Annotated in this window: 86 protein-coding genes, 3 tRNA genes, 4 pseudogenes and 1 CRISPR repeat array (1 of these 94 running past the window's edge); of the genes and pseudogenes, 37 read left to right on the top strand and 56 right to left on the bottom strand. The window is 43.5% G+C overall.

Annotation, left to right across the window (positions count from 1 at the left end; translation table 11 throughout):
• Positions 1-511, bottom strand: partial view of a M56 family metallopeptidase gene (locus RWY97_RS05030; protein ID WP_315565872.1) — the beginning only. The gene continues 830 nt to the left of window position 1, outside the view; 511 of the gene's 1341 nt are visible here — the first part of the coding sequence; its start codon is at positions 509-511; its stop codon lies off the left edge, out of view.
• 56 nt (positions 512-567) lie between these two features.
• The gene (locus tag RWY97_RS05025; RefSeq protein WP_315565870.1) at positions 568-930 is read right to left on the bottom strand and encodes a BlaI/MecI/CopY family transcriptional regulator; all 363 of its coding nucleotides are present in this window, start codon (positions 928-930) and stop codon (positions 568-570) included.
• Positions 931-1260: 330 nt separating this feature from the next.
• Here RWY97_RS05025 and RWY97_RS05020 point away from each other — a divergent pair.
• Positions 1261-1404 (top strand): annotated as a pseudogene (locus RWY97_RS05020) (IS4 family transposase); the annotation flags it as partial.
• A gap of 231 nt (positions 1405-1635) precedes the next feature.
• On the top strand, positions 1636-1980 hold the full coding sequence (locus tag RWY97_RS09915; protein WP_390883257.1) for a transposase: 345 nt from the start codon (positions 1636-1638) through the stop codon (positions 1978-1980).
• Between the two features lie 207 nt (positions 1981-2187).
• On the opposite strand, the gene RWY97_RS05015 is transcribed toward RWY97_RS09915, so the two are convergent.
• Positions 2188-2355, bottom strand: a complete 168-nt coding sequence (locus RWY97_RS05015; RefSeq protein ID WP_315565868.1) for a hypothetical protein — start codon at positions 2353-2355, stop codon at positions 2188-2190.
• 26 nt (positions 2356-2381) lie between these two features.
• On the opposite strand from RWY97_RS05015, the gene RWY97_RS05010 reads away from it, so the two are divergent.
• A complete protein-coding gene (locus tag RWY97_RS05010) occupies positions 2382-2990 on the top strand; it encodes a transposase (protein ID WP_315565867.1) in 609 nt (202 codons plus the stop codon).
• A 315-nt stretch (positions 2991-3305) separates the two neighbouring features.
• Here RWY97_RS05010 and RWY97_RS05005 read toward each other — a convergent pair whose 3' ends face one another.
• The 8 genes from RWY97_RS05005 to RWY97_RS04970 all read right to left on the bottom strand — a co-directional run bounded on the left by RWY97_RS05005 (position 3306) and on the right by RWY97_RS04970 (position 11541).
• Positions 3306-4067, bottom strand: coding sequence for a glycosyltransferase family 2 protein (locus tag RWY97_RS05005; protein ID WP_315565865.1), 762 nt, complete (start codon positions 4065-4067; stop codon positions 3306-3308).
• A 278-nt stretch (positions 4068-4345) separates the two neighbouring features.
• Positions 4346-5065, bottom strand: a complete 720-nt coding sequence (locus RWY97_RS05000; protein WP_315565864.1) for a glycosyltransferase family 2 protein — start codon at positions 5063-5065, stop codon at positions 4346-4348.
• 1 nt (position 5066) lies between these two features.
• Positions 5067-5900: a glycosyltransferase gene (locus tag RWY97_RS04995; protein WP_315565862.1), complete on the bottom strand. Its 834-nt coding sequence runs from the start codon at positions 5898-5900 to the stop codon at positions 5067-5069.
• 11 nt (positions 5901-5911) lie between these two features.
• A complete protein-coding gene (locus tag RWY97_RS04990; protein ID WP_314080024.1) occupies positions 5912-6961 on the bottom strand; it encodes an EpsG family protein in 1050 nt (349 codons plus the stop codon).
• Between the two features lie 11 nt (positions 6962-6972).
• Complete coding sequence (locus RWY97_RS04985; protein ID WP_315565860.1) at positions 6973-8046, bottom strand: glycosyltransferase family protein; 1074 nt, start codon at positions 8044-8046, stop codon at positions 6973-6975.
• Complete coding sequence (gene wecB / locus RWY97_RS04980) at positions 8046-9203, bottom strand: non-hydrolyzing UDP-N-acetylglucosamine 2-epimerase (protein ID WP_315565858.1); 1158 nt, start codon at positions 9201-9203, stop codon at positions 8046-8048. Before wecB ends, RWY97_RS04985 begins: the two co-directional genes overlap by 1 nt.
• On the bottom strand, positions 9200-10477 hold the full coding sequence (locus RWY97_RS04975; RefSeq protein WP_314740173.1) for an oligosaccharide flippase family protein: 1278 nt from the start codon (positions 10475-10477) through the stop codon (positions 9200-9202). Before RWY97_RS04975 ends, wecB begins: the two co-directional genes overlap by 4 nt.
• Positions 10478-10497: 20 nt before the next feature.
• Positions 10498-11541: a hypothetical protein gene (locus tag RWY97_RS04970; RefSeq protein ID WP_039876932.1), complete on the bottom strand. Its 1044-nt coding sequence runs from the start codon at positions 11539-11541 to the stop codon at positions 10498-10500.
• A gap of 202 nt (positions 11542-11743) precedes the next feature.
• Here RWY97_RS04970 and RWY97_RS04965 point away from each other — a divergent pair, with 202 nt between their 5' ends.
• Positions 11744-12337 (top strand): sugar transferase, encoded by a 594-nt coding sequence (locus RWY97_RS04965; RefSeq protein WP_374188073.1) that lies wholly within the window; start codon positions 11744-11746, stop codon positions 12335-12337.
• 283 nt (positions 12338-12620) lie between these two features.
• Here RWY97_RS04965 and rprY read toward each other — a convergent pair whose 3' ends face one another.
• The 3 genes from rprY to RWY97_RS04950 all read right to left on the bottom strand — a co-directional run bounded on the left by rprY (position 12621) and on the right by RWY97_RS04950 (position 17624).
• Positions 12621-13319, bottom strand: coding sequence for a response regulator transcription factor RprY (gene rprY / locus RWY97_RS04960; RefSeq protein WP_021584696.1), 699 nt, complete (start codon positions 13317-13319; stop codon positions 12621-12623).
• 38 nt (positions 13320-13357) lie between these two features.
• On the bottom strand, positions 13358-14917 hold the full coding sequence (locus RWY97_RS04955) for a sensor histidine kinase (RefSeq protein ID WP_315565854.1): 1560 nt from the start codon (positions 14915-14917) through the stop codon (positions 13358-13360).
• Positions 14918-15461: 544 nt separating this feature from the next.
• Entirely contained in the window at positions 15462-17624 is a 2163-nt protein-coding gene (locus tag RWY97_RS04950) for an elongation factor G2 (protein ID WP_024991738.1), read from the bottom strand.
• Between the two features lie 165 nt (positions 17625-17789).
• Here RWY97_RS04950 and hemW point away from each other — a divergent pair, with 165 nt between their 5' ends.
• Both hemW and RWY97_RS04940 read left to right on the top strand, forming a co-directional pair.
• Complete coding sequence (hemW, locus tag RWY97_RS04945) at positions 17790-18914, top strand: radical SAM family heme chaperone HemW (RefSeq protein WP_315565852.1); 1125 nt, start codon at positions 17790-17792, stop codon at positions 18912-18914.
• 5 nt (positions 18915-18919) lie between these two features.
• The gene (locus RWY97_RS04940) at positions 18920-19246 is read left to right on the top strand and encodes a hypothetical protein (RefSeq protein ID WP_314740169.1); all 327 of its coding nucleotides are present in this window, start codon (positions 18920-18922) and stop codon (positions 19244-19246) included.
• 53 nt (positions 19247-19299) lie between these two features.
• Here RWY97_RS04940 and RWY97_RS04935 read toward each other — a convergent pair whose 3' ends face one another.
• Positions 19300-20529, bottom strand: a complete 1230-nt coding sequence (locus RWY97_RS04935) for a uracil-xanthine permease family protein (protein ID WP_315565850.1) — start codon at positions 20527-20529, stop codon at positions 19300-19302.
• Between the two features lie 216 nt (positions 20530-20745).
• Between RWY97_RS04935 and RWY97_RS04930 the strand changes: the two genes are divergently transcribed.
• Entirely contained in the window at positions 20746-21531 is a 786-nt protein-coding gene (locus RWY97_RS04930; protein ID WP_315565848.1) for a tRNA threonylcarbamoyladenosine dehydratase, read from the top strand.
• Between the two features lie 399 nt (positions 21532-21930).
• On the opposite strand, the gene secG is transcribed toward RWY97_RS04930, so the two are convergent.
• From secG to rlmN, 8 genes are all read right to left on the bottom strand, one after another.
• A complete protein-coding gene (secG, locus tag RWY97_RS04925; protein WP_021584676.1) occupies positions 21931-22344 on the bottom strand; it encodes a preprotein translocase subunit SecG in 414 nt (137 codons plus the stop codon).
• Positions 22345-22351: 7 nt separating this feature from the next.
• Positions 22352-23116 carry a DUF8458 domain-containing protein gene (locus tag RWY97_RS04920; RefSeq protein ID WP_024991742.1) on the bottom strand — a complete coding sequence of 255 codons (765 nt, stop codon included), beginning with the start codon at positions 23114-23116 and terminating at the stop codon, positions 22352-22354.
• A 4-nt stretch (positions 23117-23120) separates the two neighbouring features.
• Positions 23121-23636: an LPS assembly lipoprotein LptE gene (lptE, locus tag RWY97_RS04915; RefSeq protein WP_021584713.1), complete on the bottom strand. Its 516-nt coding sequence runs from the start codon at positions 23634-23636 to the stop codon at positions 23121-23123.
• Positions 23614-24864, bottom strand: a complete 1251-nt coding sequence (locus RWY97_RS04910) for a sigma-54 interaction domain-containing protein (protein WP_021584708.1) — start codon at positions 24862-24864, stop codon at positions 23614-23616. Before RWY97_RS04910 ends, lptE begins: the two co-directional genes overlap by 23 nt.
• Before the next feature lie 78 nt (positions 24865-24942).
• The gene (locus RWY97_RS04905; RefSeq protein ID WP_021584641.1) at positions 24943-25914 is read right to left on the bottom strand and encodes a lysylphosphatidylglycerol synthase transmembrane domain-containing protein; all 972 of its coding nucleotides are present in this window, start codon (positions 25912-25914) and stop codon (positions 24943-24945) included.
• Between the two features lie 10 nt (positions 25915-25924).
• Positions 25925-27019, bottom strand: coding sequence for a PdxA family dehydrogenase (locus RWY97_RS04900; RefSeq protein WP_315565845.1), 1095 nt, complete (start codon positions 27017-27019; stop codon positions 25925-25927).
• A gap of 21 nt (positions 27020-27040) precedes the next feature.
• Entirely contained in the window at positions 27041-27970 is a 930-nt protein-coding gene (locus RWY97_RS04895; RefSeq protein WP_315565843.1) for a DUF4837 family protein, read from the bottom strand.
• A gap of 93 nt (positions 27971-28063) precedes the next feature.
• Positions 28064-29089: a dual-specificity RNA methyltransferase RlmN gene (gene rlmN, locus RWY97_RS04890; protein WP_024991746.1), complete on the bottom strand. Its 1026-nt coding sequence runs from the start codon at positions 29087-29089 to the stop codon at positions 28064-28066.
• A gap of 159 nt (positions 29090-29248) precedes the next feature.
• Here rlmN and RWY97_RS04885 point away from each other — a divergent pair.
• Positions 29249-31528, top strand: a pseudogene (locus RWY97_RS04885) (DUF4922 domain-containing protein); the annotation flags it as partial.
• Positions 31528-32826: an MFS transporter gene (locus RWY97_RS04880; RefSeq protein WP_315565841.1), complete on the top strand. Its 1299-nt coding sequence runs from the start codon at positions 31528-31530 to the stop codon at positions 32824-32826. The pseudogene RWY97_RS04885 and the gene RWY97_RS04880, both read left to right, overlap by 1 nt.
• 29 nt (positions 32827-32855) lie before the next feature.
• Here RWY97_RS04880 and RWY97_RS04875 read toward each other — a convergent pair whose 3' ends face one another.
• Both RWY97_RS04875 and RWY97_RS04870 read right to left on the bottom strand, forming a co-directional pair.
• Positions 32856-33746: a carbon-nitrogen hydrolase gene (locus tag RWY97_RS04875; protein WP_315565840.1), complete on the bottom strand. Its 891-nt coding sequence runs from the start codon at positions 33744-33746 to the stop codon at positions 32856-32858.
• Between the two features lie 15 nt (positions 33747-33761).
• Positions 33762-34808 (bottom strand): agmatine deiminase family protein, encoded by a 1047-nt coding sequence (locus RWY97_RS04870; RefSeq protein ID WP_315565838.1) that lies wholly within the window; start codon positions 34806-34808, stop codon positions 33762-33764.
• A gap of 115 nt (positions 34809-34923) precedes the next feature.
• Here RWY97_RS04870 and RWY97_RS04865 point away from each other — a divergent pair, with 115 nt between their 5' ends.
• Positions 34924-35529, top strand: a complete 606-nt coding sequence (locus RWY97_RS04865) for an ABC transporter ATP-binding protein (RefSeq protein WP_021584726.1) — start codon at positions 34924-34926, stop codon at positions 35527-35529.
• 9 nt (positions 35530-35538) lie between these two features.
• On the top strand, positions 35539-36333 hold the full coding sequence (locus tag RWY97_RS04860; RefSeq protein WP_315565836.1) for an ABC transporter permease: 795 nt from the start codon (positions 35539-35541) through the stop codon (positions 36331-36333).
• 589 nt (positions 36334-36922) lie between these two features.
• On the opposite strand, the gene dapA is transcribed toward RWY97_RS04860, so the two are convergent.
• The 3 genes from dapA to RWY97_RS04845 form a co-directional block, all read right to left on the bottom strand.
• Positions 36923-37810, bottom strand: a complete 888-nt coding sequence (dapA, locus tag RWY97_RS04855; RefSeq protein ID WP_273175814.1) for a 4-hydroxy-tetrahydrodipicolinate synthase — start codon at positions 37808-37810, stop codon at positions 36923-36925.
• A gap of 129 nt (positions 37811-37939) precedes the next feature.
• Entirely contained in the window at positions 37940-38671 is a 732-nt protein-coding gene (gene truA, locus RWY97_RS04850; protein WP_315565834.1) for a tRNA pseudouridine(38-40) synthase TruA, read from the bottom strand.
• Between the two features lie 39 nt (positions 38672-38710).
• Positions 38711-40261 (bottom strand): ComEC/Rec2 family competence protein, encoded by a 1551-nt coding sequence (locus RWY97_RS04845; protein ID WP_315565833.1) that lies wholly within the window; start codon positions 40259-40261, stop codon positions 38711-38713.
• Between the two features lie 110 nt (positions 40262-40371).
• Here RWY97_RS04845 and RWY97_RS04840 point away from each other — a divergent pair, with 110 nt between their 5' ends.
• Together RWY97_RS04840 and RWY97_RS04835 are read left to right on the top strand one after the other, a co-directional pair.
• Positions 40372-41157, top strand: coding sequence for an EFR1 family ferrodoxin (locus tag RWY97_RS04840; RefSeq protein ID WP_315565831.1), 786 nt, complete (start codon positions 40372-40374; stop codon positions 41155-41157).
• Between the two features lie 20 nt (positions 41158-41177).
• Positions 41178-42971: a M6 family metalloprotease domain-containing protein gene (locus tag RWY97_RS04835; protein WP_315565828.1), complete on the top strand. Its 1794-nt coding sequence runs from the start codon at positions 41178-41180 to the stop codon at positions 42969-42971.
• 95 nt (positions 42972-43066) lie between these two features.
• Here RWY97_RS04835 and RWY97_RS04830 read toward each other — a convergent pair whose 3' ends face one another.
• The 4 genes from RWY97_RS04830 to RWY97_RS04815 form a co-directional block, all read right to left on the bottom strand.
• Positions 43067-43741 (bottom strand): YggS family pyridoxal phosphate-dependent enzyme, encoded by a 675-nt coding sequence (locus RWY97_RS04830; RefSeq protein WP_315565827.1) that lies wholly within the window; start codon positions 43739-43741, stop codon positions 43067-43069.
• A 3-nt stretch (positions 43742-43744) separates the two neighbouring features.
• A complete protein-coding gene (locus RWY97_RS04825; protein WP_039876974.1) occupies positions 43745-44263 on the bottom strand; it encodes a DUF4494 domain-containing protein in 519 nt (172 codons plus the stop codon).
• A 225-nt stretch (positions 44264-44488) separates the two neighbouring features.
• Positions 44489-45121: an OmpH/Skp family outer membrane protein gene (locus RWY97_RS04820; RefSeq protein WP_021584646.1), complete on the bottom strand. Its 633-nt coding sequence runs from the start codon at positions 45119-45121 to the stop codon at positions 44489-44491.
• A 32-nt stretch (positions 45122-45153) separates the two neighbouring features.
• Positions 45154-45348 carry a hypothetical protein gene (locus RWY97_RS04815; protein ID WP_314739844.1) on the bottom strand — a complete coding sequence of 65 codons (195 nt, stop codon included), beginning with the start codon at positions 45346-45348 and terminating at the stop codon, positions 45154-45156.
• Between the two features lie 90 nt (positions 45349-45438).
• On the opposite strand from RWY97_RS04815, the gene RWY97_RS04810 reads away from it, so the two are divergent.
• The 5 genes from RWY97_RS04810 to RWY97_RS04790 all read left to right on the top strand — a co-directional run bounded on the left by RWY97_RS04810 (position 45439) and on the right by RWY97_RS04790 (position 49907).
• Complete coding sequence (locus RWY97_RS04810; protein WP_024991757.1) at positions 45439-46896, top strand: aminoacyl-histidine dipeptidase; 1458 nt, start codon at positions 45439-45441, stop codon at positions 46894-46896.
• A 7-nt stretch (positions 46897-46903) separates the two neighbouring features.
• Positions 46904-47272: a hypothetical protein gene (locus RWY97_RS04805; protein ID WP_315565824.1), complete on the top strand. Its 369-nt coding sequence runs from the start codon at positions 46904-46906 to the stop codon at positions 47270-47272.
• A 288-nt stretch (positions 47273-47560) separates the two neighbouring features.
• Positions 47561-49615, top strand: coding sequence for a molecular chaperone HtpG (gene htpG / locus RWY97_RS04800; protein ID WP_315565822.1), 2055 nt, complete (start codon positions 47561-47563; stop codon positions 49613-49615).
• A gap of 113 nt (positions 49616-49728) precedes the next feature.
• A tRNA-Arg gene (locus tag RWY97_RS04795) sits at positions 49729-49802 on the top strand.
• A gap of 31 nt (positions 49803-49833) precedes the next feature.
• Positions 49834-49907 (top strand) — tRNA-Arg (locus tag RWY97_RS04790).
• Between the two features lie 128 nt (positions 49908-50035).
• On the opposite strand, the gene RWY97_RS04785 is transcribed toward RWY97_RS04790, so the two are convergent.
• Positions 50036-50109: transfer RNA gene (locus RWY97_RS04785), tRNA-Pro, on the bottom strand.
• Between the two features lie 103 nt (positions 50110-50212).
• Positions 50213-51400: a serine palmitoyltransferase gene (spt, locus tag RWY97_RS04780; protein WP_021584735.1), complete on the bottom strand. Its 1188-nt coding sequence runs from the start codon at positions 51398-51400 to the stop codon at positions 50213-50215.
• 199 nt (positions 51401-51599) lie between these two features.
• Here spt and RWY97_RS04775 point away from each other — a divergent pair, with 199 nt between their 5' ends.
• A complete protein-coding gene (locus tag RWY97_RS04775; RefSeq protein WP_021584661.1) occupies positions 51600-52628 on the top strand; it encodes a diacylglycerol/lipid kinase family protein in 1029 nt (342 codons plus the stop codon).
• Positions 52629-53097: 469 nt separating this feature from the next.
• Here the strand turns inward: RWY97_RS04775 and RWY97_RS04770 are convergent, their stop codons facing one another.
• Entirely contained in the window at positions 53098-53772 is a 675-nt protein-coding gene (locus RWY97_RS04770) for a tRNA1(Val) (adenine(37)-N6)-methyltransferase (protein ID WP_315565819.1), read from the bottom strand.
• A 202-nt stretch (positions 53773-53974) separates the two neighbouring features.
• Between RWY97_RS04770 and lon the strand changes: the two genes are divergently transcribed.
• From lon to RWY97_RS04750, 4 genes and pseudogenes are all read left to right on the top strand, one after another.
• Positions 53975-56449, top strand: a complete 2475-nt coding sequence (lon, locus tag RWY97_RS04765; RefSeq protein WP_039876921.1) for an endopeptidase La — start codon at positions 53975-53977, stop codon at positions 56447-56449.
• Complete coding sequence (tgt, locus tag RWY97_RS04760) at positions 56450-57577, top strand: tRNA guanosine(34) transglycosylase Tgt (RefSeq protein WP_315565816.1); 1128 nt, start codon at positions 56450-56452, stop codon at positions 57575-57577.
• Between the two features lie 36 nt (positions 57578-57613).
• Positions 57614-58891: an LptF/LptG family permease gene (locus tag RWY97_RS04755; RefSeq protein ID WP_315565814.1), complete on the top strand. Its 1278-nt coding sequence runs from the start codon at positions 57614-57616 to the stop codon at positions 58889-58891.
• A gap of 6 nt (positions 58892-58897) precedes the next feature.
• Positions 58898-60046 (top strand): annotated as a pseudogene (locus RWY97_RS04750) (DEAD/DEAH box helicase); the annotation flags it as partial.
• A 798-nt stretch (positions 60047-60844) separates the two neighbouring features.
• Here RWY97_RS04750 and rpmA read toward each other — a convergent pair.
• Positions 60845-61108 (bottom strand): 50S ribosomal protein L27, encoded by a 264-nt coding sequence (gene rpmA, locus RWY97_RS04745; protein WP_021584669.1) that lies wholly within the window; start codon positions 61106-61108, stop codon positions 60845-60847.
• A gap of 16 nt (positions 61109-61124) precedes the next feature.
• Positions 61125-61442 carry a 50S ribosomal protein L21 gene (rplU, locus tag RWY97_RS04740; protein WP_021584727.1) on the bottom strand — a complete coding sequence of 106 codons (318 nt, stop codon included), beginning with the start codon at positions 61440-61442 and terminating at the stop codon, positions 61125-61127.
• Positions 61443-62114: 672 nt separating this feature from the next.
• Between rplU and RWY97_RS04735 the strand changes: the two genes are divergently transcribed.
• From RWY97_RS04735 to RWY97_RS04715, 5 genes are all read left to right on the top strand, one after another.
• Positions 62115-65249: a SusC/RagA family TonB-linked outer membrane protein gene (locus tag RWY97_RS04735; protein ID WP_273177097.1), complete on the top strand. Its 3135-nt coding sequence runs from the start codon at positions 62115-62117 to the stop codon at positions 65247-65249.
• Positions 65250-65268: 19 nt separating this feature from the next.
• Positions 65269-66681: a RagB/SusD family nutrient uptake outer membrane protein gene (locus RWY97_RS04730; RefSeq protein WP_315565808.1), complete on the top strand. Its 1413-nt coding sequence runs from the start codon at positions 65269-65271 to the stop codon at positions 66679-66681.
• A gap of 13 nt (positions 66682-66694) precedes the next feature.
• A complete protein-coding gene (locus tag RWY97_RS04725; protein WP_315565807.1) occupies positions 66695-67531 on the top strand; it encodes a DUF4843 domain-containing protein in 837 nt (278 codons plus the stop codon).
• Between the two features lie 72 nt (positions 67532-67603).
• The gene (locus RWY97_RS04720; protein ID WP_315565805.1) at positions 67604-69103 is read left to right on the top strand and encodes a PKD-like family lipoprotein; all 1500 of its coding nucleotides are present in this window, start codon (positions 67604-67606) and stop codon (positions 69101-69103) included.
• 6 nt (positions 69104-69109) lie between these two features.
• Positions 69110-70453: a TlpA family protein disulfide reductase gene (locus tag RWY97_RS04715; protein ID WP_315565803.1), complete on the top strand. Its 1344-nt coding sequence runs from the start codon at positions 69110-69112 to the stop codon at positions 70451-70453.
• Positions 70454-70853: 400 nt separating this feature from the next.
• Here RWY97_RS04715 and RWY97_RS04710 read toward each other — a convergent pair.
• Positions 70854-71416, bottom strand: a pseudogene (locus RWY97_RS04710) (transposase); the annotation flags it as partial.
• A gap of 429 nt (positions 71417-71845) precedes the next feature.
• Between RWY97_RS04710 and RWY97_RS04705 the strand changes: the two are divergent.
• From RWY97_RS04705 to csx28, 3 genes are all read left to right on the top strand, one after another.
• Positions 71846-73282, top strand: coding sequence for a sodium:solute symporter (locus RWY97_RS04705; RefSeq protein ID WP_315565801.1), 1437 nt, complete (start codon positions 71846-71848; stop codon positions 73280-73282).
• A gap of 64 nt (positions 73283-73346) precedes the next feature.
• The gene (gene cas13b / locus RWY97_RS04700; protein ID WP_315565799.1) at positions 73347-76766 is read left to right on the top strand and encodes a type VI-B CRISPR-associated RNA-guided ribonuclease Cas13b; all 3420 of its coding nucleotides are present in this window, start codon (positions 73347-73349) and stop codon (positions 76764-76766) included.
• Positions 76767-76777: 11 nt separating this feature from the next.
• Positions 76778-77335 carry a type VI-B CRISPR accessory protein Csx28 gene (csx28, locus tag RWY97_RS04695; protein WP_021584705.1) on the top strand — a complete coding sequence of 186 codons (558 nt, stop codon included), beginning with the start codon at positions 76778-76780 and terminating at the stop codon, positions 77333-77335.
• 73 nt (positions 77336-77408) lie between these two features.
• Positions 77409-78497: a CRISPR direct-repeat array (repeat unit 36 nt; unit sequence GTTGCATCTGCCTTCTATTTGAGAGGCACAAACAAC).
• Between the two features lie 844 nt (positions 78498-79341).
• Here csx28 and RWY97_RS04690 read toward each other — a convergent pair.
• The 3 genes from RWY97_RS04690 to RWY97_RS04680 form a co-directional block, all read right to left on the bottom strand.
• Positions 79342-79980, bottom strand: a complete 639-nt coding sequence (locus RWY97_RS04690) for a trimeric intracellular cation channel family protein (protein WP_273178290.1) — start codon at positions 79978-79980, stop codon at positions 79342-79344.
• Between the two features lie 10 nt (positions 79981-79990).
• Positions 79991-80947, bottom strand: a complete 957-nt coding sequence (locus RWY97_RS04685) for a D-2-hydroxyacid dehydrogenase (RefSeq protein WP_273178291.1) — start codon at positions 80945-80947, stop codon at positions 79991-79993.
• Between the two features lie 100 nt (positions 80948-81047).
• Positions 81048-82319 carry a replication-associated recombination protein A gene (locus RWY97_RS04680; RefSeq protein WP_315565797.1) on the bottom strand — a complete coding sequence of 424 codons (1272 nt, stop codon included), beginning with the start codon at positions 82317-82319 and terminating at the stop codon, positions 81048-81050.
• A gap of 217 nt (positions 82320-82536) precedes the next feature.
• Between RWY97_RS04680 and RWY97_RS04675 the strand changes: the two genes are divergently transcribed.
• Positions 82537-83346, top strand: a complete 810-nt coding sequence (locus RWY97_RS04675; RefSeq protein ID WP_314077728.1) for a hypothetical protein — start codon at positions 82537-82539, stop codon at positions 83344-83346.
• Positions 83347-83464: 118 nt separating this feature from the next.
• On the opposite strand, the gene RWY97_RS04670 is transcribed toward RWY97_RS04675, so the two are convergent.
• The 6 genes from RWY97_RS04670 to RWY97_RS04645 all read right to left on the bottom strand — a co-directional run bounded on the left by RWY97_RS04670 (position 83465) and on the right by RWY97_RS04645 (position 92745).
• Positions 83465-86068 carry a hypothetical protein gene (locus RWY97_RS04670; protein WP_315565794.1) on the bottom strand — a complete coding sequence of 868 codons (2604 nt, stop codon included), beginning with the start codon at positions 86066-86068 and terminating at the stop codon, positions 83465-83467.
• A gap of 30 nt (positions 86069-86098) precedes the next feature.
• Complete coding sequence (locus tag RWY97_RS04665) at positions 86099-86305, bottom strand: hypothetical protein (RefSeq protein WP_024991777.1); 207 nt, start codon at positions 86303-86305, stop codon at positions 86099-86101.
• Between the two features lie 966 nt (positions 86306-87271).
• Positions 87272-89413 (bottom strand): peptidylprolyl isomerase, encoded by a 2142-nt coding sequence (locus RWY97_RS04660; RefSeq protein WP_315565791.1) that lies wholly within the window; start codon positions 89411-89413, stop codon positions 87272-87274.
• A 111-nt stretch (positions 89414-89524) separates the two neighbouring features.
• Positions 89525-90796 carry a hemolysin family protein gene (locus RWY97_RS04655; RefSeq protein ID WP_021584738.1) on the bottom strand — a complete coding sequence of 424 codons (1272 nt, stop codon included), beginning with the start codon at positions 90794-90796 and terminating at the stop codon, positions 89525-89527.
• Positions 90797-91453, bottom strand: coding sequence for an LptA/OstA family protein (locus RWY97_RS04650; protein ID WP_021584681.1), 657 nt, complete (start codon positions 91451-91453; stop codon positions 90797-90799).
• A complete protein-coding gene (locus tag RWY97_RS04645) occupies positions 91453-92745 on the bottom strand; it encodes a BamG family beta-barrel-assembly machinery protein (protein WP_315565788.1) in 1293 nt (430 codons plus the stop codon). The genes RWY97_RS04650 and RWY97_RS04645 overlap by 1 nt, the downstream gene beginning before the upstream one ends.
• 181 nt (positions 92746-92926) lie before the next feature.
• Here RWY97_RS04645 and RWY97_RS04640 point away from each other — a divergent pair, with 181 nt between their 5' ends.
• The 5 genes from RWY97_RS04640 (at position 92927) to feoB (ending at position 102534) form a co-directional block, all read left to right on the top strand.
• The gene (locus RWY97_RS04640; protein WP_315565786.1) at positions 92927-94039 is read left to right on the top strand and encodes an Lnb N-terminal periplasmic domain-containing protein; all 1113 of its coding nucleotides are present in this window, start codon (positions 92927-92929) and stop codon (positions 94037-94039) included.
• Positions 94036-95439, top strand: a complete 1404-nt coding sequence (locus RWY97_RS04635) for an alkaline phosphatase family protein (protein ID WP_315565784.1) — start codon at positions 94036-94038, stop codon at positions 95437-95439. The genes RWY97_RS04640 and RWY97_RS04635 overlap by 4 nt, the downstream gene beginning before the upstream one ends.
• Before the next feature lie 136 nt (positions 95440-95575).
• Positions 95576-98956 (top strand): preprotein translocase subunit SecA, encoded by a 3381-nt coding sequence (gene secA, locus RWY97_RS04630; RefSeq protein ID WP_315565782.1) that lies wholly within the window; start codon positions 95576-95578, stop codon positions 98954-98956.
• 151 nt (positions 98957-99107) lie between these two features.
• Positions 99108-99821 carry an ABC transporter ATP-binding protein gene (locus tag RWY97_RS04625; RefSeq protein ID WP_021584699.1) on the top strand — a complete coding sequence of 238 codons (714 nt, stop codon included), beginning with the start codon at positions 99108-99110 and terminating at the stop codon, positions 99819-99821.
• A 160-nt stretch (positions 99822-99981) separates the two neighbouring features.
• Positions 99982-102534, top strand: coding sequence for a ferrous iron transport protein B (gene feoB, locus RWY97_RS04620; RefSeq protein ID WP_315565873.1), 2553 nt, complete (start codon positions 99982-99984; stop codon positions 102532-102534).
• A gap of 492 nt (positions 102535-103026) precedes the next feature.
• Here feoB and RWY97_RS04615 read toward each other — a convergent pair whose 3' ends face one another.
• From RWY97_RS04615 to RWY97_RS09910, 9 genes are all read right to left on the bottom strand, one after another.
• Positions 103027-104013, bottom strand: a complete 987-nt coding sequence (locus RWY97_RS04615; RefSeq protein WP_315565780.1) for a hypothetical protein — start codon at positions 104011-104013, stop codon at positions 103027-103029.
• 20 nt (positions 104014-104033) lie between these two features.
• Complete coding sequence (locus RWY97_RS04610; RefSeq protein ID WP_315565778.1) at positions 104034-105392, bottom strand: BT_3987 domain-containing protein; 1359 nt, start codon at positions 105390-105392, stop codon at positions 104034-104036.
• Between the two features lie 27 nt (positions 105393-105419).
• A complete protein-coding gene (locus RWY97_RS04605; protein WP_273178180.1) occupies positions 105420-106568 on the bottom strand; it encodes a DUF1735 and LamG domain-containing protein in 1149 nt (382 codons plus the stop codon).
• 4 nt (positions 106569-106572) lie between these two features.
• The gene (locus RWY97_RS04600; protein WP_315565775.1) at positions 106573-107610 is read right to left on the bottom strand and encodes a glycoside hydrolase family 18; all 1038 of its coding nucleotides are present in this window, start codon (positions 107608-107610) and stop codon (positions 106573-106575) included.
• A 60-nt stretch (positions 107611-107670) separates the two neighbouring features.
• On the bottom strand, positions 107671-109230 hold the full coding sequence (locus RWY97_RS04595) for a RagB/SusD family nutrient uptake outer membrane protein (RefSeq protein ID WP_315565773.1): 1560 nt from the start codon (positions 109228-109230) through the stop codon (positions 107671-107673).
• A 17-nt stretch (positions 109231-109247) separates the two neighbouring features.
• A complete protein-coding gene (locus tag RWY97_RS04590) occupies positions 109248-112571 on the bottom strand; it encodes a SusC/RagA family TonB-linked outer membrane protein (protein WP_315565772.1) in 3324 nt (1107 codons plus the stop codon).
• 197 nt (positions 112572-112768) lie between these two features.
• Positions 112769-113785 (bottom strand): FecR family protein, encoded by a 1017-nt coding sequence (locus RWY97_RS04585; RefSeq protein WP_315565771.1) that lies wholly within the window; start codon positions 113783-113785, stop codon positions 112769-112771.
• 135 nt (positions 113786-113920) lie between these two features.
• Positions 113921-114508 (bottom strand): RNA polymerase sigma-70 factor, encoded by a 588-nt coding sequence (locus RWY97_RS04580; protein WP_315565769.1) that lies wholly within the window; start codon positions 114506-114508, stop codon positions 113921-113923.
• Positions 114509-115192: 684 nt separating this feature from the next.
• Entirely contained in the window at positions 115193-115330 is a 138-nt protein-coding gene (locus RWY97_RS09910) for an integrase core domain-containing protein (RefSeq protein WP_390883258.1), read from the bottom strand.
• Positions 115331-115343: the final 13 nt, after the last annotated feature.

The following is a 115343-nucleotide window of genomic DNA, read 5'->3' as shown; positions in this document are numbered from 1 at the left end:
CTACATGACACTGTTCGTGAATCAATATCTCTTGTAGTTGCGATTCATACCGTACTTCTGGATTAACAAAAATCCACCGGAAGAAAGAAAAGGGACTTTCATTTTTCTCGATGATATGTACCTTAATCCCTTTAATGGTGCTTACCTCTGTCTTTTTGGCTAATCTGTATATTCCAATGAGTTGAATTACAAAACGTAACAGAAACATGCAAACACCACCCATATATATCCACAAAAGTATAGTATTCCATGACAGCACCGTGGCTTTTGATGGAAGAGAAGTAGCTTCTGACAAGACAGTTTCAGCATATGTACTAGCCATATTTTGAGTAGCCTCGTGAATCCTAATCCAATTACCAAAATCAGCAAAAGGGACTAATAAAGCTATAAGGTATGTATTCAGCAACATAAATCTTCGCCAGCTAAAGAAAGTGTCATTAGTAAACAATAGGCGGTAAAAACCATACAAAAAGATGGTAATAATGTTTATTTCAACAAGGTATAAAAGCATAATCCAAGTGTTTTTAATAAATTATCTTTAATTCTGATAGCTATAATATCATAATATTACTCTTTTCCTCTCTCTATCTCACGAATAATGTCTACCAAATCTTTAAACGATAGATCCTCCTCCTTGGCAAAGAAACATACCATCTCTTTAAATGAATCTTTGAAGTAGTCATGTACAAATCCTCTCATAAAACGATGCTTATACTCCTCTTCCTCTATGGCTGGTAAATAACTGTATGCAATGCCCTGCTTTTCTTGGGATATGTACCCTTTTTGTTTAAGATTCCTCATAACAGAAGCTACTGTGGTGTAGGGAGGTTTAGGTTCAGGGAGTTCCTTTAGAATCTCTGTTACCGTACATTTTTTTAGCTTCCACACTTTTTGCATAATTGCTTCTTCTTGAATAGATAATTTTTTCATATAAAATTTATAATGCCTATTTTTTGTTTTACTTTTAAATATGTTGTTTGTTACTTAATAACATTCTGCAATATTTCAAATGCGCCGTAAAGCTACTATTTTTTCGTAGATTACGATAATATTCTTCAGAAAAAAAAGTGAACGTGATGTTTTTTATATTTATTTAACTAACTTGAGTTTGTAGAATTTAAAAGATAGCAAACACTGGTACAATCACTATTGTTAACTGATGCATGATTTTTTGGATACAAGAATTAGCTCCAATAGAGCACCTAGATCTATGAAAAATGCACAACAATACCATTTCTTTAGTTCACACAAGTTGACCATTACCATATTTTTGAAGACTTTGCTTACTTCATGGTTGAGCAAGCCAGAACGAAGCGAAAGACTAATATCTTCAATCTCGAAGGCAATGTCTATGCGTTTGATTCAACAACAATAGATTTATGTCTTGAAGTATTTTGGTGGGCAACATGGGACGAGGAGCACCTCTTTGAAATGAAATAAAGTGATTTCCTATATCAGACACACCAATACCTCATTGCGGAATGTGACTCAAAAATCAATGAGATTGCTACACGATATGTAGCCATTGATATACCTAAAGCAGAACTTCTGTATAGCGAAAAGTATAACACAAAAAAGAATCGGATACACTTTGATGTTGAAAGAGTAGCCTTCGAACTATGGGGAGTCAATGTAATGCGTATGCCAGGTATGAGCAGGGGCTCGCTACTGAGGCTTTTGGGAGAGCTAGGGCATGATTTCACCACGAAATTTGTAGATGTAAAACATTTCGTGAGCTGGGTAAATCTGGTTCCCAACAACAAGATATCCAGTGGGGCGTTGTTATCGAGCAAAATTCCAAAAAAGAAAAACCCGGCGGGAATCATCTTTCGGCAAGCTGCAAATACACTCAAGGCGGCAAAATGCCCGCTTGGCGACTACTCCGACATATGCGAGCTAAAAGAGGGAATCGTCAGGCTATGGTTACAACAGGCAAAAAGCTCGCTTCTATCTTTTACATCATGGTACAACGTAAGATAGAGTATGATGAACAGATGTACAACAACCATAGAAAGGAGGAATTACAAAACAAAGTCATATATCTTCAGAAACAGCTGCAACGCATGGAGTTAGAGCTTGCAAACTGTAGATAGAGAAAGGAAGAGGTGTTTTGTTATATAGAAGCCGAAGGAACGGGATAGAGGAGTGGATAAAAGGTTTAGAATCATAGACTCCACGACAATATCCCTATTCTCCAACACCATCTTCAAGGGTGTTGGCCCGCCATCCTAAGCCGGGCAGGAAGAAGGGTGGCATCAAAGTCCACTCCGTCATCCATGCCAACGAGGGCGTTCCCTGTGACGTGAGGTTCACTTCCGCAGCCACCAACGACTCATTCATGCTGGCCCCCCACATACTATCAGCACAAGGAAATTGTCGCCATGGACAGGGCATACGTCAACTATGAGAAGTTCGAGGAACTCACGGACAGGAACGTGGTGTACGTGACAAAAAAGGAGAAAAGCCTGCGCTATGAGACGCAGGTCGACTGTATGGAAATGAATACGGAGGGAAAGATGGGGTACCGTGAGCAGATGGTGGTATTCCGAAAGGGCACCGTCAACCATATAGCTCGTATCATCACATACGTGGACATGAAGAAAAATAGGCAGGCCAAACTTGTCTCCCTGCTGACTAATGACTTTGATATGCCACTGGAAACCATCGTGGCCATTTACAGGAGAAGATGGCAGATAGAGTCACTCTTCAAGCAGATAAAGCAGAACTTCCCTCTAAGATACTTCTATGGAGAGAGTGCCAATGCCATCAAGATACAAATATGGGTTACACTCATCGCAAATCTTCTGTTATCACTGCTCCAAAGCTCCCTGGAGCGCCGGTGGAGTTTTTTAGGGCTGGCTACGATGGTCAGGATTGTGCTCATGTATTACCTCAACATGCAGGCTTTCTTCAACCAGCCCGATGCAGACCTCAAAATCATGCTTGCTCATGCAGCAAAAGCACCACCCGAAGAGGTCGAAAATGACTAGGGGGGGCTTGTACAAGGTGATAAAAACATCCAGCTTCTGATTGTCAAGAAGTTGGGCATAAGGAGGTGTGGTTTAGCGGACAGTAATAAAAATAATCTGAGTTTGGCGAGAATTCTCTTCCGAACAACTGTCAAAACCGTAACAAGGTTACGACAAACACAGCAACGGAGTTGCGACAAATATCGTTGCGGAACATCGATAAACACAGTTGCTCTTGCACCGTGAATACCGGTATTTTGATACTTGAAATACAATGATTCGCGTATTGATAAATTCGTCAAACTCGCGTTATATATTTTCACCATTTTGAGTAAATCACTCAATGGCAAACACGAATCCGTATATTTTGATGACATATTTCAACGCCACACAAAAGCGATTGGTCCTAATCCCTAAACGCTTACAAGCCCTAATGGTTTCTTTGAGTCCGAGCAGACGATATCGACAGTTTCTCGTACTGACGCCTCCCAATCTCATCGTAACAAAATCCAAATGTACATACCGCGTACGTATTCTGTATTTATAACACATTCGTGCTACAAGTTCAAAGTCAGCAGATATCTGATAATCCGTAGCGTATAATCCATACTTTTCATAAATATTCTTCCTTATATAAAAAGACGGATGGGGAGCAATGAAACCGAATCTTACCATCCAAGGCCGGAATATGGAACCGGAATAATAGCGTACACACTTGTCAAGTCGGTTAGCTTTTACGAAATGAACATCTCCATAAACAGCTTCAATATCATCCGTGAAGTTCGACACGACACGCTCAATTACATCATTTGAAGTAAAGAAATCATCAGAATTTAATATACCGATAATATCTCCACTACAATGACTTATACCCTTGTTCATCGCATCATAGATTCCCTTATCCCTCTCGGAAATCCATTTGAGACTCCCGTGAAAGACCTTCTCATATTTCTGTATGATATCCAAAGTTCCGTCAGTGGAACATCCATCGATTATCCAATATTCTATATTACTATACGATTGATTCAGCACAGATACAATCGCATCATTCAAGGTCTTTGCACTATTATATGTCGCTGTTACGATGGAAACCTTCATTCTTTCATTTAATTGGCTACAAAGTTACGAATAAAAATGACAAATTAATCTGAGTTCGATACAGGAATATGCATATTTTATAAAGACAACCTCCATAGTCGATCGTGAGAAGTCCCTTAGTGGTGGGGCAGCACTATGGGACTTGTGGGACTGTTCTCTCGGAGTTTTCATTTGACAGAAAACTACGTACAAAAAGCATCAAAATAAAATAACAATTAGAATACTAACAGCAAATCCATTCATTTTCGCCTCATTTTCTATCAGATTTTATTCATTTTCTATACACTTTTAAACATCCCTCTGATTATCAGATTTCCCAGTAAGTATACCCTATACCTTATTTTAAAACATATAGAGGTAGAATTTATAAAACCGCCTGACGAGCTATTGACCGAATGACGTCTGTAACATATAAGTTTATCATCTATTACAATACTTTTATAATACATCATCCCTATAAGAGTGAGCCAATTATCGTGTGTACAAAGCAGGTGATCGGCAGGGAACGGCATCGCTCTTTGTAATATCTCTTTCCTGAAAGCGAGACAGCATCCCAGAAAACTAAATCTCAATAATGCATTAAACAATCCTTTTTTAGATTTCCTTTGTTCATAAAAGGACTCTCCTATTTTATTACCGTTCTCATCAATTATTATCCCATCGGAAATAATAAGACTATATGATTGTAGAAATTTTACACATACAGAAACCTTATCGGGCATCCAAATATCATCCTGATCCGCGAGAAAGATATAATCGCCTTTGGCATATCGCAAAGCATTCTCAAAATTAGCAGTATATCCACGTTCTCCATTATTAACATAGAGATGCAGTAATGGAGACTTGATAGCTTCTATAATACTTATGGTACTATCTTGCGAATTGTCATCAGATATTATGATCTCATCTTCATCTGAGAGTTGCGAAAGAATTGACATTAACTGTTCACGTAAAAATTTCTCGCCGTTATATGTTGCAATACAAACTGAAATCATCATTTTAAAAGGTTAAACCATCTTTTATTCCTTTGACAATTGCTTTCATCTTTTCAAGCACGCCATTTTCAACAAGTATAAGAAAAACGATATCTCTCAAAAAGAAAAAATCTTTCTTCAAAATCCATACCGGAACTTTGCACAAATATTTCTTATTAAGATATACAGTATTTCTCGCCCAATAGTATCGTCTTAAAGAAGAATGATTTGACGAAATTATACCATATTTCTTTATAGGAGCTCCCAAAGTATGAATTATAAGAGGAGTTTCCACCCTCTTTACAGTTAGACCACTCTCTGTACTGACCCTTATCGTATAATCAAAATCGACACAATCTATAAATAACTTCTCCTCGTAATATCCTATCTCAAAGAAGACATCCTTATGATGCAAACTACCCGACGTTATAACCGTCAGGCAGTCTATACACTTTATATCTCTGCTTATTTCTACTTCTCCATCAGAAAACGTAGTACCTATAATACCAATATTATCACACCTTTTTATAAACTTTGCATAAACAGACAAGATGTTCTCATTGGGCAAAGAATCATCATCCAATGTTAAAATCCATTCCTTGCCCTCTGCCAATCCTCTTTTTATACCGATATTCAGAGCTTCTGCTATTCCTGTATTCCTGTCTTGCTCTATAAAAACGATACCATTACTTTCTGTAAGGTACCTGAGATAATCCTTATTGTCAGAATTATTATCTACAACGATGACCAGCGATGCAACTTTGATATGCCGTCTGATATTTTCGATGAAATCTTTCCCCGGATTATATGTCACAACGACGACCGCAGTATTATTTATGGTAGGTACTGTTTGATTCATTTATAAATAAACTATTTCAATAGACCTGTGTAGAAGACATTTATTGCTAACATAGAGAATCCGATAATTGCCACTATAATCTTTGAGACAAAAGCCGGCTTTACAGTATAATAGATATTAGCAAAAATAATAATATCTACAACACCATATAATTCACTCAACCTAAACGACAAAACGGGAAGCTGTCCCAAAGCAAGAAAAAGGAATATGGAAAGCCCCATTATTTTCAATAATATGGGAATATATTTATTATAGGCATATACGGTCTCATACATAAACAACGTATACAAATATATCATTACTTTAACAAGAAAAACCCAACCAAACACGTTTATATCTTCTCCTGCGATACCCTTATCTTTAAGACTCTGATAGACATTGATCTTATCCTGAGCAAAGCCGAACGGTAAAATTGTCAAGAAATCAATACCGGAAAAAAAGATTACATATCCCGCTGGTATCAACATCGCCAATGCAACCCGATATTTAACCGTGAGATTCTTATTATCCAACAGCAATAAAGGAAACAAAATAATAGAAGAATAGTGGAAACAAAATGCAATAAGCCACATAAAGATACACTTTCGTTTATCATTATCAGCCAAAGGCACGATAGAGGCCAATAAGATTCCCGAAGCTACACCTGCTCGAATCTGTGTAAGATCTTGCAGGATATAATAGTTTCCCATATAGACCAACAGTGGTAACATCCATATCGAAGACAGCTTTTTTATAGCTTCTAATTTCAATGAGATACCCAATATTGCATAGAAAAGAAAAACAATATGGACGTCATTGACGATATAACTGAGATACCGTGACAACCATCTGTAAGTAAACTCTACAAAAAGAATAACATTAGGTGAATCATAATGATAGAAATTAAGTTCATATTGCTCTGAGTCATTATCAAAACCTATTGGTCTGAATGCAGCAAAACTTATTAGTACAAGACCAATACCAATAAAAACATATCTGCGATATTTAACACCTTGTTCCGTATTTTCCAACATAGAAAACAAGAATACAAATAAATATATTGTAATAAGCAGAATAATCATATATGGTATTTTTAATACAGTGCACTTAACTCCGTCTCAGAATTTCTATTCAGAAGGGTCATAGCGATATTCTCATTCTTCTTACTCTTTTTAGGCTCCAAATTCGACAAATCAGATTTATAACTGATGTATTCATATCCTAATTTTAAAACATCTCCGATCTCTTCATATTTTACAATAGGTATTATGCCAAAGAAAAGGTATTCTACCATTTTTGTAGGTGCAGCTACCCGATTCAGAATATGCTTATCACGAAGAATAAAACCATAATGCGCTAACATATAATATTTATTTAATTCGGCAGGAGAAACACTTTTAACGATATAATGTAAATTCTTACAGCCAGACTTTGAGATAAGGTGTTCCATATTTTCTTTATCTTTCGTCAAGAAAAGATAATGATAATTTTCATTAGGATATCGTTTCATTATTTCAACAGAAAGCTCGATATTCTGCCATTTTTGCATATTTCCGGAATACAGAATAACGATATCATTGGAGCTTATCCCCAATTCTTCCCGCAATATCTCCACTTCCGTCCTATCAGGCATCCGTAAAACATTCTGCGGATATATCGGCTTAATTATATTTATTTTATTCTTTATAAACGGATACTTTTCAAAGTAGAAGTTTTGCATTTCCTCACTGACATAAACAAAATTAGATGCAACCTTAAACATCCTTTCTTCTGCAAGTCCTAAGAATCTACTATAAATACGCTTTCCAAGAAACTTCATCTCTTCCGGTACAATTCCGTGTAAGTCTATTGTTATATTTTTTCCTTCAAAGGAAGATAATATGCTTACCTTAAAGAAATTATGCAAGGAATGTATATAGATATTATTTGAGCGGCAAATCAATTTGCATATCAAAAAGAGATGGAAGAAAAGGTTCAGACGGTAAACCTCTATCATCTTGTCGGATGCAAAGAAATGCTCTTTGTGAATAAACATCCGATTGGATATTTGTACATAGATCTTATGCCAATCTGTAAACTCGGCATCAACTGCTTTTATCCTTTGTATCATCCCGTCTTTTATATTATCCTTAGTAGGATAGGTCGCAAAAAAAAGAATGGACTTCATTATAATATTCCTTTTATGAATTTTACAATCCGTTCTGAAGCATATCCATCACCATACGGATTAACAGCTTTACTCATTTTATCATATTCGTCTTCATTATCCAATAACAGACTTACTTCATCTATAATTTTCTCATAATTTGATCCAACCAGTCGTACTGTTCCTGATCCTAATGCATCGGGACGTTCCGTTGTATTTCTCATAACAAGAACAGGTTTGCCAAGACTGGGTGCTTCTTCTTGAATACCTCCGCTATCTGTCAAAATGATATAGCTCTTCTCCATCATATAAACAAAACTTAAATATTCAAGAGGTTCTATAAAGAACACATTTTCAAAATTCCTTAAATCGTCGCCAAAGACCTTATGTATAGGTCCTCTTACATTTGGATTGAGGTGCATCGGATAAACAAAATCAACATCCTGATATTTGCTGCCAAGAACTTTTATCGCATTGCATATATTCATAAACCCTTCTCCGAAGTTTTCACGTCTGTGCCCTGTTATCAACACAAGTCTCCTACCCATACTTAATCTTGAAACATCATAGCCAGTATGCCTCAACTCTTCTATCAACATCTTTTCTAACTCTGAACTATGCTTTATTTTATTCAAGACCCAAAGTAATGCATCTATAACAGTATTACCCGTTACGATGATTTTTCCATCCTTGATATTCTCTTTAAGAAGGTTTTGACGGTTTAGCTCTGTCGGACAGAAATTATAAGTCGCAATGTGTGTCGTTAGCTGGCGATTGATTTCTTCCGGCCAAGGACTATACATATCATAAGTTCTAAGCCCTGCTTCTATGTGTCCTACGGGAATGCGTTGATAAAAAGCAGATAAGGCTACCGCCATACAGGTTGTCGTATCACCGTGAACCAAAACCAAATCGGGACTTTCTTTTCTCAGAATCTCTTTCATCCCATCCATCACCTTTGATGTTATATCGTAAAGATCTTGTCCCTGATTCATTATTTTAAGATCGTATGTAGGAATGATGTCGAATATGTTTAGGACCTGTTCCAACATTTCACGATGCTGCCCTGTTACACATATAATCGTATCTATAGCTTTTTCTTTTTGAAAACATTTCACTAAGGGTGCCATCTTTATAGCTTCTGGACGCGTGCCGAACACAAGCATTATCTTTTTCATAATCGTTTGAGCCTTATGTTTAACAGTAATATCATAGTCAATAAAACTTCACCAAATAATATAGAAACAGCTGTACCGTAACAAGATTGTAGTTTGGTTAAAACGATAAGCAGCAATAACGTTATCACTCCACACACAACCAATGACTGAGTATACATTGTAGATTTTCCAATACAAGTGTAAAATTGTATTCCGATAAAGTTATTTGCCACACTAAAAATGATCCAAACGGAGAGGATTACAAAGACACCCTTGAACTGGATAAAAGAATCGGTGAATACTAATGGTATTATATAATCAGACAGGGCAATAAGAAGAATAACGATGAATAAAGCTAACAACAAAGTGAACTTTGCTGCTTTTCTTATATACCGCACACCAGCCAAATAATCATTTACAATAATTCCGCTTATATGTGGATATATAGCTGTCGTTATAGGGGCAAAAATCAATAAACATGATCTTATTAATTTATCAAATCCGGAATAATACCCCACAATATTATCTTCGGCAATAAACCCCAGAATAAATACAGAACTACCATTTAAAATCGTCGATACAGCAGAAGAAAGAAATATGGGAAAGCCATTTTTAAACGCCGTAACGACAGCATTCTTATTACAATACCCTAAAAAGGAACTATGTTTCAACGCCAAAAAAAGTGCATATAATCCAGATATGATATAGCTTAAAGAATAAGTAAAAGGCACGAGAACATAATCTTCTCCCTTCTTCACAAATATGAAAACAGATAGTAAAAGCAAAACTTTTATCAAAGTATTGACCAATGTTATATAGCCCATTTTCTGAATCCCCTGAAAATACCATTGGGGAAACAGACATGTCCCTATTAAGACACCACTAAACAATATGTAGATGAGTTTATCCTCTTTAAATTTCGGTATCAGCAAGACCAAATAGAGATATATGAATAGACAAACGGTAAGCAATATTATTTTTGCGGTCAACGTATTCGCAAATATTTTTGAAATAGCATCTTTATTTTCTTTATTACAACAGGCTATATCCCTCGTTGCAGAGATATTAAAACCATAGTCTATTATGACGATAAAATAAAAGAGGAAAGACTGGACAAAAGATATTTTACCAAAATTAGTCACACCTATGGTTAAAATAAGGTATTTTATGGTTATAAGTGGAAGAATATAGTTTACGATTTGTGTTATAAGCAAATATAGCATATTCTTCAATACCAAATTCCTTGAACCACATTGAAATATTTTATCCTTTACTATATTTGATAATTTTTTCATCAATGTCCGTTTTCCTTACTCTATTTCCTTACGAAAGAATATAACGAAGTTACGATAAAAGTGCATAAAACTACCACAAGAACAAATAACATCCTCTTAGGACCGGCCGGTTTTATAGGAACCGTTGCAGATTGTAATGTCGTAAATACCGGTGTACGTTCTTGTAGCTTTGCCTGTGCTAATTGCACTTGTCGTGTTGTCATCTGATAATTATCATACCGCAATTGCATCTCATTCTCCATCTCTTCTTGCTTCGACTTAAAACTCTGTAATACGACGTCTTCATTCGCATCCATATAAGCAGCATATACTTGCTGAGCTTTTATATATCTTGTTTTTGCTTGTATACAGAGTTTTTGTGCGTGTGCCAAATCGTTACGTGCCTTATCAGTACGATATCTTGTGATGAATTGCTGTAGCTTACTTTTGGCCGAATCCGCAATAGTGGCACATATTAGAGGATCTTGATCTTTGATCGTAATCGTGATAACATCCGTTTTCTTATCTACATTGCAATTCACGTTATCATTGACCATATCAGCTATATCATACTGAACTTCTGTCAATTTAAAAGGATTTACTTTGGTTTCTCCTTTATATCCCATTTTATTCTTTTCTTTTCTAAATTTACCTACCAACCAGGTCACAATCTTTACCCACCAAGCCCTCTTCTGATAATTATGCAAATAATCATAATAAGACGTTTTCAGCTTTCCATCTTTTGATGTAACTATCACAGGAAACATTTCTGCTTGAAAATCCACCGACTCCATTATATCGGGATAAAATTCCGGAATAATTGCATCCTGTTGAGTTATACTCGGCATATTCAGACCAAAACTTGATGCAAGGGAGCTAAGATTTCCAAGATTTGAATTAGCCGTTTCCGGTGCAAGTTTAACCATACAGATATAATAGCGCGGTACACTGAAAATGATAATTGAACTCAATAGCAATGTCGAAACAAGTGTGATCGAAAACAACTTCTTATTACGCATAATCTTTCGATACGCTTCTCCCAAATCAATCTTACGCAATATAGCACTTTCGTTACGGTCTTCCATTATCATAATATAACATTACTCAGTGCAAAGATACGTCTTTTTTTACCACATCAAAACATTACGGTGAATAAAGAAAACTAAAAATATTCAAAAAGACATATATACTGGGCAATATTTACCCTTTATCTGAGTTTATTTTATAGTTTTATAAGAAGGACGACAACAGTAAATGGTAAAAGAACGACAATGTATTTATATCAGGATGAGCGGATTTGAGGGATTTATCAAACGTCTTACCGATCTTCTTATTTCGGCATTCTGTCTCATCATTTTCTCTCCTTTGTTTGCGATATGTTACATTGCCGTCAGACGTGAGGATTACGGACCTGCTATCTTTAAGCAAGAGCGTATCGGACGTTTTGGGAAACCGTTTTATATCTATAAATTCCGCAGTATGATTCTTGATGCAGAAAAGGACGGGCCTGCTTTATATAAACACAAAAAAGACAAGAGATTGACACGGGTCGGTAAGTTTTTACGCGACTATCATCTTGATGAACTTCCTCAACTTTGGAATGTCTTTCGCGGTGATATGTCGTTTGTCGGTCCGAGACCTGAACGAAAATATTATATCAATCAGATTACTGAACAAGACGCCCGCTATCCCTATCTATATCAAATTCGCCCTGGCGTAACCTCATATGCCACTTTGTACAATGGATATACAGATACTATCGAGAAAATGCTTCGTCGTTTAGAATTAGATCTCTATTATTTAGAGCATCGTTCGTTGTGGTTCGATATCAAAATTTTGGCCAACACTTTTCTGAATATCACATTCGGAAAAAGATTCTAATGCCCGTCAATTATCTTTTATTTTGCCATTGCCTACAAAGTTATAACAATAAATTTCTTTCCTGTTTTACCTTTTCAAGACATCTATTTTCCATCATTGTGGAATTAATTCCATATAAATTATTTGAAACATTATTTATTAAGACCTAATATAAAGATCCTGACAAATACGTTTCCTGGTATTGTAATCAGAAAGAAATTCCGACTCTTTCCATAAAGAGAGGGGATATATCCGCACTGGATATACCCCCTCTTATCGCAATAAACACATTATTCAGCCTACTTTATTCTTCGTCCGGTGTAATCAGTTTATACCCCTTACCGTGGATATTGATAATTTCAATCTGATCATCATCTTTCAGATGCTTGCGCAGTTTAGTGATATAAACATCCATCGAACGCGCATTGAAGTAATTATCATCAATCCAAATGGTCTTCAAAGCAAAGTCGCGCTGAAGAATTTCATTAGCATGCGAACAGAGAAGAGCCAAAAGTTCGTTTTCCTTTGTAGTCAACTTGGTTTGCTTATCGCCGATGGTGAGCAGCTGTTTCTGTGTATCGAAGGTGAAACGACCGATATGATAGACAGAGCTTTCCTTGTTTTTCTTTCCGCGAACCCGACGTAAGATCGCTTCTACACGCAGAACAAGCTCTTCCATTGAGAACGGTTTGGTGATATAATCGTCTGCTCCAATCTTGAAACCTTCAAGTATATCCTCTTTCAATGTCTTAGCCGTCAGGAAAATGATCGGCATCTCTGCATTAGCCTGACGAATCTCCTGGGCTAAAGTAAAACCGTCTTTCTTGGGCATCATCACGTCAAGCACGCAGATATCGAACTTGTTTTTAAGAAACTCTCTGTAACCAACCTCACCGTCAGGACATAGCGTTGCCTGATAGCCTTTGGCCTGTAAATACTCACGAAGCAACATTCCGAGGTTCTCATCATCCTCGCAAAGCAAGATTTTCAATTTTTCATCCATAATCGTTTTATTTTAAAAGTTAATGATTTTATTATTATTTAATCCCTAATGACGGGCAGCTTGATCGTAAAAGTGGTGCCTTTCTTATACTCACTGTCCACGTGTATCTCTCCTTTATGCAAATCAACGACTTTCTTGACATACGCAAGTCCCAACCCAAAGCCCTTTGCATCGTGCCTGTTTCCCGTGTGAACACGATAGAACTTTTCAAAGATCTTCTTGAGATTTTCTTTCTTTATACCGATACCTGTGTCTCTGATAGACAAGTAAAGAAAGTGATCATCATTCCAAGTCTTCATATATATGTCGAGCGAACGATCGGGACTGCTGTATTTAACAGCATTATCCATCAGATTGAAGATTGCATTCTGGAAATGCATCTCATCGACATAGATCTTTGAGTCGACAGCTTCGATATCGGTATATATCTTTCCGCCTGTGTGCTCTACACGCAAAGTGAATGAATTTGCCACATTTTCGACCATCTCATTGAGATCGAGTTCTTTCTTGCGGAACACCGCTTTGCGACGGTCGAACATCGACATCTGCAACACTTTCTCCACCAAAAAGCGTAATCTCTTGGTTTCGTCATTGATGACTTTACCCAAATGAGCCATCATCGCCTCACTCTTCGATACGCTGGAGTCATTAAGCATCTGCGCAGCCAACGATATACTGGCTATCGGAGTCTTCAACTCGTGGGTCATATTATTGATGAAATCGTTTTTAATTTCCGTGTAACGCTTCTGCCGGAAAATGACGACAATGGTAAAGATGAATGTCACCAACAACACCAACGTGAAAATAACAGAAGGGATCATAAACCGAATCGAAGAGAAAATATAACTGTTCATATCCGGAAAATGAATCTTCACGACCCCAGTCTTAGATACAGGATCATTGCGGAAAAGCTGTTGCGAATACGAATACTCTATCCCGTCGTCTGTATAATCAGGACAACGATAAATCTCTCTTCCGTCTTGCGTTAAAACAGTAAAATGATATGGAATCCTGATTCCATTGGCATTCAACTGCGTTTTGAGATTCAGATCCAACAGTTTGAAGTTGATCCGCTCTCTCAAAGGCTTGTTCGATGCCGCATAAATAATGCCGTAGATAATCTCATCAAGCAATGATTTCTGATAGCTATATCGATTTTTGACAAGCTCCTGCATCGACTTTGAAGTCTCATTGAGCGAATTCCTGTCATTATTCAATATAATTGCCTTGGGCATCTGCGACAGTTTGGTGTTGATCGTCTTTAATTTAAACTCCGAATAGGATGTCGTGTCCTTCCCTACTGTCGTATCTGGACGAGCCTGTTTACTGTTCTTGTCAGGACGATCCGAGCGCGTTCTCGCCGAATCTTCCTTGCAATCGTGGCGCTTTGTATCCCTGACGTACTTTTCAAGATAAGTCAGCGTCTCATTCAACTCTAAATTTCGAGAAGCCTGATAAAGTGCTCTGTGAACCGATTCGTCAAATTGCTCCTTCTTCATCTCAGCCATCTCTTCAATATATTTGAGCTGGAGATAAAGCAAGGCGAGGAAAGAAAGCCCCATTATAACTGCTATTGTCCAAATCGTTTTCTTCTTCATAGATGCAAAGATAGTTGAAAGCCTAATTCATTAACAATGCAATGTTAAGAAATTCTTCAATATTTAACATTGTTAACTATAATCACACAAAATGATTGATTATATAAAATTAATTTCAAGAAACGGAATATTAAATACTGCTCTCACCCTCGACCTTTCTCCGAAAACAATAAAAAGTAGAGATCCTATCCTCAATCTTTTTTCCAAAAGGAAAGCGGAGTAATTATGTTTTGGAGTCAATAAGATTACAATTTATACCTATTGCATACCCTTCCCTTTTCCTCTCGGTGAAAGACTGAGAATAAGACTTTATCCCACTCATATACCACTGCTAATCAATCACATACAAATCGATTTATAAATAACGGCTAAATGCACTGCAAGTAACGGTTAATTGCACGCTGCTTAACGGCTTTTCGCAAGGTGATTAACGGCAAATTAAAAGAAAGAAAATAGAAAAGTAAAAAGTCTCTGCACGCAATCCATTGCTGCGCACAGAGACTTTTAACTTGCATCCGACCGATCTTTACCGGCCTGTCTGCCATTAATCTTCCTCTTCGGTCTGCTCTTTTTCGTGCTCCTTGATAAGTGCTTGTTGCACTTCATTGGGCACAAGTTCGTAGCTGGCAAACTTAGTCGTAAACGAAGCACGACCTCCTGTGAGTGAACTCAACGAGATACTGTAATTCGATAGCTCCTTCAATGGGATCTTGGCTTGTAACTTTTGATAGCCCGCTTCACTATCCATACCCATTATCATAGCCCTTCTACCTTGCAGATCGCTCATTACATCACCCATAAAGTCAGACGGAACGAACACTTCGAGATCGTAAATGGGCTCCAGAATCTTAGGTCCTGCATTCTTGAAAGCATCTGAGAAAGCACGTCGAGCTGCCAACATAAAGGATAACTCGTTAGAATCTACGGGGTGCATCTTACCGTCGTAGACTACAACTCGCACATCACGGGCATAGCTTCCGGTAAGAGGTCCGTGCTCCATACAGTCCATTACGCCTTTCAATATGGCCGGCATAAACCGTGCATCGATAGCTCCGCCCACCACAGAGTTGATAAACACAAGTTTGCCTCCCCATTCAAGTTCCACTTCTTCACGGCCTTTGATGTTCATTTTGAACTCTTGACCATTGAATTTATACATCGTCGGGTCGGGCATTCCCTCTGCATACGGCTCCACAATCAGATGTACTTCACCGAACTGTCCAGCTCCTCCGGACTGCTTCTTATGCCTATATTCAGCGCGGGCACTCTTTGTAATGGTTTCGCGATAAGGTATTTTAGGCTCCTCGAACTTAACAGGAATCTTCTCATTGTTCTCCAATCGCCATTTCAATGTACGTAAATGAAATTCTCCCTGACCGTGAACAATGGTCTGACGAAGTTCCTTGCTCTGCTCAACAACCCACGTCGGATCTTCTTGGCGCATTCTAAGCGTTGCGGCCATCAGCTTTTCCGTATCGGCGGAATTAACAGCCTTGATAGCCCGCGAGTATTTAGAGTTGGGATATCTGATGAAATCAAAGCGGTTATCTACATCTTTTTCATTCAGTGTATTGCCTGTTTTCACATCTTTCAACTTCACAGTACAACCAATGTCTCCTGCATTGAGCTGGTCCACAGGGATTCTGTTTGCACCTGCACAAGCATAAATTTGACCGATACGTTCTTTCGATCCACGGTCGGCATTGGTCAAATCATCTCCCGACTTGATGCTTCCGCTCATCACTTTAAAATAAGAAACCTCGCCGATATGCGGCTCCATACCGGTCTTGAAGAAATAAACTGACTCGGGACCGTTCTGATCCGGCGCTACTTCTTCACCTCTCGTATTATGCAATTTAGGCATCTCGCTCACGAAAGGAACGACATTTCCCAAGAATTCCATCAGTCTCCGTACTCCCATATCCTTACCTGCGCACACGCAAAAGACGGGAAATATCGAACGCGTCACAAGTCCTTTACGGATTCCTTCACGCATTTCGTCTTCTGTCAAAGTCTCTTCTTCAAAGAACTTCTCCATCAAACTCTCATCGTTTTCGGCCGCAGCCTCCACGAGTTTCTTATGAAGTTCCATCGCCTTCTCCATTTCTTCGGCCGGAATATCCTCAATAATGGGTTCACCGCCATCAGGTTTCCACGAATATTTTTTCATCAAGAGGACATCTATCAGAGCATTAAATCCGGGTCCGGTCTGCAACGGATATTGCACCAATACACACTTCGGACCGTATATGTCTTGCATCATCGTAATGACATTATCGAAGTCACACTTCTCGGAATCAAGCTGATTGATCAAGAAAATGACCGGTTTTTTCAGCTTTTCAGTGTATCGGAAGATATTCTGTGTGCCCACTTCGGGTCCGTACTGACCGTTAATCAGAATCACGGCTTCATCTGTTACGTTGAGCGCAGTGATTGCTCCGCCGATGAAATCATCCGATCCGGGACAATCAATGATGTTAAGCTTTTTGTTGTTCCATTCTACGTGGAAAACGGTTGGGAACACAGAGTATCCGTATTCCTGCTCCACGGGGAAATAATCACTCACTGTATTCTTCGCTTCTATTGAACCGCGGCGCTTGATTATACCACTCCCAAAAAGCATAGACTCGGCAAGAGTAGTCTTGCCGGAACCCGCACTGCCGACTAAGGCAATGTTTTTGATCTCATTAGTTTGATAAACCCTCATATCAAAAGATTTAGAATGTTAATACTGTTTGTTCCTCTTGGAGTATAGACTCAATGTCTTTTATCGCCCCGAAGTTACCGTTTTTTGTGCAAAACGCCAACAGATTTCTCGAAAAAACAGTACTTTTTTAAAACAATTTAGTAATTTTGCCGTTAAAACGAACCTATGGCAGGTATCTATATACACGTTCCTTTCTGTGCGAGTCGGTGTATCTATTGTGGTTTTTATTCCACGATAACACATCGACTGCAGGCTCCATACGTTGCTGCCATAGGTCAGGAGCTAGCGCTTCGAGCCAATTACTTGGGACCGGAAACCTCTATTGATACGGTGTATATCGGCGGAGGAACGCCCTCGCAATTGTCATTCACAGAGCAGAAAGAATTATTCTTATATATAAATAAGGTATATCCGTTGCTCGATTGGCCAACAATGGAGGTCACGATGGAATGCAACCCAGATGACATTACACCCGAGTTTGCCGACCATCTGCACTCACTCCCTGTCAATCGAATCAGTATGGGCGTTCAGACTTTTGCCGATGACCGTCTGAAATTCCTGCATCGGCGCCATAAGTCAGACGATATTACACACGCTGTTCAACTTCTTCGCAAAACTGGAATAGACAATATCAGTATCGACTTGATGTTCGGTTTTCCCGAGGAAACGCTCCAAGAATGGCAAACGGATATCTGCCGAGCCCTTGATTTGAATGTAGAACACATCTCGGCATATAATTTAATGTTCGAAGAAAATACTCTTTTACATCGCCTTTTGATTCAAAATAAAGTACAGGAAATCGATGAAGAACTCAGTCTCAGTATGTATAACGAACTCATTGACACATTGACGGCTGCGGGATACGAGCACTATGAGATCAGCAATTTTGCTCTTCCCGGTCGTCGTTCGCTCCATAACAGTAGTTATTGGCAAGCTATCCCCTACATCGGACTCGGTGCTTCGGCCCATTCTTACAACCGTTTCTCACGTCAATGGAATGTTTCCGATATCAGGCAATACATCGAATCCATCAACCAAGGCAAAATTCCGATGGAACAAGAAGTACTCGATGATGATACGCGTTATGACGACTTGATTACCACGGCACTGCGAACAAGCGATGGAATCGATCTAACCGCTATCTCGCCAACTTATAAAGACTACCTAATGAGTTGTGCTGCACCTTACATCCAACAACAAATGATAGAGATAAAAGCCGATAAACTGCGGTTAACTCGCCGCGGATTGTTTGTCAGCGATATGATAATGAGCGATTTAATGAAAGTATAACGAGTATGGAAAAACAAGAGTTTGAAACCTTCTGGAAAGCCAACCGCGAACGCATCTTGATGAGTTCGGACGAATATATCAAGGCAACAAGCAGCTATAAACTATCTTCCGGAGCCGACTGGTTGCTCTTTGCAATCCCCATTGTAGCTGCAATTATCTTTATGGAACAATGCTCTATTGAGCGCGAACTGCTGAAATGGTTAGCTGGAGCAGGCATAACCATCGTTACGTTCATCATCTGTGTATGGATTAAATCGATGATTTCAGGCAGTCGTTCGCCCGAAGACGTAGAACGCGAAATCAAAGAACGCATCCGAAACAGTATGAAATAAAATAAGTAACGGGCAATACCAAAACTTTCATTCGGTACTGCCCGTTACTTGTTTTATGCATTTTCCCGTTTACCTGTCAACTGACCGGGTTTTCCCTGAGGCAAAACCAAATTCAGAATAACACCCACCAATGCAGACAATCCGATGCCACTGATGGCGAAACTACCCCAAGAGAGAATGGCACCACCTATTCCCATTGTCAACGTTACAGACACAATAATGATGTTTCGTGTCTTATTCAGATTCACATTATGTTGTACCAAGTTCTGAACTCCGACGCTTGCGATAGTTCCAAAGAGCAAAAGCATAATGCCACCGAGCACTGCCGACGGAATGGATTGCAACAAAGCGCTAAGCTTTCCGATAACAGAGAAAACCACGGCAGTGGCTGCTGCAATGCGGATAACACGCGGATCGGTAACTTTGGTGATTGACATCGCACCCGTAACTTCCGAATATGTTGTCACGGGAGGCCCTGCAAGGAAAGCCGCTGCAAGGCAAGCCACCCCATCTCCGAGCAGTGTTCGATGCAGTCCTGGCTCTTTTACAAAGTCTTTATCGGCTACTGCGCTCACCACATAAACATCTCCGATATGTTCGATCACAGGTGCAATAGCCACCGGAATCATATAAAGAAACGGTTCCCAAGAGAACTCCGGCAAATGAAAATGAGCCAACGAACCGGGTAAAGCGAACCAAGGTGCAGCAGCAACGGCTGTAAAATCGACAATACCCATACAACAAGCAACGATATATCCCACGATAATGCCACAGATAACGGGTACCAATTTCAGCAATCCACGCGCCAAAGAAAGTACCAAAACAGCTGTAATCAACGAAATGAAAGCCAACAACCAATTGGTTTTAGCCATATCTACGGCACTGCCCGACAGCGTGAGACCGATCAGAATGATAACAGGACCGATGACAACAGGTGGGAACAAACGGTCGAGTAAACGCTTACCCTGCCACCGAACTAATGCACTCATCAAGAAATATACCAAAGATACACCTGCAAGTCCGGCTAACGTACCGGACATTCCCCACTGTTTGCCAGCTGCAATGATGGGAGCAATAAAGGCAAAACTACTTCCCAAGAAGATAGGAACTTTACCTTTGGTAATCAAATGGAAAAGAAATGTGCCCAGACCTGCCGTAAAAAGCGCTGTGGCAGGGTCGAGACCGACAAGTAAAGGTACTAAAACCGTTGAACCGAAAGCTACAAAGAGGAATTGCACTCCCACAATTCCCATTCGCATTGGAGATAAACTGATAGGATTCATAAACGCGGCAAAAGTACAAAATTCTGCCGACTTATCTGTGAAAAAGTTACAAAAGATTTGACAACATATGATTTTCTCAGTTCTTTTACTTTTCAAAATAGCCGTGCAGACAAATTTATCTACGTTCTGTTTCGCCTGCAATGCATAAGGAATGAAGCAAATTACGAAAGTAATTATTTTGTTGTTCGTACCTTTTGCAGTACCTTTGCAGCCATTATGCAGAATCAGTTTTCCCGCACAGAAATGCTTTTCGGTCGTCCTGCTATCGACACATTGCGGGGTGCCCGTATTGCGGTCTTCGGCGTCGGAGGCGTCGGTGGTTATGTCGTTGAGGTGTTGGCACGCAGCGGTATTGGCGAACTCGACCTCTTTGATGATGACCGTGTGTGTCCGAGTAACATCAATCGGCAACTCTTTGCATTGCAATCCACCGTAGGAGAATATAAGGTTGACATAGCCGCAGAACGTATACACGACATCAATCCGCATTGCATCGTGCATAAATATCGAATGTTCTATATGCCGCAGAATGCCGACCGGATTGATCTTTCACAATTTGACTATGTCGTGGATTGTGTGGATACCGTAACAGCCAAATTGGAATTGATCAAACGTTGTCATCGACTCGGGGTACCGCTCATATCGAGTATGGGTGCTGCCAACAAGATAGATGCTACTGCTTTTCGTATAACTGACATCAACAAAACGCAAATGGACCCGTTAGCCAAAGTCATTCGCAAGAAGCTCCGCAAGTTAGGCATAGCCCAATTGAAAGTGGTTTGCAGCGAAGAAAAGCCACTACGGCCTATCAGTAACGATACAATTGGGTGTGAATCTCATTGCACAGATACTGACAAAGAGATACACAAGGGCAATGCGCGACGTATTGTCCCTGCCAGCAATGCATTTGTTCCCGCAACTGCCGGTATCATTATCGGTGGCGAAGTGGTAAAAGATTTGATGTATCGAGCGGGTACAATGCGCTCCACTCTACCTTTCTGACGTCACCATTTTTACCTCTACGAAGCATATTCGACAGCAAACCCTTTATCAATAATATTACCAAACGTCCTGCTTTATACTTCATTATTTTCAATCCGACAACGAATCGATCGAAAATATACAAAATATAAAGAAATAGCAAATCACTAATTATCACAGATATCACGGATTCTGATAATACGATTAACCATCAATCAGCTTTCAAAATACGCTCAATCGCTGAGTGATTAACCGTTAATTGCACGGCGTTTAACGGTTAAACGCACGATGACTAACGGCTTTTTACACGATAATTAACGGTAAATTGCAGGGGAATATTTATCTCTTTGTGATAAATCGGATACAAAGAGGGATAGACTTCAACATCTATCCCTCTACATTTGAGTATAATTCTATCAATCAGTTAGCTGGCGTTTTCGGCGTAGTTGGTGCCTGTGGCTGTGTGCCTGTGGCCGGAGTGGCTCCGCCCTTTTGTGCACCTGCGGCGGGAGTAGGCTGTTGAGCTGCTCCAAAACCTTGCGTATTGGTAGGGTTTGTGGTCTGTGTTTCAGTGGCAGAGTGCTCTAAAACACTTTGATCTGCCGTAGCTTTGGGTGAAACATAGGCGCAAATCACACTGATAACCACCATTGCAGCGGCCAATCCCCACGTGAGTTTCTCTACGCCATTGGTAGTTTTGCGTACGCCCATAATGGCATTTGCCGAAGAAAATTCAGATGAAAGGCCTCCGCCTTTTGACTCCTGAATGAGTACGATGAATACCATCAGTATCGAAAGCAGTACGATAAGAATTACAAAGAATGTGTAAGCCATTTTTTATTTATTGTTTGTTGTTATTAATTATCAATTTCTCTAAGAATCGAATTTGGTCTGCAAAGTAAGCATTTTTTTTTGGATAATTCAAATTTAAACGCTTAATTATTTCAAGAGCCTTGGTATATCGGCCCTGTTTAATGTAAATTCGAGCCAGTGTTTCGGTGAAATATCCTTCGTCGCCGGTATCTGACTCATTGCCTGAAAGCTCGTCTTCGAGTTGCGGAACGAACTCGGGCTCCTCTTTAAGCTGTATCTTTCCAGTGTCGTTGTTGATAAATTCATCAATCAGATTCTGCCCTTTCATTGTCGGTGCAGTTTCTTGCAACGCCTCCGTTGTATCTTCTGTCTCGCTTTCGAGTAGATAAGTTACATAGTCTACGGCGGCATCTGCGGGCGTAGGTTTTCGTTTTCTACCTTGCGACTTATCTGCTTCATCAGGCACAGTATTGAGAAAATCGTCGATGAGCGAGAGCGTTCTGTTTTCTTCCTGTACATCGCCGGATGATGTCTTTGCTGTTGCTTGATTTTCGTGATGCCATTTGTAGTGCGCCGCTTCCACAAGATTGAAGATATCGCGACGGTCGGTGACATAGACAGCGGCACGTCGCAGTTCTTCATCGAACGACGAATCGTGGAGCAAATAGAGATTCTGGAGCATCAGCAGACGGGCCGTTTGATAATATGGATATTGTGCCAGCAAGCTCCGGAGATCGTAAAGCGTCTCCTTGTCCATCTGTTCCGGGTGATTGATGAGCTGTGTCAAATCCATTGTTTTACCAGTTGGCTACGGTTGCGTTGTATATTTGGTCGGTCAGATCTTTAACCATCTCGCTCACAAGTTGCTCCTGTACGGAGTTCAGGCTACGCGTCGTTTCATACGAAGACGTGGCTGTAAACTGGCGCTCGAAGTCTTCTTTATGATTCGCATTGTTGGTGAAGCGTACGTTGACAGTGATTGAAAGCTCAGTCTGAGCCGAATATCCCTCGCTTGAAACAGCCTTATTGCGTTGCGAATATTGTATAATCTCGCCCTCAATACGAAGATCTCCGTTACGTTTTACTTGTATCAAGCGCGTGTGATTGGCAAAAACATCTTTCAATTGATTATTGAACATCGGTCCCATCGGTCCCCAAACATAACTGCTCCGGATAGGAAAATCTGCGATTTGAATGGTTTTCGTCTTAGTGTAATCGATGCTTGCGCCGTCTAATCTGTACTTGATCGAGCAGGCCGACACAAGAAACACCATTGCCAGGAGGATGAATTTATTTATTGCTTTCAAGTCCATATTGTTTGATTCTGCGGTATAATGTGCGGTCAGAAATACCCAATTCCTGTGCAGCTTTCTTGCGATTGCCACCGTTTCGCTCCAAAGCCTTCTCTACCATTTGCCTTCCCAGATCGCTGAGATTGAGTGTTTCTGGTTCGTTTATTTCCTCTGCGTCAGCGTCTTCAGCACCCATCGAGACGGCAGGACGTAACACAGGAAAATCTGTTGCAGTCTGTCGGGTAGTTGATCTGCCCACTGTCGTGATTTGATTATTGAATCCCGATGCTCCGTTCAGATTTCGATCTTCATCCAATTGCTTGCGCAACCCGTTCATATCCCGGCGTAAATCACTCACGTTTCCACGTAATTCGTATAAGATCTTATAGAGAATCTCGCGTTCGCTTTCGTACGAATGCGTACCGGATGAGCTGATCGGAGCCAACTGTGTACTCTCAGGATCTTGAGGAATAAATTGTTGCAGCCGTTCCGCATTAATCTCGCGGTCGGGACTAAGGATAGACATCTGCTCAGTGATATTCTTCAATTGGCGCACGTTTCCGGGCCATTTGTAACGCATCAACAGTTTTTTAGCATTCTCGGTGAGCGTAATCTTCGGCAATCTATACTTCTCTGCCATCTGCATTGCAAATAAACGAAACAGCAGGATGATGTCGCCACCACGGTCGCGAAGCGGCGGAATCTGAACGGGAATCGTGTTGAGACGATAGTAAAGATCCTCGCGGAATCGGCCTTCGCTGATTGCTTTACGCATATTTACATTCGTTGCGGCTACGATTCGCACGTCAGTCTTCATCATCTTTTGACCTCCCACACGGATGTATTCGCCCGTTTCGAGCACGCGCAACAACCGAGCCTGCGTAGCAAGAGGTAATTCTCCCACCTCGTCTAAGAATATCGTGCCCTTGTTTGCGACACCAAAATATCCCTCACTCTCGCCGATTGCACCCGTAAATGATCCTTTTTCGTGGCCGAACAATTCGCTGTCGATCGTCCCTTCGGGGATAGATCCGCAGTTGATAGCGAAATATTTCTCTCGCCGTCGCGGTGAGTTGTCGTGGATTACACGCGGAATGATTTCCTTTCCAACGCCGCTTTCGCCGACAATTAACACCGACAAATCGGTCGGGGCAACCTGTAAAGCCACGTCTAAAGCGTGATTTACGCCGTCGCAATTGCCTACAATGCTATATCTTTGCTTAATCTTTTGCAGTTCTGTCGTATTCATCGGGTGACAAAATTACATAAAATATTCCATATAACTGCAATTTTGACAGGAAATAAATCAATGAGAATAGATACGATATCAGCCTCTTTTTATCATCAGAAGTCCGATTCCCGTCCACACTAATTCACGTACTCTCACAATCAAAGCAACGAAAATACCGGCACTGGCAGTGATTCCCAACCCCGTTATTGACAGTAGAAAGCCACCCTCTCGACCGCCCAACTGCAAGGGAATAAAAAATAACATATTGGCGAAAAGCGTGGTAAAAGCAATAATTAAAATGCATTGTACATAGTCGACAGACGGCATCAGCACGAGTAAAATAAAGAAAACTTCGAGTGCTGAGCATATTCTGCAAATGAGTTCAAGCAGCACTGCCGAGACAAAAGTCTTGCGATTCTGTTTGTGAAGGGCTGCAATTTGCCCGTCGATAGTATCTAATTGCTCACGATGTCGGTCTACAAACGGTTTTGCCCAACGTTTAATCAAAGGGAGATATCGCAACAAATTCATTGCCCGAAAGGCTAATCCCTTACGATATCCCACGATAAAGAACCAGAGTCCCAGCACACAGAAAACACTCGTTGCAGCTAACAACATTCCCATTCCGAAGTTGATGGGTTGCGTGAAAATAAACAGGAAGATGGAGATTATCCAAAACCAAAAGTGGCTGAAGATGTGTGTCATTGCATAAAGGATAACCGACGACGATGCTCTTTCTGTCCCGATCTTGGGCGCGAGTTCCATAATGCGGTAAGGTTCACCGCCCATCAGTCCACCGGGAGTGGCGTAGTTGAGAGCGAATCCAGATACCGTTATCCTGTAAAGCCACCAAAAATTGACCTTTGCAGGGCCTCCCGCATTGATGATGAGATACCAAGCTGAGGTGTTGAACAGATATAGAAACGCCCAAAGCAGTATCACCGCAACTGACCAATAGCCTGCGTGCTGCAACCCGTTCCATACTGCTGCGAAATCGAGTTGCGTCACCATAATGGCCAATAGAGTGATACCGAAGATAAAAAAGGCGTTTTGATGTTTTTTGTTCATACGTCAGCGATTATTTCTCTATCACGCTGTTCTCGTGCTTTTTGGGAATAGTGAAGCGTGCTTTATCACTATCTTCACGCTTCTCATGATAGAGTTTCTTCAACGGATTACCCATAGGTGCATCGTAATTATGACGATTTCGGAACGCGTCTATGGCTGTATAGATGGCGTGACGGAATGAAAGCTCGTCAGCAATGCCTTTCCCAGCGATGTCGAAAGCGGCTCCGTGACAGGGTGATGTGCGTATCAAATCGAGTCCTGCGGTGTATTTCACACCCTGGGTGGGCGTCAATGTATTGAAAGGAACAAGTCCTTGGTCGTGATACATAGCCAAAATACCGTCGAAAGCAACATAATCTCTACTGCCGAAAAAATGCTCGGCACCGAACGGACCGAAGACATTGAGACCGTTGTCGGCCAACTCTTGCACAGTGGGTTGAATAATTTCGATTTCTTCTTTGCCATTACCGGTCGTATCGGGATTGAGTGCCAGCACGGCAATTCGCGGATTAGACAAGCGAAAATCGCGCCGAATGGTGCTGTAAAGGGTCGTTGCACGCTCTTTAACCAACTCAGAAGTAATGGCGTGAGGTACATCTTTGAGCGGCAGATTGTCCGTTGCCAAACCGATGCGTATCCCCTCATTAAGCAGTAAAGTCATCGGTTTCTTACCCTCAGAAATACTTTTTTCGATAAAGCCTGTTTGCCCGTTGAATCCTCGGATATGGCTGTTGTCCACAGGTGCTGTGACCAATACGTCGTAGAGTGACGACCGGAAATCGGTCATTGCACGGTCAAGCGCCAACAGCGCAGCATTACCAGATTCGTCGGTAGGTGTTCCCAATTCCACTTTTACTTCTTCTTCGTAGGTCGTCAAGAGGTTAACGCGCCCGTCAACAGCCTCTTCGGCATTGCCGATAATGCTAAATCCGGCCGGAACATCGAGTGCTTTGCGATGATAGGCGGCTGTCTTGGGCGACCCATATATAATAGGTGTACAAAGCTCTAACATCTCCGGCTCAACAAAAGTTTTAAAAATCAGTTCGTATCCGATACCGTTGGTATCGCCGTGCGTTATGGCAACGCGAATCTTTCTGTCTTCCATTATCGTGATAATTTATTGTATTTATTTTGTCGTCAGCGTGTAAAGCGAGGCTTCCAGCTGGCGTATTCTATTTCTTTTCTTCATTTCCGGAGCATAGACAAAAGCCTCTGCGACAAGCACCCCGCCGTCTTTTTGAATAATGCGACACACGAACGGCCCCCCCATTGCGTCGCCTTTCATCTCCCAAAGACCGCGTACGAGGAACCCGTTGTCTGTCTTTTGCACAGGCGGGTACACCGAACAACTGCCCGAAACGGTTTTCATAAACATCGCATCGCTCTCTCCTTTGATGTTGATTTGCATCACACTGTCGCGCAGGCGGATGAAATTCCGAGTGTCGGCAACTCCTAACCGGTAGATGCATAGGTTACGCATACCACTCGAAGCGTTGTCCGAAATCCACAGAAAATTGCTTCCCCGTTTGCTTGCCGTCATCTCTGCGGGTACCCACATACTTGCACCGAACATCTTACGAATCATCTTTTCAGCCTCGATGTTGTGCTTTCGTTTCAGTCGAGTAATCTCAACATTCATCTCAAAACGTGTCAACAACATTCGCAATCGTGGCGAAAGAGCCGGCATATCACGTTTCAATGCTGTCACAGAAGGTGTTCCGACATAAACGACCAACTGTGGTCGAGCATACAAGTTTTTCTCATACCGGATACGGGTACGACTGAATAACACACTGTCTACATTCACAATAATGATGCTCCGGGTCTGTTTCACGGCCTGATTGTAATGCGATCGATCCACGATCGATATGTCAAAGCTCGGTTCCGACTGCGGTAATCCCTCGGCGTCTGCATCGAGTGCGTGATAAACGAGACTGTCTCGGTCGTCTACCAAAAGCACTTCGTAAGGGCGTCCGCCGCCTTTCGGTAGCAACGAATCGCCCCCGCAAGAAAGCAGGAGCAATACTATACCGATGCAACTAACGGCTTTTCTCATTGCGTTTAACGGTTATTCATCGTGCATTTAACAGTTACTTGCGTTGCGTTTAACGGTTATTTAGCGTGCATTTAACGGTTACTTGCGATGCGTTTAATGGCTTTTCGCCGTAGACAGAAGGCCGCACGCCGCAAAGATGTCTTGTCCTCGACTGGCTCGGATGGTTGTAAACACCCCGTGAGCCGTAAGATAATCGCGAAAGATTTCCATCTTTTCGTCACTCGCTCCGTGCAGATCGATGTTCGGAATCGGGTGAAACCGAATGAGATTGATGCGGCAATCCACGCCTTTCAGCAACCGAACAATGGCTTTGGCGTGTGCCGGCGAGTCGTTAACGCCACCAAATACGATATACTCGAACGATAAACGGCGCTGGTGAGCGAAGTCGTACGTACGCAGCAAATCCACTACTTCCGTAATGGGCATTGCTTTTTGAGCCGGCATCAGTGCCGCTCTCTGTTCTGCAATAGGCGAATGCAGGCTGATGGCCACGTGACAATCGCTCTCGTCTAAGAAGCGTTTCAACTTACCGCGGATGCCCACACTACTCACCGTGATGCGCTTCGGGCTCCATGCATAACCGTAATCGGCTGTGAGAATTGTCGTTGCCCGCAACACGTTTTCAAGATTATCCATCGGTTCTCCTTGTCCCATAAAGACGATGTTGGTGAGCTTTTCGCGTTCGGGCAGCGAGTAAACTTGATTTAAAATATCGCCTGTCGTGAGATTTCCTTCAAATCCTTGCTTCCCAGTTTGACAGAAAAGACAATTCATTTTGCATCCCACCTGGCACGAAACACACAGAGTTGCACGGTCATTATCAGGGATATAGACCGTTTCTACAAACTTCCCGTTCACCGTCGGGAACAGATACTTGATCGTTCCGTCATCAGAGTGCTGTGCATCAATGGGATCGGCGCATCCGATTCGATAGCGTTCGGCCAATCGGGCACGATTATTCTTCGAGAGATTGGTCATCTCTTCGATGCTGTGAGCGTGCTGTACGTAGAGCCAACGGGCAATTTGCCCACCTGTAAAGGCCGGCATTCCCAGTTCTCTGACAGCCTCTTTCAGCTCGTTCAGCGTCATCCCCAACAGTGATTGCTTATCGTCGCTCATTCGATCTGTCTCCCGTTTTATCGCGCAAAGTTAATGAAAAACACGCTAAAATAGTGCTTTTTCATTTAATTTGTGCTATATTTGCAACACATTTAATGGATTTTTGATGCGATGACAGACAAAGGTGAGGATATGATTCAGCTCGAAAAATGCGGAAAAAACAAATTGAAACGATTCTTTGATAGGCAGTTGGAACAGTGGCCCGACGTGAAAACGCGATTTCAAAAGCTGGCTGTTGTGCAGGTACGAGACATCAATTGCGGGACGAATACAGTTAAAGTGCAGTTCAACCCCGCCCGAATGGTGTCTACGGGAGCGCGTATTGACAAGCAATCGCTGGGCAAACGGCCATGTTTCCTGTGTGAAAAGAACAGGCCGGAAGCACAGATCTCAAAGTTTATTGACGGGCAATTCGAGTTGCTTATCAATCCGTTTCCCATTCTGCCGATGCACTTCACCATCCCCGCCCATCGTCATCAGCCACAGCATATTTATGAGAACTATGGCGAAATTCATCGCATTCTGACCGAGTTTGATAATATTATAGTGTTCTATAACGGGCCGAAATGCGGTGCTTCAGCTCCCGACCATCTTCATTTCCAAGGCGGAACGAGCGGTATCTTACCCTTACAGACGAGTTGGCAGCGGCTGAGTGCGAATGCTGAAACCGTCGTTGCGATCAACGATGAAGAATATATCACAGCCATTCGCGATTTCGTTTGCCCTGCATTCTGTATTCACAGTCGAACCGAGAAGAGTGATGTAACACTGTTTCGGATGCTCTATGCCGTTCTGCCCAAGCTCGAAAACGATACCGAACCGATGATGAATATCGTGAGTTGGCGTACCGGTGGGAATTTCATCTCGGTGGTTTTCCCACGTCGGAAACATCGGCCTGCCTGCTACGATGCTGTGAGCGGCGCGCAACTATTGGTGAGTCCCGGTGCCATCGATATGGGCGGACTTCTCATTTTACCGCGCGAAGAAGATTATTTCCGCATTACTCCCGAAACCATTCAGCAGATATATGACGAAGTGAGTATTACTTTTGAAGATCAAGAGATTATCGGACAGCGTCTGAAAGATAGTTTCTCACTCAGTGGTTTGCGACAGATGGAAAAGCCTTTCAGTCGTCAACCGCTTGTAACGGTTGGTATTGTGAGCGGCAATGAACTACATCTCGTGCTCAACAAACCATATATGGCGAAAGGAAAAACCGTGAGTGGCGCACAGACCGTAAGCTATTCGGAAGGCGAAATATTATGGAACGGCAACCATTATCGTGAACTCACATTTCAACCGCAGGCTACCGACGCTTCGTTTACATTAGATGACGTAACGATCGGCATCGATTTTCATTGGGAACGCAAAGAAACACAAACCTTTCCGGGCACTCTCCGCTTGGTGGTAGACGGCGAACGAATTTTGGCTATTAATGAGCTGCCGGTAGAAAAATATTTAGAGAGCGTTATTTCGAGTGAGATGCGTGCCACATCTTCATTGGAATTACTCAAAGCTCACGCCATCATCTCACGCAGTTGGTTACTGGCTCAGATGCTGAAACGTCGTTCGGAGGATGACGAAACACGTGATCATTTCTCGTTTGTAAGGCGAGATGACGAGCTGATTCGATGGTATGATCACGAAGATCACACGCTTTTCGATGTATGTGCAGATGATCATTGTCAGCGCTATCAGGGTATAACGAAGGCCGCGAGCAGTCACGTGGCCGAAGCTGTGATGACTACTCGTGGTCAAGTCTTGATGAGTGAGGGTGAGATTTGCGATGCACGGTTCAGCAAATGCTGCGGGGGCGTGAGCGAGGAATATCAATTCTGTTGGGAAGATACACCTAAACCTTATTTGATTGCCGTGCGAGATGCGGACGAGAGAGCTGTTCCTAACTTGCAAAATGAAGAAAATGCTCTGCGATGGATTCATTCTGAGTCCACGGCTTTTTGTAATACGCAAGACAAAGAGGTGCTTTTGCAGGTGCTGAACGATTACGATCAAGAAACGGCCGACTTTTATCGGTGGCACGTTCACTATACACAAGAAGAACTTTCAACGCTTATCCAGCAGAAGACTAAGATGGATTTCGGTTGTATTGTCGACCTGATTCCGTTGGAACGAGGTAAAAGTGGGCGCATCTCTCGGTTGAAAATCGTAGGTACAAAACGCTCGTTCATCATTGGGAAAGAGTTGGAAATCCGCCGTACTTTAAGTGAGACGCATCTTTACAGCAGTGCGTTTGTTGTAGAAAAGAGTCATTTCGAGACCGGCATTCCACAGCAATTCGATATCCACGGAGCCGGTTGGGGACACGGAGTAGGGCTCTGTCAGATCGGTGCTGCTGTGATGGGAGCCGATGGTTATCGGTATGATGAGATTCTGTTGCATTACTATCGCGGTGCAACAATCAATAAACTGTATAAGTAATGAAGCGTATTAACCCTTGGACTTGGGTGCCTTCGCTGTTCTTCTCAGAAGGTTTGGCGTTCGTAGGCATCACAATGCTGTCGCTGATTCTGTATAAACAGCTTGGCCTAAACAATGCCGAAATCACGTTTTATACAGGTTGGCTCTACCTGCCTTGGGTAATCCGACCACTTTGGAGACCGTTTCTCGATTTGTTCCGGACACGCCGTTGGTGGCTCCTTTCAGCCGAATTGCTAATCGGAGCGGCATTCGGCGGTGTGGCATTGGCCATTCCAACATCTGTTTGGCTGCAAGGAACGCTGGTCGCTTTTTGGTTGGCGGCATTCGCACTTGCCGTCCATTACAGTGTTGCACACGATGTCTATGAAGCTGAATTGGTACACGAAAGGCGCCGATGGTTCCGCAAAGTGCAGTCAATAGCGTGTTATCTCGGGATGATTTTCGGGCAAGGTATCTTGATAATGATTGCCGGTAACGTGCAAGTTATTCAACGCGGGAGCATCAGTTATTCGTGGAGCTTGGTGTGTTATGCTGTGACAGGCATTTTTATTTTGCTGTGGTTGTGGAACGGATTGCTGCTCCCGCGTGGCGAAACAGGGCACCTCCATCGCCGGTTTAATTTACGACGAGTGTGGAACGAGACAGTTATTGTGGTGCGAGACTTTCTCGAACAGCCGCAGATTGTACCAAGTGTGCTCTTCCTTTTGTTCTTTATAATGCCCGAAGGATTGCTTTCCAAAGTATCATCGTTGTTCTTGATAGATGCCGTTCGCAAAGGAGGTCTGGGCCTTTCACCGCAAGAATACGGTTTAGTACAGGGTTCTGTGGGGATAGCCGGCCTCTTGATTGGTTTTATCGGAGGGGTAAACATCATTTCGAAAGATGGACTACAGCGGTGGATTTGGCCGATAACATTGGCCGCAATGCTACCCCACGCATTGTATCTTTATTTAAGTGAAGTTCAGCCCGCGGGACTTTTGGTTACCGGTTTGTGTGTATTAGTGGAACAAATAGGATTCGGACTCGGTCTTGCTGCATACCTTTTCTATATCGGTTACATCTGTCGCACAGGCTTTCGAACCTTCTATCATACGATGAGTATAGCTTTTATGGCTGTCTCGATGATGATTTCGGGACTCTTTTCAGGCACTTTACAGGAGCAAGTGGGCTATAATTCGTTTTTCCTTATTGTTGTTATGTTCAGTATTTTGCCGCTCATCGCCGTAGCGCTTATCCGTATTGACCCCGACTTCGGTAAACGAATGACAGGAAAGTCACGCCGCATTAAAATCAGATAAGTCTCATTTCTTATTCTCTATAACGGTTTTCAGTCGATAAATCTCTGCTCAATGGCACCGTATTGATCGATTCGACGGTCACGCAGGAACGGCCACCAGCGACGCACTTGTTCGCTGTTGGCGAGATCGATAGTGACAATTTGTAACGTCTCTTCATTATCCGAAGCGCGGAAAAGAAACTCACCTTGCGGACCGCAAACAAAACTACTGCCCCAGAATTGAATACCATCGGTCTGTCCCGAAGGATCTTTCTCGAAACCAACACGATTGACCGAGATGACAGGAAGCCCGTTGGCAATGGCGTGTCCGCGCTGGACCGTAGTCCAAGCATCGCGTTGTCGCTGTTGTTCCTCAGGTAAATCATCAGCCGAATAACCGATAGCTGTGGGGTAAATCAATATCTCTGCGCCTTGTAAAGCCATCAATCGGGCAGCCTCGGGGTACCATTGATCCCAACAAACGAGCACACCAAGTCGACCGACAGATGTCTCAACAGGATGGAATCCGATATCTCCGGGCGTGAAATAGAACTTTTCGTAATAAGCAGGATCATCCGGAATGTGCATCTTTCGATATTTCCCGACCGGCGTTCCGTCACGTTCGATAACCACAGCAGTGTTGTGATAGAGGCCGGGAGCACGTCGTTCAAATAAGGATATGACAATTACCGCATTGCATTCGCGTGCCAGTTGGCCAAAGAATGCAGTCGAAGGACCGGGTATCGGTTCTGCTAAATCAAAATTGTTGACGTCTTCCGTTTGGCAGAAATACAGTGAATTGTGCAGCTCTTGTAGCACAATCAGCTCGGCACCTTGCGCTGCAAGCGTCCTCACACCGACTTCAAGTCGGTGCATATTGTCTGTAATATCGGCTGTGTTGTGCTGTTGCAGTAAGCCGACCGATAGTTCTTTCTTCGTCATTTGCTTGTGATTTTATCAGAGTAAACCCCTTGGGAACTGCATCGTCAGGCAGTGAACGGACCCGTGTTGGCGAATGATCGTACGGGCATCGATGCCGATTACCTCTCTGCCTGGATAGGCTTGAGCAATCGTTTGCATTGCTTCGGCATCCTTTCGAGGTTGATTATACGTGGGGCAAAGCACTGCCCCATTGATGATCAAGAAGTTAGCATAAGTGGCGGGAAGTCGTTCCTGTCCGTCGAAAATCGCTTCGGGCATCGGCAATTTCAACAGTTTGTAAGGCTTGCCATCAGCTTTCCTCAGTGCCATAAGCTGTTGCTCCAAGGCCCGGAAATCATCGAACTGCTCATCATCAGCATCATTGCATCCTATATATAATAAGATATCGTCGGGTGCTGTACGTACAATCGTGTCGATATGTCCATCTGTATCGTCGCCAATCAGATTCCCGTGATCGAGCCAAACAACACGTTTTGCCCGTAAATAGGCCTTTAATTGCGCTTCGATAAAAGACTTTTTGCACGGAAAATTGCGGTTCTTTGCCAACAGACATTGGCTTGTCGTAAAGATAGTTCCGCGTCCGTCACTCTCAATGGAACCGCCCTCAAGCACGAAATCGGTATGATCTTCGGGAACAACGGAGAAGAAACCGGCCGCTGCCAAACGGCTGTTGATCGTATTATCTAAAACCGATGGAAACTTCTCTCCCCATCCATTGAACTTGAAATCAAGCGGAAGCACACGTCCGTCACTTGCAATGAGCGTGAGAACAGCGTGATCTCGCGCCCAGGTATCATTCGTTGGACACGCGAAAAAATGCAACCTACTGTGCCATCGGGCGTCGATCTCATCGTAAAGACGGGCTTTCACGGGTGCCGGATCAGGTATAACGATCAGCAACGGTTCGTATCTGACAATAACGCGAGCCATTTCCACACACGTGTGTGTGATGTCTTCGAGATACGGGAGCCAGTCGGTCGCAGCGTGCGGCCACGTCATCTGTACGCCCGATTGCTCGCTCCATTCGGCCGGCAGAACATAATCCGTTTGATGAGATTTCATTGTTTGCTTGCTCATTTTGCGTACAAAGTTACGCTTTTCTTGCCATAATTCGGTACAGGAGCCGCGTTTTTAGAATTTAATTCGTATTTTTGCAGGAAATATATTCAACTCACTGATGCTGGAATTTAAGAATGTTCGCGTGTCGAAAGATGGCCGAGTACCGTCGGCCGCTCTATCGTTTATCGTCCGACGAGGCGAGATGCTTTATATGCGCGGCGGCAAAGGCTGTGGTAAGTCGTCGTTGGTCGAAGCTACAATGGGGTTTACACCCATTTCCGAAGGCTATATTACGATAGAAGGCGAACCCGTAACGCCTGCATCAGCAGCCACATTTCGCCGCCTAATAGCTTATGTTCCGCAAGACCTGCGACTGTCAGAGGCCACGCCCGCAGCACTTTTCGATCGAGTAGCTCGGCTCAGAATAAATCAGAAAAACAGTCTTTCCAAGGATTCATTATTGGCATTTTGGGATGCCGTGAACATCGACCGAACCTATTATGAAATGCTTTTCGACACGATGGATGAGGCAACACGGCGCGTACTCATACTTTCATTGGCCGGTATTTTGCGTCGACCACTGGTCTTGGTAGATGAATCGTTGACTGCAACCGAAGACATTCTGTTGCGCAAAATGGCTCAACAAGGCTCTGCCGTACTTGTTACGGGTTGTCGTGAAACAGGTGAAGGAATGTATGATAAACAAATAACGCTTGAAATATAGGATACTGTTATGATGCTGTTTTTACAAGTAATATTAGGCCTCTTAATGCTGGCCACACCGTTTTTCATCATCTTCCGCTACCGTCTCAACATTTTGAAGAAAACCGTTTTGGCATTGCTCAAACTGTCGGTAACGATGATTCTGACAGCTATTTTCCTGCAATATCTCTTTGAATGGAACAGTGTGACAGCCAATTTTATGTGGATTCTTCTGATGATCGGCATAAGTGCGGCAGGCATTTTGCGCAAAGCCCGACTACAACCGATGCGTTTTCTTATTCCCATCGGTATAGGAGTAGCCGTGACTTCGCTATTGACAGGGTTTTATTATGTGATTTTCATCTTAGGGAAAAACACGCCTTTCGATGCCCGTTATCTGATTCCTGTGGTGGGATTGCTCATCGGCAATATGGTAGAAAACAACGGACGAGCACTCGCAACTTATTATTCGGGCTTGCAATATCACGCCCAACTCTATACATATCTGCTTGGAAACGGGGCCACTCACAATGAAGCCGTGCGGTATTTCGTGAAAAGAGCCTTAGAGAAAAGCGCCATCGCGAATCTTGCCAATATGTCAGTTGTCGTCACAGGAATGTCGCCTGTATTACTGTGGAGTATGCTTTTAGGCGGTACAGACATCTTGACGGCTGTGGTTTTTCAGGTCACAATGAGTATTGTAATGTTCTGTACATCAATGATTTCACTACTGATTACATTACGTATAGCCCGCAGTTATTCATTCGATAGCTACGAACGGCTGCGTAATGTCAGGCCCGTCGTTGATACAAATCAATCGGTTTGATTTACGTCAAAAAGACAATCGAATAATCATCTTTCTTTAATCAAATTGTTGCCGCACACAGTTTAGGGTATTATCTTTGCACAAGTTTTAGCGAACAAGCTCCAAATCGATAGATAAAAGAGAGTTTAAAGGATAACGATAGGATAACAACAGTGTAAAGAAGAAAGGAAAAAGATTATGAGAAAAATGGTTAGAAAGATTGTAGAAAGCAAGAAATTGAACAAGTATTGTGTAAATGTTCTGAGGATGTATAATGTCGGCCGCGTAACCCTTCCGGTTTAAACGGCTGCATAAGAATTAAAAAGCCGGACTGAGATCCAATGTGATTTGAGTCCGTTTTTTATATCTTTTCGTGAACTTGTTTCTCCTTTGTTTATCGATTATGCACGAGGGGTAATGCGACTGACCGTTAAACACACGGCAACTAACCGTTAGTTACACGTTGATTAATGATTAAATGCAGCGCGATTAACAGTTAGTTGCACTGTGATTAACAGTCAGTCGCAAATAGGCTCATATCTTATTGAAAACCAAGTAGATATAAAGTCAGTAAGAAAACGGAATCATTGAGTAGTTTTTCAGATGAAAATCAGATGCGTAACTCTTTCAGAATCTCGGCCATTTTCTGCATTGTGGTGATACGTGTAGGTACAAGGGGCAGACGCAACTCGTTCTCAATCATTCCCATTTCGTGAAGTAACGCTTTGACACCGGCAGGATTTCCGTCAACGAAAAGTAAACTGTAAAGTTCCGTGAAACGATGATGGATTTTACGGGCAGCTTCATACTCACCATTAAACTCCAGTCGAATCATCCGCGAAAACTCCTTAGGAAGTGCATTACCGATAACAGAAATCACACCGGCTGCACCGCTCGCAATCATCGGGAAAGTCAGTGCATCATCGCCACTGATAACATCAAAGCGGGCAGGTTTATTCTTAATAATCTCATCTACCTGCTCTAAACTGCCGCCGGCTTCCTTAATTGCAATAATGTTCTCACAATCTTCAGCCAGCTGAACCGTTGTTTCCGCTTTCAGATTAATACCCGTTCGTCCCGGCACATTATACAAAACGACTGGCAATGGACTGGCTTCCGCAATAGCTTTAAAATGCCGATAAAGGCCCTCCTGCGACGGTTTATTATAATATGGGCACACACTGAGGACACCACTTACACCCAGCCAATCGGTTTCCCGAATTTCTTCCACGACAGCCCGCGTATTGTTGCCTCCACAACCCATCAAAATCGGCACTCTGCCTTTCACTCTATTGACAACAAGCGTCTTAATGGCCGACTTCTCATCTTTGGTAAGACAGGGGGTCTCTCCCGTAGTAGCGAGAATACAGAGAAAGTCTGCGCCGTTGTCAAGTTGATAGTCTATGATGCGTTTCAGCGCATTATAGTCAACAGATCCATCGCTCGTAAAAGGTGTAATAAGGGCAATACCCAGGCCTTTAAATATATTATGTGCCATAAGATGAGTTTCTTTTCACCTGCAAAGATAACGATTTTTACGATTAAACGACGAAATGCGCAATGATATTTTAATCTTATTGCATGGATTGGAAGCCTTTTGTCATAAACAGAAAAACGCGAATGTCAATCAATATCGGATGTCTTCGAGGAACAATGCATTACCCGGCATACTCTCGCCCGCAGCCGATCGGTTACGCCCTTCAATGATTCGGGAAAACTCGTCGACCGTTATTCGCCCGCGCCCTACCTCAATAAGCGTGCCTACAACGGCACGAACCATATTGCGAAGAAAACGATCGGCGGTGATGCGAAAGTACCATGTGTTGGGCGAAGTCTGTATCCAGCAGGCCTCGGTCACATCACACAGCGTGGTCTTCACATCGGTATGGCTCTTGCAAAAAGCGCCGAAATCCTTCGCACGAATCAGATGTCGGGCGGCCTCATTCATCCTTTCGAAATCCAAATTCCAGTGCAACTCACAGGAATAAGCTCGTAAAAACGGATCGCGACGTGTATGAACGTAATAGTGATAAGTACGACTCACGGCTGAGAAACGCGCGTGCATCTCGGCAGTAACAGCTTCTACACGATCAACGGCAATGTCTCGTGGCAACACACGATTAAGTTTATAAGCCAACTGCGTGCCTTCGATCGATCGATCGATATCAATGTGAGCAACCATTACACGCGCGTGAACACCCGTATCGGTGCGTCCTGCTCCCACAACATCCACCTTCTCACGCAACAAAACAGTCAAAGCCCGCTGCAATTCGGCCTGCACCGACGAGCTGTGCGGCTGAATCTGCCAGCCGTGATAGCGCGTCCCATCGTAACTCAAATAAATAAAATAACGTTGCATAATCGTTTGCAAAGGTACGAAAATATTATTTTTAGGAATTCAGATAAGCGATCTTCTGTATATTTTCCGCACATAGTGAACTGCAATATACACACATACAATGAGTAAGTAAATCAAAATGAGCTGCCACTGATTGATATTAATACCCTCGATAGCAGCTCCCGGTAATGCAGCAATATGAAAAACGCCGCCATTAAGACATTCAGCAACAAGTAAAATGAAATTGGCCAAATACTTCTGAATCGTTACAAACGGTGCAAAGGCAAACATCGCAAACGACGAATAGAGAATAATCATAGCGGCAGGAATGACGAGAAAATTCGTCAACAGAAAATAGCAAGAGAATCGACCAAAGTAAAATGCGACGAGCGGAGCCGTTCCTACTTGTGCAGCAACAGAAACAGCAACCATCGACCACAATATCTTCACGACACATAATGAGCTCGGAAGTCGGTCGGGCAGCATATTATAAATCGGTCGAAACAAAATAAAGATGGCCAATACAGCCGCAAACGACAACTGAAAACCGACGTCCCAAAGATTGAGCGGATTACTGATGAGCATTACGATAGCGGCCAACGACAGGGCATTGACCGACATCCGATTTCTGCCCAACAGCGAGGCTACGACATAAATGGAGATCATCACAGCTGCACGAACTACCGACGGCGACATCCCCACCAAAATAACATAGCCCCAAATACTGCTGAGCACGAAGCCTTGTGTTACCATTCGCCATCTGCGCCGCGGAAAAAGCAGTGTCAGAAAGGCGTAGATAATTCCCAGATGAAGTCCCGAAAGGGCCAAGATATGTGATCCCCCAGCGATGGAATAAACTTCTTTTACGTCACGACTTAGTTCGCTTTTGTCGCCCAAAGTCATCGCTGCAACTACAGCACGAGCCTCTCCATCAATGCCACCGACAACATATCGGTCTGTCAATTGCTGTCTCAACCGCAATGCTGAAAGTCGAATCCGTTCCCATCCGGATAGTACCGAACAATCGGGCAATATTTCACGCCACTGCGTATAATAAATAAATGTTTCGGCAACAAAGCCATGCACCTGCAACCAACGCCCATAATCGAAGTGAGACTGAGGATAGAATTGGGTAGGATGAGTCAAAACAGAGCGTGCCATCAACGCGTCACCGAGACTTATTTGTCGGTATCTGCCTTCCACCGTATCACGCAGCAAGGCTGCTTTCACACGCAAAGGTTGCTCGCACCGACTGTTGGCACAACGCGTGATGAGCATATCAAAGCGGATGACTTTTCCTCTGACAACAGGCTGACTCGTGACGATCGCCTCGTATTCCACCTCTTTTTCAGGTAACACCACACGCAATCGCCCCTCTTTTAAGACCGTTATCCAAATGCCGAGAACAAAGACCGCGAAAAAGATCAGACACGTTTCTATCACTGGTTTGAAGCGAGTAAAACAGAGCGGAAACAATAAAAGTCCCAAAATGGACAGCCAAAGCCACAGCGGGACACGGTCGCCCACCCCATCGCCCATAATGATTCCCGCACACAACACAACGGCAATGCGCAACAACGGGAATAATTGTATCTTTCCATTTGTATCCATCCGGCTTAGATAATGCGGTCTGGCTGCAAATATAATCAAATAAATTGACACACAAAACCATTTATTCCGGTTTATTTTGTTATTCAAACAAATAACCGTAACTTTGCAAAATGGTATTCTATTTCTCCGGAACGGGCAACACGCAATGGGCAGCCGAAGAATTGGCACGCACTATCGGGGAGACGTTGATCAACATCTCGGAAGCCCAAAACGGTGAAAGCAAATTCAGACCGGAACATAACGAGCGGATCGGATTCTGTTTCCCCGTTCACGGATGGCGGCCGCCCGTCAACGTGAGACGTTTTATTGAGAAGCTGCGTATTGAGAAATCGGAAAGGCATTATTGCTATGCAATCTGTACGGCAGGCGACACAGTAGGAGAAACTATGGATTATCTGCAAAACGACTTGCAGAAAAGCGGTCTGCAATTAGATGCGGCTTGGTCGCTGATAATGCCCGAATCATATGTCGGTTTGCCGTTTATGGATGTGGATACTCCTGCAAAGGAACAGGAGAAAAAGGAACAAGCTGCACGCGATTTGCAGAAAATCATTCCACATATCATCAACCGTGACCGAGAAATTTTCAGACTGACGCGCGGCCATTGGCCAAGAATCAACAGCCGACTCATCGGCAGTTTCTTTCTGAATCACCTGATTACCGACAAGTACTTTCGTGTGGAAAGCAAGCGATGTGTCAAATGCGGCATCTGTGCAGATGTCTGTCCGACCGATGACATAGCCGGAGGTCTGGGGCAAAAACCAGCCTGGAAGCATACGGGTAATTGTCTAACATGCTTCTCCTGCTACCATCACTGCCCGCATCACGCCATCGAATTTGGTCGAATGACCAAGAACAAAGGGCAATATTGGTTCAACCGCAGGACTATCCGATAACAAACAATTCAAGCAACGATATGAAGAAACTTTTACTTTTATTCACGATTGTGATGTGTGCAACGACTATTCGTGCAGCGAAGGCTTACTCACTACCTGTTGATGTAACCCAACCCGACGGTACGCAATTGACCGTTGTGGGGCACGGTGACGAGCATTTCAACTGGTGTTCGACAACAGACGGTGTGATACTGGCACATATCGGATATACTTATTATATTGCAGACATTGATCAAAACGGCCAAATCAAAGCTACGACTCAGCTGGCCCACAATGTCGGGCAACGTAGTAACGCCGAACTGAAGCTGATCAAACGACAAAACAAAACTGCCTTTTACGCTGCCGGAAAGCGGGCTGCTGAAATTGCCGAAACACGTTCTTACGAATGGAATGCAACGACTTTCCCACACACCGGAAAGCCGAAAGCATTGGTAATCTTAGCAGAATTCAGCGACACTGTATTTTCATTAACCAATCCGAAAGCGTCTTTTGAACAATATTTGAACGGAACAGAGAGACCGAAAGATTTAGGTCACGGTGAGAACAGAAATTACGGAAGCGTTGCAAAATATTTTACGGATATGAGTTTCGGTACATTTACGCCGCAATTCGATATTATCGGTCCCGTAAGATTGAACAATCCGTTGCGTCATTACGGTGCAGGAAGCGGCGATAATATGCAAGACTTCATCTCAGATGCGTGTACCGCCGCACAGGCTAAGGGCGTCGACTTCTCTCAGTATGATGCAAACAATGACGGATATGTTGATCTTGTCTATGTAATTTATGCCGGATACAGTGAAAGTATTAGTGGAAACTCGTCGGATTGCATCTGGCCTAAGTCAGGGAATTACCCCACTTCTAAAACCTTTAATGGTAAAAGCATCGGCAGATATGGGGTCAACGGCGAACTCAATTACACCCCAAAACATAAAAACGGAAAGAAAATCAACGGCATCGGACTCTTCTGTCACGAGTTCTCTCACTGTATAGGGCTACCTGATTTTTACACAACGACGGCAGCGCCAGAGGAAACTCAGGTAGCCAACAATCAGGAATTGGAATTCTGGGATCTGATGGATGGTGGTGAATACGTACGTGACGGATACAGACCTACGGCCTATTCGGCGTGGGAACGCGAAGCAATGGACTGGACAACAATAGAAACATTGAGTGAAAGTATAGCCAACATCAAGCTCAAAACATTAGACAATGGAGGCAAAGCTTATCGTATTTTTAATCCCAATGACGTCTCTAAAAACGAATATCTGCTTGTAGAGAATGTGCAATGCGAGAATTGGAACGATGCACCCAAGCAGAAAGGACACGGAATGTTAGTCTATCACGTAGAATATGATGAGGCTTCATTTGCATTGAGCAGCAACAGTGTGAATAATATTCTGGGGCATCCGAGAATGACATTGGTACCGGCCGACGGGCTATTATTAAATAGAGGAAAAGCAGCAACGGCAAAAGATTATTATACACAGATGCAAGGTGATCCATTCCCTGGCACCAGTGGGAAGCACGAATTAAATCGAACAATGAATCTGCCCAATTTTAAATGGTATACAGGGAAAAGCAATGACTACTCTATTAGTCAGGCTTTTAAAAACATAAAAGAAAAAAATGGCGTTATCACTTTCGACTTTATCAAAGACTTTACCACAGATATTAAATCGCCGAACAACATAAATAATACTTTTACTGATGGTAAAATCTATACCATCGACGGCCGATATATGGGCACAAATAAAGCAATTCTTCCACACGGCCTCTATATAATGAACGGGCAAAAGTTCGTAATACAATAACCACGAACTTATAAAACGAAAGGTGACAGCCCCGACAATCAAGTTGTCGAGGCTGTCGCCTTTTCTTATAACAATACCATTCTATATTAAAGTAATCAATATACACGCGATCCGAAGATCGTTGTTCCGACTCGAACCATTGTCGAACGACAGTCAACAGCTATCCGATAATCGTGGCTCATCCCCCAACTCCGTTCCTTGAAAGTAGCATCATTCGCAAAGTATTGCGCTTTCACTTCGTCGAAGAAAGTTGCTGCCGCAAGAAATTCAGCACGTATCTGTTTTTCGTCTTCCACGTTCGAGGCCATCATCATCAATCCGCAGATACGCACATTATGCAATTCCCGCCATTCGCCTGACGCCAACAGACTGCGACAGTCGTCCAAAGTCAGTCCATATTTAGTCTCCTCTTCGGCAATATGCAGTTCAAGAAGTACATCAATTACACGGTTATTCTTAGCCGCTTGTTTATTGATTTCACGCAATAATTTGGGCGAATCCACCGCATCGATCATTGTGATATAAGGTGCGATAAACTTCACCTTATTGGTTTGCAAATGGCCAATGAAATGCCACTCGATATCTTTTGGCAATACCGCCTGTTTCTTAGAAAGCTCTTGCTCGTGGCTTTCGCCAAACACCCGCTGCCCTGCCGCATATGCCGCTTCAATGTATTCGGTGGGATGATATTTACTCACGGCAACAAGTTTGACACCCTCAGGCAAGTCAGCTAACACACCACGCAGATTCCGAGCCACATCAAAATCCATCGCTTATACCTCCTTCGACTCCGTTTGTTCTGCCTGCTCGTATTCGGGTTTATCGTCAATTTCATTACGTTTCAAGGGCTGATTATGCTCGAAGACATCCATCATAGGAGTCTCATAAACACCGGCAATTACATAATCGATCATTGTTCCGCTCATCACCTCATCAATATTCTTAACAGCTCCAAGCAAAGTACCAGCCTGAATCAAATAATTGATATTGGAACGTTTTTCTTTTTCGGTCTTCTCATCAATTGTGATAAATTGTAATTTAGCCCGATACCAACGATCATCGTTACCGTTATCGCTGAAAAATATCTCTTTATAAGGCGCCGTTTTGATACCCGTAATTTTGAAATCGCCGCTGATATACATTGACATTTCCTCTGTTATGCTGGCCTCTGCTTCTGTAAAGCTCAGCGCATCCACTACATACGACTCGGTAACGGCTTTCATCGAACCGTCTTCCATTGTTTTTTCATAACGTATTTTGGTTTCAAACCAATCTGCTGTTCTCGATCTCATCATTTCATTTGAATTAAATTGGTTTTGCAAAGGTATATAATTTCCCGGATGAAGGCAAATAAAGCGAAAGAAAATCATTTTCCTATCAATTTACGATTTTCCATCACTTGTAAAGCATCCATATGCACTGTACAAAGGAGATAACTCTCAAACATTTATAAACAAGATCGCCGTACCCCTATCAATGAGGCACGGCGATCTTCTGTTCTATTTCAAAAAGCAATCTTATTTCTTCTTTTCCGCAGCAGCTACAGCCGTTTTGATGGCTGTCGACGGCTTGTATGCTTTGTTCAAACCGGCAATAACAACATCGGTAATATCATAGGCTTTATCTGCGTAAAGCAAATTATTACCCGCTTTACTGAGGATTAAACTATATTTTTTGTCCTTATTATAATCTGAAAGGAAATGCTGAATAGAATCGCTCAGAGCCTTATTGAACTTGGCTGTTTCGGCATCGAACTCGTTACCTAAACGCTGACCGAGTGCCTGAACATCATTACTTTGACGCTGCAAATTGGCCTGAATGGCTTCTGCTTGCTCACGAGTATAAGCATTCTGTTGAACTTTCTGTTGGAAATTAGCTGCTGCCGCCTGCAATTGTTGCTGCTTGGCAGCCAGCGTATTCTGAATATTTTGCCCTTTCTTCTGCAAAATCTGGGAGTAATCTTTGCAGAATTGATACTGTCCCATTATCGAATCAACTTCCACGTAAGCGATTTTCATATTGGTAGAACCGGCTGTAGCCGTCGACACCGACTTCTGATCCATCTGCGGATTACTTCGATTGCACGCCGTTATTACCATCGTTGTGGCTGCAACCACCGCCAATGTACGAATTACTTTTGTCTTTTTCATTTTATCGTTTAATTATTTTTATCGTATAAATATCAATAAGCCTTTCCCTCTGCACGTGCTTCCCGATCCTGATCTATCACGCAATGAATGCCTTTCCGACGCAACCCTGCATTGTCGTGAATGTGTTGCGACGAGAACTTGCCACCTTTCTTGAAAATCAATTTAACGCATAACAATACAAGAGAGATAGCAATTATTAACACGCTTAATAAGAGAGTTCGCAGCATTTTTACTATTTTTGCAAGTGCTCTGACACTTTATTTGGGTACAAAGATAATACAATTAGCCAATAAACCAAAATAAAATAACATAAATAAATGAATAAAATGAATTTGAAACCGGCGCGAGTTTTCGAGCAATTCGCCAAAATCAACGAGATTCCTCGCCCTTCCAAGCACGAGGAAAAGATGACTGCTTACTTACAAGAGTTCGGTAAAAGTCACGGTTTAGAGACCATTGTCGACGAGATCGGCAATGTTTTAATCAAGAAACCGGCCACTCCCGGCTATGAGAATAGGCAGACCGTGATTCTTCAAAGCCACCAAGATATGGTGTGCGACAAACTGGTCGACGTTGAGTTCGACTTCAACACGGATGCCATCCAGACGTATGTCGACGGCGAATGGTTGAAAGCCAAGGGTACGACTCTCGGTGCAGACGACGGCATCGGATGTGCCATTGAGTTGGCTATTCTTGATAGCGACGACATCGAACACGGTCCGCTGGAATGCGTTTTCACCGTAGACGAGGAGACACAGCTCACCGGTGCTTCGGCAATGAAACCCGGATTTATGAGCGGCACAATGCTGATCAATCTTGATTCAGAGGACGAGGGCGAGATGTTCGTATCCTGCGCGGGCGGTCGAAGCACTGTAGCCACGTTCCGATTTACACGCGAAGATGCTCCGAAAGACTATTTCTTCGTCGAGATTTCACTCAAAGGCTTGACGGGAGGACACTCCGGTGACGACATCAACAAGCGCCGCGCGAATGCCATCAAGATTCTGTCGCGTTTCGTATATAATATGGAAGAGAAATACGGCAGCCGTTTAGTGAGCTTCAATTCGGGAAAACTACACAACGCAATACCGCGTGACGGGCGGGCCGTTATTGCCGTTCCCAATGCCGTGAAAGAGCAAGTGCGGGCCGATTGGAATGTATTTACGGCAGCCGTTGAGGATGAATTTCACGTTACCGACACGTCGATGGCATTTAAAATGGAGAGCACCGAGCCTGCGAAAGTCATCTCAGCAGAAGCCGGAAAGAATATCGTTCGTGCCCTGCAAGCCGTTGACAACGGTATTTTTGCTATCTGTCAGGACGAAGCCTTGGGTGGAATGGTTGAGACATCAAGCAACATCGCCGTGGTGAAAACCAGTGAAACAGAAATGGAAATACTTGCTTCGCAACGCAGCAATGTGATGAGCAATCTCGACAATCAATGCAATACGATTAAAGCTGTATTCCAGTTGGCAGGCGCAGAAGTCATTCAAAACGATGGTTATCCGGCTTGGAAGATGAATCCCAACAGCCAACTCACCAAAGCGGCAGTAGACGCCTACAAGAAGATTTTCGGTAAAGAACCTATTGTTAGAGGTATTCACGCAGGCTTGGAATGCGGTCTTTTCTCCGAGAAATACCCAGAATTGGATATGGTTTCGTTCGGTCCGACGCTGCGAGACGTACATACACCCGACGAGCGTTTACTCATTCCGACTGTCCAAATGGTGTGGGATCATCTCTTGGAGATGCTGAAACACATTCCCAACAAATAAAATTCGGATGACAAAAATCCGCAACATTCTATTCGCTTCGCTCGCCGCAGTCTTCTTATCAAGCTGCGGCGAGCAGTACAAAGCTAAGCAATTGGTAAGCAATTTTCTTGACCGCAGCTTGGCTGAAAAGGATTTTTCCATTGAGAATTGCTCTAAATTGGATTCCACCTATTATATAACAGACAGTACACTCAATGCAATGCGCGCCGCATCTCGAAAAGATGCACCGTTCATCCGGGCTCGATACGAAGGCGTCAAGCGGTCAAAGAAGTTGCTTTTCATCCGCATAGACTATACAAATAACGGTCGAAAGCACACCCAAACATTCTATATGGACGACCGATTGCAACACGTTGTAGCCTTCAAGAACAACTGAACGCAGATTCGCAGACAGTTTCTTACGAATCTGTTTCATTTCCTACACTTTACGACTAATGCTTAATCGCAGCGCATTTAACTATTAAATGCGCTGCGATTAACGGTTAAACGGCCTGCATTTAATGGTTAGTTGCCTTACAACTAATGGTTAAACGCTGGGTGATTAACTGTTAATTGCAGCACAAAGTAACAGTTAAACGTATCGTAATTAACCATTAAACGCGGAGCAATCAGATTGGCACGGTATTTGCATTTATATTCCCCGAAAATATAATAACAACATAAAATGCAAAAAGGTAATATCGGGGTTACGACCGAGAATATATTCCCCGTGATCAAAAAGTTTCTCTATTCCGACCACGAAATCTTCCTCCGGGAGATGGTTTCTAATGCAGTCGACGCCACACAAAAGGTTAAAACACTTGCCGATAAAGGCGACTTCAAAGGCGAATTGGGCGATCTGACCGTTCGTATTAGCATTGATAAGGATAAGGGCACATTGACTATCAGCGACCGAGGCATAGGAATGACGGAAGAGGAGATAGACAAATACATCAATCAAATTGCCTTTTCAGGTGTCAATGATTTCTTAGATAAATACAAAGATAATGCAAATGCCATCATCGGTCATTTCGGATTGGGTTTCTACTCAGCCTTTATGGTGAGCAAAAAGGTTGAAATCGTCACTCGAAGTTATCAAGATGGCGCAAAAGCTGTTAAATGGAGTTGTGACGGTTCGCCGTCATTCGAGATTGACGAAGCACAAAAGGCAGACCGCGGAACGGACATCGTGCTTTTCATCGATGACGACTGCAAAGAGTTTTTGGAGCAAAACAAGATACAGGAACTGCTTAACAAGTACTGCAAATTCCTTCCCGTGCCTATCGCCTTTGGTAAAAAGACCGAGTGGAAAGACGGTAAACAGGTTGAAACAGAGGCCGATAACATCGTCAATGACGTGGAACCGCTGTGGACAAAAGCGCCGAGCACACTGAAAGACGAGGACTATCAGAAGTTTTATAGAACGCTTTATCCAATGCAGGACGAGCCTCTTTTCTGGATACATTTGAATGTTGACTATCCGTTTAACCTCACCGGAATCCTCTATTTTCCGCGAATCCAATCGAATATAGATCTCCAACGCAACAAGATTCAGCTCTATTGCAACCAGGTTTTCGTAACAGATCAGGTGGAAGGAATCGTTCCTGAGTTCCTCACTCTGCTGCACGGCGTGATCGATAGTCCTGATATTCCGTTAAATGTGAGCCGTTCTTATCTGCAAAGCGACGCCAACGTGAAAAAGATTTCAACGTATATCACGAAGAAAGTAGCCGATCGTTTGCAGGCAATTTTCAAAGAAAACCGTAAAGATTACGAGCAAAAGTGGGATCATCTGAAGCTCTTTATCAACTACGGAATGCTCTCCCAAGAAGACTTCTACGATCGAGCTAAGGACTTCGCGTTGATGAAAGACACCGACGGTAAGTTCTTTACGTTCGATGAATACAAGACGCTGATCAAAGAAAATCAAACTGATAAGGACGGTTTTCTGGTCTATCTATATGCCAATAACACCGAGGAGCAATACGCTTATATTGAAGCAGCCAAGGCAAAAGGCTATAATGTGTTGCTGTTAGACGGCCAATTGGATGTACCTGTCATCTCAATGCTCGAGCAAAAGTTGGAAAAGAGTCGTTTCGTTCGTGTGGACAGCGACGTTGCCGATCGCTTAATCATTAAGGAAGATGCAAAGAAAAGCGAGCTCGACGATGATCAACGTGACAACTTGTCACAAGTATTCCGCACGCAAATGCCCGCTATCGATAAGACAGAATTCAATGTAGAGGTACAGGCTTTGGGCGAAACGGCTCAACCGGTCATCATCACCCAAAGCGAGTATATGCGCAGAATGAAAGATATCAGCAAGTTCCAGAGCGGGATGGGATTCTATTCTCAGCTGCCGGATACATACACATTGGTGCTCAACAGCGACCACGGACTGATTAAAAAAGTGCTTAGCGACGCTACGACTGCAATGGGAGAGCAACTCGCTCCCATTCAAAGCGATATCAAAGGACAGCAAGCCCGGCTCGCAGCCCTTCGTCAGGCACAAAGCAAGAAGAAGCCCGAAGAGGTGACACAGGCCGAAAAAGACGATGTACAGAATACAGAAAAAGCCATCCAAGAACAGAAAGACAAACAGCAAAAAATCATTGCCGACTATGCCAAAGGAAACGATATCGTTCACCAGTTGATTGATCTCGCCTTGCTGCAAAACAGTATGCTGAAAGGCGAAGCATTGAGTAACTTCCTCAAACGATCAGTAGATATGATCCGATAAACGATAAAGGCGCCCGCAAGGCGCCTTTATCGTGATTTTCATTAAAAACAAAACGAAACATTTGGAGATATCGGAAAGAAGTCGTATCTTTGCATTCGCAAATGTAAAAAGCAGGCTCCGTAGCTCAACTGAATAGAGCATCTGACTACGGATCAGAAGGTTACGGGTTTGAATCCCATCGGAGTCACTCTTTGATTTGCAATTAAACAAGATGGATTGGCTCCGTAGCTCAACTGAATAGAGCATCTGACTACGGATCAGAAGGTTATGGGTTTGAATCCCTTCGGAGTCACTTAAAAAGAGAATCGGTTATAAAATCGATTCTCTTTTTGGTTTCCCCACTTGCCAAAAGCCGTTAATGAATATCCCGATACAAACGAAAGAGGAGACAACCAAATTGGTTGTCTCCTCTAATTAATGTCGGGGCGACAGGATTCGAACCTGCGACCGCCTGGTCCCAAACCAGGAGCGCTACCGGGCTGCGCTACACCCCGCATTGCAAATCGGACTAAATCACACGGCAATTAACCCATAATTTTGCGTGTGCAAAGATACACACTTTTCCCGAACTCTGCAAACTTTCGGTCTGATATTTGGTCATTTAATCAGCCCTTGCTCTACAAATATCTTCTTCAAAACTTGTACGCCGCGTTCCACTTGTGCTTCGGTGTGTGTCGCCATCAATGCAAGCCGAACCAAAGTGTCTTGCGGTGCGCAAGCGGGAGGTACCACCGGATTAATGAATATACCTGCTTCAAAAGCCTGCTTTGTTACCAAGAACGTTTTATCTATATCCCGAACATACAGTGGAATGATAGGACTCTCGGTGTCTCCGATTTCAAATCCCTCTTCACGGAAGCGTTTCAGCGCATAGTTTGTTACTTTCCAAAGATTCTCAATGCGCTCAGGCTCTGCCTTCAAGATATGCAATGCCTCCATCGCAGCAGCCGTTGCAGCCGGCGTATCGGATGCACTGAATATGTAAGAACGGCAATTATGGCGCAAGAAATTAATGGTATCTTTGTCCGAAGCGATGAAACCGCCAATAGAAGCAAGGCTCTTTGAGAATGTTCCCATAATCAAATCGACCTCATCTAAAAGGCCGAAATGATCGCAAACACCCCTACCCTGTTTGCCGAAAACACCTAAACCGTGGGCTTCGTCCACCATAACCGAACAGTTATATTTATGTTTCAGCGCAATGATTTCAGGCAATTTGGCCAGGTCTCCTTCCATAGAGAAGACACCATCGACCACAATCAGCTTGACGGCTTCACGTGGGAGCTTCTGCAAAACACGCTCCAAGTCGGCCATATCATTATGCTTATAATGGAGCTGCGTTGCAAAAGAGAGACGTCGTCCGTCAACAATACTGGCATGATCTCTATCATCACAGATGATGAAATCACCTCGTCCGACAACCACTGCAAGTACTCCTTGATTCACGGAGAAACCCGTTGAAAAGCAAAGACAATCATCTTTATGTTCAAACTCAGCGAGTTCTTTCTCCAATTGGACGTGTATATCAAGCGTTCCGTTCAAAAATCGACTGCCCGCACACCCCGAACCATATTTTTCGAGGGCCTCTCTTGCCGCCTTGATAACCCTTGCATCGCCTGTCAAACCGGTGTAAGCGTTCGACCCGAACATCAATACGCGGCGCCCGCCCATCTCTACTTCGGTTCCTTGTTTGCTTGTAATAGCACGAAAATAAGGGTAAACTCCGGCCTCAATAAACTTCTGAGGCTCCCGATAATTCTTGTATCTGTCTTGTAATTGTCCCATTATCAATAGGTGAAAAATCACATTTTCTTTGTTCAATTAGGCTGCAAAGATACAAAAAAAAGCGTTATAAAACATCTTTTTCATCAGAAATCACACTTTTAAGAAATTTTCATTACCTGATAAATAACCATCGACGAGAATTTCGTATCTTTGTAGCAGAGTGAGAAATCAAAATGTTTCACAAGATGGGTAAAAAGCAATGAAACAGAGAATCGTATTCATTATGAACCCGATCTCAGGCACAACGAACAAGGCCGGGATACCGGAACTGATTAGTTCAACGCTGAATCAGGAGCAGTTCAGCTATGAGATAGCGATGACCGAGTATGCAGGACACGCCGCAGAGATTGCAACCCGAGCCAAAGACGATGCCGTCGACGTAGTCGTTGCTATCGGAGGAGACGGCACTGTCAATGAAGTGGCGCGATCGATCGTGCATTCTCACACGGCACTGGGCATCATTCCGTGTGGATCGGGCAACGGATTGGCCCGCCATTTGATGTTGCCGATGAATCTGCGAAAGGCTATCGAGGTGATCAACAACTGCGAAATACACGACTTAGACTACGGAATCATCAACGAACATCCGTTTTTCTGCACCTGCGGAATGGGGTTTGATGCCTTTGTCAGTATGAAATTTGCTGAAAGCAACAAGCGGGGGCCCATCACTTATGTTGAAAACATCTTACGGGAAGGACTAAAATACAAACCCGAGACTTATGAGATAGAAGACGAAACAGGACTGAAACGCTACAAAGCATTCCTCATCTCGTGTGCCAATGCATCCCAATACGGCAATAATGCATATATTGCACCACAGGCATCGATGAACGACGGATTGATGGATGTAGTCATAATGGAGCCTTTCGACATATTAGAAGCACCGCAAATCAGCATCGAAATGTTCAACAAAACACTGAATAAGAACTCTAAAATCAAGACTTTCAGGTGCAAAGAGCTGCACATTCACCGCAGCAAACCGGGCTTTATCCATTACGACGGAGACCCCGTGATGTCAGGCCAAGACATCGACGTTCACTTAGAAGAGCAAGGAATCAAGATTATCGTAAACCCAAATGCCAATAAAAAACAGCGTAAACCCAATATGATTCAGAGTGCCGCAGCCAACCTTTTCAATGAAATCAACCTTGTAAGAGAAGACATCAGCAAGCAGAGCAGACACATTCAGGCACTCAGCAAGGTGCTGCAACGGAAACTGAATATATAAAAAGACAGGAGTCTCAGCCTCAATCCCCTCCCTAAAAGGAAAAGAAAGAGATTTGCATCTACTCTTAATCAATATATAGAAACGAATGGAATGAGATACGACAAAATATCGTCCGTATGAGATTTCGCATTCCGTTGATTCTCAAAAAGATACGAATTCGTTTCCAATTAACGGTTAAACGCATTGCAACTGACGGTTAAACACACTGCATTTAACGGTTAATTGCAATGCGTTTAACCGTTAATGAGAAGACGACCAACCGTCAATTACAACACGGCTTATATTTAACTGATAATCAATGAAGTAAAGAAAGAAATCCATTTACGTCTCGTCATTTTCCAAAGGGACAGAGAATACACATATTTTAACTCTTATCCAAACATAATTAATCTCTATTATATCTCCTTTCCCTCTCCTTTCGGAGAGAGGTTGAGGGTGAGTTCGGTAGATAATTATCGTTTCCCCCTCCCTATTTCACATAAAACGCTCGCGTCATTTCGGCATACCACGCCGACCTTTCACCTTTTTCATCCATTAAATACACCTCTCGGACATCCTCTGCGACAGGCGGTAGATTCGAAAAAGACAGCAAATAGCGTTTCGGCGGCTTGTGAGTAACAGTACGAACGGCATATTTCCGATGCAGGAACAGGCCATACACATAACTCTCAGAGATAAAAGATGCAAGACAATCAACGGGAATCACGACACTGAATACACCTCCGTCAGCTAACAATTCGGCTGCACAACAAAAGAGATCACGATAAGAGAGGCTGTCGTTATGCCGTGCCATCGTTCGCTTTTCATCATTGCTTTTCAGCGCATTGACAAAAAACGGCGGATTGCTTACAATGCTGTCATACTTTAATGCCAGTTCATTCGCTTTACTGTCAGCACGCCATCGACGGGTAAAATCCTGCAACGACACTTCCTGCACATCAATACCTGTAAAGGCACTGCACATCACATTCAAACGCGCCTGCACACAAGCATCGTGCTCGATGTCAATGGCCGTCAGACAGGCAGCTGGAAATCGTTGTGCCATCATCAGTGCAATGAGTCCTGTTCCGGTACCAATGTCCAGGATTCTACGACCTCCCGCAGCCCAGGAACCTAACAAAACGCCGTCGGTTCCGACCTTCATTGCACACCGGTCTTGGTGAATTACAAATTGCTTAAATGCAAAATCCGCCATCGTTAACAGTCAATTCTTGTTTTATTTACTGCCAAAAGAAACGCCGAAAGCCTCCTTTTATTATGTAAATCATCAAAATATCGATGGCTCCCGGCCCTGTTTTCGATTAAAAACAGTAACTTTGCACTCCAAAAAGTTTTGTCAAAAGCAAATGAGTAACAAACCCAATACATCCATTCAGATGATTGCCGATTATGAGGGCGACATCAAAAGTCTTTTTGAAACAGAAGTAAACGGCGGTATTCCCATATTGGCCACTCGCAACCTCGTGTTGTTTCCGGGTGTGATACTGCCCATAACGGTGGGGCGTCCGTCGAGTCTCAACCTGATTAATCAGCTGACCAAGGATCCGGATATGACTTTCGCGGTATTCTGTCAGAAGAATCCCGACGTCGAAGAGCCTACAAAACGAGATTTATATAACATCGGCGTATATGCCAAACTGATTCGAGTGCTTGAATTGCCGGGGCCCGGTCACAATCTCACGGCTATTGTCCAAGGATTAGGCAGATGCCGTTTGGAGAGCCTTAAACAGCATACTCCCTATCTCGTCGGTACTACAACACCGGCCCACGAAGTAATACCCGATGCCAAAGACAAAGAGTTTCACACTGCCGTTGACGACCTTCGGCAGGCCACGACAGAGTATATCAAGAAGAATGATGAGATTCCCGACGAGTCGCAATTCGCTATCGGCAATATCCGAAACGATGTAATCGTCGTAGATTTCATTTGTTCTAATCTGCCTTTCAATACCGGTGACAAAATCAATATGCTAAAAGCCGACACGATGACAGCACGAGTTATCGAGACGTTGAAAGCACTTAACAAGGAGATTCAGTTGCTTCAGCTGAAGATGAACATACGTTCTAAGACTCGCGAAGATATCGATGAGCAGCAACGAGAATACTTTCTGCAACAGCAAATCAGAAATATCAAGGAAGAATTAGGTAATGGCGAGGGATCTATCGAGCGTCAGGAATTAGAAGAACAGGCCGCAAAGAAACACTGGTCGGATGATGTGAAGAAAGTGTTTGCTAAGGAATTGGACAAGCTGGAACTGATGAACCAGCAGAGTCCGGAATACAGCGTGCAACTGACTTACCTGCAAACGATGGTCAATCTGCCTTGGAACGAATACACCAAGGATGATCTCAACATCAAAAGAGCACAGAAAATACTCGACAGAGACCATTACGGAATGGAGAAAGTAAAAGAACGTATCCTCGAATATATGGCCGTTCTGCAACTCAGAGGCAATCTCAAATCGCCCATTCTCTGTCTGTACGGTCCCCCGGGAGTAGGAAAGACCAGTCTGGGTAAGAGCATCGCAGCGGCAATGAAGCGTAAATATGTGCGCGTTTCACTTGGAGGCTTGCACGATGAATCGGAGATTCGCGGACACAGACGCACCTATGTAGGCGCTATGCCGGGACGAATCATCAAAAGCATACAGAAAGCCGGTTCATCGAATCCGGTCTTCATCCTCGACGAAATAGATAAAGTAACGCAGCAAACTATCAATGGCGATCCCTCATCCGCACTCCTGGAAGTACTCGATCCGGAACAAAACAACGCATTTCACGATAATTATTTGGATGTAGATTACGATCTTTCAAAGGTTATGTTCATTGCCACGGCCAACGATCTCAACACGATTCCGCGTCCATTGCTCGACAGAATGGAGGTGATTGAAGTGAGCGGATATATCACAGAAGAGAAAACGGAGATCGCTAAACGGCATCTTGTTCCACGAGAACTTGCCAACACGGGATTCGATAAGGAGAAGTTGCAGCCCACACTCAACAAAGCCGCATTAGAAAAGATAATCGAACAATACACCAGAGAAAGTGGTGTGCGACAGTTAGAGAAACAAATCAACAAGGCTTTGCGCAAGTTGGCATTTATAAAAGCCCGTGACGGTGTGCTCGAAAACTATAAAATAACACCGCGTGAACTTGAAGACCTCTTAGGTAAGCCGCCTTTCTATCGCGACATTTACCAAGGAAATGCTTATGCCGGAGTTGTTACGGGACTGGCGTGGACCAGTGTCGGCGGCGAAATTCTATTCATTGAGACGTCGTTGAGCAAAGGACGAGCCGGCAAACTGACGCTGACGGGTAACTTGGGCGACGTGATGAAAGAGAGTGCTATCATCGCTTTGGAGTATGTCAAGGCTCATATCGACAAATTGGATGTCGATTATCGCATCTTCGAACAATGGCATATACACATCCACGTGCCCGAAGGTGCTACGCCGAAAGACGGTCCTTCGGCGGGCATTACTATCGCAACATCTATCGCTTCAGCCCTTACGCAACGCAAAGTACGCAAGAACACGGCAATGACCGGCGAGATAACGCTCCGAGGAAAGGTTCTTCCCGTGGGCGGAATCAAAGAGAAGATCCTCGCAGCAAAGCGCGCCGGAATCACAGATATCGTGATGTGCAAGGACAACAAGAAAGATATCGACGAGATTCCGGCTATCTATCTCAAAGACGTTAACTTCCATTTCGTAGAGAATGTGCAGGAAGTCTGGGACTTTGCATTGACTGATGAATTGGTAGATCATCCCGTAACGTTCACTGTTGAAAAAGAAAAAGACAATCTTAAAAGTGTCGGATAGATGACATTTGAGTTACAACATACGGATAATGCGTCTGAAGCAAGGACGGGCCTCATCACAACCGATCACGGCATTATCAAGACACCGATCTTTATGCCGGTGGGAACTTGCGGAAGTGTCAAGGCCGTTCATCTTCGCGAATTGGAAGAACAGGTCAAGGCACAGATTATTCTTGGCAATACTTATCACCTCTATCTCAGGCCGGGTCTCGATGTTTTGCGTGCCGCCGGAGGCCTACACAAGTTTAATGGATGGGCCCACCCGATGCTGACCGACTCGGGAGGTTTCCAGGTTTTCTCGCTGACCGGCATCCGAAAGCTGCGTGAAGAGGGTTGCGAATTTCGTTCGCACATCGACGGTTCGAAACATTTCTTTACACCCGAGAACGTGATGGATACCGAAAGAGTTATCGGAGCAGACATTATGATGGCTCTTGACGAGTGTCCGCCAGGGCAAAGTGATTATCAATATGCCAAGAAGAGTCTTGCACTTACGCAGCGTTGGTTAGACAGATGCATCCGACGTTTCAACGAAACAGAACCACTTTACGGTTACAAACAGGCACTTTTTCCTATCGTTCAGGGATGTACGTTCAAGGATTTAAGGCAAGAAGCCGCTAAATTCGTAGCTGACAAAGGAGCCGAAGGCAATGCAATCGGTGGACTGGCAGTGGGCGAACCCACTGAGGTGATGTATGAGATGATCGAGATAGTCAACGAAATTCTGCCCAAAGACAAGCCCCGTTATCTGATGGGTGTAGGTACGCCGCAAAACATTCTCGAAGCCATTGAGCGCGGCGTAGATATGTTCGACTGTGTGATGCCTACCCGTAACGGTCGCAATGCGATGCTCTTCACTTACAACGGTACGATGAATATGCGCAATAAGAAGTGGGAAACAGATTTCACCCCGATTGATCCCGATGGCTGCGAGACCGACCGCCTCTACACGAAAGCCTACCTCCACCATCTCTTTAAGGCTCAAGAACTCTTGGCGATGCAGATTGCCAGTATCCATAATTTGGCTTTTTACCTGCGCTTAGCGGCCGATGCGCGCCAACATATAGAACAAGGCGACTTCGTGATTTGGAAACGATCGATTATCGATCAACTCGGACGGCGCGTGTAAAATGGCATAATATATAAGGTGTAAGTGAACGGAAAGATGAACAAATCGTATAAACAGATCAAACGACACCGCCGTCGTTACAAGGTTGCCAGATGGTTAGACCAACATCCGGTGTGGCTGCACAGATTTCTGACCTGGGTTTATCGGCACACGGGCAGACTCAGACGAGCTTTCAGATGGCTTTGGGAGCGGATGCAATGGATGCAGACTTTCAATCCGTTGAAGTACATCAAAATACTCGACTGGTATATTATCAAGAAGTTTATCGGTACTTACATCTATTCCATTATGCTGATTATATCTATCAGCATCGTGTTTGACATCAACGAAAACCTGGCTAAGTTCTCCGAATCTCACGCTCCGTTGCGGGCAATCGTCTTCGATTACTATCTTAACTTCATCCCTTATTTTGCCAATCTGTTCAGTCCGCTCTTCGTATTTATTGCCGTTATCTTTTTCACTTCCAAACTAGCAGGCAACTCAGAAATCATTTCGATGCTGGCAGCAGGCGTTTCTTTCAAACGTTTAATGCGCCCATATATGATCTCCTGTGTAGCTATCTCCATCCTGTCTTTCTTTCTCAGCGCCTACGTTATACCGCACGGGACAGTTATCCGACAGAATTTCGAGACGATTTATAAGAATAAGACAAAGAACACCTCTGCCGATAATGTTCAGCTGCAAGTAGGTGCAGGGGTCATCGCTTACATCCAACACTACGACAACAATCTGAAAAAAGGCTATGGCTTCTGTCTCGACAAATTTGAAAACAAGAAGCTTGTGAGTCATCTCACGGCAATGGAGATACAATATGATACGATCTCCGACTCTAAGAATCACTGGAAAATGACCAACTGGAAAGTGAGACGTCTCAAAGGATTGCGCGAAGTCATCACCAGCGGAATACAAAAAGACACGCTGATTCAGATGGAACCCACTGACCTCGTCTACTCGAAAGGACAGCAAGAAACTTTTACCAGCCCCGAGCTTCGGGCTTATATCTCCAAACAAATAGACCGAGGCAGCGGCAATGTCGTACAATACCAAGTGGAATATCACAAGCGAATAGCTGCCTCTTTCGCTTCGTTCATCCTCACGACAATAGGCTTCTCTCTCTCGTCCCGCAAACGGAAAGGCGGTATGGGGCTGTATCTCGGCATCGGACTCGCACTAAGTTTCGGCTACATTATGCTGCAAACGGTCTCTTCAACCTTTGCAATCAATGCCGATCTTCCCCCGATGCTGGCAGCTTGGATACCCAACATCATCTTCGCAGTGGTAGCATATTTCTGCTATCGCAATGCGCCAAATTAATGAACAATGTATTTCGACGAATTAGATTTAAACGATAATGTATTAGATGCGCTCTATGATATGCGCTTCGACGTGTGCACACCCGTACAGGAAAAATGTATCCCCGAGATTCTCAAAGGGCGCGACGTGATGGGAGTGGCACAAACAGGAACAGGAAAAACGGCCGCATACCTGCTCCCGGTCCTCTCGAAGTTAGACGACGGAGGCTATCCTAAGGATGCCATCAACTGCATTATAATGTCGCCTACGCGCGAGTTAGCACAGCAAATCGACCAAGCAATGCAGGGCTTCGGATATTACCTCAACAGCGTAAGCAGTGTAGCAGTTTACGGTGGAAACGACGGCAACCGCTACGATCAGGAAATCCGATCGCTCAAATTAGGTGCAGACGTGGTAATTGCCACGCCCGGCCGCTTCATCTCTCACCTCAGTCTGGGTAATGTAGATATGAGTAAGGTTTCTTTCTTCATCCTCGACGAAGCCGACAGAATGCTCGATATGGGTTTCTCAGAAGATATACTCACCATCGCAAAACAGCTCCCCAAGACCTGCCAAACGATTATGTTCTCGGCCACGATGCCCACACGCATCGAGCAATTAGCTAAAACACTACTCAAAAATCCCATCGAAATTAAACTCGCAGTAAGCCGACCCGCCGAGAAAATCAAACAGAATGCTTATGTGTGTCACGAACCGCAGAAACTCAGTATCATCGAATCCATTTTCCAAAACAATGATCTCAAGCGTGTCATCATCTTTTGCGGAAAAAAACAAAAGGTGAAAGAAATTAGCCGCGCCCTCATCCGATTGAAAATCAACAGTGGAGAGATGCACTCCGACCTCACCCAGGCAGAGCGCGACGAGATGATGTTCCGTTTCAAAAGCGGACAAATCGATGTACTCGTTGCTACTGACATTCTCTCGCGCGGCATCGACATCGACGACATTTCGATGGTCGTCAACTATGACGTACCTCACGACGTGGAAGATTATGTGCATCGAATCGGCCGTACGGCCCGTGCCGATCGCGATGGCGAAGCTATCACACTGATCTGTGAAGCCGACTTTTTCTACTTCCGCCAGATTGAAAAGTTCTTAAACAAAACTATCGAGAAATGCCCTCTCCCACTCCATTTAGGCAAAGGTCCCGATTATAATGCCATTTCGCATCACTCGCATTCTTCCCGACATAAACCGTCAAATGGTAAGCGAAAAGCACCAAGAAAAGCTGGACGAAAACCCAAACATTAAAAATACACAAGCTCGGGATAAGCAGTTTCTTAGACGACACATTGTCCGTCTTACCTCACAAGTAGGGTAAGAAGATACCATCTGAGCCTTCCTATTACGCCTCTTCCTCACTCGCAGAATACAAGTTTATCTCGAACTCGTGTTACATCTAAGATTTATTTTAACGTGGATTCAATACAAACTCTTTTCTTAAACGCCCAAAGTCGCAACTCCGTTGCGACAATCACAGCAACGAAGTTGTTACGACCAATGTAGTAACTGAGTTACGGTATCTTGAAATACGATGGCCCATACATTGGTAAATTCATCGAACCCATATTAAAATTTATCAGAAAAATTGCGACAACAGTTATGAATCAATGATATATTCCTATATCATCGACAATCAGAAAAAACTCCAGCGATTATCCTTTCAAATGAGAAGTATAGGAGTAGTCGGGCACAAGTCGTATACCTCTTGCCCACAGGTATAGGATTTGTGGACAAGGTAACATAAAGTATAAAAGTTTTCATATTCGTTTGCATTTGATATTAAATTGCTTACGAATATAAATAAAAACTTCTGGAAGTACAAGAATAAGCCCCGACCTCTCATCTAACCCGTGAAAAGGCTTGTTTATTCAAGTATGAAAATAGAAGTGCCGGCTCTTATCAAAGAACCGGCACACTATTGTTTGTTTGGAATAAGTTGTTACTTACTGATTAAGCTTCGGCTTCAGGTATAACAGATACAACACTCTTATCGTGACGACCTCTATGGAAATTAACCACACCGTCAGCCAGCGCATAAAGCGTATCATCTTTTCCTATACCTACATTCTTTCCGGGATTGTGTTTAGTTCCACGCTGACGAACAATAATGTTACCAGCGATCACTTTCTGTCCACCCCAAATTTTAACGCCTAATCTTTGTGAAGCTGATTCACGGCCGTTCTTAGAACTACCAACACCTTTTTTATGTGCCATTCTGAATTTCCTCCTTTTAAGCGATTACTTGTTTAACTTCAACCTCTGTGAACTGCGCACGATGCCCGTTCTTCTTACGGGAATCCTTCCTACGTTTCATCTTGAAAACGATAACTTTGTCACCCTTTACAAGCGGATTCACAACTTCTACAACTACTTTTGCACCATCGACAGTAGGCGCTCCGACAGTGATTGCTCCTTCTTTGTCTACAAGAAGCACCTTGTCAAACTCAACAGTCTTACCGGCTTCAACATCTTTGATGTGATGAACAAAAAGTTTCTTACCTTGTTCCACCTTAAACTGCTGACCGTTAATTTCTACAATTGCGTACATTTTATTTGATTAAACGGTTTCTCCGCAAGGCGATCGATCTCGTATCGATACTTCCTCAAGCCTATACGGACTAAATCGGATGCAAAAGTAATAATAAAAAGTGAGAGACTGAAATATACGAGAGGAATGTTTTCTTGCTTTTAAGAGAGATTAACGGTCTTATATAAAAAAGAAGCGATGACCTTCACAGGTAACCGCTCCAAATCTTCAATAGGTATTAGTTCCCTTTAAGGTAAAAAGATTGTTTTCAGGATAACATTTGCAAAGTTAAAAGATTTTTCTTAACCGCCAAACCTTTTAACTACTTTTTTCTGAAAAAAATTCCTGTGTTCCCACACAACTATTGAATATGGATATTTTCTTTTCAATTTAAAACGAATAATTCTATAAAAAGGGAACAAAAACAGCCTAAGTTATACTCCCCTATCAATGAGTATGAGACAAAGAAACTCTTCTTACAAAGTATATCAAAGACATTTTACCACCACCGATTCTATTTTCTGATTATATACATTTATCTGCATTTTATATATTTTTCTTCATAACCTCCTTTTCGTTCATAAATATTTTATTATCTTTGTCCCCAAATCGAATCTATATACCTCAAAGGAAACCATATATTCCTTAAAAATAATAACCACAGAAGTAAATAACATTAATAGTAAACCATTTATGAAAGGAAGCAAACAATCTTGGCGAGTAATGATGCTCTTGATGCTGGCTCTATGGACAACGTTTTCACAGCCATCAACTTACGCACAAACTCTCGAAACCGCACCAAAGACAGGTCAGCAACAATCGGGAGGTAAACGAACGGTTAAAGGACAGGTTAAGGATGATCACGGTGATATCCTGATCGGCGTAACCGTATATGGAGGTGATGGTAAAGTGAGTTGCGTGACAAATATAGATGGTATGTATCAAATAAAGATACCGACAGGACGTACCACGATCCGTTTTTCCTATGTCGGTATGAAATCAGTCAATATTACCATCGAACCGGGAACAAGTGATGTTGTACGTAATCTATCTATGGAGTCGAACAATACACTGAAAGATGTAGTGGTAACCGGTATCTTCCAAAAGAATAAGGAGGCCTTTACCGGTTCAGTGACGACTATCAGCAACAAAGAGCTAAAAGAATTCGGCAATAAAAACTTGCTTACTTCTATCGCTAACATTGATCCTTCATTCAATATGTTGGTGAACAATCAATACGGTTCAGACCCGAACCATCTGCCGGACATACAAATTCGTGGTACCGCTAATTTACCAACTATAACCGATTTACAGGATAATACAAAAACCGATCTCAATACACCTCTTATTATTATGGACGGGTTTGAAATTAGTCTAACTCGTATGATGGACCTGAACGAAGATGAGGTAGAATCAATCACCCTGCTCAAGGACGGTTCTGCTACCGCAATCTATGGCTCACGCGGTGCTAATGGTGTAATTGTTATCAAACGTAAGACACCTAAGTCGGGCCGATTACAATTTACCTATACAGGAAGTCTGAATATCGAGGCACCGGATCTGACCGACTATCATTTGCTCAATGCTGCCGACAAACTCGAACTGGAACGTCGTGCCGGTTATTATGACAGCAACGATCCAACACGCGACTTTAAACTGAAAAAGAAGTATGCAAGTATATTAGAAGATGTCGCACGAGGCATTAATACCGACTGGATGGCAAAACCCCTCCGCACCGGTACCGGACACCGACATAACATTAGAATTGAAGGAGGCGATGAGAGTTTCCGCTACTCGGCCTCTCTGCAATATAACAGTGTTGCCGGTGTTATGAAAGGTTCTAACCGTGATAGTTTCAATGGAGGTATTACACTATCTTATCGACATCACGGACTCATTTTTACTAATGACCTCAACATCGGACATACTCAATCAAACGAATCTCCATACGGATCATTCTCAGACTATACACGACTGAATCCTTATTGGCGCCCCTATGACGACAAGGGAAACCCTGTTAAGATGTTTGACACCGATATCGATTTCTATGGCGGTTTCAGCAATCTACCTGCCAATCCACTTTATAATGCTACGCTCAATCAGAAAAATAGTCAGCAATATACCGACATCACAAATAATTTTTCCATAGAATGGCGTCCATTTGAAGGCTTTATTACAAGAGGTCGTGTGGGATTCACTTGGAGAAACAGTGAAAGCGATATCTACAAACCAGCCAAACACACAATGTTTGAAGCCGACGAGTACCAAACAGAAGAAGGAAGTTTACGCAAAGGTAGATATAACTATGGAACCGGGAAACTTACCAATTATGAAATGGCACTCACAATGAGCTATTCTAAACTGTTTTCTGAAAAGCATTTGCTTTATGCAGCCGCTAACTGGAATGTGACCTCTAATTTTTCCCGCAATTATAATTTTGTCTTTGAAGGCTTTACTGACGAGAAGCTCGATTTCCCTTCTAATGCCCTACAATATCAAAAGGGTGGTAAGCCTTCGGGTGGAGAAGCACGTACCAGGGCCGTAGGATTAGTAATGAATACGAACTATTCTTATGATAATCGATATTACACCGATCTGGCTTACCGTATAGACGGATCGTCACAATTCGGCAAAAACCGTAGATTTGCTCCGTTCTATTCAGTCGGTATCGGTTGGAATATACACAATGAAAGCTTTATGAAGGATGCAAGCTTCATCAATAAACTTAAACTCAGAGCTTCTTTCGGACAAACAGGGTCACAAAAATTCAGTGCTTATCAAGCTGTCGCCACTTATACTTATTACCTAAATGATCGCTATAATCAATGGACGGGAGCCTATCAGAAAGCATTGGAGAACCCTAATTTGGAATGGCAGAAAACAGATAAATGGAATGCTGGTGTAGAACTCAACCTATTCGAGAACAGATTGAATATTATTGCTGATATCTATCTTGACAAGACTTCCAATTTATTGTCTTCCCTCAACTTGCCTTTATCAAACGGTTTTACCTCGTATGTAGAAAATATAGGAAAGGTGGAAAATCGAGGATTTGAACTCAAAGCCACTGCCTTTCTACTCCGTAATACAAGCCATAGATTGGTTTGGTCTGTGACCGGATCTATCGTTCACGATAAAGACAAAGTTGTAAAACTCTCTCAGGCGATGAAAGATGAATACGCCAAGCGACTGCTCTCACGAGGTACAACTCCTAATAGAGTGATCCGCGAAGGAGAATCTCAATATACCATATACGCAGTACCTTCATTAGGAATTGATCCCAGCAATGGTTATGAAATCTTCCGGAAAAAGAATGGTGAAATTACTTACACATGGGACGCCAATGACAGAGTAGCTTGCGGTGTAAATCGGCCAAAATACCGTGGAACATTAAGCAGTATGATTCGCTGGAAAGACTTTACTGCTAATATAGCTTTCGGATATCGCTTTGGAGGCCAAATATACAATTCAACACTCGCGACTCGTATTGAGAATGCAGACAAGCGTTATAATGTAGACAGAAGAGTTTTCTATGACCGTTGGCAGAAAGTAGATGATCACACATTCTTCAAAGGGCTGACTAATGAAACATCGACCTATGCTACTTCAAGATTCGTTCAGGATGAACGTACACTTTCTTGTCAAAACATCCATTTGAGCTATATGTTCGGCAACAATCTATGGCTCAAACGCAATATAGGGGTTCAGGTGCTCACACTAAGCAGCGACTTGAGCGATTTATTTTATTTATCAAGTGTAAAGCAAGAGCGAGGACTCTCTTATCCTTACTCTCGTCGCTTTTCATTTACCTTATCCGTCGGTTTCTAATTATTAAAATCCAAGAACAATGAAATATTACAATATCCTAATTGCTTCTTTACTCACGCTAAGCGTAACAACGGCTTGCGATAAATTTCTCGATGTACTCCCTTCTACTGAAAAAGAAAAAAGAGAGATGTTCTCAACCTTAGACGGTTGTCGTAGTGTACTCATAGGAGCCTATATCCGAATGAAACAGACCAACCTCTATGGACAAGAAATGGTGTGTGGAAGCATAGAAAATTTAGCTCAACACTGGACTTATACATCAGGTTCTATCGGAGAATATCTGAACAAATATGATTATAAGGCAAATACAGTAGAAACAACAATGGAGAACATCTATAATAATCTCTTCAAAGTTGTGGCCGATGTTAATGGATTGTTGGACGGTATCGAAAGTAACAGAAAAATACTCGATAACAGCAATTACAACTTATTAAAAGGTGAAGCATTAGCCTTGCGTGCTTTCTGTCATTTTGATATCTTGCGCCTTTTCGGTCCAATGCCCAATAATGTACCAGCATCCAAAATACTCCCTTATGTTACCGTAGTCTCAAATAAGCCCAATGCTTTCATCACCTATACAGAGTTTACTTCACAACTTCTGAAAGATCTCGATAATGCAGAAGCCTGTTTGACAAGAATAGATCCTATCAAATCTAAATCTATCGAGGCACTCAACCAAACATCGGCGCAAGCAGATAACTTTTTCGGATATCGCCAGATGCGTATGAATTATTATGCTGTATGTGCCCTGAAAGCACGTATTTATTTATGGATCGGTAATAAAGAAAAAGCATTAGAATATGCGAAGCTCGTAATCGATGCTACAACACCAGGAGGGGATAAAACGTTTCGACTTGGTACACGCGATGATTGTTCACGTGGCAATAAGACCTTATCAACAGAACATATCTTTGATTTAAAAGTAAATAATTTGTCTGCTACTTTGGGATCAGGCCGAAGTTATCAGAAGTCAAAAACCGAGCTAACATCCCGACTCTATGAGACAGGAACTTCTGATATCCGTTTCGTGAATATGTGGGAAGAAGTAACCGCAGACTATCGAAAATCTTTCTATTTCCAAAAATATGTCCAGACAGAAAAGATGCCCCCTCTCTCCAAAAATGTGATACCTATCATCAGATTGGCTGAAATGTATCTCATTGCATTGGAATGCAGCTCACTAACCGATGCCAACTCATATTATGCAACCTTGTGTGCTGCTCGCGATATAACGCCGGCAAATATAACCGACGAAGAACAGCGGACCAAAGTACTTATTCAAGAATATAATAAAGAGTTCTATGGTGAAGGCCAAACTTTCTATGCTTACAAGCGATTAGCCGTAAAAGACATTTATTGGGCTGCTGTACCCGGATCGGTAGAAACTTATGTTGTGCCCCTCCCGCTTAAAGAGGCTGTTTATGCAAACTAAAAAGTGATTGAATATGAAAAAGATATTATATATAGTCTTATTGCTTTCCCTGTTTATAGCAGGTTGTAAGGAAGACGAGAAATTGATTTATCACGACAAGGCACGGGTAGAATTGGTAAGCGAAGACAAAAAAGCACCTGCTGACTACTCACATTCATTTGTTTGGGGAAGCGATACGAGAGTACGTGATACGGTGTTCATACCCATCAGAGTCATCGGAGGCTCATCCAATATTGATCGGCATATTATGCTCGAACAAATAAGCGAATACAAAGTAACCTATACATACGACAATATAGGTAAAGTGAAAGATTCGACTGTCGTAGAACGAACAGATAAAGCTGTAGCCGGCAAGCATTACATTGCCTTCAACGATGAGTCGATTAAGCCACTCTTGACCGTCAAAGCAGGTCGGGTAAAAGATAGCATCGGTATTGTTGTTTTACGCGATGCATCCTTAAAAAAGAACAACGTCAGATTACGCCTAAGAATAAAAGAAAATGAGAACTTCGGTATCGGTGAAAGACGATTGTTGGAACGGACGATCATTATCTCAGATAAGTTAGAGATGCCATCCAACTGGAACTATACGACAAAAGCTTATTTAGGCAATTACAGTACACCTAAGCATAAACTAATGCTGCTAGTTGTAGGCAATAAAGTAGATGATATGTGGGTTGCACAAGTCAATAAATCTAAGTCATTTGCTATCTATTGGCGAGGGAAATTCATCGAGGCTTTGGAGTTATTCAACAACAATCCTGCTAATATCACTTCGGGCTTGGCACCAATGCGAGAAGACCCATCCAATCCAAACAGTCCACTCGTAACATTCCCGACAGGAATATAGCCATCGTTCCCAATGCCTTTTAAGTCGAGGCAAGCAGAACACAAGACTTATCATTCAAAAACATAGAAACAGATGAAACATATCAATATTTTTTTAGGGCTTATAACAGCTTTCTTGCTGAACAGTTGCTTTTCGGATAATGGCAACTATAATTACAAAGATCCTCTCAACATTCATATAGAAGGGGTAAAAAATGCTTATACAGTAAGTCCGACGGGAGACAAATTGCAAATAAGTCCGAAGATTTATCCCGAAGGCCGACAGTATGACTGCTTCTGGGCCATAATCCCAGCTTCGGCTTCTTGGGGTGAACAATTAGATACAATTTCACACAAACAAGAATTAGACTATGCCGTCAACTTGAATGTGGGCAGCTACAAATTGCGTTTATGTGCCAAAGACAGGGCTACCGGGGTATTCGCCTATGAGGAATATGACCTGCACGTAACCACAGACATGAATACTGGCTGGTGGGTACTAAAAAGTGAAAACGACAGCACAGATATTGATTTCTTCTCGGACGAGAAGACAAAAACAGACATCATACACACGGCCAATGGACACCATTTACAAGGTCTCGCACAAAATCTGTACTTTACCTTTTGCTATTGGGACTTCGACGAGTCAACACAGAAAGACAAAAGAGTCAATGCCGTATTTATAGCAAGCCGTAACGACTTGGCTGCTCTCGATTATTTTACGGGCAAAATCATTCGAGGTTATGACGCTCTTTTCATCGACAAGCCTACACGGAGAGAAGTACACAGTATGTTTGCCGGTCCATCGGATGTACACGTTTATGCGGGCGATCATATCTACACGCTTTTCAACTCCCGCTATGACATTTATAAACAATTTATCATCAAAACTTTGGGAGACTATCGTATTTCTCCCATTCAACATTCAGGCAGATCATTACCCTTGCTGTTTAACGAAAAGAACAGTTCTTTTTGCAGTGTGAGCCGTTCGTCGACAAATATCGACTACTTTACCGACGGAGTTCCTTCTCCTAAAAATATGGATATGGATCTGCTCTTTATGGGTGGTCTCACTACTTCGGCCTATACCCAAGGAGACGTTGCATTAGCCATTATGAAAAAGAAGAAAGAAGATAAATATTATCTGCTTACCCTCAACGGGCAACCTAATAATATGGATTCAAACCCTATTAAGAAAATAGAAGAACTAAACAGAACATTGAGTGTTTTACAAGCTCAACACAGGACATTGAACCAAAACAACCGGATTATCTATTATGCCAAGGACAACCGACTTTATACCTGCAATCTCGACAATATGACCGAATCGGAACAAGGTATAAGCTGGACGGCCGGCGAGAAAATCACTTATATGGAATTTCTGAAATACTCTCCTTATGGGCTCGACAGTTCTTGGTTCGATTATTTGGCTATTGCAACCTCGGAAAACGGTCGTTATAAGCTCTACCTACATCCTGTAAATGCCGGTAAAGTAATGCCAGCCGTTAAAACATTAGAAGGAAAAGGCGAGGTGAAACGTGCTTGCTTTATGAGTCAGACACCCCGTGGTATTTATACATCTACTTTATTTTAAAGCTTTATGAACAAAATAGCAACAGTAATAATGGCATTAAGCCTCTGTTTGTCAGCCTCTGCCAGTGTCATTATCCGAGGTACAATCGACTCAGAATCAGGAAGTAAAATCAGCCTTTATGCCATTACCCAGAACTTTGACAGCCTATGTGCAACAGGCCAAGCCGACGCAAACGGGAGATTCGTCCTGAAACCGACCTTGCCATATAATGGATTCTATGTACTTGCAAATGAGTCGGGACTGAAGCACGGAATTTACCTGAAAGACGGCAAACAGTTGACTGTGAAATACAGCAATGAGCGGCTTGAAGTAACGGGCGGACTCAGTGCAGAAGAAAAAAACTTCGCCTCTTGGGCTACCAAGAGTGCTCAGACCTTTCTGCACGCTTATCTCTTCAATTACATTCCGGGCGGTAAGACTGTCGATCCTGCTAAGTTTGCACAAGAAATGAAGACATTAAAACAGACGGCCTCCGGCTTGAAGCAACTATTGAAAGGCAAGGGACAAAAAGCCGACCTACTAAGTTTGAAAATCGATGCCGACCTGGCCTTCTTTATGTTAGCCTACCGAAAGAATCATATTGGGGATGTAGACGAAAACTTCATCAGTAAGGCCGATCTGCAAGCTTATGATCAATTATTCCGCAAGACAGCCATTCTCCAACTACCTTATGCTCCTGAAATGCTCGCCTCTTACATCGACTATAAAGCAGAGAAACAAGCCATCAAACCAGAGAATTATCTGCAAAGAGCAGAGCTTTTATCAGATCAACCATTACGTGAAGCCTATCTGTATCAAATAGCACGCCAACTGCGTTATTATGAAAAGTATACGGCATTACGCCAGTCTTTGGGAGAGCTGCCTTTGTCAACTGCTTTACAGAATGCTTTAAAACCGATTGAGGAACAATTAGCGTGGTCAAAACCAGGACAGACGGCCATCGACTTCAAAGGTGTCCGGCCAGACGGCTCCACGCTCTCTTTAAGCGATCTGCACGGCAAAGTTGTGGTTGTAGATGTATGGGCAACCTGGTGTGCACCGTGCATCCGAATGATACCTCATTTTAAACGGTTGGAACAAGAGCTTTCCCACCCCGACCTGACTTTTCTAAGCGTATGCATAGGCGTATGGGTAGAGACAGACCGATGGAAAAAACTTATCCAGCAACACCAGCTATCAGGCAACCTCATCTTTATCGACAGTTGGACCAAAGGATTCGCACCCGATTATCACGTAACAGGCGTCCCACGATTTATGATTATCGACCGAGAGGGACGTATGGTTTCTTTTGCGGCTCCGGCACCTACACATCCGGAATTGAAAGAGATGATCTTAAACGCACTGAAATAGACAGTACATATAACGTGGGTTCGATAAATTTATCAACGGATGGGACATCGTATTTCAAGAATATCAGTATTTGCGGTATCTGAGGAGCAATGTTTATCGCTGTTCCGTTGCTGCATTTGTCGTAACCCCGTTGCGGCATTGGTCGTAACTCCGTTGCTATGATTGCCGTAACTCCGTTACGACTTTCACCCTTGTTTAGAAGAGAGTTTGCATCGAACTCATATTAAAATATGATCTTAGATATAACGCGAAACAGCAGATTGTAAAATAATCTGCTGTTTCGCGTTTTTAGAAGATTCTGGATCCGAAATACCTATCCGTCAAACGAGAAGTCCGGAACCTCTGCCTGAGAAGTCCCAGAGTACTGCCCCACTACTCTGGGACTTCTCACAGCCAATCATACACGCTCATCCCTGTCATTCACGTTAGCCGGTGTGAAACAGAAGGTTATGATGTCTCCCGTATCATTGCAGAGTAAGTGCAGCTTGAATCCATAGCACCATCCCATCGTGCCTTTCCCGCTCTTGACAAAGCCGTCAAAAACCTTGTTGAAATATCGTCTTGCATTATGGCATACGGGAATCATCGCGCTGTCTACAAAGCTGATTCCCGAACACCGACAAAAGGAATAGATTCTCATAAAAGCCACCATTTGGAAGAATACGCGGGGCAGAAGCTCCACGAAACGATTGTAGGACACGGCGGAGGGAAAATAACCGCTCAAACACTCCCTGATAAAGAACAGATAATAATGCTTGAAATTATGGAAAGGCCCAAAATGATAGCACAGAAGAATAGTCCTAATCTCACTCTCGGACATGCGTCCCTTACGATGACAAAAGTGTCTATACTCCTGGTCAGGGGGAGAAGTATCTGGAGGCTTTTACTCAAGTCTGTACCCAAATTCTTGCAAAATTCATCGATAATACAGAAAATCTCTGTAATTTTGTCTATGGTAATCATCGCTTATATATTTTGCAATTAATTGATTTTCAACTATAAAAAATACAAAAAAGTAAGTGAGATTACCAACTTTTCAGACAATGTTCTTATCCAGAACTAACGTAGTGATAATGTCCTTGCCCGCACGGGTAAACATTGAGCCTCCTCTACCGTGGCACCGAACGTACGCATTATACAACCTACCACGATCCCTCCAAAGAAAGAGAATAGTAACTAATATTCTCTCAGGACCAACAATTACCTTCCCTTAGAGACGACAATCAGCATTCTTTAGGAACAAGAAGATCAAACCAACTAAGGAGACAAGGAAGATGATTACAGACGAACTAATTCGCGTGCTTCCTCGTCAACTCGTTTACCTATCCACTCATTTACTCGTCCAATTATTCTCTCGCCAATTAGTATTTTTTTATTACCTTTGTCCCCAATATGATGATAATATTAACTGTAACGGCCTACTTCTGTTTGTTGCTATTATTCAGTAGATTGACATCCCGAAAGGCTGACAATAAAACGTTTTATCGGGGTAATCGTCGTTCGCCTTGGTATATGGTAGCATTCGGAATGGTAGGTGCATCGATCTCGGGTGTGACTTTCATTTCTGTACCGGGTATGGTCAACAAAATCGATATGACCTATATGCAGACTTGCATCGGTTTTATTTTCGGCTATTTTGCTGTGGCTTTCTTGCTGCTTCCCGTGTATTACCGACTCAATCTGACCAGTATTTACACCTATCTCCACAACCGATTAGGGAGACGGGCACACAAAACCGGATCTTCATTTTTCCTCTTATCTAAGATGACCGGTGCCGCTGTACGCTTCTATGTGATGTGTATCATCCTCCAACGCTTTGTCTTCGATGCCGCAGGTATTCCTTTTGCAGTGACAGTCTTAGTAATGGTAGCACTGATATGGCTTTACACCCGTCGCGGCGGAATCAAAACCTTAGTGTGGACCGACTCTTTCCAAACCTTGTGTATGTTCGTCTCACTCATCCTTATCATATATAATGTGACAACTGAGATGAATCTAAGTATTCCAGAAACAGTGCAAGCCATCTATACAGACAGTCGAAGCAAGATTTTCGTTTTTAACGATTGGGTATCTACACAAAACTTTTGGAAACAGTTTCTCAGCGGTATTTTCATTGTGATCGTAATGACAGGACTTGACCAAGATATGATGCAGAAAAACCTCACTTGCAAAACTTTACGCGAAGCACAAAAAGATATGTGCACTTATGGGTTCGCTTTCGTTCCGGTCAACCTGCTGTTTCTGGGATTAGGCGTGCTGTTGTCGATGTTGGCTCTGCGTACGGGAACACCACTGCCAACTTCCGGTGACGAACTGTTGCCGATGTTTGCAGCCACGGGGCAATTAGGGAACACGGTACTGATCTTATTCACCCTCGGTATCGTTGCCGCCTCATTCAGCAGTGCCGACTCTGCACTTACAGCTCTGACCACGATCTTTTGCATAGACATCTGCGAACGTGAAGATGACGAAAAACTGCGTAAACGAGCTCATCTGCTCATCTCGGTTTTATTCGTCGTATTTATTTTACTCTTCCGAATACTCAATTCCACAAGTGTCATTGACGCCATTTACATTCTCTGTTCTTATACTTACGGCCCACTCCTCGGACTTTTCGCTTTCGGATTGCTGACCAAGCACAGTACTAACGACCGACTTGTACCTTTCATCGCCATTGCATCGCCCGTGTTATGTTTCCTCATTGAGGCGCTGACACGCTGCATCACGGGCTATCAGTTCGGCTATGAATTGCTAATACTCAATGGTCTCCTTACTTTCATCGGCCTGTATCTCTGTGGCGAGAAAAAAGAAATGAAAAAACAGATATAATTTATTGCAGTATAGAAAGAAAAATCGTATATTTGCCAAAACTAATATTATATAACTAGTGAGAATGGAAAACGATAAAAGACTCGAAGAATCAGCTTGCTACACGTTAAACGATAAGCATTTTTGGGCGGCATTCCTTAATTTGGCACGCCACAATGTCTATATTACAGTGAACCATATAAACAAAACGCTGGAACTAAAAAACAAGAAAAACCAAGAAATAATTATTGATAATGACCAAGACATATTGGCCATTAAAACTCATTGGGCAAAAGTTAATGGGGACCTTAATAAGACTGATCGACTAAGAGAACTGATGATAAAACATTTCCCATTCTTGGAAGCTGCAATATACAGCAATAACAAAGAAGATAAGGAAGAAGTAAAAGAAGAAAAACAAGCCAAAGCCCAATCGTTTAAAAGTCTGAAGGATTGTTTATTTCTATTTTTAGAGAAGCTGCAAGAAGCGAGAAACTATTATTCTCATTATAAGTATTCTGAATCTTCAAAAGAACCAGAGTTTGAGGAAGGACTATTGGAAAAGATGTATAATATCTTTGATGAGAATATTCAGTTAGTGATAAATGATTACCAATATAACAAAGATATAGACCCTGAAAAAGACTTCAAGCATCTTGAAAGAAAAGAAGATTTCAATTATTCTTTTACAGATAAAGATAACAAAGGAAAGATAACCAAAAACGGTTTGCTCTTCTTTGTTTCTTTATTCCTTGAAAAGAAAGATGCAATATGGATGCAGCAAAAACTCAGAGGCTTCAAAGACAATAGGGGGAACAAAGAGAAAATGACCCACGAGGTATTTTGCAGGAGCCGAATGCTCTTGCCAAAAATACGATTGGAAAGCACGCAAACACAAGACTGGATATTGCTCGATATGCTCAACGAGCTGATTCGTTGCCCCAAATCGCTGTATGAACGCCTGCAAGGAGCATACAGAGAAAAGTTCAAAGTTCCCTTCGATTCCATAGACGAGGACTACGATGCCGAACAAGAGCCTTTCAGAAACACATTGGTAAGACACCAAGACCGTTTCCCTTACTTTGCATTGCGTTATTTCGACTATAACGAGATATTCAAAAATCTTCGTTTCCAAATAGACTTGGGCACCTATCATTTCTCCATTTATAAGAAACTAATCGGTGATAATAAGGAAGACCGCCACCTTACGCACAAGTTATATGGTTTTGAACGCATACAAGAGTTTGCCAAGCAGAAGCGACCCAATGAGTGGCAAGCACTCGTAAAGGACTTAGATATTTACGAAACTTCAAACGAACAGTATATCTCAGAAACCACACCGCATTATCATTTGGAGAACCAAAAGATAGGTATTAGGTTTAGAAATGATAACAATAATATTTGGCCATCACTCAAAACAAATGGCGAGAAGAATGAAAAAAGCAAGTATAATCTTGATAAACCATATCAAGCAGAGGCTTTCTTGAGCGTACATGAACTATTACCGATGATGTTCTACTATCTGTTGTTAAAGATGGAAAATACTGATAATGACAAAGAGGATAATGAAGTAGGAACAAAGAAGAAAGGAAATAAAAACAATAAACAAGAAAAACATAAGATAGAAGAAATCATTGAGAATAAAATAAAAGACATATATGCCCTTTACGATGCTTTTGCCAATGGTGAGATAAACAGCATAGAAGAATTAGAAGAACACTGTAAGGACAAAGATATTGAAATAGGACATCTGCCCAAACAGATGATTGCCATATTGAAAGACGAGCATAAAGATATGGCAAAAAAGGCTGAAACCAAACAAGAGAAGATGATACTTGCCACAGAAAATCGTCTTAAAACTCTTGATAAAAAGCTAAAGGGAAAGATACGAAACGGTAAAAGATGCAACAGCACACTGAAATCTGGCGAGATTGCAAGCTGGTTGGTAAACGATATGATGCGTTTCCAGCCTGTTCAAAAAGACAATGAGGGCAAACCACAGAACAACAGTAAAGCCAACAGCACAGAATATCAGATGCTGCAACGCTCGCTTGCGCTTTACAACAAGGAAGAAAAACCTACTCGTTACTTCATACAAGTTAATCTCATAAAGAGTAGCAATCCCCACCCATTCTTGGAAGATACCAAGTGGGAAGAATGTTACAACATCTTGTCTTTCTATCGCAACTATTTGAAAGCAAAGATAGAATTTCTGAATAAATTAAAGCCTGAAGATTGGAAGAAGAACCAATACTTCCTTATGCTTAAAGAGCCAAAGACCAACCGCAAAACATTGGTGCAAGGGTGGAAAAACGGATTTAATCTGCCACGTGGTATCTTTACAGAACCTATAAAAGAATGGTTTAAAAGACATCAGAACGATTCGGAGGAATACAAGAAAGTTGAAGCCCTCGACAGAGTTGGTTTGGTTGCAAAGGTAATTCCCTTGTTCTTCAAAGAAGAATATTTTAAAGAAGATGCCCAAAAAGAAATTAACAACTGCGTACAGCCATTTTACAGCTTCCCTTACAACGTGGGTAATATACACAAACCCGAAGAAAAGAATTTCTTACATTGTGAGGAACGTAGAAAACTGTGGGATAAAAAGAAAGACAAGTTCAAGGATTATAAAGCCAAAGAAAAGTCCAAGAAGATGACAGACAAGGAAAAAGAAGAACACCGTTCTTATCTTGAATTTCAATCTTGGAATAAGTTTGAGCGGGAACTACGACTGGTGCGAAACCAAGACATCGTAACGTGGCTGTTGTGTACGGAACTGATTGATAAGCTGAAAGTGGAGGGACTGAACGTCGAAGAACTGAAAAAGCTTCGCTTAAAGGATATCGACACAGACACAGCAAAACAAGAAAAGAACAATATTCTGAACAGAATAATGCCGATGCAGCTACCTGTTACGGTGTATGAAATTGACAAATCCTTCAATATAGTAAAGGACAAACCTTTGCATACCATTTACATCGAAGAAACTGGAACCAAGCTCTTAAAACAAGGAAACTTCAAGGCTTTGGTAAAAGACCGCAGGCTCAATGGTCTATTCTCGTTCGTTAAAACTTCTTCTGAAGCAGAATCGAAGAGTAAGCCTATCAGCAAATTGCGTGTAGAATATGAACTTGGAGCCTATCAAAAAGCAAGAATAGATATTATCAAAGATATGTTGGCATTAGAAAAAACGCTAATAGACAACGACGAGAACTTGCCAACCAACAAATTCAGTGATATGCTAAAAAGTTGGCTGAAAGGCAAAGGCGAGGCAAACAAAGCAAGGCTTCAGAACGACGTAGACCTCCTTGTTGCCGTACGGAATGCCTTTTCGCACAATCAATATCCGATGTACAATAGCGAGGTCTTCAAAGGTATGAAGCTGCTCAGCCTTTCTTCTGATATTCCTGAAAAGGAGGGACTTGGTATTGCCAAGCAACTGAAAGATAAAATTAAAGAAACAATAGAAAGAATAATAGAAATAGAAAAAGAAATCAGAAACTAAAAAATAAGATTATGGACTGTACATTAATTTCAAAAGAGGTGGCTACTGCCTTGTTTAGTACCTTGAGCAGTTTAGTACCAATCGTTATTGCAGCCTACCTAACATATCGCTATGCTATCAAGAAACTACATAAAGAGAGTTTTGAAAGTATTGAATGTGCAAAGTATGAAGCTATATTGAAGGCACACCAAAGCATTTATAAATTGCTTAGATTTATTACAGATACAGAAAACGACGACTGCATATTGGTGTGGGAGCAGCCTAAGGGCGGCGGAGAGAATGTTTATTATTTCAGACAAGCCAATATACGTAAGTTTATAAAAGAGCTAACCGAAGAGATATACAACAAAGGCAATGGCATATTTCTATCAAAAGAGGTAATGTCGCTGATATTTGAATATAGAAGTCTCGTCTATGGGCTGTTGCTTACCGAAAAGGACAATCCCAAAGATAAGATAATAATAAAGAACCTGAAACTTGCAAAGAGAATGATAGAAATCCATCAAAACCTCTCAATAAAAATCAGAGAAGCTATCAATTTACAGCAACGGGATTTACATTTCAAATAATCTGAAAGAAAAGAATTTATATTGAAAAAGAAAGGGACAAAGCATATTAGAATCAGGCATTTAAGTCATTTGGGTTGCATCTGCCTTCTATTTGAGAGGCACAAACAACTCTTTCTCTCTATTGATTATACAATATAGCGTTGCATCTGCCTTCTATTTGAGAGGCACAAACAACCGAATAATCCTGATATAAAAAATCTTCCTTGTTGCATCTGCCTTCTATTTGAGAGGCACAAACAACTAACAAGGAGCAACGGAATCATTAAATCTAGTTGCATCTGCCTTCTATTTGAGAGGCACAAACAACATAAAAAAGATGATTGAGAATATTAAGTCAGTTGCATCTGCCTTCTATTTGAGAGGCACAAACAACATGATGTCAGTCAGTGATGTTAACCCCTTTGTTGCATCTGCCTTCTATTTGAGAGGCACAAACAACAATCGTACTAGACATAAGCCGCTCGATATCGTTGCATCTGCCTTCTATTTGAGAGGCACAAACAACCCATATGATTTTCGATTTTCATACCGCCTGTTGCATCTGCCTTCTATTTGAGAGGCACAAACAACATAAAAAAAAAATAGAAAAAAATGATGCAGTTGCATCTGCCTTCTATTTGAGAGGCACAAACAACGTGTTCAACAACAATCTGTTTGTGCACACGGTTGCATCTGCCTTCTATTTGAGAGGCACAAACAACGCAAAGTTCCGGTATGGATTTTGAAGAAAGGTTGCATCTGCCTTCTATTTGAGAGGCACAAACAACTAGTAGACATCGGTCTAACGGCTTTCACAGTTGCATCTGCCTTCTATTTGAGAGGCACAAACAACTTAATATATGTATATTTGATGTTAATAAATGTTGCATCTGCCTTCTATTTGAGAGGCACAAACAACTAAAACAATGCACTCCATATACAAGATTTAGTTGCATCTGCCTTCTATTTGAGAGGCACAAACAACCGTGAGACGTATAAAAATCGCCGTGACCTCGTTGCATCTGCCTTCTATTTGAGAGGCACAAACAACAATAAAACCTCTTAAATACCCTCCTTTTCTGTTGCATCTGCCTTCTATTTGAGAGGCACAAACAACACTATTCTTCGAAGGAAGTATTACAATTGAGTTGCATCTGCCTTCTATTTGAGAGGCACAAACAACAATATTCCCTACCATCTACAGCTTAATTTAGATCGAAACAAATTTATGTCAATAACTTAATTTACTTCAGCTTAGAATAAGCCATAGCCTTAGATTTATGCATAACTATATATAACTCGCTTGATGATAAGTCCTATACTTCTGCCCCACAAGTATAGGACTTCTCGTGAAGAAGTCCTATACCTCTCATCTAACACAAATAGTTTCTAAAAACCTATGAAAGGAAAGAGGAATCTACGAGAATCAGAGATTCCTGTTATTAATCTGCGCCAATTCGGAATAAGAAAGTAACCGAAAAGCGACTCTATCATTTACCTGCGAATGGAAAGAGAAGATCTTTTTATGAGAAAGTAGCTCAATCCATCGGAAAATAAAGAAAAAGAAATATTCTCAAGACGACAAGGAAGCGTTAATAAATAAGATATATTCTCTCTTTCCATCGGGAAGTGCAAATAAACAAAAATAAATTTCTTCTTTCCATTTAGAAAGTGTAAATATATTTAAATTTATTTGCTGTTTCCGATGGAATTAGAAGAAAAACAAAGATTTATGAACAATTCCAAGTGGAAACAGAGAAAAAAAGTATTTTTCGACCGGTTTCCGCAGATTGAGAATCGAAAAACGGAAAAGTTTGTTCCGCCGGCAGAAAAACAACTTTCTTATCCCGGACTGAGGTATTAATCTATCATTTTTTCTATCAAATTTTATCCCTTTTCATTATACTCTCCTGGTGTTTTTCATCAATCTTATAAATCAAGAACGAAAAGAATATATAAAAACGGATTATTTAGAAAATAATCCGTTTTCTTATCATCGATAGAAAGCACTCTGCTTCCTCATTTAATCACTTATCTTCACCACGCAACAGCGGAAGAGAAATATGGTAACGTACGGCCAAAAACCTAATGAGACAAATAACAAAAAAAGTGATGACGGCAGCAACGCCGACATTCATTTTCCATTGTATCATCATCCAATACAAAACACCGCCGGCAATACTCGCCATTGCATAAATCTCCTTGTGGAAGATTACCGGCACTTTATTCAAAAGAATATCGCGAATTACACCGCCGGCCGATCCCGTAATACATCCCATAATGACCGCAACCCAAAACGGATGACCACACGCCAGTGTCTTCTGCATACCGGCAATAGTAAAGAGGGCTAAACCGAGCGTATCGAATACGAACCAAGCATTGTCTAACCGTTTCAGCGAGTGCGAAAAGGTAATCACAAAGACCTGGGCTAGGGCTGTACAGATGAGATAAAGGGCCGAAGTCATCCAAAACGGAGTCTCACCAAGCATTACATCGCGGATGGTTCCGCCTCCGATGGCCACGACAATACCGCACACAAAACCGCCGAACCAATCGAAATGGCGCGCTGCGGCGTGGCGGATTCCGGAGATGGCAAAAGCAAACGTACCCACAAACTCGATCACCTGTTGTACGGCTGCAACAAGATCGGGATTCTCATAAATCATCGCTTATGCTTTATGGATTGACAACATTCTGCGGTGTACCATTAAGAAAGGCTCGAATATTCTCGACAGCAATCTGCATCAGCCGCGTTCGAGCCTCGACAGTGGCCCAAGCCACGTGAGGCGTAATATAAGCATTAGGTTGTGTGAAAAGCGGACTCGTCTTAGCAGGCGGTTCTTCACACATCACATCGGCACCGTAAGCACCTAACCGGCCGCTCTCCAAAGCTTCGGCCACATCTTGTTCGTTGACCAGAGCTCCGCGACTCACATTGATAAGAATCGTGCCGGGACGCATCTTTGCAATCGTCTCACGGTTGATCATCTCGCGTGTGTCTGGGGTGAGCGGACAATGCAGCGTCAAGATATCGCTCACACCGAAGAGTCCGTCCAGCGTGGTCTTACGTATCGACTCAGGCAAATCAGCTGCATTCTTGCTTGTCACAGCAAACACATTCATCCCGAAAGCACAGGCGATGCGTGCTACCTCGCTGCCGATATTTCCTAACCCGACAACGCCGATCGTCTTTCCTGCCAACTCGCACAGTGGCGTATCCCAATAGCAGAAGTCGTCATTCTCAGCCCAACGACCTGCACGGTTAGCCCTGGCATAATGATCCACCCGATTGGTGATATTCAGAATATGCGCAAATGTCATCTGTGCCACACTGTCCGTACTATAAGCCGGAATATTTGTTACCACGATACCGTGTGCGTGCGCCGCCTCAATATCTATCGTGTTGAAACCTGTGGCAAATACGCCGATGTATTTCAACTTCGGTAATGCGGATAAAATGTTGCTATCTAAGATCACCTTATTTGTTATCACAATCTCAGCATCTGCCGCTCTACTGACAACCTCATCGGCACGAGTGCGCGGGTAGACCGTCAACACCCCCAATTCTTCTAACGGCGTCCAAGACAAATCGCCCGGATTAGCGCCGTATCCATCTAATACAACTATTTTCATATTATGTTCTTTTTTAGTTGACGAGTGAACAAGTTGACAAGTTAACAAGGATTCACTTATTCACTCCCTCGTCTACTTGTCAACCCATTAACTTGTCAACTCATTTATACCTTTCTCCCCAACATTGAAGCATCCATTGGTAAAGTTTCTCCTCAGAGGGAGCGTGCTGCGCGTGCCAAAGGCGACGACCGGCCAGCGATTCGGGCATATATTGCTGAACGGCAAAATGCCCCGGCGAATCGTGAGGATAAATATATCCATCGTTATAGCCCAACTCTTTCATCAACGCCGTAGGAGCATTCCGCAGATGCAAAGGTACTGGCTCGTTGCCCGTCTCCTTGACGAGTGCCAGTGCCGCATCCACACCCAGATAAGCCGAATTGCTCTTAGGACTCGCCGCCAAATAAACCACAGCTTCGGCCAACGGAATACGCCCCTCAGGCCAACCGATTTTCATCACCGCATCAAACGCTGCATTGGCGATGAGCAATGCATTAGGATTAGCCAATCCAATATCTTCAGCTGCGCTAATCACCAGCCTACGCGCAATAAACTGCGGATCTTCGCCACCTTCGATCATCCGTGCCATCCAATAAAGTGCTGCATCGGGATCACTCCCCCGAATACTCTTGATAAACGCCGAAATAATATCATAGTGCATTTCGCCGTCTTTATCATATGCCAACGGATTAGCCTGAAGCCGGCTCACTACGGCCTCATCTGTAATCTCTACCTCCTTATCTCCGGCCGCCTCGACCACCAGTTCGAGAATATTCAGTAACTTGCGCGCATCACCGCCGCTATATCGCAGTAGCGCCCCTGTCTCCCGCAACACGATCTGGCGCTCCTTGAGCATTACATCTTCCGTGATAGCCCGGTGCAACAACTGCAACAGATCGTCCTGATTCAACGGACGCAGTACATAAAGTTGACAACGCGAAAGCAACGGTCTTATCACTTCGAACGACGGATTCTCAGTCGTCGCACCGATCAGTGTTATCGTACCCTTTTCTACTGCTCCCAGCAACGAATCCTGCTGCGATTTACTGAATCTGTGAATCTCGTCAATAAACAGAATCGGCGATGCCGAATAAAAAAAACGCCCGCTTTGCGCACGTTCAATCACATCACGTACATCGCGCACGCCGCTCGTCACAGCGCTAAGCGTATAAAACGGCGTCTCCAGTCTGTGGGCGATAATCTGCGCCAGCGTTGTCTTGCCCACCCCCGGAGGCCCCCAGAGAATAAATGACGAGATCCGTCCCGCGTCGATCATCTTGCGCAGTACAGCCCTCTCGCCCACTAAGTGACGCTGACCCACATATTCATCGAGACTCCTCGGTCTCATCCTTTCCGCTAACGGTTCGCTCATTCTTACTTGTTACCTTACCTTGCGTACAAAGGTAGCAAAATGATTCTACATATAAAAATAAATCAACAATTTATTAGAAAGCTCCATTGCAACAAAAGTCCTGTCTCAACCAATTCATTTATATTCGGCAAGAAACGATGAAATTTCATTCAAAAAACTTGTGAAATAGCCGTAAAGTATTTACTTTTGCAATAAAACAGAGAAACAAAAACGAAAGATGAAGAAAAACAAGAATGCATTGACGATGAAAACGCTCACCAAAAGCAATGTCTGGGATATTCAGGAGACCGATATTTTCCGATTATGGGAGGCTGCCGAAAAAGATGCCGACCTAAAAGATAATATACGACACTACACCGATATCCTGCGCGGCGCTTTTGAGATAGAAGAGGTAAAAGTAGACAAACCGGAGATCATAAAAAAATACGAAGAGCGTGGATTCAAGATCGGAACCGTGAGAACAGACGACAGTGCAAAAGTTAAATGGGCTGTTAGGAAACGACCTATTATGCGTGTCACCGACCTTACTTACGAAAACATTCGCCATATTTCAGCCCAGAAACTCTTAGAAGTACTCGACCGAAACTTCGGCGGCGGATGGGATTCTCTTTCTCAGAGCATCAAGGATATCATCGAACACGGATTCGATATCAGTACGACAACTCTACCACAAGACCGTCTGCATAAGACCGGAGGGATGTATGAGAAGAAAGTTAACGACGGCTTTGAGGTATTGGAAATACCCAAAGGCACGTGGATAGAGGCTATTTTCGCCAAAGAAAAATCCGAAACGGAAGAGTCACGTATACACCTCAAAGATCAAAACGATATCGAGCTACGTGATCTTTCGGATGAAGAAAACGAGAACGAAGGACAATCCGATCGTACAGAGAAATACAATGACGACGATGACGATTCCTATGATGAGGACAAGCTCACAGAAGAAAGTTATCGTACTACATTCGATACCGACCCCGAAGACCTCAATCTCGAAGCCGAAGACGTGAGCGACGAGGAAGCATTCTGATTTTCATTCATCAGTCTAATTATTCAGAAGATGGGGTGTCAAATTGACACCCCATCTTCTGAATTGTTTTATTATAAAAAGAAAAAATCTCTCGTTCTTATTACTTCCTTTTACATCTCTATTTTGTTCCGAAATTCTCCTTACGGAATTCACCTTGACGCCACGAGTTGTCCGTGTCCCACTGGCGCTTAATATATCGGTTCAGCCCACTGGTTATGATATTGTTGCGTGGCGACCACTCTCCATCCTCAGGATAGTCTCTGCGGATGATGGCACGGACAGGACGACAGACAGTATTGTTGAACCAATAGAATCTTGCTACGTAATCCCAAGAAAGATGACGCCAGAAACGGGTATTGTTTCCAGATGCATCCCATTTATTAAAGTGTGGGTCAATATCTTTATAGGTGGCTGACCAATACGTGCCACACATATGGCCTTTTTCATCATTTATACCAACAACAGGGAATACACGATATACGTCCAAATCTCTGTGATCTCCTTTCTCTGTACTGCATGGCCCCCACCAAGTCTCACTTTGCAAAGAGTCCAAGGGGACATAGGCGTTACCGATCCAACGGCTCTGCACCACTAATCTGGCCCCATCCCCATTATTCACGTCATCAAATGTGCCTTTCTTTCCATTGTCTTTCCGTTTCCACTTTTTGTCTGCCATATTAATAAACATATAGCGGTAAGCACAACGGTAGCGACGGCCGTATTTTTGAGAGTTTCCTTTCACATTGGCATCAAAACGAATAGCATAGATCTCACGCAGATACTCATTTGCCCAATAAAAGCTCCAACATCTATTATTTTTGTTGCTGTTTATTCTTGCCTTTTCATTCGTTTCCTGATAAGGGAATTCATAGCCGTCATCTTGAAAATCAGAAAGTGTAAGAAGTTCCTCGAAAATCTGTCTATTCAGTTTATATATCTTCGTTCCACTGACTTTTCCATCAAAAAATCCGTATCCATCCTGCTGTGTGTATCCGGTATTTGGATCTATGATAGTCGGTAATGCAAGCCCCCACTGTTCGCCATCAGGAAGTAGGTAATTATCGGGCAACCACTTTTGTCCCTTAGTTATTGCATTCATTTCTTTAATTTTAATATCAGAGGCTTTCAGCGTGTGGCCGTCAAGGAATCCTCCCTTATTCTTAGTTCCTCCGAAAAGGATATCATTCCATAAGCCCGGTTCATTTTTTTCACCGGGGTATACCTTGCAGTTGCTCTGTGCAAAGCGTTCCAGTGGATTTGGCCATGGGAACTCAGGCTTCCCATCAGATCTCTTTGCCCTGAATCTCGGGCGTACCACAGCTAAATCCACACTATATGCCTTGCCTCCCTTGTCACTGAAATTGAAACGATTGAATTCACTGGTCTCTCCTTCACCATAGCACCACTCATCGGCATACTTGATTTGGTTACCCTCCATATACTTCCTGCCGAGCATCGCACCGCCCTTTTCCAGTGTGATACAGCTCATAAAATCTTGATATTGTATATGCACCTTCGGATGTGGCATACCCCATACATAAAACTCGTCATATTCGTCTTGGGTAGTCGCTCTCAACTTCTTTGAATTATATACATAATGGAACTCATTGCTAGAACCACTTTGGGCTGTATGTTCCCAGTAATAATTCAGATTGTCGTTTTCATTTTGCCAGTACCAATATTTTTCAAGAGAATTCTCTGTTGCTCGAAGACCAACATCATTGTAAGCAGACCCGCCCACATTCATACCGATGAGGAATCCTCCACTGGCCGTTACTTGAGAACTGGCAAAGCGATAGTTATGAGCATCCCCTCCCAAGAGATTAGTATTGCGCTTCACCTTGATGCGGAACAATACTCCCAGCGCCTTGTATTGCCAGTTTCCAATATTGATAACGTTTTTCTCTTTCACCTCAAGTTTTTTCCATCCTGTTCCAAAAGCAGCAGCTACGCGCTGTCGCCCTAAGTTGTCCTTAACATTATGAATTTCCTTAACAAGTCGGTCTTTCGGATTGAAATCCACATAAGTATAATAGAGCTTCCAGTTACTATCATCAACTATCTGGGGATTTCCATTCTTATCCACATACTTGTATCCCGGCTTTACGGTTTCATCGTACTGACCACCGATGATGCCGCAAACACGCCAGTCCTCACCAGGATTGATATCTACGGCCTTGTTCTGGTCTCCTTCGTTCACCCAATGAAGTGTTATTTTTTGAGGATGTGCTTGAAGACTGACACCACCACCATTAAGGGTCGTCACCTTGTCCCATATAATCTCTGCTGCCGCCAACTTACACTTTTTATCATCCAAACGACCGTATTGGTCTTTCAAGCTCTCGTCATACTTCACAAGGAAGATGCGGGCTTTCAAATCCGACCCTTCAGCTACAGGCATAAACTTGTCATTCAGCACGATGGAACGCGTTGCCTCCTCATCTCCTGTACGTTCCATACCTCTTTGAATGGGTGGGCGTTGCATACCGGCATCTGCCGATAGGGTTATAACTGACGTGACATCCTTCGCGCTGCCACCGTGATTACTGTCAAGTAGCTGATTGCCACCTTTATTTTTATTTCCGTTCTGCACTTCCAAATACTCATCTGCACACGACCACAGGGCCGTCGCCAATACGATTATTCCAATAACTGCCAAACTATACCGATACAGATGACCGGCTAAACTTCTTGCTTTTCCTGTACGTTTCATATTTTTCATACTATTTTTCGTTTATCATTTTCATATTCCTTAATCCTCCCAGACATTCCTATCTTTCAATTCGGGCGATTCATCAAACACATTAAAATTATCTTCAAAGTCATGCTCTTTGGCATTCAGTTCACCACCGTTTTCAAAACCACCCACACTGCCAGATACTTGATGTAGCAAACTTTCAATACGCAGGCGCTCTACATAACACTCAGGACATACATAAAATCGCTTGTTTGTCACCATTGTTTTAATTGTAAAATTTTCATTCATTTTTCATTTCCTCTCACTATTATTTGATATTATGATTTAATTAATTATATAAAGTATAATGCATAATCGGGACATAACAAAACATCTATTTCCCATCGCTTTTTGGCGATGGGAAATAGATGTTTTATTCTTTAAGGTAATAAAAATTATTAAACTTAGGGGAGGGGTAATATTAATTAATAAATTGTGTATCCGATGTACAAATCTACCTTGAGCTGGCGAAAAAACCGGCTTTCTCTTCAAGGGTATCTGTATGGATGAATAACATCTATGCATACTTTGAGATATTAATCAGACTTATGCAGAACGGTCTTTTTTCAACCATTTCCAATTTTATCAATCTCAACACACGGTACAAAGTTAATATCTTTTTTGAAAATGGCAACACTTTCAAGTAAAAATATTTTGATTTTGTTGTTTTTCCAAAAATCAAAAAAATAATAGAACGATGATTAATAAGTATAATATTACAAAAAGAAATCTACCTACTTCGGGTATAGAAAAAATTAATTTCCTCCCTGTCCTCCTATTTTTTCATATGTATGTTTGTCTCCCTTCAACTTTTAAATTGAGCACGAACTATTAAATATTAAAAACTTTGCATAGGGTTGTCTTACACTTATCTACTCGGACCAATATTATCCCCTCTCTTAACTTTATCCGTCCTTTCGATTTTCTCACCAAGCCCAATTCCAAAAGTAACGTTTATGCATATGAAAGAATAATGCCATAAATAATGGACAGACAAAGTCCGTTTACAATCTGCAAATTGCCTCAGAGAATCAGTTCATCACTAACCTTTCACTATCGTGCCCATTTCAGATTACGACCTTGAGGAGAAAACCGTTTTTCATTCCCTTTTAATTTTGTTAGGAACTGACCAACAATAAAAAAATCCCGACATTCGATGAATGCCGGGATTTTCATACTAAACTATATTTAGAAAAACAAATAGCGATTATCTACTATACCAGCTTTAGCATAAAGTTCGTTCATAAAATTGGCGGCGTACTGCATAGCCCGCTGACGTAGCTTCTGCTCTTGCGACTTCGTGTCGAATTTCACAGGGCGCATCGTCTTGCTTATTACTTGAATAAAATATAAGCCGGCATTACCCTTAATGGGTTGCGAGCAGAAGCGGCCTTGCGCCGTGGCTGCTACCGCACCACTCAAGGTCGGTTCGCTGGCGCCCGAAGTTGCTACGAACACAGGGGCAGTAAAAGTTACCTGATTTATGGTGCTGAACTTGGCACCCTTAGCCCGTGCAGCTGCCATCGTAGTTACGCCATTCACCTTGGCCCTCATTAGCTCAGCTTTCTTATCCTTCATCACTTCATCTTTTACCATCGCATTTACCTGCGGGTCTTTCAACGTGCGATAACCTTCGGGGTTTATTTTATCCAAAACCACGATGAGCAGATGATCGTTGTCGCCACACTCATACATCGGCGAAACATCTCCTTCTTTTGCATCGAAGAGCCATTTCAGGGCCTCACGGGTTCCATGAATGCCTGCCAGATTATGTTGTGCCGTGGTAATATCGGCCGAAGTCTGCACGGTATAACCACTTTTTTCTGCGTTCTTCACAATATCATCGGCCGTTTGATTGGCGCTGACGAATGAACTGAACTTGTTATATGCAGCAGAATATGTGTTGCGGGAGAACTCGACGTTTTTCTTGATAACAGCAGCTGTATATTTCTCCACCATTCCCTTGCGGCTGAGCACTTGCACAATGACGTTACCAGCGGCAAAAGTCAGGTTGCGTATCTCTTTGAGCGGGAGGGTATTCAATGTCATAATCAGATTCTTAGAATCTTTGTCGAGTGACGGTGCAAACTGATACTGACGAGTAGTAAGCCAAGTAGATTCGCCTGTTTGGCCGTATTTCTTGGCAATAGCAGCAAAGTCAGCACCGCCTTGTAGTGCAGTATAAATAGAATCTGCGGTTTTATGGGCCACTTCAGGTGTAGTACCAGCCACTTGAATCTGACGATATTCCACAGAGTCAGGCAGCTGTTGTTTTGCCACGAGTTTGACAATGTTTACGGTGTTATCGTCTTTATTGGTCACAGGTCCGTAAGTTTGTCCTACAGCCATCGAGTCAAGCCGCTGCGCAATATCTGTTGGGAACGCGTCTTTTGCTACGGGAATGCCTAAATAAGGCACCAACGATGTACTTTTACGCACAACTTCTGCGGGATCAGCAGCCACTGCAATATCTTTAGCATAAGCGTTCATCTCTTTTTGGATGGCTGTTAAATCAGCCGTTGATGCAGTCACTTGGATGTCGACATATTTGACGCTGCGACTCTCGACATACTGACGAAAGCGCGGTTTCAGTTCATCGTACTTAGCTTTCAGGTCAGCATCGTTGATCTGCACTTTGTTATCAGGGATGTCGGTATATGGGAATGCTGCGAGCTGAATATTGCTTTCCTCGTTCTCATCCTTGAAAGCCATCTTGGCTTCGACGGGATTCGAGAGCAGACTATGTGCCAACAAGCTCTGGAACTTCTGCGCAAGTGTCTGCTGGCGAAGTGTCTTCTCAATAAAAGTCCAATACTTGTAAATCTTGCCATATTGCTCGGCCAACTGCGGGTTGGCACTGGATTGCGTCTTATAATCAGCCAAGAACTTCTGTAACGCGTTGACATCAAAGCGCCGAGTCTGTCGATCGACGAATGGTGTCTGCAAAAGCATTGGATTGGTACCGGCTTTCAATATGTTCTGCATTTCTTCGTCAGTTACCGTGAGTCCTAAATACTTCGCCTCGTTCTCCACGAGTTTGGACTGAACAAACGAATTCCAGACCATATCTTTAACTTGATTCATCTGGTCGTCGTTAAGATTGTCCTGTCCCTGTTGCATTTTAATGACTTCGGTGTACTCGTCCACGAGCTTCTGAAAGTCGTTGACATTTATCTTCTCTCCCAAAACTTCGCCCACTTGCTGACGCTGATCGTTGCGCATAGAATCGCACGAACGGAACAGCTCTTCGGCGATAAAAGCAAACAAGGCCAATCCAATGATACTGGCAAGGATAACGCCTTTGCTTCTGATTTTTCCTAATGCTGCCATTAATTTTATTGTTTTATTTTATTATTTATGATTTCTTTCATTATATAAATGCGCACAAAAATACAAAAAAGATAGCACATAACGGAACTTTTCACGCGAAAATTGCCATTATTAGTTCACTTTTAGTCGCACAAGCTCTATTTTCGTCATTGTATTCTTAATGATTTTAAACTCGAAACGTCCCACTTTGACAATCTCATTAAGCTTAGGAAAGCTCTGGTAATAATGCAGAATGAGTCCACCCACGGTCATATATTCATCGCTTTCGGGCAGATCGAGATCGAACCTATCATTCACTTTGTCTATCTCGAGCCGCGCCGAGAGTATAAACTCGCCATCAGAGGTTTTCTTAGCAATGTATTTCGCATTGTCATGTTCATCTTCAATTTCGCCGAAAATTTCTTCAACGATGTCTTCCAAAGAGACAATTCCGCTCGTTCCACCAAACTCATCGACAACAACGCCAAGGCTTTTCTTCTGTTGCAAAAATGTTTGCATTAATTTAGAAGCAGCCATCGTCTCAGGCACAAACGGCATCGTACGTATGCCGTCGCGCCAATTCACGGGATTCTTAAACAGCTCCGATGAATGGATATAACCGATAATATGGTCGATGTCACTTTCGTAAACAATCAATTTAGAGTTTCCACTCTCGATAAACTTCTGCTTTAAATCGTCGATCGAGCAGTTATCTGTATCTACGGCATTGATTTCAGTACGCGGCACCATACAGTCTCGCACCTTGGTATCAGTAAAATCCAGTGCATTTTGAAATATCTTGACCTCATCTTCAATGTCATCTTCACTCTTGGCATTATCTATACTCGACTGAACAAGATAGTCTAAATCTACTTTCGTGAATGCTTCGTCAACACTTTCTTTTGACATCCTGACGCCGATAACACGCAACAGCATCCGCGATAACGATGTTGCAAACTTGCTGATAGGCCAAAGCACCACATAACAAACGTAAGCCGGGATAGCGAAAACCGTAAGCAGCCGATTAGGATTGCTCTTAAACAATGTTTTGGGCAAAAACTCTCCCGTAAAAAGCACGATAATTGTAGAAAGAATTGTGTCTGCCGGCACTGTAAAAGCGGCTTCCATTCCTCGGAAAATCGTATTATCAAAGAACTTGGCAATCAAGATTCCATAAATGACCAGCGCAATATTATTGCCTACCAACATCGTACTGACAAAATTGTTGGGATGATGGTAGAATACGGAAAGCAGTCGTTGAGAGAGCCCATTTTTCTCTTTGTCCATCTCGGCCAACATTCGGTTACTCGTCACAAAGGCGATCTCCATTCCCGAAAAGAATGCAGAGAAAACCATTGTCACGATGATTCCGATGATGAGGGATATACTTATTCCTTCTTCCATTTAATGAGTCAGAGGTATTGAATTATTCTTCCGCTGCGGAGCCGTACGCATACGTAGCACACTTTTGGCCGAATCGGAAGCCGATTGGAGGGTATCTCCTGAACTCTCAAAATCATTTCGAGCAAACGAACCTTTACTGTTAGAGACGAAATAACGCGTCATTCGTTCATCACTACGGAAATAAGTACCTTGCAACTGACGTTCCGGCGTTATCAAACGCGAGAAAACATCAGAGTAAAGTTCGTGTTGATTCTCATCCCAAAACAGTCGTTCGCTGGCGAATCGCAGTCCATCCTTAGTCAGAATACGTACTCTACTGCGAAGTTCCCACAACTTTTGTAAGTCATAATAATATGCTGTATCGCACTGAATATAGGCTTGTACGTGAAACTTCTCATCAAATTGCTCCAAGAAAAGTCCCTTGTCGAAAATCCACCGCGACGGATGTCGATTCTTGTTTACCTCCCACCGCTCAGTAACAATACGATATTTGATTACACCCGAATCTGAAATCAATGTATTGACACCATAACTGATCATCGCGGCAACCGAATCTCGCGGATAAATTCCAGGCGCAGTGTGGGCTCGTTGCTCCTCACACGAAATGAGAAACACAATTGTCAGGATAAACAATGAACACGAAAAGAGGCGTTTCATCAATCTACTTTCCACTTAGCAAACCATCGTTCATTGAACGTCAGACCAATATTGATACGGAAAGTGTTTTCTTTGAGCAGTGTCTTAGAATCCATCCGCACCCATTGGGCACTGATATTGAGAATGGAACGGTTGTTGATTCCATTCATAACAGGTATGCCGAGACCTAAACTGGCACTCATTTCTTTGGGCCCCTCTGTACCATTGATTATTAAATAAGGTGTGACATAAGAAATGCCAGCACGATAATGCACACGCTTGAAAAAGTTGCGGGCTGTCTCGCCGGGACATAATTCGGCACCCAAAGTCAACTTATGACGATCCTTGAACTGTCCGGTTGCAGCCGAATATTGCGGTACGTTGTTCACATTAGTATATAAGGGATAGACAACATCAGCCCATTTTTGCAGATTATAGTCAACGCCCACCTTCCATTGGCGCTTATGATCCCACGCAAGTCCTACACTATAAGATGTCGGAAGTTCAAGAGCGTCATCGGCTGTATAGGCTTTTGAATAAGAAACTTGTGTCTGAGGATTGGAAGAAACAATCTCACACTTGGGATTAGCGTTAAGCTTATGACCTAAGCTATAAGCCAAACCGAGCGTTAACTGATCGCTTTTGGAAAACCGGGCAGCATATTGCAAACCGACATCTAATTTATAATTGTGTACGTTTGCTGTATAAATCCGTGACAAAGTATTGACATAAGAATCGCTGTAAGTATTGAGAACAGATCGCGTATAGTTGCCCCACAAATATGAAGCATTAGCTCCTATGGATAGTCCCTTAACAAGTTCCCATCCAAAACCGATGTATACCTGATGCAATCCGCCTCTTCCCGAATACGAAGTCGTAGAAGTAACCGTACTGCCGGGACTCACCTGTTGCGTATTCTGATATTGATACCCCACATTGGAATAAGGAATCAGACCGAAACTGATACCGAAATGCTTGAAAGCACGAAATCCGGCAACAACGTATTCAAAGTCTGCATTCTTGGCATTCACCTTTTTCCCGTTCTCCTGAAAGTTCGTAATCTGCCCTGAAAGACCGGCATCGAAAATGAACGAAAGGGAATCTATGGAGGAGTAAGATGCCGGATTGAGAAAGTTCACTTGGTTATGCTCACGAAAACCAAGTCCAAGCCCATTCATCCCACGATTGAATCCGCTTGTCTGATCAGCCAATGCGCCTAATCCATACATACTGTACGGCGAATTGGTACCGCTTTGAGCCACTGCGGTTATCGATATTGCTGCCAGCAGGAAAGCGCAAAATATTCTCTTCATTACATCGTATGTTTCAGTTTCGGATGCAAAAATATCGAAAAAAAACGAAATAGGAGCACTCCAAGTGAGATTTATAAGTTATTTTTGCATCGTGAAACGTTTCAATAATATATTAAGGTTCACATTACCGTTTATTTTTCTGTTATTAACAGATAATGGTAGGGCGCAGTCGCAAGAGACTATGCCGGCCAAACCAGCCTCTATCACAATCAGCCTGTTGACGTGTGGACCGGGAAACGAGGTGTACAACCTTTTCGGGCATACGGCCCTCAGATATCAAGACCGAAACCGTGGCGAAGATCTCGTTATCAATTATGGAATGTTCTCATTCAAGAAACCTTACTTTGTCTTACGATTCGTTTTCGGCCTTACCGATTATGAAATGGGTATCGAATCTTTCGATGATTTCTTTGCACAATACAGTAACGAGGGACGTAGTATCATCCAACAGGAATTGGACTTAACCCCGGAAGAGAAGCTACGGATAGCCCGCGCTATAGATGAGAATTATCTACCAGAGAACCGGGTTTACAGATATAATTATTTCTACGACAATTGCACCACACGTGCACGAGATATGATTATCGGCCATCTCGACGGTAAAGTGTCTTCATCAGACCGCAAAGTACGTACCTTGACTTACCGAGAAATGGTGCATCAATGGGACAAAACTTATCCTTGGGTAATGTTCGGGAACGATGTCTTATTAGGAATGAAGGCCGATTTCAAGACTACTGCCGAACAGCAAGAATTCTTACCGGACAATCTACGACGCGATTTCGACCACGCATATATCACCGCTTCCGATGGTTCCACACACAAATTGGTAAGCCGGACAGAAACGTTACTCAAGCAACAGATACACCCTCATCGAACGTCTTTTCCCTTACGTCCTATCGAGTGTTCGTTCATCCTCCTGTCATTAACGGCTATTTGCCTTGCAATTGAGCGTTTTTTGCACTGCAATTTGTGGCTTTTCGACGCCTCATTAATGGTTAGTTGCGGACTGGCCGGAATTATCCTTACTGCAATGGTGTTCTCGCAACATCCTACTGTGAGTCTCAACCTACAAATATTGGTACTCAATCCGCTTCCGCTCCTTTTCATTTGGCCGGCTATTAAAGCATTGCGCAGAAAACAAAGATATTGGCTTTTCCCCACGATGACAGTACTGACACTGCTCTTTTTCATTGGAAACTTTATCCAAGGTTATGCAGAGGGAATGAACATTGTGGCACTATCTTTGCTTATCAGATACGCGTCGGCTCTGCGATTTACAACCAAAAAGAAATGAACAGATATATAACGGCCCTGTTAGTAGCCCTCACAGCTACCGCCAATGCACAGTTGCTGCAACCTACTCCGAGGCTTGTGGTCAATATTACCATCGACCAACTGCGCACAGATTATATCGAGACGTTTGCCCCAATGTACACAGCAGACGGATTGAGAAAACTGTTGCAACAAGGACGTGTATACGACGGAGCCAACTATCCGTTTATTCCCGTAGACGAAGCATCGGCTATTGCTTCCATCGCTACGGGCACTACACCTTATTATAATAGCATCGTTGCAACACAATGGCTCGATCGCAGCACACTCAGACCGGTGTTCTGTACCGACGATCGGCGATATATCACATCACCGTCAAGGATGTCCACTTCCACGATCGGTGATGAAATGAAGGTTTCCAGCAATGGGAACGCCCTCGTTTATGCCATCGCTCCTAACAAAGTGACAGCTGTTTTCTCTGCCGGACACGCCGCAGACGGAGCACTGTGGATTGATGATAAAGGCAGCGGATTAACCACTTCTGCCTATTATCCGGACAAAATACGCAATTGGATCGCAGCTTATAACAAGGTGAACAACCAACAGTTGACTACCGTGGCAGGCCGAAATGCATTCATAGTCAAGGCTGCCAAAGCGTGTATTAAAGACAATGCGTTAGGTAAAGATGAAATTACCGACTTGTTGGCAGTGGCCTTATCAGCCAAACCCGCAACCACATCCAATCCTAAAATAGCAGCAGAAAGTATATACCTGCAATTAGATAAACTGCTCTCTGACTTGATTACGGACATCGAAACCACCGTAGGAAAAAATCGAGTGATGTTTGTCGTCACAAGTTCAGGCTATAATGAAGAACCGAATATCGACTATGCCAAATATCGCATACCAACAGGTACATTCTATATCAATCGTACAGCCAAGCTGCTCAACATCTATCTCGGTGCTATCTACGGCCAGGGACGGTACGTAGAGACTTGTTTCCACAACGAAATCTATCTCAATCGCAATCTTATCGAGCAGAAACGTCTCAATCTCAGCGACGTATTGAGCCGCAGCCAAGACTTCCTAATCCAGAATGCAGGTGTAAGCGATGTTTTCACCAGCGAACGTCTGTTGGCCAACGGCAATGATATCACAAAGATACGCAATGGATATAATGCCCTTATCAGCGGTGACATCATCATTGAAGTAGCACCGGGCTGGAAACTTCTCAACGAAGATAATCAGGAAAATTATGTTTCACGGTCGGGTTTAATTCCTTTTCCCATCATCATTTACGGGTTGGGCATCAAGCCACAACGCATTTCCACCCCTGTAACCGTAGACCAAATTGCGCCTACGATAGCACGTACCATTCACATCAGAGCACCCAATGCCTGTAAGACCGAACCTCTTCCCTAAAGCGAGAAAGGCCCAGCAAATTACAAAAGAAATGTAATTTGCCTTAAAATCAAATTTTATTCGTAATTTTGTACCGGCTATTTGGAAATACTAAATACAGACGGTCAGTTGTTAGAAATATATAAACCAAAATATAATGAACTTAACTAAGATTTTACAGTCGTTGTTCGGCAACAAGTCATCAAGGGATATGAAACTCATTCAACCACTTGTCGAGAAAGTGAAAGAGGTCTATCCCGACATTCAAAAACTGAGTAATGACAGGTTGCGCGCTAAGACCAACGAGATCAAAAAATATGTGCAAGACTCAGCAAAAGAGCAGAAACAGCAGATTGCCAAGCTGAAATCGAAAATAGAAGATACGCCTATCGATGAGCGCGAAGATATTTTCAACCAAATCGACAAGCTCGAAAAAGAGGCTTTAGAGGTTTATGAGAAAGCCCTGAACGAGGTAATGCCCGTTGCTTTCAGCATTGTCAAAGATACGGCTCGCAGGTTTGCAGAGAATGAAGAAACCGTGGTTACGGCAACGGATTTTGACCGCGAACTGGCTGGGAATCCAACAAACGACTTCATCACCATCGACGGTGACAAAGCGATTTACCATAATCACTGGACTGCCGGAGGCAACGACCTCAAATGGGAAATGATTCATTACGACGTGCAAATCTTTGGAGGAATCGCTCTCCATCAAGGAAAGATCGCCGAGATGGCCACAGGTGAGGGTAAAACTTTGGTTGCAACGCTCCCTGTTTTCCTTAATGCGCTGACAGGAAACGGCGTACACGTCGTAACGGTGAACGACTATTTGGCCAAGCGTGACTCTGAATGGATGGGCCCACTTTATATGTTCAATGGTCTGTCGGTGGACTGTATAGACAAACATCGGCCTAATTCGCCTGAACGTCGAAAAGCTTATCTGGCCGACATTACATTCGGAACGAACAATGAATTCGGCTTCGACTATCTGCGCGACAATATGGCCATCTCGCCGGCCGACCTTGTACAACGGGCTCATAACTATGCAATCGTGGATGAGGTAGACTCTGTCTTGATTGACGATGCACGTACACCGCTCATTATTTCGGGCCCTGTTCCCAAAGGCGATGACCAGATGTTCGAGGAGTATCAGCCGTTAGTGGAGCGCTTGGTCGACGTACAACGTAAGTTGGCCACACAATTCTTGGCCGACGCTCGTGCCAAAATCACCGAAGGACAAGAAAAGAAAGACCAGAAACTGACGGACGAAGGTTTTCTCTCTCTGTATAGATCGTATAAGTGTTTGCCCAAAAACAAACCGCTGATTAAGTATCTCTCCGAGGAGGGAATCAAAGCCGGGATGCTGAAAACGGAAGAAATCTATATGGAAAACAACAATCGCCGTATGCCCGAGGCTGTAGAACCGCTCTATTTTGTGGTGGATGAAAAGCTGAACAGCTGTGATCTCACCGATAAAGGAACAGAGTGGTTGGCTAATCAAGTGCAAGACCGCGACCTTTTCGTGTTGCCCGACATCACATCTCAACTCTCCGCATTAGAGGCAGACGCTACGCTCGATGCACAAAACAAGTTAGATAAGAAAGACGAGCTGCTTAATCACTATGCTGTTCAAAGCGAACGCGTACACACGTTGCAACAATTGCTGAAAGCATATACGATGTTCAATAAGGACGATGAATATGTGGTGATGGACGGTGAAGTGAAAATCGTCGACGAACAAACAGGCCGTATAATGGAGGGACGCCGCTGGAGCGACGGGCTCCATCAAGCTATTGAGGCCAAAGAACACGTAAAAGTAGAAGCCGCTACCCAGACTTTCGCTACGATTACGTTGCAGAACTACTTCCGTATGTACCATAAATTAGCGGGTATGACGGGTACGGCATCTACCGAAGCAGGCGAGTTCTGGGACATTTACAAGTTAGACGTGGTAGAGATTCCGACTAATAAACCCATACAACGCAATGATATGGACGACCGTGTCTATAAAACGGCCCGCGAAAAATATGCGGCCGTGATCGACGAAATCGTCGAAATGCGCAACCAAGGACGCCCTTGTTTGGTGGGTACGACCTCTGTCGAGATTTCAGAGTTACTCTCGCGTATGCTAAAACTACGTAATATCCCCCATAATGTGCTCAATGCAAAACGCCATCAACAAGAAGCTAATATCGTGGCAGAGGCCGGACGCAGTACACTCGGCAAATGCATGATTACCGATGAGAACGGAAACACACACGAGGAAGAACGTATGTTGGGAGCCGTAACTATTGCAACGAATATGGCCGGACGTGGTACTGACATCAAGCTCACGCCCGAAGTCAAAGCAGCCGGCGGTTTGGCTATCATCGGCACAGAACGACACGAGAGCCGTCGTGTAGATCGTCAGCTTCGTGGTCGTGCCGGACGCCAGGGCGATCCAGGCTCTTCCGTATTCTATGTCTCGTTGGAAGACAAGCTGATGCGTCTGTTTGCATCCGAGCGAATAGCCAGTGTGATGGATCGACTCGGCTTTAAAGACGGTGAACGAATTGAGAGTCCGATGATCTCCAAGAGCATCGAGCGGGCGCAAAAGAAAGTGGAGGAAAACAACTTTGGTATTCGTAAGCACCTATTGGAATATGATGACGTGATGAACAAACAGCGCACCGTAATCTATGAAAAACGTCGTCACGCATTGATGGGCGAACGAATTGGAATGGATATTACCAATATTATCTGGGATCGCGTGGTCAATGCCATCGAATCTAACGATTTTGAAGGTTGCAAGGAAGACTTTCTCAAAGTCTTGGCTATGGAGTGTCCGTTTGATGAAAACGAGTTTATCAACGGCAACCGACAAGAACTCGAAGAGCGAACATTCCAGGAGGCGATGGCAAGTTTCAAACGCAAGACCGACCGAATACAGAACCTCGCCTACCCTGTCATCAAACAAGTGGAAGAGAATGGGGGCAGCAAGTTCGAGCGCATTATGGTTCCCATCACTGACGGAAGGCAGGTTTTCAATATCCCTTGCCATTTGAAAGAGGCTTATGACAGTGAAGCCAAGTCGGTAGTCAAACAATTTGAGAAAGTAATTATGCTTCATATTATCGACGATTGTTGGAAAGAGAACCTGCGGCAGCTTGACGAACTCCGCCACAGTGTGCAAAACGCGTCTTACGAACAGAAAGATCCACTATTGATATTCAAGCTCGAAAGCGTTAAACTTTTCGACTCGATGGTCAACGATATGAACAATCGCATCTCCAGCATCTTGATGCGCGGGCAAATCCCCGATATGCAGCAAGAGATTCAAGAGGCTGCACCCGAAGAACGAAGCCAGCGCTACACCGAGCAGAAAGACAGTCTTACCGATCCCGATCAGCAGGCAGCAGCCCATCAAGATACACGCGAGAATGTGCAACACAGCCACACGCCGTATATAAAAGAGAAGATGCCGCGCCCAAATGATCCCTGTCCTTGCGGCAGCGGTAAGAAATTTAAGAACTGCCACGGCAGAGGAATCCGGCAGTAATGAGTGAATAAGTTTGACGAGTAGACAAGTGAATGAGTAAACAAGAACATTCTTTCGCTTATCTACTCGTCAATTCGTTAATCTGCCACCAGCTAACTCCATCCCTCATCAACTCATTAACTTGTTTACTCATTTACTATCCCCCTCTTATATGTCTATCCAAATCAACCATCTGAAAAAAGCATTCGGAGACAACGTCGCAGTAGATATCCCGGAGCTTCAAATTCATTCCAGTGAGATATTGGGCCTCGTCGGCAACAACGGAGCAGGTAAAACTACCCTGTTCCGACTCATTCTCGATCTCCTCAAAGCAGATGAAGGAGAAGTCGCAATTGACGGAACCAATCCCGCAAAGTCGGAAGATTGGAAACAAGTTACAGGTGCTTACATCGACGAAGGATTTCTGATCGACTTTCTTACGCCCGAAGAATACTTCGAGTTTATCGGCAAAATATGCAATATGAACAAGTCTCTCATCGCCGAACGCATCGAAGAATTCACCAGACTGATGAACGGTGAAATCTTGGGGCATAAAAAACTGATCCGCGACTTCTCTGCCGGCAACAAGCAAAAAATCGGTATCATCTCGGCCCTCTTTAATCACCCGCAGACAGTTATTCTCGACGAGCCTTTCAACTTTTTAGACCCATCGAGTCAGAACATCCTCAAACGCCTCCTCGTCGACTATAATCACGCCACAGGAGCCACCATCCTCATATCCAGTCATAATCTCCAACACACGGTCGATATCAGCACACGCATCGCGCTTTTGGAGCACGGCTGCATTCTAAAAGACCTCTCCAACGAGGCCGGAAGCGCCGAGAAAGAACTTGAAGATTATTTCAACATCCAAGCCCAAGAATAGAAATAAAATCTGAATCCAAATAAATGATCCGCTAAACAGATTTCTCTTGGAAGGATTCATCTGTTATCCTACATTTTAACCCACTTTAAAAACCTTGCAACCCATTTGCAATAAAAATATCGTATTTTTGCAACAAACTTGAAGTTTAAGACAGATTATGATGCGATTATCAGATTTAAAGACAGGCCAACGCGGCGTCATCGTCAAGGTTTTAGGGCACGGTAGTTTTCGCAAACGTATTGTCGAGATGGGGTTTATTAAAGGGAAATCCGTAGAAGTGCTGCTCAACGCACCGCTGCAAGACCCTGTGAAATATAAGATTATGGGCTATGAGATCTCACTCAGACGTGATGAGGCCCGAATGATCGAAGTTATTTCAGTAGACGAAGCATTGGCCTTGAAGGAAAATGAAGCCGCACCAGCTGATCGGCACAGCATCTTCGTCAATTCAAATGAAGAACGAATGCCGCTTACTGAGCAACAAATGCACGACGCTGCAATGAAAAAACGGCGCACCATCAATGTCGCACTCGTGGGCAATCCCAACTGCGGCAAAACCTCGCTGTTCAACTTTGCATCGGGTGCTCACGAACGTGTGGGCAATTATTCGGGCGTAACTGTCGACGCCAAAGAGGGCCGCGCTTCATTCGAAGGTTATGAGTTTCATCTCGTCGACTTACCCGGCACTTACTCACTCTCAGCTTACAGCCCGGAGGAGATGTATGTGCGGCACCAGATTCTTGACAAGACACCCGATATTATCATCAATGTCATCGACGCAAGTAATCTTGAACGAAATCTTTATCTCACCACCCAGCTCGTGGATATGGACCTCCGAATGGTCTGTGCACTGAATATGTTTGACGAATTTGAATTGCGCGGCGACACACTTGATTATCAAAAATTGGGTCAACTCTTCGGAGTTCCGATGATTCCAACCGTTTTCAGGACAGGGCGCGGCGTTGACTTGCTTTTCCACATCATCATCAATATGTATGAAGGCGTCGACTTTTTAGATCGCGAGGGAAACATCAACCCCGAAGTTGCTAAGGATTTACAGAACTGGCATAAGCGTTATGAGAAGTCGAATGATACAGATCACCTCGAAGATTTTGCTCACGGTACACGTCCACGACGCAATATTTTCCGACATATTCACGTCAATCATGGAAAATACATCGAGCAAGCCATTGACGATATACGAGAAACGCTGCGCGATAACGAGCAACTCAACTCGAAATATTCCACTCGTTATTTAGCAATCAAGCTCTTGGAAAACGATGCCAACATCACTGCGCTTACCCGTACGTTGCCCAACGCCCAAGCCGTCAGCAGTGCTGTTGCCCGGGGCGAGCAGCTGATCAAAGAAGAAACTAAGGAAGACTGTGAAACGGCTATAATGGATGCGAAATACGGGTTTATTCACGGCGCCTTACAGGAAGCTGGCTTTGCCGAAGGCAAAAAACAAGATACCTATCAAACGACACATTTCTTAGATGCCATCATCACGCACAAATATTTAGGTTTTCCTCTCTTTTTCCTTTTCCTTTATATAATGTTCCAAGTCACCTTTTCGATAGGACAATATCCAATGGACTGGATCGACGCGGGTGTTGCAGCCTTAGGCGATTGGGTTAGTAGGTCAATGCCCGACGGTCCAGTCAAAGCAATGCTTGTCGATGGTGTGATCGGAGGTGTCGGAGCAGTGATTGTTTTCCTGCCACAAATATTGATTCTCTATTTCTTCATTTCGTTTATGGAAGACAGCGGCTATATGGCGCGCGCGGCATTCATTATGGATAAGTTGATGCATAAGATGGGCTTGCACGGCAAATCGTTCATTCCGCTGATTATGGGATTCGGTTGTAACGTGCCGGCAATTATGGCCACACGTACCATCGAGAGCAGACGGTCGCGACTTATCACGATGCTGGTACTCCCGATGATGAGTTGTTCGGCCCGCCTGCCCATTTACATAATGATTACCGGCACTTTCTTCGCCTTACAATATCGCTCGATTATTATGCTTTCTCTGTATGCCATCGGTATTCTGATGGCTGTAATTATCAGTCGATTGTTCAGCAAATACGTCATCAAAGGCGAAGACACACCTTTCGTAATGGAGCTTCCTCCTTATCGGTTTCCCACGAGTAAAGCCATCATTCGCCACACTTGGGAAAAAGGCAAACAGTATCTCAAAAAGATGGGAGGCATCATTCTCGTGGCCAGTATTATCGTTTGGGCACTGGGATATTTCCCACACAACGATCAGTTAGACAATCAGACACAACAAGAGCAAAGCTATATTGGGCGAATCGGTAAGGCCATCGAACCGGTCTTCCGCCCGCAGGGATTTGATTGGAAACTTGATGTGGGGCTACTGGCCGGTGTCGGAGCCAAAGAAATCGTAGCCTCAACAATGGGTGTATTATACAGTAATGATTCGAGTGTGGCTGAAAGTAACGACACTGACAACGATACCGCCAAATACACCCGACTAAGACGTCAGATGCTTTCAGACGGTATCACGCCGCTTGCGGCTTACAGTTATCTGCTCTTCGTGCTGCTCTATTTCCCTTGTGTGGCCACGATTGCGGCTATCAAGAACGAGAGTGGCTCGTGGAAATGGGCACTATTCGGCGCTCTCTACACCACAGCCTTAGCGTGGATTGTGAGTGCCGCAGTCTATCAAGTGGGGCAATTATTCTCTTAACTTCATAAATTAAAAAGTCAGAAATCTGTGAATAAAGATTCCGCTTTTTTAAAACAAGAGAGCAAGAGAAAGCATAGGCCAGAGCATCTTGTATGTTCCTGAAAATCAAGAATATATAAAACATTTTCCGTTTAACGACTTCTCGCCTTGCAACTAATGGTTAAACACCTTACTATTAACGGTATATTGCAGGATGATTAACAGTAAATGAAAATACGATCAATTAGAAGTAATTCCGCCAACGGGTAAAAGACTATATATTTAAAGTTTTATAATATGGTTTCTCCGCTCACTCACGTGTACTTTTGCTCGCTTCTTCGAACTTCTTTACCAGCCTGTAAACATATGATTTCTATACTCCCTGAGAAAGGGAATACGTGAAGTGAGCATTCAAACAAGCTGAAATAAAAACAGAAAAGGCCTGCATTATCGCAGGCCTTTCCCAATCAGTATAACTACTTATTACCAACGTATGATAGAAAAAGTTTTGAGTTAATCTTCAATTTCAGCTTCAGCCTTCTTTAAACAGAAGTAACCGGAGTGTAAATAGTTATCCTTAATGAGATACATAATACCCCACACGCGCGAACCATCAACCTTGATAATTTCGACGTTCACGTTTTCATAGGTCTTTTGGTTGCTACTCCACGGGTCGTTAACCAACACCTTTCCATCAGATTTCTTACCTACGGTGAGATCACCGCTGAACCAGCACTTGATACAATTGCCGTAGAAATCCCATTGGGCAAGATTCATACCGTTGTCCTTAGTCAGTCCCATCGTACCCCAGCTGGAAGATCGATCGTTGTCGAAGAAGATACCGTCGTTTGTCGACGCCATGATTTTTGCCTTTTCCTCCTCGGTGAAAGCTACGTCGGTGGTTTCTACCTGTACCTTAACAGTCTGCTTCAGCCCCATCATGTCAGTGACGATGACGTCTGTTGAGCCGTTCGCCACGCCCCGAATAGTAATCACATCGCCTTTTACGAACTGCACGTCGGCCACTTTCGTGTTGTTGCTGACAGCCTTATAGTTGCCATTTCCTCCGGTCACGGTCACCTCGGCAGTGCCGTCGGTATGGCCGAGTTTCATTGTTATGTTCACAACTTCCTTATTGAGCGTCATCTTGAAATACATCGACTTCACGATGACACGCTTATAGTTGCCGGTGGCATCCGAGATGATAATTCCCGTTTTTCCTTTCACCGCACTCTTAACAGTCACGACATTGCCCGCTATCGTGGCCGAGGCAACATCCGGATTCTCAACAATCAGTTTATAATCGCCGCCGCCGGCAGTGATATTAAAGGTGGAAGACTCACCCACTCCTACCTTCACCGTGTCTGTACTCAAAGTGATGGGCGTCGTCTCTTTCAGCTTCTGTTCTGGTTCGGGCATATCGTTCTCGTTGCTACAGGCAATAAGTGCCAAGGCAAGAACAGTTGCCGCCATAGCCGAATACAAATATTTTGCTTTCATCTTTTTATATTTTTAGCATGTTACCAATCTTTTGCATAGTTGCCAGTCCGTATGGTCGCCTCGCCATAGAAAGCTTGAGTGATCGTGCTTAAACGAGAAGCATAGCCATTATTGGGATTCAGCGAGAACACCATTGTGCCGCCATAGCCCTCAGACTTAATCCGCTCTGCCTCCCATGAACTAATGATGCGTCCTTGAGCAAACTCAGACGAAGCCTGAATCATGCCTTTCTTTGCTAATCCGGGATAGTTGCGGGCCAGATCGCTGTAGCGTCCGTAGTCCTGAATAGCGTAGTCGATGTATTCGCCAGGCTGATGTCCGTCTACTTCATACAAACTTCCAGTACGGCTGTAGACGTACACTTCCATGAGTTTATCAGGCATGGCACGCTTGCATTCGTAGCAAAGACGCGACGCGGCTTCAATTGACGGAGCAACGAATCCGGGATAGCTGCCATAACTGGAATACTCGTCATCAAAGAAAATGCCATCGAGTCCGTAAGCATCGACAACCGCTTTCAGTTCTTGGGCAAATCTTTTAGCCCCTTCAGTAGAAAGATTGGCAACACCCGAACGGTCGTGGTTGCCCAAAATACCCAGAATGACCTTCATGCCTTTTTGCTGCAACGGCTTCAGATATTTTTCCCGATAATCGAGCAGGTGCTGCACGTTCTCATTGTTGTAGTTGTACACCTCGCCAGTTTCTACGTTATAGTTGATGTTTCCCGAGAAGAGAATCACCTGGTCGATGACGAATTTGCCCGACTCCTTCAGCGTATAGCAGAGATTATGAAGCGGATTGGCATCGTTCACCTCTATGCAACTGATAACCTGCAGGCCACCTTCCTTGTGACAGTTGGGCATTTTGGTGATGTCACGCACGATGAGCACGAACTCGCCCTTGTCCTTCGACGCCTGAGCGGCGCCCTTCACGCTCACGGGAATGGCGTAGATGCCGTTCTTCTCCAGCTCTTCGGCCGAAGTATATTCTACAGTCACCTTCGACGACTTCATGGCTCCGGCAGCCACCTTTGCCGTTCCACCCACCTTGACGAGCTTCTCGGGCATGGCCTTGATGTTGGTTCCGTGAACCTTATTGTAATTTTTGAGGGCCTTGGTGTCATACATCAACGTGTATTCCTGGTCGGTAGTGGCAGCCTTCGACAGGTTGACGTAGAAATCGATGGAGCCTTTCTCGTTGAAGATGAGCGAGTCCTGACGACTGTAGCCGTATTTATCGGTGATAAAAGCGAGATTGTTCTCCGACGTCCGATAGTTACTTTCGTCGACGCGGGGCACGTCTATATCGTTCGCACAGGAAGCCGCTATGACCAGTCCTGCCAGCGAGAGTGCCAGCGTCTTGATACTATTGATATTCATAAGTTTCATGTGATTTAAGTTAAAGGGTTATTTCTTCTCGGGCAGCGACACGTTGTGCCATGACAATGGGTTATTGGCCGTAGCATCGTTGCCGTTGCCGGTAGCATCCTTGACGATGTTCGGGCTTGTGCTGTCGTCCATCTTCCAGTAGCCTACCAAACCTTTCGACTTGGGATCGACACTATAGAAGTTTCCAGCAATCTCTTCCTGCGTGCGCACCACATTCCAAACGCGCACCTCAGACATATTTCCCTCGAACCAACGGGCATCGTCATACGACTTGCCAATGAGGAAGTCGCGATCGGTACCATTTCCTACGATGGAGATTCTGCCGTGTCTGAGCATCCCTTGTGACTGTAAGCTACCGTTGACGTAGACTTTCACCTCGTGCGTATCAGCGTCGTAAGTCATGGCTACGTGCTGCCAACGGTTAGTTTGTAGGCCTTTGTTAGAGTCGGCATCGGGGAAATTGCCCGAACTGGTGGCTATCTGAATCTGGTTGCCGGGGAAACCGGCGTCACCGATACGCATGAGGAAGTTGCCCTCAATACCCATAATGGTAGAGATGATCTTACCGAACTCGCGCGGATAGATGAGCGCTTCCATCGTAATCTGGTTCATGTTGTTCACCAAATCAGGTGTTGCCCATTTTATGGTGAGGAAGTTCTTGCTCATGTCAGCTACCACATTGATGAGTGCACCGGAACGGAACACGAAATAATAGTTCTTCGCCGACTGCAACACCTCGATATCCTGACAGTTCACCGTCACAGGTAACACATAGGTGGTGGCGCGATCCAAATTGCCCAACTTGAAGAATGCGAACTGTGCCTTGTCGCTGTTCACGCTACCTTGGTTAATCTTCACGTCGCCCTTGACCACCTTGTAGCAGGTATCGGGTAGCATGACGGCCTTAGCGTAGTAGGCTTGGTTATAGGTTTCTACCAGATTGGCAGCCACGCTGAAAGTGGCATTCAGTTCTTTTTCGGCCGGGCGTGCCGTCGAAAGGATGAGCGACTTCACGATATTCATCTCACCCTTGATGATCGTTTCCGAAGTGAATGTCTTGCCGTCGATAAATGCCTTGCTCTTGAAGTTGGCTTCATCGTTGTTCTGGCAGGCCGCCATCAGAAAGGCAGCAGCCACGAGCGACATATATTTAAATAGCTTCTTCATTTTTTTATTCTTTAACGGTTGGATTGATAGTCGAGATTACCTTGCGCAGATTGGGGTAAGTGAATAACGCGTTGTAGTAGTCTACATTGGCGTTGAGCAGTCCCATGCCGGCACAGGTGTAGCCAGTGTGATCGGAAGCAACGAACTTAGCAATGCCGTGCATAGCCAGCATCTTGCCCCAGTAGCCAGTCTTAGTGTCGGTTTCATCAGCCGACTTGTTGTTAACCAGCAGAATAAACTTGTCGGAGGGCACGCCTTTGTCCAAAGCCTTGCGCACGAGATAGTCCACTCCATAGACCGACTTCTCTGCCTGCGTAGGAATGATAATGTAGCGAGCCTGCTCCAACAACGTCTTGTCAGTCACGTACTGCGGGCGTCCCATCATAATGAGTTCCTTGTTCTTATGTCGCGAGACCCAATCCTTGGCAATTCCGAAGAACACGGTTTCCACGGCCATAGCCTCAGCCTTTTGCTCTTCGGTCAGGTAAAGGGTCAGTTTGGCGTTGAATCCCATGATGACGCCATCGTAGTTAAAGTTGTCAATAAGCTTCATTTGCGTATTGAGTGAATCGACAAGGTAGGTATTAAAGTCCTTGAAGCCCTTCCCCGCATTATCGGGATTCTCTACGAAAGCCTTCTTCTGAGCATCATAAGCCACCTTGATGTCTTCGCAGCTGATTTGGAATACTACTTTCGTTCCTTTCTGGGTTTTCACTTCCTCGATTTCCTTCATCATCTGCTCCGTGAGCGTTTCCGGTTTCGTCAGCACGATATAGTCTACGCTGTCTGGCACGGCATTGATATGCTGAGCTTGTGTGAAGGGAATGGCCTGGCTATTGTTGAACCATGCCATCATAATTTTATGACGACTCGTCTTGTAGGCCCTAAGGTTTGTGAGATAGTTCCGGTAGAGTTCGGCATTCTGCTTCTCAATACCCGATTGGTTGATGTCTATAGGTTCAACGTCCGTATCACAGCTACCCAGGAACAAGGTCATCGTACAAATCGTTAAAAATATCAGACTCTTGATGATATGTTTCATTTCTTTATTCAGTTTTAAATCGGTAATCATAATTCTCTATAAATATTTTTACCTTACGGCCTATTTTGCCCACCACACGTCGGTAGCCATATTGTCGGCACCTCCGAGCAGTCCAACGGCTGCATTGTAGTTGTCAAGATTATTGATACGCTCTTCCTGCGGATAAGCCAAACGACGTGCGCCGCGCGCTGTGCTGACAATGCCGCCGCTATTGTTGATTTTGACGGGCATGAGCTGCGGATAGCCCGTGCGTCGATAGTCGGCCCAAGCCTCAAGTCCGAGCGGGAACATAGCCAACCACTTCTGCGTGATGACGCGTTCGAGTTGTTGCTCCGGCGTGTCGCTGTCATTCCACGCGATGGTGATGGTCGAGGTCTTACCACTATAGGAATTATTTCCAACTGGGTCATTATAAAGCGCTGGTGTACTAGCAGCGTCGGCCAAATACTTCTCTGCTCCACTTACGCCCCACTGCTCGAAAGAGAGTTTAATGCCCTTCGCATAGAAATTGCCAGCTTTATCACCCATGTTCCAGCCCTTCAACACACCTTCCGCACGAAGGAAAGCCACCTCTGCCGCATTCATCCATAACAGTTTGGTATCTGTCTTCACGTTATAGTTAGAATAAGCATGGGCTATCTCGCCACCCGGAATCTGTATTCCGGAACGCAGACCATAGTATCCGTTAGTTCCGTTGGCAAAGGTTGACTTGGTGAACATTGCGGAACGACGCGGATCATTATATCCGTTCATGTAGGAGGTTATATCGGCTCCGACACGTGAGTCGCCGCCATTATATTCATACATGATTATTTCAAAAGGATTAGTGCTCGACAAGGTCATAAAAGCATTGTCATCGTTAGATGTCATGACGCCTATTTCGTGATTCACCGCAGATTCAGCTTGCTGTTTGGCGGTTGTAGGGTCGGCTTTTGAAATACGAACGGCCAGACGCAGACGCAAAGAATTGGCAAACTTGATCCATTTCTCTACATTTCCGCCATACACTTTGTCGGCCTTAGGAGAGAAGTTGGCAGTACGGTTGGCAGACAAGGTCTTGACAGCCTCATCGAGCTTCTTGAAGAGCAGCGTATAGACTTCCTGCTGTGAGTCGTAAGCAGCGGTAATCTCGCCATTCACGCCCACCTTGGAATAAGGGATAGGACCATAAGCATCGGTAACGCGATGAATACCCGCCACCTTGATGATTTCGGCTACAGCCAGTGCCACTGGATTATCGGTAGCGCCTTTCACTTCGTTGAAATAGATGAAAAGCTTGGGAATGATGTCCTTAAATAATACGCGGCTCCATCCGTTTTCAGGGCTATACTGTGCAAAGTTTTTCCCGGTAAAACCAGCATTCGAGTCGGAAATATAACCTCCATAAGAACCGCCACACAGACATTCTGTGAACTGGTTGGTGTTGACATCGGTCGGAACGACCCAACTTTGGAGGTTCACCATAGCAGCGCCCAACGAGTAGGCGTCGCGCTGCATTTCCTCTTTTGATACGCCATAAGGATTCTGGTTGTATTCCTCATAACTGTTGGTACAAGCTGTAAAGCCCAATACAAGGCCAACCGATACCGTTGACAATATGATATTTTTATACTGTTTCATAATTCAATGACTTCACTTTAGAATTTAAGTTTGATATTGAAACCAAGGTTGCGGGTGCTTGGTGTCATAAACTTATCAATACCCTGATAGTAGTTACCCGTGGTAGCTGTTGTCTCAGGGTCGAACGGTGCTTTGCAATAGAACATCAGTAGATTGCGTCCAATAAAAGAGAGCGTGAGATCGCCCAGTCCGAAGAAATGTTTCTTCTTGAAGGTGTAGCTTAAGCTGGCTTCCTGCAAACGGACATTAGTGGCGCTGTAGGTATAGAATTGCGGAATACCATCGTTGGCACCGATGGTCGAATACCACGACTCGGGATTGAGATGGTCGTTGCCGTTGACTTTCACATACTTGTTATCACGAGCTTTCGCACTGGCTTCTGATACGCCATAAAGGTCGAGTGCGGCCTGTGTGGCTGAATAAACGATGCCACCAAAGCGAGCGCTGACCATCGCGCCGAGATTGAATCCCTTATAAGAAAAGTCGTTGCGCCAAGCCATATTGGCCTTCGGGAATACTGAACCCAATTTGATATCGCCTACATTATTATTACGATATACCTTACCATCCTTGTCGACATACACACGACCCTTGTCATCACGCATGACATCGGTCAGAGAATAAAGGTCGCCCAACGTGCCTCCTTCTTTCAAAATGAAGTGGGCATTGCCCAAACCACCTACGTCAAGGCGATCCTTATTGATAACAGCACCCGTTTCGGGATGGATGTAATTACGGACAAGCTCATTGATTCTGTTGCGGTTTGAACTGAATGTGTAGTTGCTCGACCAACCAAAATAGCCCCACTTGTTATTGTAGCCGAATGCCAACTCAATACCGTTGTTCGACACATTACCCGTCTGGATATAGAGTGCGGAATAACCTGATGACACGGAAATGTCAGGATTGAACGTCTGATTGAACGTCTTGGTCCAGTATAAAGACACATCCAGATTGAAGTGTTTCAGGAAACGAGCCTGCAAACCCACTTCCCACGAGTTGGTGGTTTCAGGCTTCAGATCATAAATAGGATAGATCGTCTGGCTCTTCCACTGCTTAGTATTGTTGTCCCATTCGTGTTTCGGGTTGGCAATTTCGCGAACAAAAGGAATACCCACCGAAGCAAACGAACCACGCACCTTCAAAAAGTCAATGGCCTTGGGCATCTTCAAGGTCTCGGAGATAATCCACGAACCACCGATAGAAGGATAGAAGAAAGAGCTCTTGTTGGAGTGTGGACCGGCCAACATTGAAGGCCAGTCGTTGCGGCCTGTAACGGTGATATAGTATTGGCTATTCCATCCCAACTCAACGCTGATAAAGAGCGATTTGGTCTGTTCGTGATAGCCTTTTGGGGAACGCTTCTCACGGTTGACGTCAATCTGGTATTCATTGAAAACATTGGGTATAAGGTTATCAGCTATTGGGCCGTCGATACCCGTCTGGTCTTGTTTGATGTCGGAGAGGGACGCGCCGATATTGGCAACAACAGAAAATTTATCTTGCAAGAAACGCTTGTTGATGTTCAACATCAAGTCGCCGTAGGTTTGCTTGTCATCGGTCTTGATTTTAGCATACTGACCGTTGGCGCCAGCAATGGTTGTATTGGTGCTGGCAAAGTACTTCTTTTCAAAAGTATTCGTAGCGTTATCAATGCGAATACGGCCCGAAACATTCATCCAATCGGTAAGTTTATAGGTCAGGCCCACATTCATCATATAGCGGTACTTTTTGTTGGTGCGGCGGTTGCGATAGTTAATCCAGTAAGGATTCTGTCCCACGAATTCACTTAGCAGATTATTCCAGTTCTGCGTATAAATATTTCGTCTGGTATCAAAGTGCTCAAACATGGCCATATCATTGTAGTCGTTGCCGCGCGGATAGAGATAGGCCGACACCAAGGGGTTGGCATACACACCCTGATTGGTCATGTTGCGGTCGTTCTGAATGATATAGCTAGCACCAGCGTCGAGCAGCAATTTACCGTTTAATAAGCTCGACGTATTGCGGAACGTAAAATTATAACGGTTATAGCTGTTGTTCGGAATGATGCCGCCGGAGTTCAACGCGCTGGCTGAGAAGTAAGTCTGGTTCTTCTCTGAACCTGTCGACACAGAGAACGCTTCGGTTGTCATAATACCGGTCTTCAGATAATCTCTCTTCGGATCGTACCCCATGTAATTGGCGGCATTGAGCAAGCGACCCCAACTGTAACTGTCGGCACCGGCCTGACGCAAACCGCTTCCCGTTCCGTAGCGATTCTGAAACTCCGGAAGACGGAATGCTTCCGAGAACTCTGTGCTCTGACTTACAGTAAACTCTGTGTAGCCGACCTTTCCTTTCTTTGTCGTGATGACAATAGCGCCGTTCGACGCACGGTTACCATAGAGGGCCGCGGCCGCCGCACCCGTCAATACCGACATGGACTCAATGTCCTCGGGGTTGATGTCGGCAATTCCTTCGGTAGTACCATTAGAACCGAATACCGAGTCGCCATTGCCACCAATATTGAACATAGGCACACCATCAATAACATACAGCACGTTGCTCGACTGCTCAATGCTTCGTGTACCTCGCATAACCACTTTCGACGCGCCACCGGCACCCGACGAACTAGTATTAATATTCACGCCTGCCACCTTGCCACTCAGCGAGTTAATGAAATTGGCGTCCTTGTTTGACACGAGATCATCTCCATTCACCTGCTGCACATTGTAGCTCAACGCTTTCTGTTCGCGCTTGATACCAAGGGCCGTGACGACTACTTCATTCAGTTCTTTGGCCGATCCCGACGACAAACTGATGTTGTAGCTGTTATTCTTTCCTATGCGCACAGTCTTCGTGTCGTAGCCGATGTAGGATATTTCCAGCTCGGATCCTTCATCGACCATCAGTGTGAAATGGCCGTCAATGTCGGTGATGGTTCCACCCTGCCCCCCCTTCTGACGGATGGTGGCACCAACGACAGGCTCACCGTTCTCATCCTTGATGATGCCACTCACCTTTTTCTTCTCGTCGACATTTCGCTGTCGTTGTGTGTTTTGTGAAAAAGATTTGGAAACGATAATATTTTTACCTTTGATTTCGTAAGACAGATTCTGCCCTTGCAGAATCTGTTCGATGGCTTGTTTGATATTCGTCGCGTTGACGCTGACAACCTTCTGGGTATTGAGGTCGCCGGCTTCAAATACGAATGAATATCCACTCTTCTGTCTCAACTCTGCCATGGCCTTCTTCGCCGTAACACTTTTCAGATTGAGCGAAACGTGCTGAGCTGCCATATTCAGATTCAGACATAACAGAAACGCAGTCACTAATAGACCTTTTCTTTTGCTATTCATTCAGTTTTATAAATTTAATTGGTTAATAATCACAGATTTCTTTCAGCCCCCAGCTTGGTTTGAATTGTCTTGTAGGGTAACTGAAGATGTATATTGAGTAATTTTCTGAGTTAAGTACTTTTGTCGATCATTTACTGTTCATAGGTGGTTATTGGTTTTAGGGGTCATAGGATTTAGGTCAAATATCTTTTCTAATGTCAATAAACGATGGCTTTTCGCTCGTCAACCATCCGATAACGTATCTTGCCCGTCGAAGAGAGGGCGTCGAGCACGTCTTTCAGGCTTTGTGACCGTCGGGTAAAAGAGCCGTAGAAGTGCATGGAGGCTGCCCGCTGGTTCGTGATTTCAACATCGGCATTATAACTGCGCGATAGTTGCAAAGCGATATCCTTCATTGACTTGCCGTCGAGCACGATGGCACCGTCGGTCCATTGACTGGCATTCGTAGCCACACAGTCACCGATATATACCTGACGGGAGGTCTTGGAGAACACGGCCCGCTGGTTAGGGCGCAACTGATAGTGGCGATCGGAATAGTCTGCAACATCAAGAACCACACTGCCTTCGGCCAGATCGACCACGACTTCATCGTCCGTAGCATAGTCACGAAAATTGAACTTGGTACCCAACACGCGCACGCTAAGATTGTTCGAGTTTACCGTAAAGGGCAATTGTTTGTTCTTCGTCACTTCAAAATAGCCTTCACCTGTGAGACTCACATTACGGTTTTCCACACCGAAGCCCTGTGAATAGCTCACCTTCGAACCGGCATTGAGCCATACCTGCGTGCCATCGGGCAACAGCATCTTGGTTGTTGAACCTAACGGGGCCTCTACATAGATATTGGTAAAGGCACTCAAAAGCCCCTGTCGGCCTATATTATAAAATAGGTAAGGGAATAGGCCTACCGTCAGTACGGCCACGGCGACATATTTCAGCAGGATCGGCCAGCGACGACCGCGTGATCGTTCGGCCTTTCGGGCTACAGCCACACGCTTCAGAAACTCGATGTAGGCACGCTCCTTGTGGAAACGACCAGCAGCATCCGGGTTGGCAACAGAAAACCAAATCTCTTCTAACTGCTCGAAATGGGCATGATTGTCTGGACTCTCGACTTTCCAATTATCAAGCTCGAGGCGTTCGTCAGCGGTAAGATCATCAGTGAAAAAGCGAACGATTAGGTCGTCAATATAATTGGTAGGTTCTGTCATCATTTTGGTTTAGGTATTAGTGAGACGAAAAAAAAGGCAAAGGGGGTAGTGAATATATTATTTTTTGGGGTTTCATGAAGCCATTATATACAATTTTCCTATCCAGCCGTTGGGTTCATGAAGCCCCATGAAAGGTTATCAGGAGAAATACGCCATCAGCAAAAAAGCGAAGTATTTGCCCAACTGCTGCTGCAAAAGCCGTAAGGCCTGCTTCATGTGATACTTCACGGTATTGACTGAAATACCCAACTCTTGGGCAATCTCGATGTTCTTCTTACCGTCAAAGCGGCTCATCTTGAAAATGCGGCGGCAATCGGCCGGCAACCCTTCGATGACATCGTTAATGGTCTGCTCGAGTTCTTTCTCCAATAGATAGCCCAGCGGATGATCGTGACTGGCAGATCGCTCAAGCAGACGGCTATCATCAGGTAAAGTCGAAAGCGTCTGCTCATGACGAAACTGGCGCGACTTCAGATAGTCGAGACAGCGATTGCGCACGCTTCGGACAAGATATTGACGCAAAGACGTCTGGATATCGATATTCTCACGCGTTTCCCAAAGGTGGAAAATCACGTCGCCCACCACACTTTCGGCCATAAAATCATCATGCAGATAACGGACAGCAATGACGCACAACACATCATAGTGGGCATCAAATACATACTTATAAGCATGCTCGTTGCCCTCTTTCAGATTTTGAACGATCAAGGCTTCCATTAAATCCATATGTAAACTATATATACGTGAGATGGAATTGTAAAGGTAAACAATAAAGTCTTAATCTTTGTTCTAATGGAAAATACTCATAGCGTTTTTTTTATTTTTTATTTTTTTATAACTTAATTGTCTATTATTGAATTGAAATCGGAACCATCGTGCTAATCGCGTCGTTTAAAACATCGAACTAATTCTACATTATTGAATTGAAACTTTCACTATCGAAGTCAAAGGTCTGCTCGACATCGTCAGAACTTGCAATACCTTTGAACACTTTATGCATATGTATACACAGGTTCCTGCATACTCGGAAAAAAGAAAAAAGCTGTGATTGCCTGGTTTTGGTTGACTTTTTATAGCTTTATCCCTGATAAAAGTTGACTCATGTTATTCTTTATTCCTAATATAAGTTTACTATATTTACCTTATGCCTGATATAGATCGGCCATAGCGTTCAGTCTATACTGTAAAATATAAAGGGGAACAAGGGTAAACAAACTTCAGGAATAAGGGTGCGGTTATGTAGTCTTTTACATAAGCTCTTGCCCCAATTTCTAAAATCCTAATCTTATCTTTATGTCTTTTTTATTATCTAACTATTAGACTTGGCTGCCTTGTTTGTATTATATTTTACTCCGGTGTGAGCTTTTTGATAGCTCTATCACGATAGCTTTTCCACTTTTTCTTTATCTCTCAGGTTCTTTCCAAGACTTGTACGGGTGTCATTAAATCTATACTCATGTGTGGGCGTTGAGTGTTATAGAATTCGATTGCTTTATCTATTTCTATCCTGACTTCCAAAATAGAATGAAACTGCTTTCTCTTGAATATTTCATTTTTAATA

The sequence above is a fragment of the Hoylesella pleuritidis genome, from assembly GCF_963541955.1.
Classification (GTDB): domain Bacteria; phylum Bacteroidota; class Bacteroidia; order Bacteroidales; family Bacteroidaceae; genus Prevotella; species Prevotella pleuritidis.
Note: the sequence above shows the minus strand (reverse complement) of the source record. Positions and strands in the feature narration are given on the sequence as shown.

Bases quoted from the DNA above. Each gene is read 5' to 3' on its own strand.
- csx28 (WP_021584705.1), top strand. From the start codon at position 76,778: ATGGACTGTACATTAATTTCAAAAGAGGTGGCTACTGCCTTGTTTAGT.
- RWY97_RS04610 (WP_315565778.1), bottom strand. From the start codon at position 105,392: ATGAATATCAATAGTATCAAGACGCTGGCACTCTCGCTGGCAGGACTG.
- RWY97_RS04875 (WP_315565840.1), bottom strand. From the start codon at position 33,746: ATGACGAAGAAAGAACTATCGGTCGGCTTACTGCAACAGCACAACACA.
- feoB (WP_315565873.1), top strand. From the start codon at position 99,982: ATGCGATTATCAGATTTAAAGACAGGCCAACGCGGCGTCATCGTCAAG.
- RWY97_RS04705 (WP_315565801.1), top strand. From the start codon at position 71,846: ATGATGATAATATTAACTGTAACGGCCTACTTCTGTTTGTTGCTATTA.
- RWY97_RS04675 (WP_314077728.1), top strand. From the start codon at position 82,537: ATGAAGAAAAACAAGAATGCATTGACGATGAAAACGCTCACCAAAAGC.
- RWY97_RS04860 (WP_315565836.1), top strand. From the start codon at position 35,539: ATGATGCTGTTTTTACAAGTAATATTAGGCCTCTTAATGCTGGCCACA.
- RWY97_RS04775 (WP_021584661.1), top strand. From the start codon at position 51,600: ATGAAACAGAGAATCGTATTCATTATGAACCCGATCTCAGGCACAACG.
- RWY97_RS04900 (WP_315565845.1), bottom strand. From the start codon at position 27,019: ATGGAAGACAGAAAGATTCGCGTTGCCATAACGCACGGCGATACCAAC.
- RWY97_RS04895 (WP_315565843.1), bottom strand. From the start codon at position 27,970: ATGAGAAAAGCCGTTAGTTGCATCGGTATAGTATTGCTCCTGCTTTCT.
- RWY97_RS04755 (WP_315565814.1), top strand. From the start codon at position 57,614: ATGAACAAATCGTATAAACAGATCAAACGACACCGCCGTCGTTACAAG.
- RWY97_RS04685 (WP_273178291.1), bottom strand. From the start codon at position 80,947: ATGAAAATAGTTGTATTAGATGGATACGGCGCTAATCCGGGCGATTTG.
- RWY97_RS04835 (WP_315565828.1), top strand. From the start codon at position 41,178: ATGAAGAAACTTTTACTTTTATTCACGATTGTGATGTGTGCAACGACT.
- RWY97_RS04690 (WP_273178290.1), bottom strand. From the start codon at position 79,980: ATGATTTATGAGAATCCCGATCTTGTTGCAGCCGTACAACAGGTGATC.
- RWY97_RS04640 (WP_315565786.1), top strand. From the start codon at position 92,927: ATGCCGGCCAAACCAGCCTCTATCACAATCAGCCTGTTGACGTGTGGA.
- RWY97_RS04820 (WP_021584646.1), bottom strand. From the start codon at position 45,121: ATGAAAAAGACAAAAGTAATTCGTACATTGGCGGTGGTTGCAGCCACA.
- rplU (WP_021584727.1), bottom strand. From the start codon at position 61,442: ATGTACGCAATTGTAGAAATTAACGGTCAGCAGTTTAAGGTGGAACAA.
- RWY97_RS04910 (WP_021584708.1), bottom strand. From the start codon at position 24,864: ATGAATACGACAGAACTGCAAAAGATTAAGCAAAGATATAGCATTGTA.
- RWY97_RS04825 (WP_039876974.1), bottom strand. From the start codon at position 44,263: ATGAGATCGAGAACAGCAGATTGGTTTGAAACCAAAATACGTTATGAA.
- RWY97_RS04840 (WP_315565831.1), top strand. From the start codon at position 40,372: ATGGTATTCTATTTCTCCGGAACGGGCAACACGCAATGGGCAGCCGAA.
- hemW (WP_315565852.1), top strand. From the start codon at position 17,790: ATGGCAGGTATCTATATACACGTTCCTTTCTGTGCGAGTCGGTGTATC.
- RWY97_RS04870 (WP_315565838.1), bottom strand. From the start codon at position 34,808: ATGAAATCTCATCAAACGGATTATGTTCTGCCGGCCGAATGGAGCGAG.
- RWY97_RS04645 (WP_315565788.1), bottom strand. From the start codon at position 92,745: ATGAAGAGAATATTTTGCGCTTTCCTGCTGGCAGCAATATCGATAACC.
- RWY97_RS04965 (WP_374188073.1), top strand. From the start codon at position 11,744: ATGAGCGGATTTGAGGGATTTATCAAACGTCTTACCGATCTTCTTATT.
- RWY97_RS04995 (WP_315565862.1), bottom strand. From the start codon at position 5,900: ATGAATCAAACAGTACCTACCATAAATAATACTGCGGTCGTCGTTGTG.
- rpmA (WP_021584669.1), bottom strand. From the start codon at position 61,108: ATGGCACATAAAAAAGGTGTTGGTAGTTCTAAGAACGGCCGTGAATCA.
- RWY97_RS04880 (WP_315565841.1), top strand. From the start codon at position 31,528: ATGAAGCGTATTAACCCTTGGACTTGGGTGCCTTCGCTGTTCTTCTCA.
- RWY97_RS04730 (WP_315565808.1), top strand. From the start codon at position 65,269: ATGAAATATTACAATATCCTAATTGCTTCTTTACTCACGCTAAGCGTA.
- RWY97_RS05025 (WP_315565870.1), bottom strand. From the start codon at position 930: ATGAAAAAATTATCTATTCAAGAAGAAGCAATTATGCAAAAAGTGTGG.
- RWY97_RS04920 (WP_024991742.1), bottom strand. From the start codon at position 23,116: ATGGATTTGACACAGCTCATCAATCACCCGGAACAGATGGACAAGGAG.
- lon (WP_039876921.1), top strand. From the start codon at position 53,975: ATGAGTAACAAACCCAATACATCCATTCAGATGATTGCCGATTATGAG.
- RWY97_RS04970 (WP_039876932.1), bottom strand. From the start codon at position 11,541: ATGGAAGACCGTAACGAAAGTGCTATATTGCGTAAGATTGATTTGGGA.
- wecB (WP_315565858.1), bottom strand. From the start codon at position 9,203: ATGAAAAAGATAATGCTTGTGTTCGGCACGCGTCCAGAAGCTATAAAG.
- secG (WP_021584676.1), bottom strand. From the start codon at position 22,344: ATGGCTTACACATTCTTTGTAATTCTTATCGTACTGCTTTCGATACTG.
- RWY97_RS04650 (WP_021584681.1), bottom strand. From the start codon at position 91,453: ATGAAACGCCTCTTTTCGTGTTCATTGTTTATCCTGACAATTGTGTTT.
- RWY97_RS04660 (WP_315565791.1), bottom strand. From the start codon at position 89,413: ATGGCAGCATTAGGAAAAATCAGAAGCAAAGGCGTTATCCTTGCCAGT.
- RWY97_RS04600 (WP_315565775.1), bottom strand. From the start codon at position 107,610: ATGAAACATATCATCAAGAGTCTGATATTTTTAACGATTTGTACGATG.
- RWY97_RS04810 (WP_024991757.1), top strand. From the start codon at position 45,439: ATGAATAAAATGAATTTGAAACCGGCGCGAGTTTTCGAGCAATTCGCC.
- RWY97_RS04655 (WP_021584738.1), bottom strand. From the start codon at position 90,796: ATGGAAGAAGGAATAAGTATATCCCTCATCATCGGAATCATCGTGACA.
- RWY97_RS04865 (WP_021584726.1), top strand. From the start codon at position 34,924: ATGCTGGAATTTAAGAATGTTCGCGTGTCGAAAGATGGCCGAGTACCG.
- truA (WP_315565834.1), bottom strand. From the start codon at position 38,671: ATGCAACGTTATTTTATTTATTTGAGTTACGATGGGACGCGCTATCAC.
- RWY97_RS04680 (WP_315565797.1), bottom strand. From the start codon at position 82,319: ATGAGCGAACCGTTAGCGGAAAGGATGAGACCGAGGAGTCTCGATGAA.
- RWY97_RS04975 (WP_314740173.1), bottom strand. From the start codon at position 10,477: ATGAAAAAATTATCAAATATAGTAAAGGATAAAATATTTCAATGTGGT.
- RWY97_RS09915 (WP_390883257.1), top strand. From the start codon at position 1,636: ATGCGTATGCCAGGTATGAGCAGGGGCTCGCTACTGAGGCTTTTGGGA.
- RWY97_RS04905 (WP_021584641.1), bottom strand. From the start codon at position 25,914: ATGAACAAAAAACATCAAAACGCCTTTTTTATCTTCGGTATCACTCTA.
- RWY97_RS04665 (WP_024991777.1), bottom strand. From the start codon at position 86,305: ATGGTGACAAACAAGCGATTTTATGTATGTCCTGAGTGTTATGTAGAG.
- RWY97_RS05015 (WP_315565868.1), bottom strand. From the start codon at position 2,355: ATGTGGGGGGCCAGCATGAATGAGTCGTTGGTGGCTGCGGAAGTGAAC.
- RWY97_RS04725 (WP_315565807.1), top strand. From the start codon at position 66,695: ATGAAAAAGATATTATATATAGTCTTATTGCTTTCCCTGTTTATAGCA.
- cas13b (WP_315565799.1), top strand. From the start codon at position 73,347: ATGGAAAACGATAAAAGACTCGAAGAATCAGCTTGCTACACGTTAAAC.
- RWY97_RS04770 (WP_315565819.1), bottom strand. From the start codon at position 53,772: ATGAAGGTCGGAACCGACGGCGTTTTGTTAGGTTCCTGGGCTGCGGGA.
- RWY97_RS05010 (WP_315565867.1), top strand. From the start codon at position 2,382: ATGGACAGGGCATACGTCAACTATGAGAAGTTCGAGGAACTCACGGAC.
- rlmN (WP_024991746.1), bottom strand. From the start codon at position 29,089: ATGAGCGACGATAAGCAATCACTGTTGGGGATGACGCTGAACGAGCTG.
- RWY97_RS04635 (WP_315565784.1), top strand. From the start codon at position 94,036: ATGAACAGATATATAACGGCCCTGTTAGTAGCCCTCACAGCTACCGCC.
- RWY97_RS04805 (WP_315565824.1), top strand. From the start codon at position 46,904: ATGACAAAAATCCGCAACATTCTATTCGCTTCGCTCGCCGCAGTCTTC.
- RWY97_RS04935 (WP_315565850.1), bottom strand. From the start codon at position 20,529: ATGAATCCTATCAGTTTATCTCCAATGCGAATGGGAATTGTGGGAGTG.
- RWY97_RS04940 (WP_314740169.1), top strand. From the start codon at position 18,920: ATGGAAAAACAAGAGTTTGAAACCTTCTGGAAAGCCAACCGCGAACGC.
- RWY97_RS04590 (WP_315565772.1), bottom strand. From the start codon at position 112,571: ATGAATAGCAAAAGAAAAGGTCTATTAGTGACTGCGTTTCTGTTATGT.
- htpG (WP_315565822.1), top strand. From the start codon at position 47,561: ATGCAAAAAGGTAATATCGGGGTTACGACCGAGAATATATTCCCCGTG.
- RWY97_RS04815 (WP_314739844.1), bottom strand. From the start codon at position 45,348: ATGCTGCGAACTCTCTTATTAAGCGTGTTAATAATTGCTATCTCTCTT.
- RWY97_RS04625 (WP_021584699.1), top strand. From the start codon at position 99,108: ATGTCTATCCAAATCAACCATCTGAAAAAAGCATTCGGAGACAACGTC.
- RWY97_RS04595 (WP_315565773.1), bottom strand. From the start codon at position 109,230: ATGAAACAGTATAAAAATATCATATTGTCAACGGTATCGGTTGGCCTT.
- lptE (WP_021584713.1), bottom strand. From the start codon at position 23,636: ATGGACTTGAAAGCAATAAATAAATTCATCCTCCTGGCAATGGTGTTT.
- tgt (WP_315565816.1), top strand. From the start codon at position 56,450: ATGACATTTGAGTTACAACATACGGATAATGCGTCTGAAGCAAGGACG.
- RWY97_RS04930 (WP_315565848.1), top strand. From the start codon at position 20,746: ATGCAGAATCAGTTTTCCCGCACAGAAATGCTTTTCGGTCGTCCTGCT.
- RWY97_RS04845 (WP_315565833.1), bottom strand. From the start codon at position 40,261: ATGGATACAAATGGAAAGATACAATTATTCCCGTTGTTGCGCATTGCC.
- RWY97_RS04990 (WP_314080024.1), bottom strand. From the start codon at position 6,961: ATGATTATTCTGCTTATTACAATATATTTATTTGTATTCTTGTTTTCT.
- RWY97_RS04985 (WP_315565860.1), bottom strand. From the start codon at position 8,046: ATGAAGTCCATTCTTTTTTTTGCGACCTATCCTACTAAGGATAATATA.
- dapA (WP_273175814.1), bottom strand. From the start codon at position 37,810: ATGGCACATAATATATTTAAAGGCCTGGGTATTGCCCTTATTACACCT.
- RWY97_RS04830 (WP_315565827.1), bottom strand. From the start codon at position 43,741: ATGGATTTTGATGTGGCTCGGAATCTGCGTGGTGTGTTAGCTGACTTG.
- RWY97_RS04955 (WP_315565854.1), bottom strand. From the start codon at position 14,917: ATGAAGAAGAAAACGATTTGGACAATAGCAGTTATAATGGGGCTTTCT.
- RWY97_RS04735 (WP_273177097.1), top strand. From the start codon at position 62,115: ATGAAAGGAAGCAAACAATCTTGGCGAGTAATGATGCTCTTGATGCTG.
- RWY97_RS04615 (WP_315565780.1), bottom strand. From the start codon at position 104,013: ATGAAAGCAAAATATTTGTATTCGGCTATGGCGGCAACTGTTCTTGCC.
- spt (WP_021584735.1), bottom strand. From the start codon at position 51,400: ATGGGACAATTACAAGACAGATACAAGAATTATCGGGAGCCTCAGAAG.
- RWY97_RS04585 (WP_315565771.1), bottom strand. From the start codon at position 113,785: ATGATGACAGAACCTACCAATTATATTGACGACCTAATCGTTCGCTTT.
- RWY97_RS05000 (WP_315565864.1), bottom strand. From the start codon at position 5,065: ATGATGATTTCAGTTTGTATTGCAACATATAACGGCGAGAAATTTTTA.
- secA (WP_315565782.1), top strand. From the start codon at position 95,576: ATGAACTTAACTAAGATTTTACAGTCGTTGTTCGGCAACAAGTCATCA.
- rprY (WP_021584696.1), bottom strand. From the start codon at position 13,319: ATGGATGAAAAATTGAAAATCTTGCTTTGCGAGGATGATGAGAACCTC.
- RWY97_RS04720 (WP_315565805.1), top strand. From the start codon at position 67,604: ATGAAACATATCAATATTTTTTTAGGGCTTATAACAGCTTTCTTGCTG.
- RWY97_RS04605 (WP_273178180.1), bottom strand. From the start codon at position 106,568: ATGAAGAAGCTATTTAAATATATGTCGCTCGTGGCTGCTGCCTTTCTG.
- RWY97_RS05005 (WP_315565865.1), bottom strand. From the start codon at position 4,067: ATGAAGGTTTCCATCGTAACAGCGACATATAATAGTGCAAAGACCTTG.
- RWY97_RS04580 (WP_315565769.1), bottom strand. From the start codon at position 114,508: ATGGATTTAATGGAAGCCTTGATCGTTCAAAATCTGAAAGAGGGCAAC.
- RWY97_RS04670 (WP_315565794.1), bottom strand. From the start codon at position 86,068: ATGAAAAATATGAAACGTACAGGAAAAGCAAGAAGTTTAGCCGGTCAT.
- RWY97_RS04950 (WP_024991738.1), bottom strand. From the start codon at position 17,624: ATGAGGGTTTATCAAACTAATGAGATCAAAAACATTGCCTTAGTCGGC.
- RWY97_RS04715 (WP_315565803.1), top strand. From the start codon at position 69,110: ATGAACAAAATAGCAACAGTAATAATGGCATTAAGCCTCTGTTTGTCA.